Below are 109,942 nucleotides of genomic sequence, written 5' to 3' on the forward strand. Positions count from 1 at the left end.
GATATAGGCGACCTCGCCAGCACCGAGCGCGGCGAATTCCGCGGGGGTCAGCGGGTTGGTCTGGATAAGATTGCTGTCCTGTTTCATCGCGCCCTCCTTCAGAGCAGTGCGAATGCGGTTCTGATACTGCGCCTTCAATTATGAACAGATGCGAAAACCGCTGACGCATCCTTCAAAAGCTGGACGGGTCTCCGTCCTCTACTCCCGGCTCATGATATCGATACGCCGGATGAGCCGTTCCGGTTCCGGCCTGACGAGATCAATCGCCAACAGGCCATTCGACAGATCGGCGCCGAGAACCTGCATGCCGTCGGCCAGCAGGAAGCTGCGCTGGAACTGACGGGCGGCGATGCCGCGGTGCAGAAACTGGCGATTCTTGTCGTCGCCCTGGCGGCCACGGATCGTGAGCTGGTTCTCCTCCAGCGTGATCTCGAGCTGCTCCCGGGCGAAGCCCGCGACGGCCAGCGTGATGCGCAGGCGATCGGGCTCGTCCTCCGTCCGGGTCAGCCGCTCGATATTGTAGGGCGGGTAACCCTCGCTCGCGCCCTTGGCGACGCGATCGAGCGCACGCTCGATATCGTCGAAGCCGAGCAGGAACGGGTGAGACAGGCTAGGCGTACGCGTCATCGCTCCAGGCCCTCGAAAGGCGCCTCACAGACATCGGGACCCGCCGCCGGCAGCACCCCGCGGGCGAAAGGCGAACCCTTCCGCTTGACCAAGATATGGCGAAGAGCAGAGGCCGCTTCAAGAGGAGCGGCCGGTAGCCGGCAGCCCGCCAGGCGATGCGGAATTCCGACGATGTCCGGAAGGAGAATGGTACAGCCACCCCGGCTTGAACGGGGGACCTCTAGATCCACAATCTAGCGCTCTAACCAACTGAGCTATGGCTGCCCGTACCGAGGGCTTCGCGACCGGCCGCCGCGGCGGGGTCGTCAGCGGCGCGGACCCTAGTGCCGAGTCTCGGCTTTTGCAACCGCGTAATTCAACTCCGGCTCCGGAAATTCGGCGCAGCGATGGCGCGCGCCGAATCCGGCCGCCGGATCAATCCTTGCGCAGGGCCGCGTTGGCGGTCCGGGCGAGCTCCTTCAGGTGCTCGGCATAGGATTCGTAGCTGCGGCGCACCGCCTTGGCCTGCAACGCGATCGCCTCCGAGGCGCTGTTGCTGCGCGCCAGCGTCTGCGCGTCGCCCAGCGTCGCCTCCAGCTCGGCGCAGGCATGGTCGAGCATGCGGGCCTGCAGGGCTCCGAAGGCGCGTGCCATGGTGAGCGCCTGGCTCATCGCGGTCGCGGTGACGACGGCAGCCGCTTCGGGCGGGCGCGGCAAGGGCAGCGAATCGAGCGAAGCGGGTTGCGGCGGCGCCTTGGCAGCCGGCGCGGGAGCGGGCTCCGCCGGCTTTGCGGCAGGGGCGACCGGGGCGGCCGCGACAGGCGCCGACTTGGCGACGACGGGCTTTGCGACGACGGGCTTGGCGGGTGCCGTCTCAGCGACTGCTGGCTTGACGAGCGCCGGCTTCACTTCGGCAGCTACAGCCTTGGACACCGCTGCGGCAGGCTTGATAGCTTTCGCGGCAACCTTCCGCCCCGCGACCTTCGCGACAGGCTTCTCGACGCGGATCTTGACCGGCGCCGCCTTCTTCGGGGTGCTCGCGACGGCGGGCTTTGCCAGAGGAGCCGGCTTGGCCAGAGGAGCCAGCTTGGCCACGGGAGCATGCTTGGCCGCTGCGACCGGCGACGGCGCGGGAGCGGTGACCTTGACGGGCTCGGGCTTGGCCGGAGCAGCGGTGACGGCAGGTTGCGCGGGAGCGGCAACCTTCGGCCTCTCGGCCTGCGCGGCAGCGGGCGGCGTCACGGCGGGTGCAGGCGTCAGCGCCTTCACCGGGGACAGGCTGACCGGAACCTTGGACTTGGTCCGGGTCGGAGCAGGCTTGACCATGGCGGCTCTCCTTCAGCGGCAAACGGCGAAGGCCGGACCCACGCGGTCCGGCCGAAAAGCGGTATCGGCGCCATCAGGCGCCGAATCAGCAGGCCTCAGCGGCCCTTGGTCGCCTTGCTGACGGTCTCGGCGGCCTTGGTCGCGGCATCCTGCGCGGCGGTGCCGAGATCCTTGATCTGGCTCTGGAAGGCGGCGACCTGCGACTTCAGGAAGTCCGACTGGTGCTGCATCACCTCGGTGAGATCCTTCGACTTCACCAGCTTCTGGGCGAAATCGAACGCGGCCGCGACATTGTTCTCGGCATAGGCGATAGCCTTGCGGGTCGCGTCCTGCGTGTTGGCGCGGGCGTTCTCGGCTGAGCCATGGGCATTGTCCACAGCCTTGTGGGCAGCGCCCATGAAGCCGTCGAACGCCTTGCGGGCCTGTTCGACGCTGCGCTCGGCGAACTCGCGCATTTCTGTGGGCACTTCATAAGGCAGCTTGCCGTTCATCGAATCCTCCTGTCGTGTGGTGATCCATCCCTAGATCATTGTGCACTGCAATATCATTGTTGCGCTGCAATGACAACAGCGTGACAATTGGCGACAGCCGCCATGTTAACGCTGTTTCCATGAGAAGCGGGAGAGCGATCTTCGGTTCCATGGATTTGCCGCCGTTTGGGGTCTATTAAGGCTTTGTTAGGCATAACGGGCGCGGATCGAACGAGCAGGCAGGCATGAGCGAGGCCGGAGAGGACTGGGCGAGGTGGAGCATGGCAGCGGCTGAAGACGCAGCCCTTGCAGCCTTTGCTGCCGGCGGCGCCCTGCTGCTGTGGGACCCGGCTGCCGAGAAGCCGCATTTTGCCAACGCCGCGGCACAAGCGCTGCTCGGCGGGCAGACGAGCCTGCCGGCACCGACCCGGCAGCGCCTGAACCTGCTGGCCGGCGGCATGGCCTCCGCCAATGGCATCCGGCTGGAGCGCCTGCGTCTGACCGCAAGCTTCGCCGCAGTTCCCGTCACCTGCGGCAGCAAGCTGGTTTCGCTACCCGACGGGCGCTCCGTTCTGGCCATCGCCGTGCAAGCCTCCGAGCTGCGCCGCCTCGGCGTCGCCGTTCCGCAGGCCGCCCCCGCCGAAGCTGCGCCGGTCGCCGCCCCCGCCCCGGCTGCACCCCAGGGCGAGGCCCCTGCGCCCGCCAGGCCGGCCATGGTCCGCTTCCTCTGGCAGAGTGATCGTGAGGGCAGGCTGACCAAGCTCTCCGACAATATCGCCACTCTGACCGGGCAGGCGGCTGCGGCCAGGCTGATCGGCCAGCGCTGGCATGACCTGCTCGGCTCCGTCTTCGCCGACAGCGATGGCGGCCTGATCGAACGTTTCGCCAATCCCGCGACCTGGAGCGGCCATGGCCTGCTGTGGCGCACCGATTCGCCTGGCGAGGCCGCGCCGGTCGAGCTCTCGGGCGTGCCGGTGCTCGATGCCGGGCGCCAGCTCGCGGGCTTCCGCGGCTTCGGCATCGCCCGGCTCAACGAGCGCTGCCCGTTCCCGATCCCCGAGGCGAATACCGCGGCAGCGGACGCGCAGGTCGAGGTGGAACAGGATGGCGCGACCGCCGAAGCCATTCAGGACGACGATGCGCAACCTGCGGCCGATCTTGCCGCAATGGAGGATGCTCCAGCCGCATTGCCTGTCACCGACGACTTGATCGCGGCCACTTCGGCCGGCGAGGAAGTCCCGGCGGTCAGCATGTCCGAGGCGGACGATCTTTCGAATCTGCCAGAGGACGACCGCGAGGAGGAGGCAGACGAAGCCGCCGCCTCGATCGATTTGGACCAGCCGCAGGACGATGCTGCGGCAGAGCCTGCTTCCGAAGCGCCCGCTGCACCAGAGCCCGAGCGTCTGCCCGGCAAGATCGTGCCGCTGCGCAACGGGCATCTGACCGCGATCAGACCGGTGCTCGAACCGTCGAAGGCGCATTTGAGCTCGGCCGAGCGCAACGCCTTCCGCGAGATCGCCAAGGCACTGGGCGCGCGACTGGCCGGCGATGACGAGCCGAGCACGCCGCGCCTGCCCCCGGTCGCGCCATTGCAGGTCAAGGACAAGGAAGAGACCCCGGCGGCGAAGCTGGCCGGGGAGGCCGAAGCGGCTTCCGCCCCGGCGCGCCACCGCAATTCCCACGCCGACGTGCTCGACCGGCTGCCGATCGCCGTTCTCGTCAATCGCGGCGACGAGGCGCTCTATGCCAACCGCACGCTGCTCGAGCTGCTGGATTATGCCGATCTCGCCGACCTGAAGGCCGGCGGCAAGGTCAGCCGCCTGATCAAGGAAGCCGCCCGCGCCGATGGCGGCACGATGACGCTGCTCGACCGGCTCGGCCATCTCGTCAGCGTCGATGCCGTGCTGTCGAGCGTGAGCTGGCAGGACGAGCCCGCCACGCTGATGGCCTTCCGCCATCCCAACGGCGATGGCAGCGACGTGCCGGTCCTGACGCCGGAAGAAGCGGAGGAAGCCGAGCTTGCGGCCGAATTCGCGGCGGAGGAAGCCGAATCGGCGGCCCGGGTCGAGGCGCTCCGGCTCGATGCCGATGCGCGCGATGCCCGCATCGGCGAGCTCACCGCCATGCTCGACACCGCGACGGATGGCGTCGTCACCGTCGACGATCGCGGCCGCATCCTGTCGCTGAACAAGGCCGCCGAGGCGCTGTTCGGTTACGACCAGCGCGAGGTCACCGGCGAATTGTTCACCCTGCTCTTCGCCAGCGAGAGCCACGCGCCGGCGCTCGACTATCTCGAAGGACTGAAGGGCGGCGGTGTCGCCTCGGTCATGAATGACGGGCGCGAGGTGCAGGGCCGCGTACGGCAGGGCGGCAAGATCGCGCTGTTCATGACGATGGGCCAGATCGCCCATGGCAACGAGCCGCGCTTCTGCGCCGTGCTGCGCGACATCACCGCCTGGAAGAAGACCGAGGGCGAGCTGGTCGATGCCCGCAAGGCGGCGGAGATGGCGAGCGCGCAGAAATCCGACGTGCTCGCCAAGATCAGCCACGAGATCCGCACGCCGCTCAATGCCATTATCGGCTTCGCCGAGGTGATGGCGGAAGAGCGCTTCGGGCCGATCGCCAACGAACGCTACAAGGAGTACCTGCGCGACATCCACCAGTCTGGCGGCTACGTCATCAGCCTCGTCAACGACCTGCTCGACCTCGCCAAGATCGAAGCCGGCAAGCTCGATCTCGACTTCGTCAGCGTCAACCTGAACGAGATCGCCCTGTCGACGGTGTCGCTGCTTCAGCCGGAGGCGCAACGCGGCCGCGTCGTGCTGCGCTCGGGGCTGTCACCGAAGCTGCCGCCGGTCGTCGCCGACGAGCGCTCGATCCGGCAGATCGCGATCAACCTGCTCTCGAACGCGGTGAAGTTCACCGATGCCGGCGGGCAGGTCATCATCTCAACCGCGCTCGGCGACCAGGGCGAGGCGATCCTGCGAGTGCGCGATACCGGCATCGGCATGGACGACGACGAACTCCGCCTCGCGCTCGAACCCTTCCGCCAGGTCCCGACGACGCGGCGTGCCGGCGGCACGGGCCTTGGCCTGCCGCTGACCAAGGCGCTGGTCGAAGCCAACCGAGCGGCGATGGCGATCACCAGCGTCAAGAAAGAGGGCACGCTGGTCGAGATCACCTTCCCGCCGCAGCGCGTGCTGGCGAGCTGATCGAACGGCGAGATAGACACTAAAAAAGCCCGGGACCGATGTCCCGGGCTTTTTCATTTGGTCAAAGCAGCGTCCCGGTCAGGATGAGCGCCGCCACGCCGAAATAGATTACCAGGCCGGTGACATCGACCAGCGTCGCGACGAAGGGCGCCGAAGCGCTGGCGGGATCGAAGCCGAGCCGCTTCAGCGCGAAAGGCAGCATCGAGCCGGCGAGCGAGCCGAAGGTAACGATGCCGACGAGCGCGCCACCGACCGTTGCGGCGATCAGCATCCAGTGCGGCCCGTAATCGTAGAAGCCGAGCCATTGCCACGCGACGATCCGGGCGACGCCGATCACGCCGAGGATGCTGCCGAGCGTGAGACCGGTCGGCAATTCGCGCAGCGCGATCCGCCACCAGTCCTTCAGCGTGACCTCGCGCAGCGCCAGCGCTCGGATGATCAGCGAAGTCGCCTGCGAGCCGGAATTGCCACCCGAGCTCATGATCAGCGGGATGAACAGCGTCAGCACGATCGCCTTCTCGAGCTCGCCCTCGAAGAACTGCATGACGGATGCTGTCAGCATCTCGCCGACCAGCAGGATCGAGAGCCAGCCGGCGCGCTTGCGGATCATCGCGACGAAGCCGATCTCGTTGTAGGGCTGGTCCAGCGCCTCCATGCCGCCGAGCTTCTGCACGTCTTCGGTCGTCTCGGCGATCATCGCGTCGATGACGTCGTCGAAGGTGACGATGCCGATGAGCTGTTCCTCCGCGTCGACGACAGGCACCGACAGCAGGTCGTATTTGGTGATGAGGCGCGCCACCTCCTCGCGATCGATTTCCGGGGTCACACAGATCGGCTTGTGCGCCGGCACGACCGACTCGACCGGCGCCTCCGGATCACCGCTGATCAGGCGCCTGAGCGAGACCGCGCGCACCAGCTTGCGCGTCACGGAATCGAGCACGTAGATCGCGTAGACTGTCTCGCGCGAGCGCTCGACGCGGCGGATATGGTCGAGCGTCTGCTGCACCGTCCAGTTCGAGGGCACGCTGACGAACTCGGTCGTCATGATCGAGCCGGCGCTGTGCTCGGGATAGGCCAGCAGCTTCTTGAGATCGGAGCGGGTCTGGCGATCGAGACGCCCGCTGACGCGCGCGCGCGTCTCCTCGTCGAACTCCTGGAAGACGTCGGCCGCCCGGTCCGCCGACATGGCGGAGAGCAGCGCACCGGCGCGCTGGTCGGGCAGCAGCGCCACCGCCTCGGCGGCGGCGGTGAGCTCGGGTTGGTCGAGCACCTCGACGGCACGTTCGAACGGCAGTTCGGCCAGGACATGCGCGATGGTCGCGTCGTCCTGGTCGTTCAACGTCTCGACGATGTCGGCGACGTGTTCCTGCGCCAGCGTCTGGGCCAGCGTCACGGCAAGGAGGTCCGTCGTGGCGGCGGTATCGTTCATGGCTCTATTCCTTGCGATCGGGCCGTCGTGGCCGGATCGCAGGCGAGCCGGGGGACCCGGTCAGGCGCGCGAGGCGGCGGCGGACGGCTTCGACTGTCGGCTGGGACTGTCGCTTGGCATCGGGTCGGGGTTTCCTGTGAGCAGCCGGCCGCAGGGGCCGGAGGCACGAGGCCAATGCACCCGCAAAGCGCCCGCGTCAAACGGTTTTTACCTCGCTCGCGGGCCGATCATTGGCATTGGCCGATGCGGCCTGCCCGGCCTATTGTCACAGGTGACGAACCGGCGCTTTCAGTCGGCCTCGTCGTCGTCCGCCCTCTCTCGCTGGATTCCGCCGATGTCCCTGACCATCTATGGCTGTTACCGCTCGCGCGCGACGCGCGTCATCTGGCTCGCCAACGAGCTCGGCCTGCCCTTCAATCATGTGCCGGTGATCCAGGCCTATCGCCTGCCCGATCCGAAGGCGCCGGGCGTGCCGCTGCACACCCGCAGCGCCGATTTCCTGAAGATCAACCCGAACGGCCATATCCCCAGCATCGACGACAACGGCTTCAAGCTGCACGAATCGCTGGCGATCAACCTCTATCTCGCCCGCAAGCATGGCGGCCCGCTCGCTCCGAAGGACGCGCAGGAGGAAGGGCTGGCCGTGATGTGGTCGCTCTGGGCCGCAACCGAATGCGAGAGCCATGCGCTCAACCTGCAGTTCCATCTCGCCGCCTATCCGCCGGAGAAGCGCAAGCCTGAGCTGGTCGAGGCCGCACTTGCCGCCCTGCCCGGTCCCTTCGGCGTGCTCGACAAGACGCTGGCCGAGAATGGCGGTTACGTGATGGGCAACCGTTTCACCGTCGCCGACATCAACGTTGCGGAGGTGATCCGCTACGCCAAGCCGGCGACGCAGCTCTTCGATGCCAATCCACGCGTGAAGGCCTGGCTCGAAGCCTGCCAGGCGCGGCCGGCCTTCCAGGCGATGTGGCAGGCGCGCGACGCCGAAGCTGCCTGAGCGCGCAGAATCCGGGTGGCCGGGCCTTGCCCGGCCGCCTACTGACGCGGGATGACCCGGCCAGCGAGCAGAGCTTCCGCCATGACACCGCCGACCTCCGCTCCCGCGCTGCGCATGGGCCCGTTCGAATGGTTCCTGCTGATCGTCCTGTCGATCCTGTGGGGCGGCTCGTTCTTCTTCAACAAGCTGACCGTGGCGGAATGGCCGCCCTTCGCCGTGGTGCAGGTGCGCGTCGGCCTCGCGGCACTGGCGCTGCTTCTGGTCGTGCGAATCGCAGGCCAGTCGATGGCGGTCGGGCGCGAACTCTGGCTCGCCTTCTTCGGGATGGGCATCCTCAACAACCTGATCCCGTTCAGCCTGTTCCTCTGGGGCCAGCAGCAGATCGCGAGTGGTCTGGCCTCGATCCTGAACGCGACCACGCCGATCTTCGCAGTGCTGGTGATGCATTGCTTCGGCAACGAGAAGGCGACAGGACTGAAGCTCGGCGGCGTGCTGGCCGGCCTCATCGGCGTCGCCATCCTGATGGGGCCTGATGCGCTCAGCGGCCTCGGCTCCAATCTGGCGGCGCAGCTCGCCTGCATCCTCGCCGCGGTCTCCTATGCCTTTTCCGGCCTGCTCGGCCGGCGTTTCAGGGGCGTGTCGCCGCTGGTCGCCGCCACCGGTCAGCTTTCGGCCTCGACATTGATGATGATCCCGATCGTCTTCGTCATGCATCCGCCCTGGACGCTGCCGATGCCGTCCCAGCAGGCTCTTCTCGCCCTTGTCGGACTGGCGCTGATCTCGACGGCGCTCGCCTATCTCCTGTTCTTCCGGATCATGCGCACGGCCGGGCCGAGCAACGTCATGCTCGTCACCTTCCTGATCCCTGTCAGCGCCATCCTGCTCGGCTCCGGCCTCCTGGGAGAGGAGTTGCTGCCGCGCCATTTCGCCGGCATGGCTGCGATCTTCGTCGGGCTCGCCCTGATCGATGGCCGCATCGCGCGCATCGCCCAGGCCAGACCCGCCCCAACCGCCTGATCCCGCATATCTTTTCCGGGCCTCTCATCAGCCGGGCGCCCTGACGGCACTCAGCCGAAAGGCTTTGTTGTCAAAAGATTATGAATTTCTGTAGGATCGACACCTTGGTCGGAACCGCTATTGGCGACGGCCACCGATAGAGATATCGCGGCAAGCGATACACGGGACAGGGGACGGCTCATGGATGTGCGGCAACTGCGATGTTTCATCGCGGTGGCGGAAGAGCTGCACTTCGGCCGGGCAGCCGAGCGGCTCGGCGTCGCGCCGCCCGCGCTATCGCGGCAGATCAGCGCCCTCGAAGACGAACTCGGCGTCGCCCTGCTGACGCGTACGACCCGGCAGGTCGCGATGACCCGCGCCGGGCTGATCATGCTCGAGGAAGCCAAGGGGATCCTGGTCAAGATGGAGCATGCCTCGCGTGCCGTGCGCGAGGCCTCGCTCGCTTCGGGCAAGGTGCTGCGCGTCGGCGCGATCGACGCGGCCTCGTCGAGCTTCGTGCCGGAGGCGCTGATGGCCTTCCGCGCCCGCTTCCCCGGCATCGAGATCAAGTTCGTCGAGGCGATGACGGCCGCGCTCGTCCAGATGCTGGAAGCGGGCAAGCTCGATCTCGCGCTCACTCGCCCGCCCCGCAAACCGACCGACTGCGCCTTCGAGATCCTGCGGGTCGAGCGCCCGATCGTGGTGCTGAACGAGAACCATCCGCTTGCCGCGCGCGAGCACCTGACCATGCTCGATCTCGTCGGCGAGCCCTTCGTGGTGCCGTCCAAACGCATCCGGCCCTATGCCTACGATCTGGTGATGGCCTATTTCGAGAGCGTCGGCGCGGTCCCCAACGTCACCATCGAGGCGACCGAGAAGCCGGCGATGATGTCGGCGGTCGCGGCCGGGCTCGGCATGGCGCTGGCGCCTGACTGGGTCTCGCGCCTGTCCTTCCCCGGCGTGACGATGCGGCGCCTGCGCGGCGCGCTGCTCGATCCGCCGCCGCCGGGCGCGCTTGTCGGCGTCTCCTGGCGCCCGCAGCAGAAGCTGCCCTCCCGCGACGACTTCCTCGCGATCCTCAGGGAAAGCGTGACGCTGCTCGACGAACGCCACGTCCTGCCCTTCGTGGCACCGAAACCGCAGAAACGAACCGCCCGCACCGGGTCGCCAATCGGAGGAGCCTCATGAGTTTGAACCAGATAGAGCGGGCGCAGGGTCTGCGCGTGAGATCGACGCAGGACCTGTGGGCAGGGGTGTTCATGATCGTGTTCGCCGGCGTGGCCGTGATCATGGCCTGGGACCTGCCCATGGGCAGCCTGCGGCAGATCGGGGCGGGCATGCTGCCGAAATCCATCGCCACGATCTGCGGCGCGCTGGGCGTGGTTCTGGCGCTGAGTTCGCTGCGCTTTCACGGCGAGGCCCTGACGCCCTGGTCGTGGCGCGCCGTCGTTCACGTCCTCGGCGGGACCGTCCTTTTCGCGCTGGCGATCCGCGGTTTCGATCTCGGGCCGATCCATGTGCCTTCGCTCGGCCTCGTCATCGCCGGGCCGCTGGTCGTGCTGTTCTCGGGCATGGCGGCGAGCGACCGCAGCCTGAAGGAGCTGGTGATCTTCGCGGCCGTGATGACGTTCGGCTGCGCGCTGCTGTTCAAATACGGGCTGGGACTGCCAATTCCCCTCGCCCCCTGGCTGCTTGGAATCTGACGCCATGGCTGAAATGATGTCTCATCTGGCGGTCGGTTTCGGCGTCGCCTTCACGTTCCAGAATATCCTGCTCTGCTTCACCGGCTGCCTTGTCGGGACGTTGATCGGGGTGCTGCCCGGCGTCGGCCCGACCGCGACCATCGCCATGCTGCTGCCGATCACCTTCGGCCTCGACCCGACCGGCGCGCTGATCATGCTCGCGGGCATCTATTACGGCGCGCAATATGGCGGATCGACCACGGCGATCCTCGTGAACATTCCCGGCGAAGCGACCGCCGTGGTCACCACGCTCGACGGCCACCAGATGGCCAAGCAGGGCCGGGCCGGCATCGCGCTCGGCACGGCCGCCCTCGGCTCCTTCTTCGCCGGCACCGTCGCCACCATGGTCATTGCAGCGCTCGGCGCGCCGCTGACGCGGCTGGCGCTGCTGTTCGGGCCTGCCGAATATTTCTCGCTGATGGTGATGGGCCTGTGCTTTGCCGTGGTTCTGGCACGCGGTTCGATCCTGAAGGCGTTCTGCATGATTGCGCTCGGCCTGCTCCTGTCGACGGTCGGCACCGACCTCGAGACCGGGCAGGAGCGCCTGACCTTCGGCATCGCCTCGCTCTCGGACGGAATCGACGTCGCCGTGCTCGGCATGGGCGTCTTCGGTTTCGCGGAAGTGCTGCGCAACCTCGAAACCCCCGAGGCGCGCGACGTCGTCCGCGCCAAGATCGGCCGACTGCTGCCGAACTGGAGCGACATCAAGCAATCGATCAATCCGGTGCTGCGCGGCACCGGCATCGGCGCCATCCTCGGCATCCTGCCGGGCAATGGCGCGGTGCTCGGCCCCTTCGCCAGCTACACGGTCGAAAAGAAGATCGCCGACGACCCGTCCCGCTTCGGCAAGGGCGCGATCGAGGGCGTGGCGGGGCCGGAATCGGCCAACAACGCCGGCGCGCAGACCGCCTTCATCCCGTTGCTCACGCTCGGCATCCCGCCGAATGCGGTGATGGCGCTGATGGTCGGCGCGATGACGATTCACGGCATCATTCCCGGCCCGCAGGTCATGACCAAGAACCCGGAGTTGTTCTGGGGCATGATCGCCTCGATGTGGATCGGCAACCTGATGCTGCTCGTCATCAACCTGCCGCTGGTCGGCCTCTGGGTGAAGCTGCTGCAGGTGCCCTATCGGCTGATGTTCCCGGCGATCCTGATCTTCTGCTGCATCGGCATCTACTCGGTGAACAACCAGCCGGCCGACGTCGCCTTCACGGCGTTGTTCGGTCTGTTCGGCTACGCGCTGATCAAGCTCGGCTTCGAGCCGGCACCGATGCTGCTCGGCTTCGTGCTGGGCAAGCTGATGGAGGAGAAGCTCCGGCAGGCGCTGATCATCTCGCGCGGCTCGTTCTACACCTTCATCGACTATCAGAACCGGCCGATCTCGCTGGGGCTGCTCATCGTCGCCGCGATCGTGCTCGCCATCGCGCTCCTGCCCGCGATCTCGAAGAAGCGCGACGAGGTCTTCACCGAATGACGGGGTTGCCGCCCCGGCGGCCCGCCTCCAGTTTCATTTCACGCAATCTCCAGGGAGGAATACGCATGAAGAAGCTCGCTCTCGGCCTTGCCGCCGCCGCCACGCTGGCTTTCGCCGGTACCGCGCAGGCGCAGGGCTACCCGACGAAGCCGATCACCATGATCGTGCCCTTCGCGGCCGGCGGCCCGACCGACATCATCGCCCGCGTCGTCGCCGACCACATGTCGAAGACGCTCGGCCAGCAGATCGTGATCGAGAACGTCGCCGGCGCCGGCGGCACGACCGGCATCACCCGCGCCGTCACCGCAGCACCGGACGGCTACACCATCGCGATGGGGCATCTGGGCACCTTCTCGGCGGCCCCCGCCACCTATCCCGGCCTGAAATACGACCCGATCAACGGCATGCAGACGATCGGGCTCGCCGGCGGCACGCCGATCCTGATCGTGGCGCGCAAGAATCTCGAAGCGCCCGACCTCAAGGCCTTCGTCGCCGCCGTCAAGGCCAACCCGGACAAGTTCAACGAAGCCCATGCCGGCCTCGGCTCGGTCTCCTGGACGACCTGCACCCTGCTCAAGGGCATTCTCGGCACGCCGAAGATCAACGCCGTCGCCTATCGCGGCACCGGCCCGGCGCTGAACGACCTCGTCTCCGGCCAGATCGACTTCATGTGCGACCAGATCGTCTCGGTCTCCGAGCAGGTCAAGGCCGGCACCATCAAGGCCTATGCCATCGCCTCGGCCCAGCGCTCGCCGGCGCTGCCCGACGTGCCCACCACCAAGGAAGCCGGCCTGCCCGACTACCAGATCGAGGCCTGGAACGGCATCGCCGGCCCGAAGGGCATGCCGAAGGAGGCCGTGGACAAGCTGGTCGATGCGCTCGACAAGGCCCTCAACGACGAAGGCACCAAGAAGCGCCTGCTCGACCTCGGCGCCGTGCTGCCGACCGCCGAGGAGCGGACGCCGGCCGGTTTCGCCGCCCTGATCAAGCGCGACGCCGACAAGCTGACGCCGGCCCTCTCGGCCGCATCGAAGCAGTAAACCGACGCGAGACGCCAATGATCATGCGGCGGGCCTTCGGGCCCGCCGTTTGCGTTTCAGGCCCGGCAGCGTCCCTCGGGCGCCGGAGCACGCCTTTGTCATGACCAGGCAAGCCTCTGTTCCTGAAGCTCTTTCTGCTTCCGGTTGCCGAACGTTAACATCTCGTGACCCGCTTTCCGGGAACTGATCGAGCACGTTGCGGTTGTCCTCGCCGAAGGTTCGCTTCGAAAGGAGACATACCATGTTCAAGAAACTTGCTCTTGTTGCCGCCCTGACCATCACCCCGGCGGTTGCCTTTGCCCAGAGCCAGCCCTCGGGCGGCGCGGTCGGCGGTGCGACCAGCGGGGCCGCGACCGGCGCAGTCGGCGGCGCCGTTGTCGGTGGCCCGGTCGGTGCGGTGGTCGGCGGTGTCGGCGGCGCCGTGGTCGGCGCGATCATCGGTGATGCGGCCGAGCCGAAGTTCCGCACCTATGTGGTGGAGCAGCGCGTCCCCTCCTACACCTATGCCGAGCCGGTCGCGGTCGGCACGGTGCTGCCGCAGCAGGGCGTCGTCTACCACCAGCTGCCGGCCGACTATGCGCCGAACGCCTCGAACTATCGCTACACGGTCGTGAACGACCGCACGGTGATCGTCGAGCCGCAGACGCGCCGCATCGTGCAGATCATCGAATAACACCGCTCACGACCCGAAAGGCGGGCGGTTTCAACCCCAGGCCGTCTGTCCTTCAGGCCAGGCCCGCTCCGGAAACGGGGCGGGCCGCTTCGTGTCGGACAGGCTCAGCGCGTGCCGAACATGCGGTCGCCGGCATCTCCCAGACCGGGGACGATATAGCCGTGGTCGTTGAGCCGCTCGTCGATGGCCGCCGTCCAGATCCGGACATCGGGATGGGCGCCGCGCAGGCGCGCGATGCCCTCCGGCGCAGCCAGCAAACACATGAAGCGCAGATCCCGGGCGCCGCGCTCCTTCAGGCGTTCGACCGCCGCTACGGCGGAATTCGCCGTCGCCAGCATCGGGTCCATCACCACGATCATGCGATCGGCGATATCGGAGGGCGCCTTGAAGTAATATTCGACGGCCTGGAGCGTGTCGGGGTCGCGGTAGAGCCCGATATGGGCGACGCGGGCAGCCGGGACGAGCTCCAGCATGCCGTCGAGGAAGCCGACGCCGGCGCGCAGGATCGGGGCGAAGACCAGCTTCTTGCCGGCAATGACCGGCTGCATCGACTTCTGCAGCGGCGTCTCGATCTCGATCAGTTCGGTCGGCAGGTCGCGCGTCACCTCGTAGCAGAGCAGCATGCCGATCTCGTTGAGGAGCTGGCGGAAGCTCTTGGTCGAGCGGTCCTTCTCGCGCATCAGCGTGAGCTTGTGCTGGACCAGCGGGTGGTCGACGACGGTGACGCCGTCCTGGCTCGAAGTCATACGCCGGTTACCCCTCTATCTCTCGGACCTTGGCTTACCCTCAAAATACCGTGCCATCGCTGACGATGGTCAAGGGCGGCCCGCCATCCACACGCTTTTCGCGCGCGATCCGGCGCCCGGCGGCCCAGGTCCCGCCTTCGAGCACCTTGGCGAGCGGAAGTTCTTCGCGCGAGCGCCCGAGACGCTGGCGGATCAGCCCCGCGACCTCGTCGAGCAGGGCGACGGTCAGCGCCCGCCATTCCACCACGAGCGGCGACGAGACCTCATGCGCCTTCGTCCGGTCCGCCTCATGCTTCAGCGCGATGACGCCGCTGTCGAGAAAGAGCCCGCCATTGCGGTACTCCGGCAGGCCGGTCATCTCGTCGATGTCGACCACGGCGATGCCGGCCCATTGCAACGGCTCGATCAGCGAATAGGTCAGCCATTGCGAGAGCTTGTGGAAAGGCACGAGCCCCGCCGTCGGCTTTCCCGGCCCGATCAGGGGATGGCGCCAGGTGTCGCCGAGCGCGACGCCAGCGACCGTCAGCCGCGACGGCCAGATGCCGCCGAAAGTGCCGAGCACCTCGCCCAGCATATGCGGGGCTCGCAGCGTCCCGGTATCGGCAGCCTTGGCGAAGCGATCGAACAGCGCGCCCGGCCGCGACAGACCCTGCCGTTCCAACTCCTCGCCGAGGCGGTTGAGCAGCGCCGCGCGGCCTTCGAGCGCCAGCAGCGGATTGCCTGGCCCAGCCTGGAAGCCGTGCGCCAGCGCGGCCGCATCGAGGCGCTTCAGCCCGGCCGCATCGGCCCGCAAGGGATCGGCTGGATCGCTGGAGAACAGCCCTGCGGCGAACATGTCGAGCGAGGCGAGCGCCAGCCCCTCGGAGCGGCCGATCTCGCGGCCCGTCGCGGCATCGCGATAGCGCCAGTCCGGGCCGGCGCCGGCATCGAGCAGGACACTGACGACGGCGAGATCATAGGCGGCGCGGCCGCGCGCGGCATGGTTTGCGAAGTTCGCCTCTCGGTCGAGCTTCTGCCAGCGATCCTCACCATCGACAGTGAAATGGCGCCAGCGCGCATGGAAGGGGATGTCGAGCGTCGGGTAATTCGCGCGGATCGTCTCCAGCACATAATCCGCGCAGGTTTCGAGCCGATCCGGATGGACGCTGAAATGAAGAAGCTGGCCGGCGAGGCCGAGCTCCAGCATCTCCTGCGCGCGCTCGCGCACGGCAGCGGGTTTCAACAGGGCGCGGAACGCCTCGGGATCGCGATCGGGCATCGTCAACTCGGTTGGCGTGGCGGAATCAGAACTTGTCGAGGTCGCGGCCGACTGTCGACTTGAGGGTGTTGTCGCCGGGCGCGCCTTCAGGCGAGTAGTATCCCGCCGCCTTCTTGGCCTCGATCTCGACGGAGGCGTCGGGCGGGACCAGCTCGGGCGGGATCGCGACGCGCTCGCCGATGGTGATGCCGCTCTCGACCATGGCGTCGTATTTCATGTTCGACATCGACATCAGCCGGTCGATATGGGTGACGCCGAGCCAGTGCAGCACATCCGGCATGAGTTGCTGGAAGCGGGCATCCTGCACGCCTGCGACGCATTCGGTACGCTCGAAATAGGTCGCGGCGGAATCGCCGCCCTCCTGGCGCTTGCGGGCGTTGTAGACGAGGAATTTCGTGACCTCGCCGAGCGCCCGCCCCTCCTTGCGGTTGTAGACGATCAGGCCGACGCCGCCGCTCTGGGCCTCCTTCACGCATTCCTCGATGCCATGCGTGAGATAGGGCCGGCAGGTGCAGATGTCCGAGCCGAACACGTCCGAGCCGTTGCACTCGTCATGGACGCGGCAGGCGATGCGCGCCTTCGGATCGGCGAGCCGCGAGGCCTCGCCCATGACGTAAGCCGTGATCGAGCCGATCGGCGGCAGGAAGACCTTGAGGTCCGGCCGCGTGACGAGCTCGGGATACATGCCGCCGGTCTGCTCGAAGAGTGTGCGGCGCAATTCGCTCTCGGTGGTGCCGAACCGTTCGGCGATGCCCGGCAGGTACCAGACCGGATCGACCGCGATCTTGGTGACGCTGATATCGCCGGAGGCGTGCAGGATATGCCCGTCCGCAGCGAGGCGATGGGCGCCCATCGCGGCGAGGATCTCGGGCAGGTTGAGCCTGGCCTTGGTGATCGCGATCGACGGGCGGATATCGATGCCCTCGCCGATCAGCTTGCCGAAATCCTGCGCGACCGTGTGGCCGAAGGGATCGAGCGAGACGATCCTCTTCGGGTCGGCCCATTGCGGCTGGGGCAGGATTTCCGCCGTCGGATAGGTGTTGGTCAGGTCCGGGCGCTGCTGCGGGTTCATGGCGCGGGCCGAGATCGCGAGCGCCCGATAGACCGAATAGGAGCCGCCATGGGCGCCGATGACGTTGCGGTCGGCCGGATTGGTGGTCGAGGCGATGATGGGCCCACGCTCGGTGGCGGTCGGTGCTCCCCACTTGATCGGGAAGCGCGTGGCAGCCCCGCCCGGCTCGGGATGGGAAGTCAGCCTGATATGGCCGTTGCGGTTCGGCGCATTCATCGCGGTCACGCCCTGAAAACGGAAGAAGGCCCCGGGACGGGATCGTCCGGGGCCTTCTGGACCTCATGAAGTCTGAACCAGCGCGGTGGCGCCGTCAATCGCCTTAGAAAACAGCGAGATAGCGCAGCAGCGAGATGATGCCGATCACGATGACGATGATCTGCACGACGTTCTTGATCTGCCCGTCGAGCGGCAGCATCCGCACGAGATAGAGCACGAGGCCGATGACGAGAACGGTGATCAGCAGCGAAATCAGAATGGACATGCTTGCAGCCCTTTATCTCGGCCGGTAGCCGGCCCCCCGGAGCCCAGCCGCGACGCATTCGCGGCTTGTCAGCCCCGGCGAGAGAACGTCGCAGGGCGGGGATTGGTTCCAGAGGCGGGTTTGCCGGCGAAAGGGGCTTTCGAAGGAACGCGAGAGCCGCAAACAGCAAACCCCTCTCCCGGGTGGGAGAGGGGTTTTCCGCAGTTCCTGCGCCCGGCTCAGCCGGCGATGCGATCGAAATCCGCGACCGCGCGGGTAGCCTGGCGGAGCTGGTTGAGCAGCTTCAGGCGGTTGGCGCGCAGGGCCGGATCGGGATCGTTGACCGTGACCTTGTCGAAGAAGGCATCGACCGCCGGGCGGATTTCGGCGAGCGCGGCCATGGCGCCCTCGTAATCCTCGGCTGCGACGGCGGCCTCGGCCTTCGGCGTCGCCTGCGCGAGGGCTACGGCCAACGCCTTCTCCTCGATCAGGCCAGCCTCTGCAATTAATTGCAATTCAGGCGCCGCAGCGAAGGCGCCCTCCCCGTCCTTCTTCTCCTCGGCCTTGAGGATATTGGCGGCGCGCTTGTAGCCCGCGAGCAGGTTCTTGCCGTCCTCGGTGTCGAGGAAACGGCCGAGCGCGGCGACACGGCGGGTGATGAGGAGAAGGTCGTCGTTCCCCGAAGCGCCTTCGCCCAGCACGGCGTCGACGAGATCATGCCGCGCGCCCTGGTCGCGGAGCATGACCTTCAGGCGGTCGTGGAAGAAGGAGAGGAGGTCGGCTGAAACCTCTTCCGAGATGAACGCAACAGCTCGGTGAACAAAATGCCGATCCCACCCAACAGCCAGATCTTTGTAAAATTCTTCCTCATCGTCCTCTCCGCCTTTGAAGAGCTTATCATAGAGGATTTCTTGCAATTCCAGCGTGTAATCGCGCCCCTGAAGGCCATTAAGGTCAAGATATAGCCCGATTGGACGATAAGCGAACATAAGACGCTCAATTAATCCAAGCTTGACCCGGTTCTCGACCACCAACCGGATCACACCCAACGCCGCTCTCCGCAGCGCATAGGGGTCCTTACTGCCGGTCGGCTTCTCGTCGATGGCCCAGAAGCCGACGAGCGTGTCGAGCTTGTCGGCCAGTGCCACGGCGACCGAGACCGGATCAGACGGCACGCGATCCGACGGCCCGAGCGGCTTATAATGCTCCTCGACGGCCGCAGCGACGGAAACATCCTCGCCCTGCAATTCCGCGTATTTCCGGCCCATCAGGCCCTGCAGTTCCGGGAACTCGCCGACCATCTCGGTCGGCAGGTCGGCCTTGGCGAGCTTGGCGGCCCGCTCGGCCTTGTCGGGATCTGCCCCGACGATCGGGGCCAATTCCCGCGCCAGCGCCGCGATGCGCTGGACGCGCTCGCCCTGCGTGCCGAGCTTGGCGTGGAAGACGACGCCGAGCTTGTCGAGCTTGGCCATGCGCTGGTCGAGCGGCTTGGCGAGATCGAGCCCGAGCTTTTCAGCGCTGTCCTTGAAGGTGTCGAGGTCCGGGAGCGAGCCGCGATCGGTCTGCCAGAAATAGGCAGCGTCCGAGAGGCGCGCACGAACCACGCGGCCATTGCCGGCGGTGATCGCCACGCCACCATCGCTGGCGACGAGGTTCGAGACCAGGATGAAGCGATTGGCAAGCGCGCCCGTCGCGGGATCGCGCAGCACGAAGCATTTCTGGTTGGCGCGGATCGTGGCGCGGATCGCCTCGCCGGGAATGTCGAGGAAGCGTTCCTCGAAGGAGCCCATCAGCACGACCGGCCATTCGACGAGGCCGGCGACCTCCTCCAGCAAGCCCTCGTCCTCGACGAGGTCGAGACCCTGCGCGAAGGCGAGGTTGCGGGCGTCTGTGAGGATGATCTCCTTGCGGCGGTCGGCATCGAGCACGACTTTCGCCTTCTCCAGCGAGGCGACATAGTCCTCCAGGCGCTTCACCGTGATGGGTGCAGGCGCGTGGAAACGATGACCATAGGTCACGTTGCCGGAGACGATGCCGTCGACTTCGAAGGGCACGATCTCGGTGTCTTCGGTCTCGGCGCCGAACGTGCAGAGGATCGAATGCAGCGGGCGCACCCAGCGCAGGCTCGCGCCAGCGGCCGAGGCCTTGCCCCAGCGCATCGATTTCGGCCAGGGGAAGGACCGGATCATCGCAGGGACGATCTCGGCGATGGCCGCGACGGTTTCCTGGCCGGGCTTCTCGATGATGGCGACATAGGAGTCGCCCTTCTTCGGATCGCTGACGATCGTCGCCTGGTCGAGCGAATTCAGGCCCGCTGCCTTGAGGAAGCCCTGCACGGCGGCATCGGGCGCGCCGACGCGCGGACCCTTGCGCTCCTCGCGGACATCGCGGCCACGAACGGGGAGGCCGGCAATGTGCAGCGCGAGCCGGCGCGGCGTCGCGAAGGCCTTCGCGCCCTCATAGACGAGGCCGCGCTCGACCAGCGCATCGGTGACGAGTTTCTTCAGATCATCGGCAGCCTTGCGCTGCATGCGCGCGGGAATCTCTTCCGAAAACAGTTCAAGCAGAAGATCGGGCATCAGATGGCTCCCCCGCCGGCGGTCTTCAGCCAGGCCGCACCGCAGGCCTTGGAGAGCTCGCGCACGCGCAGGATGTAGCTCTGCCGCTCGGTGACCGAGATCACGCCGCGCGCATCGAGCAGGTTGAAGATGTGGCTGGCCTTGATGCACTGGTCATAGGCCGGCAGGGCGAGTTCGTGGCGGGGCTGGTTGGCGCCAGCGGCCGGTTCGCCGGCGGCGAGCAGGGCCTTGCACTCGGTCTCGGCATCGGTGAAGTGCCGGAACAGCATCTCGGTATTGGCATGCTCGAAATTATGCCGGGAGTATTCCTGCTCGGCCTGCAGGAAGACGTCGCCATAGGAGATGCGGTCCTCGCCATCGAGACCGTTGAAGTTGAGATCGTAGACGTTCTCGACGCCCTGGACATACATCGCCAGGCGTTCGAGCCCATAGGTCAGTTCGCCCGCGACGGGCGCGCATTCCACGCCCGCGACCTGCTGAAAGTAAGTGAACTGGCTGACTTCCATGCCGTCGCACCAGCATTCCCAGCCGAGGCCCCAGGCGCCCAAGGTCGGGCTCTCCCAGTCGTCCTCGACGAAGCGGACGTCATGCAGGCCGAGATCGACGCCGATCGCCTTGAGCGAGTCGAGGTAGAGCTGCTGGAGATCCGGCGGCGACGGCTTCAGGATGACCTGGAACTGATAGTAATGCTGGAGGCGGTTGGGGTTCTCGCCGTAGCGGCCGTCCTTGGGGCGGCGCGAAGGCTGGACATAGGCCGCCCGCCACGGCTTCGGCCCGAGCGCGCGCAAGGTCGTCGCCGGGTGGAAGGTGCCGGCACCGACCTCCATGTCGTAGGGCTGCAGCACCACGCAACCTCGCTCGGCCCAGAAGCGCTGCAACGTCAGCAGCAGCCCCTGGAAGGAGCGGGTCGGATCCATCGCCGGGGAAGAAGCCGGGATGGTGGAGTGCGAGAGTGGCGCGGGGGCGGACAAGTGCCAGCAACCTTCCGATAACAAGGGAATGGTGCGGTGATTAGGGTTCGGGCCAGTCATGGTCAAGCATGAGCCGGAACCGAAAGCGGACAGGTTTCGTTCATATCGGGTCTGATATCGACAATCCCAACCGCACGGCTCGCGATGTTCGGGGCGAGCATTTGATGACGGGCCGGCGGCTGCATAACCAAGGAGTAAGCCCATGTTGACAACCCGCATCATTGCCGCCGCTTTCGGCGCTGCGACCTTGCTCGGTGCCGCCATGAGCACCGCCCCGGCCTCGGCGGCGCCGATTTCCGCCGGCACGGCGCTGGCTTCCGGCGCCGAAACCGGTCTCGTCCAGCAGGCCTGGCATCGCGGCCGCCCGCATTACGGCCCGCGCCGCCATTACCGTCCGCGCTGCTGGACCGAGTCCCGCCGTATCTGGAACGGCCATCGCTGGATCAGGCGGGCCGTACGCGTCTGCCGCCGCTGAGGCGGACGCACATATCTGAAGACGGGCGGACGGCGCGGTTTCGCGCCGTCCGTGCAACACAGCCCGCCATCCGCCTCGGGGATGACGGGTTGGCCCCGCCTGGGCCGGCGGCGCGATGGAGGCCAGGGATGTTCCGGACAACGCTTCTTGCTGCCGCGCTGGCGGGTTTTATGGGCGGAGTTGCTCTCACCGCCTCCCCGGTTGCGGCCGCGCCTGTCGCTGCCGCGGCCGGTCAATCGGCGCAAGCCGGGCAAAGCCTCGTCGAGCAGGCCCAGTATTACGGCCTGCGCCGATACCGGCGCCCACGCTGCTTCTGGTCCGACCGCCGCGTCTGGAACGGCTGGCGCTGGGTGGTTCGCCCGGTGCGCATCTGCCGCTGAGCGGCTCCCAAGAATGGCCGCAATGTGGCTGTTGGCTGAAGGCAAGCTGAACGACGCGATTCCGTGCCGTTCAGGTTCGAGGCCCTAATATTCAACGCAAGGACGGCGTTTTCATCCGACGGCAGGGACTGCCGGCGCCATCTCATGGAGGTTTTCATGTTTCGGACACTGATCGTCACCATGGCGACCGCTGGCGCGCTGGGCGTAGCCGGCATCGCCGCTACCCCTGCTTCTGCCGCCCCGATTGCGGCAGCCCCGATTGCGGCCGCGCCCTCGGTCTCGAGCGAAGGCATGGTGCAGCAGGCGCAGTATTATTACGGTCCGCGCCGCTATTACGGCCGGCCGCGCTATTACGGCCCCCGCTATTACGGGCCGCGGCGCTATTACGGCCCGCCGCGTTTCTATGGCCCGCCGGCCTATTATGCTCCGCGGCGGTTCTACGGGCCGCGCTATTACTGGTAATCGGGCGTAAGGCGCCCACGGCCGCGATGGACCGCATCGCTCAAGGGTGTCAGCCTGCCATCAGCGCCATTGATCACGAAAGCCGGCAGCAACGCTGCCGGCTTTCTGCTGTTCAGCACGGCCGTGACGATGATGCGGATCGCGGGCTTGTCGGCAAAGGCATGGACCGGGCGGACCGCGACCGCGCCGAAGCCGGTTTCGAGGCCGGCCAGAACTTCGGGCAGCGCCTCGACCCGATGAATAAGCGCGAGATATCCACTCGGCCGGAGCAGGCGCCGGGCCGTCCGCAGCCAGGGCGCGAGCGCTCCTTCGGCGACATGGGCGGCCTTGCGGTTCGGGACAGGCGAGGCCCGGCTGCCGCCCGGGGGATAGAAGGGCGGGTTCATCGCGACCGCGTCGAAGGAGGCGGGTGCCAGACCTAGCTCGGAGAGGATCCCGGCCCGTGCCGTGACATCTCCGGCGATCGCCGTCACGCGACCCGCCATGTCGTTGAGTCCGGCATTGCGCGCGGCCAGCGCGGCAAGCTCCGGATCGCGCTCCAGCAGCGTGACCTGCAACTCCGGCTGGGCCAGCGCCGCGGCGAGGCCAACCGTGCCGACGCCGGCCCCGATATCCAGCAACGCGCCGCCGCCCAGGTCCGGCAGCGCCGCTGCGAGCAGGACCGCATCGCTGCCGGCGCGGTGGCCCTTGCGCGGCTGGAGTAGTCTCAGCCGGCCATCGAGCAAACGATCCTCGACGATCTCGCCCAGTGCCGCGCCTGGTTCGATCTCACTCATCACGCAATTCTGATCCGTAGCCGGCCTCGACCAGCAAAGCCCGCGCACGCCAGCGATCGGCATCGCGCACCAGCAGGCGACGGGGGAAGGCCCCGATCATGCCCTCGAGCGAACTGATATGCTGATCTGCGATCAGGCAGTCGAGATTGGCCGAAGCCAGCAGGGCCTCGACGGCGCCGAGCAGGATAAGGTCGTTGGTGCGCAGGAGTTCGTGCATGGCTCCATGGAGCCCAAGCGCCCGGGTTTGTGCAAGAGCCGTCGGCTTTCAGGCCCCGTTCACGCAAAGGTGCGGCGTCACGCCGGTTTGCAGGGGCTGGCGTCCCATGCGACGGTTGTGGCATGGCACAAGCGCGCCGCCCGGCGCGGGTATCTGACTCCGGAGTGTCTCCAGTGGGTGTCGTCGTCTCCCTCGAGGAACGGGAATCGAATCAGGCCAGCATCGAGCCGCTGGTCGCGCTGACGCGCGAGGACATGGCCCGCGTCAACGCGATGATCCTGTCGCGCACCGGCTCCGACGTGACGATGATCCCGGAGGTCGCCAACCACCTGATCTCGTCGGGTGGCAAACGGCTGCGGCCGATGCTGACACTCGCGATGGCCGACCTCTGCGGCTATGCCGGCGATGGCCACGTCAAGCTCGCGGCCTCCGTCGAGTTCATGCACACGGCCACGCTGCTCCACGACGACGTCGTCGACGAGAGCGACATGCGCCGCGGCAAGCTCGCCGCTCGCATGCTCTGGGGCAACGAGGCGAGCGTGCTGGTTGGCGATTTCCTGCTCGGCCAGGCCTTCAAGATGATGGTCGAGGTCGGCTCGCTCAGGGCGCTCGACATTCTCTCCACCGCCGCCTCCGTGATCGCGGAGGGCGAGGTTCTCCAGCTCTCCGTCGCCAAGAACACGGAAACGACCGAGGACGAGTATCTCGCGGTGATCCGCGGCAAGACGGCCGAGCTCTTCGCGGCCGCCTGCGAGGTCGGGCCGGTGATCGCCGGCTCCCCCAAGGCCGATGCCGCCGCCTGCCGCAGCTACGGCCTCAATCTCGGCATCGCCTTCCAGCTGATCGACGACGCGCTCGACTATGGCGGCGTCGCCGCCAAGCTCGGCAAGAACACCGGCGACGATTTCCGCGAGGGCAAGATCACCCTGCCCGTCGTGCTCTCCTTCCGCCGCGGCGACGAGGCCGAGCGCGCCTTCTGGAAGCGCACGCTGCAGGACGGCGAGATCCGCGACGACGATCTGGAGGAAGCGCAGGCGATCATGCGCCGGCACAAGGCGCTCGACGACACGATCGCCCGCGCCGAGCATTATGCGCGCATGGCAAAGGACGCGCTCGGACTGTTCCCGGCCTCGCCGATGAAGCAGGCGCTCAACGCCGCCGTCGATTTCTGCGTGGCGCGGGCGCATTGAGCTGACGCACCGCCGTCACTGCGAGGAGCGCAATGACGGTGGAACGGTCCCACCGCTTTAGCTCAGCAGCGTCGGCTTGACCCACCAGCCCGGCCGCTCGCGCTGCAACGCCTTGGCAGCGGCAGCGCTCGATGCGCAATCGTCGAACAGCGCGAAGCAGGTCGCGCCCGAGCCGGACATGCGCGCCAGCCGGCAACCGGGCAACGCCGCGAGCCGATCCAAGGCCTCGCCGATCACCGGCGCCCCCCGCTGCGCCGGTGCTGCGAGATCATTGCTCGTGGTCGCCAGGTAGCCCAGCAGATCCGCAGCCGATGCCGGACCCGCAAGATTCTGCGCGCGCGCTTCCGACACCGCCTCACCCGCCTTGAGACCAAGCGCCCGGAATACGCCCACCGTCTCGACCCCAACGCCGGGATTGACCAGCACGGCGAAGAGCGGCGGCAGCCTGAGCACCGGACCAAGCTTTTCGCCGATGCCGGCCATCAGCCGCGCGCGCGAATCGAGACAGACCGATACGTCGGCTCCGACCTGCGTGGCGACTTCGCGCAAGATCGGATCGCCCGGAGTGATGCCGTTCAGGCGCGCGAGCAGGCGCAGCGCCGCAGCCGCATCGGCCGAGCCGCCCCCGATTCCCGAGGCAACCGGCAGGCGCTTGACGAGATGGAAGCGTCCCAGGCGCAGGCCGGGGCGTGCCGCTGCAAGCGAGCGGGCAGCGCGCAGGACGAGATTGCCGTCATCGGCCGCGAGTCCTTCAGACCGAGGACCTGCGAGCGTCAGAGAGAGGTCAGCGCCGGGTTCGAGCGACAGCGTGTCGCCGACGCCGGCGAAAGCGACGAGGCTTTCAAGCTCGTGATAGCCGTCGGCGCGCCGGCCGAGCACGAGCAGGTCGAGATTGACCTTGGCGCGGGCGCGCGTCGTCAGCGGTGGGGCCACAGCGTCAGGCCGGCGACGCGGAAGCGTCAGCCGCCGTCCTTCTTGGTCTCCTCGACGGCATTGGCCGAAGGATCCTCCATCCCGCGCTCGATCTTGCGCAGGATCTTCTCCAGGTCTTCAGGCTCGGGCTTGAGGTCGCGGGCGTGGTTCCACTGGAACTTCGCCTCGAGCTGGCGGCCAGTGCGCCAGTAGACGTCGCCGAGATGATCGTTGATGACCGGATCGGACGGGCGCAGTTCCGCGGCGCGCTCGATCTCGCGCGAGGCATCGTCATAGCGGCCGAGGCGATAATAGGCCCACCCGAGCGAATCGATGATGTAGCCGTCGCGCGGGCGGAGCTCGACGGCGCGGCGCAGCATGTCGAGCGCCTCGTCGAGCTTGAGATGCTTGTCGACCAGAGAATAGCCGAGATAGTTCAGCACCAGCGCCCGCTCGCGGCCGAGCGGATCGGGCAGGAGTTCGAGCGCCTTGCGCAGATCGGCCTCGGCCTCGGGCCAGCGGTTGATGCGCTCGCGGGCGATGCCGCGGAAATAGAACAGATCCCAGTTGGCGCGGCCGGGCGAGGCGAGCTTGTCGATGGCCTTGTCATAGGCCGCCGCGGCTTCCGCGAATTTCTTGCGCGAGCGATAGATGTTGCCGAGCGCCGAGAGCGCGTCGACATCGTCCGGCCGCTCGGCAATGACCTTGTCGAGATGCTTCACCGCCTCTTCGGGCTTGCCAAGATTTTCCAGGGCCAGGCCGGCCTGGATCTCGGCATTCGGGCGCAGCGGCGAAGAGGCCGGCATCTTGTCGTAGACGGCGACGGCATCCTCCGGCTGGCGGGCGCGCTCGAGAATGTCGCCGAGCGTCAGGATCGCGAGGTCGTGGCCGGGGTCGAGATAGATCGCCATGCGCAGGTAGAGCAGCGCGGCGGCTTCGTCGCCCTGGCGGTTGCCGGCGCTGGCGAGGCCATAGAGCACCTCGGCCGCGCCCTGCTGCGGCGTCGTGATCTGACGCGGCGGCGCATCCTTCTTGCCGACGAGCGCCATACCCTCGCGGATGATCGGATGATTCGGCAGCAGGCGGTCGAAGGCGGCATAGGTTTCGGCCGCACCGTTGAAATCGCCGTTGCGGGCCTGGAAGCGCGCCCAGAGATCGACCAGCCGGAGCGTGGTCTTCTCGGCGTCATAGGCGGATTTCAGCCGCTTTTCAGCCTCGCCCTTGCGGCCGGCGGCGTCGAGAATGAGCCCGGCATGATAGTCGCGGAAAAGATTGTAGGACGCCTCGCCCTTCAGGCGCTCCAGCGTCTCGATCGCCCGGCGGGAATTGCCGGAGCCGAGATAGGACCAGGCTGTGAGCAGCGTCGCGGTGATGTCGGCCGCGCGCCCCCTGCCCCCGCGCTGGAGATGATTGCGCGCCGTCCGGTAGCTCTTCTGCTTGATCGAGCGGATGCCGATGACGAGCTGGGCGAGGCCATTGCTCGGGTCCTGCTGGATCAATTTGTCGGCCGCCCGGAAGGCATCCGGCATGGCACCGTCGGCCAGGAAGGCGACGAAGGCGCGCTCGGTCAGGTCGTTGTTCTGCGGGTCTTCCTTGATCGCCTCGCGCAGATAGACGGAGGCCGCACCGAGATCGCGGGATGCGCCGGCGACGATCGCGGCGAGGTAGTTGCCTTCCAGACTGTCGCCCGGCTCGAGCGCGTCAGCCGTACGCGGCTGCGTTGCGCCCTGGGCAGCGGCCACGGCTGGCAGGAACATCAAAAGCGACAACGCAGCAGCCGTGCCGGAGGCACGCACCTTCTTCAATAATGTCACGACTGCCATTCTCCCTCGGTCCGCAGCCTCACCATCTCGGGGCGCACTCTTCCAGCGGACCGTGATCGCTTCGCGTAGGCTGCCAAGATGGCGGTTTCCGGGCGGACGGGCAAGCCGGCCCCCTCCCGAATGCGGCTCTTTCGTAGCAGCCGCGCAACACTCCCGGAAATCTGCCTGACCAAGCGGCCGAAAGCCGAAAACGGCGATCATCACGCAGGGATATCGGGCCTATAGCTTGTCCGTCTGCAGCTTTCGCAGCGATTCCACTGGGACTGTTCCAATGAAGAAGATCATTCTGAGCATTGCCGCCGTCGCACTCCTCGGCGGCTTCGTCGCTGGCTGCGCCAAGGACGAGACCAAGCCGGTCGCCAAGATCGTCCGCAAGGGCTGACCGGCCTCCTGGCCTTACGACAAAGGGCGCGCCGGCCGGCGCGCCCTTTTTGATTCATCGGACAGCGAATCGCCCCGCGATCACATATTCGCGTAGCCCGGCCCGCCGCCGCCTTCCGGGACCGTCCAGGTGATGTTCTGGGCGGGGTCCTTGATGTCGCAGGTCTTGCAGTGGACGCAGTTCTGCGCGTTGATCACGAAGCGCGGATTGGCCTTGGTCTCGGCGTTCTCGTAGACGACCTCATAGACGCCCGCCGGGCAATAGAGCCTGGCCGGCTCGCCATAGAGCGGCAGGTTCTGCGTGATCGGAACCGATGGATCCGCCAGCTTGAGATGCGCCGGCTGGTCTTCCTCGTGATTGGTCGAGGAGAGGAAGACCGAGGAGAGCTTGTCGAAGGAGATCTTGCCGTCCGGCTTCGGATAAGTGATCGGCGTGACCTCGGCCAGCGGCTTCAACGTCGCGAAATCCGGCTTGCCGTGCTTCATCGTGCCGAAGGGCGACCAGCCGAAAAGCTGGTTCAGCCACATGTCGATGCCGCCGAGCCCGATGCCGAGCAAGGTGCCGAACTTGGACCAGAGCGGCTTGACGTTGCGGACGCGCTTCAGGTCCTTGCCGATGGCGCTGTCGCGCCAGCTCGTCTCGATCTCGGCGACCTCGTCATGCTGGCGGCCGGCCTGGAGCGCCGGCACCAGCTTCTCCGCCGCCAGCATGCCCGACAGGATGGCGTTGTGGCTGCCCTTGATGCGGGGCACGTTGACGAAGCCCGCGGAGCAGCCGATCAGCGCGCCGCCCGGGAAGGTCAGCTTCGGCACCGACTGCCAGCCGCCCTCGGTGATGGCACGCGAGCCATAGGCGATGCGCTTGGCGCCCTCGAAGGTGTCGCGGATCAGCGGATGGGTCTTGAAGCGCTGGAACTCGTCGAAGGGCGAGAGCGTCGGGTTCTGGTAGTTGAGATGGACGACGAAGCCGACAGAAACCAGATTGTCGTCGAAATGGTAGAGGAAGGAGCCGCCGCCGGTGCTGTTGTCGAGCGGCCAGCCGAAGGAGTGCTGGACGCGGCCCTTGTGGAACTTCTCCGGCTTGACCTGCCAGAGTTCCTTCAGGCCGATGCCGTATTTCTGGGGCTCGCGGCCTTCATCCAATGCAAATCGCTTGATCGCGATCTTGGAGAGCGAGCCGCGCGCGCCCTCGCCCAGCAGCGTGTAGCGGCCGCGCAGCTCCATGCCTCGGGTGAAGCGGTCAGAAACCGTTCCGTCCTTGGCGATGCCCATATCGCCGGTGGCGATGCCGGCGACCGAGCCATCCTCGTTGAAGAGCAGCTCGGCGGCGGCGAAGCCCGGATAGATCTCGACGCCGAGTGCCTCGGCCCGCGCGCCCAGGAACTTCGCGACGAGCCCGAGCGAGCCGACGAAATTGCCGTGGTTGTTCATCAGCGAGGGCATGCCGAAATTCGGCAGACGGATACCGTTCGGCTCGGTCAGGAAATAGAAGATGTCTTCCTTGACCTCGGTGGTCAGCGGGCGATCGGGATCGTCGCGCCAGTCCGGCACGAGCCGGTCGAGGCCGATGGGATCGATGACGGCACCGGAGAGGATATGGGCGCCGACCTCGGCGCCCTTCTCGACCACCACGACCGAGATGGACTCATCGAGCTGCTTCAGCCGGATCGCAGCCGCCAGACCCGCAGGGCCGGCACCGACGATGACCACGTCATAGTCCATGCTCTCGCGCGGTTCGCTCTGCGCTTCCTTGAGATCCATCCTGCCCTCCGCCTCAGCAGCCGCGCCGCATGATAGTTTATATATGAACTATTTCACCGGGTCGTTCAATGCCGGCTTTCGTCCAGTCTGGAACCCCTCTATCCAAGCGTGCGTTCCATTTTGCAACTGCGTCGGCTCGCAGAGAGGGTTTGCAAGGTATAGGATGCAGCGATGAGCCTGTCCGATGCAGTCAGCCCCGACGCGCCCGATCCTTACGAGCTTTTGAGCTGGTACGCCGAGATGGGCGTGACCGAGGCGCTCGACGAAGCGCCGCGCAACCATTTTGCCGACCCGGCTCCTGCCGGCGAGCGCGGCGACGGGCAGCCGCGCCTGCGCCCGCTACCCGGCCGCCCTGCCGCGCCGGCACGGCCGATGGCGGCTGCGGCAACGGCACCGGACGACGCCACGGTCAGCGCCAAGGCGCTCGCTCGCGAAGCGCGCACGCTCGATGAGCTGAAGGCCGCACTGGCCGGTTTCGAAGGCTGCGTGCTGAAGGCCACCGCCAAGAACCTGGTCTTCGCCGACGGCAATCCGCAGGGCCGGGTGATGATGGTCGGCGAAGCACCCGGTGCCGACGAGGACCGCATCGGCCTGCCCTTCGTCGGGCGCTCCGGGCAGTTGCTCGACCGCATGCTGGCCGCGATCGGTCTGAGCCGGAAGGACGACGTCTATATCGCCAACATGCTGCCCTGGCGACCGCCGGGGAACCGCACGCCGACGCCGCAGGAAGTGGCAATCTGCCTGCCTTTCATCCAGCGCCAGATTGAGCTCGCCGATCCCGACATCCTGGTCTGCGTCGGTGGCCCCTCCGCGCAAGGGCTGCTCGGGTTCACCGGGATCCTGCGCTCGCGCGGCAAATGGGTGGAATACGACACCGGGGCGCGGCGCATCCCGGCAATCGCGACGCTGCACCCGGCCTATCTGTTGCGGCAGCCGCTGCAGAAGCGGCTCGCCTGGCGGGATTTGCGCGCATTGAAGGCAGCGCTCGACGGGAAGAATTGACGCAGCGACGTTGCGCGCAGGCGCGGCACGAGGCAGGCTTGCATTAGATCACATCCAGACACGCCCGAACGGGCGAGGCCCGGCACCGGCGTGACCTGGCCAGACGGAGTTCTGCGATGGTCATCGATGCTTTTCTACTTTCGCGCATCCAGTTCGCCTTCACCATCTCGTTCCACATCGTCTTCCCGGCCTTCACGATCGGGCTTTCCGCCTATATCGCGACGCTGCTCGGGCTGTGGTTGAAGACGGGCGACCCGAAATTCCATCTGCTCGCCCGGTTCTGGACCAAGATCTTCGCCGTCTCCTTCGCGATGGGCGTCGTCTCCGGCATCGTGCTGTCCTATCAAATCGGCACGAACTGGAGCCGCTTCTCGGTCGCGGTCGGCAATATCGTCGGTCCGCTGCTGGGCTATGAGGTGCTCACCGCGTTCTTCCTCGAGGCTTCCTTCCTCGGCGTGATGCTGTTCGGATGGAAACGGGTGCCGCCCTGGCTGCATTTCCTCTCAGCGGCGATCGTCGCCGGCGGCACGGCGATGTCCGGCTTCTGGATCCTCTCGGCCAATAGCTGGATGCAGTATCCCGTCGGGCACGAGGTTCGCGACGGCATCGCCTACCCCGTCGACTGGATGAAGATCGTCTTCAATCCGACCTTCCCCTTGCGCTTCGCGCATATGATGACGGCGGCCTATCTCACCACCGCCTTTGTCGTGCTGGCGACCGGGGCGCGCCATCTCCTCGCCGGGCACCGCACCGAATCGGCCAAGACGATGGTGCGCATGGCGATCCTGATGATCGCACTGACCGCGCCGCTGCAGGCGCTGATCGGCGATTTCCACGGCAAGCAGACCGCGATCTACCAGCCGGCCAAGCTCGCCGCTATCGAGGCGCATTGGGATTCGGCGAAGCCCGGCGCGCTCGTCCTCTTCGCCTGGCCCGACGAGAAAGCCGAGCTCAACCGGTTCGAAATCTCGATCCCCGGCGTCGCCAGCCTGCTGACGCATGGCAGCATGGATGCGCTGTTCCCAAGCCTCAGGGATTTCAAGGTCGAGGATCGGCCGCCGGTGCTCATCCCCTTCTTCGCCTTCCGCATCATGGTCGGCATCGGCACCCTGATGATCCTGTTCGGCTGGGCCGGCGCCTGGCTCTGGAAGCGCGGCACCATCTTCGAATCGCGCAGATGGCTCTGGCTCGCCCAGTACAGCTGGCCGGCCGGGTTCGTCGCCATCCTCTCCGGCTGGTTCGTCACCGAGGTCGGTCGCCAGCCTTGGCTCGCCACCGGCGTCCTGCGCTCGAAGGACGCGGTCTCGCCGATCACGACTCTCGAGGTCGCGATCTCGCTGGGGCTGTTCGTCTTCGTCTACTGCGTGGTGTTCACGGCCGGCATCCTCCTGATCAATCGCCTGATCGACAAAGGACCGGACGAGATCAGCCATGAGGACCCGCCCGAGCAGCCATCGAAGCGGACGCTGAAGGCGGCACAGGCGCCCGCCGCGGCGATCTTCGGCGACGGCCATCCCGGCGACGACAAGATCCAGCCGGCGAACTGAGGAGAGCTATTATGGAATGGTATCTCCCCGTGATCTGGGCCGGCGTGATCGGCTCCGCCGTAATGCTCTACGTCATCCTCGATGGCTTCGACCTCGGCATTGCCATCCTGTTCCCGACGACGAAGGACGAGGGCGAGCGCGACCAGATGATGAATTCGGTCGCGCCGTTCTGGGACGGCAACGAGACCTGGCTGGTGCTCGGCGGCGCGGGGCTCTGGGTCGCCTTCCCCTATGCCTATGCCATCATCATGCCGGCCTTCTACATCCCGGTGATCCTGATGCTGCTGGCGCTGATCTTCCGCGGCGTCGCTTTCGAGTTCCGCTGGGTGGCCAAGCCCCATCACAAGATCTGGGACCTCGCCTTCTGGGCAGGCTCGACGCTCGCTGCCTTCGCGCAGGGGCTGATCCTCGGCGGATTGCTCCAGGGCGTGAAGGTCGTCGACAAGCAGTTCGCCGGCGGCCCCTTCGACTGGCTGACGCCGTTCACGGTGATGTGCGGCATCGGCGTCGTCATCGGCTATGCCACGCTCGGCGCGACCTGGCTGGTCTACAAAACGGAGGGACCGGTGGCGGACCGGGCGCGCCGGCAGGCGAAGGCACTGCTGCTGGGCCTGCTCGCCTTCGCCGTGCTGGTTTCGCTCTGGACGCCCTATGCGCATCCGCGCATCGCCGCGCGCTGGTTCACGCCGTCCAACCTGATGCTGCTCTGGCCGCTTCCGGTGCTGACCGCGATCTGCGGCTACTTCGCCTGGAAGCGGCTGCACGGCGCGCATGAGTTCACGCCTTTCGCCCTCACGATCGCGATCTTCGTCCTGTGCTTTCTGGGGCTCGCGGTCTCGAACTATCCCCACCTGGTGCCGCCCGATCTGACGATCTGGGACACGGCAGCGGCGCCGAGCTCGCATATCTTCGTGCTGATCGGCGTCAGCTTCCTCCTGCCGACGATCCTGTTCTACACCGCCTTCGTATACTGGACCTTCCGTGGCAAGGTCAGGATCGACAGCGGCTACCACTGAGTGGAACCCCCGCGGTCAGGCTGCGTTCAGGAGCGGTTTGCAAAGACGACTTGAGTTCCCCGCATCTCCCGGCGAGATTGCGGGGGAACTTCGCCGGGGATGCCTTCATGCAATGGGAAGATTACCGCCAGTCCGATAATCTCGAGGACAGGCGCGGCAGTGGTGGCGGCGGCTTCGCCGGCATGCCCGGCGGGCGCGGCGGCGTCGGCATCGGCACGATGGTGGTGCTCGGCCTGCTCGGCTGGGCGCTCGGCATTGATCCGCGCCTGCTCATCGGCGGCGCCGAACTGATCGGCGGCATCGGCGGGCGCGAGCAGACACAGGAAACGCGCCGTTCCTCCGGCCCGCCGGAGGACCAGATGGGTCGCTTCGTCTCGGCCGTTCTGGCGCAGAACGAGGACATCTGGTCGAAGCTTTTGCCGCAGCAGGCCAATACCCGCTACCAGCCGCCACGGCTCGTCCTGTTCTCCGGCGTCGACCGCTCGGGCTGCGGCACCGCGCAATCGGCGATGGGGCCGTTCTATTGCCCGGTCGACAAGAAGGTCTATCTCGACACCTCCTTCTTCCAGGAAATGCAGCGCAAGCTCGGCGGCGGCGGCGATTTCGCCTATGCCTACGTGATCGGCCACGAGGTCGGCCATCACATCCAGAACCTGCTCGGCATCCTGCCCAAGGCCAACCAGATCCGCGAGCGCTCCTCCGAGCGCGACGCGAACGCGATCTCGGTGCGAATCGAATTGCAGGCGGACTGCTTCGCCGGCGTCTGGGCGCATAACGTCCAGGCGATGGGCCGGATCGACCAGGGCGATATCGACCAGGCGATGCGCACCGCCTCCGCCATCGGCGACGACAAGCTGCAGAAGGCGGCGCAAGGGACGGTCGTGCCCGACTCCTTCACGCACGGCTCCTCGGCGCAGCGCATGAAGTGGTTCACCACCGGCTTCCAGTCAGGCTCGATGCAGAGCTGCGACACGTTCCGGAATCAGGTGTAGCGCCGCTCAACGGTGGCGGGAGGTGCCGGGGTCGCGGGCGGTCACCACCGCCTCGTCCCGCTGGCTGGTCGCTCCGACCGGGCGTCCAAAACAAATCGGGCCCGAACGGGCCCGCGACTTCCTGAGAATGCCGTGCGGAGGGCTGCATCCAGCCCTCCGCTTGGTTTTCGTGGAGAGGCTAGCTCCAGAATCCTTCCTGATGTTCGCGAGGCGAGAACGTATCTTCGTCCTCCCGTTGTTCCTCGCGCTTGTCCTCGTCGCGCTCCGCTTCGAGCGCAGAACAGGAATCGTGCCGTTCCAGCATGGATCTCTCCTTTCGATGTCTGAGGGAGGTGCTTCAGGCAACCGTCTACATATGAACTTATGCTGCAGCGCACAAGTTCCCGCACGAAATTCCTTCCGCCATGCGCTTCAGGCATATCGCCTTCGGCGGCGTAACATCCCTCCAGGCAGCTAGCCTGCCCGCTCCCGCAGGACCGGCAGCCGCACCGGCGCCCGGTCGAGACGACCGGTCAGCGCGACCCCCTTGGGCATGACAAGCCCCGCCGTGAGCCCGCGACCGGGCAGCGAGAACATGAGCCGTTCGCGCAAGGAGGCAAACGCCCCTTCCAGGGGAATCAGGGCCGGCTTTGCCGCCGCGACCAGCAGATGGCGCTCCACCGCCTGGACCCAATGAGCCTGCGGCACATCGCCGGATTCGAACAGGACGAGGCGGTCTCCCCGTGCATGGGCTGCGCCTTCCCGCCAGGCTTGCTCATGGCTCGCGCGGAGATAGCGGGCGCCGGTGGCGTCCGCAGCGCGCTCGGTCTCGGGCGCACCGACCGTGTCGACGAGCACTGCATGGCCGAGAAACCCCTCCGCGACCGCTGGAATCAGAACAGCCAGGGTCGCTGCAAGCGCCTGCTGGGAACCATCGCTGCGGATCACGGCTGTGAGCATAGGCGAAAGCCTATGCCGCAACGCAGCATGCCACAATCCCGCCGCTTGCCTTTTGTTCTCTATATGTTCACTCTACATGAGACCAGAAGGCGCCGATTCCCGGCGCGCGACACGGTTCGACAGCCATGCCCCAGGCCAGACCCACCTCACGGCCCTTCCCGGCAGCCCAGCCCCTGCGGCGGCTCGACCGGGAGCCGAGCGTCTCGGCGCCGGTCGTCGCACCCGCCGATCCGATGGCCTATATCGGCCATCAGATCGACCCCGACAGGCGGCGCGGGCGTGGTGCCACGATCAATCCCGGCGGCCGCTACGAGGCCGAGCAGCGCGTCGCCGAGGACGACGGCTGGGGGTCGCTGGAGGAACTCCCGCCGTTCTCGACCGAGATCGCCTATGAGAAGGCGCGCACCATCATCACGCGCAACGACTCGCCCGATATCTCCTTCGACCGTTCGATCAATCCCTATCGCGGCTGCGAGCATGGCTGCGTCTACTGCTTCGCCCGGCCGACCCATGCCTATCTCGGCCTGTCGCCGGGGCTCGATTTCGAGAGCAAGCTGACGGCGAAGCCCGATGCGGCGGCGCTGCTGGAAAAGGAGCTCTCCTCCCCCTCCTATCAGCCGCGAACGATCGCGATCGGCACCAATACCGACGCCTACCAGCCGATCGAAAGGAAGCTCCGGATCATGCGTCAGATCCTGGAGGTGCTGGCGAAATTCAATCATCCCGTCGGCATCGTCACCAAATCGGCGCTGGTCCAGCGCGACATCGATATCCTTGCTCCAATGGCGGAGAAGGGACTGGTCAAGGTCGCGCTCTCGGTAACGACGCTCGATCCGAAGACCGCACGCGGCATGGAGCCGCGCGCCGCCTCGCCAGCCAAGCGGCTGGAGACGATCCGCAAGCTCTCCGAGGCCGGCATCCCGGTCACGGTGCTGGTTGCGCCGATCGTCCCGGCGATCAACGAACACGAGATCGAGCGCATCCTCGATGCGGCGAAGGCGGCAGGCGCCGAGGCAGCCGGCTATGTCCTGCTCCGGCTGCCGCTCGAAGTGCGCGACATCGTGCAGGAATGGCTGCTGACACATCATCCCGACAAGCTCCGGCATGTGATGTCGCTGATCCGCTCGACGCGCGGCGGCAAGGACTACGATTCGCAATGGGGCCAGCGCATGGTCGGCTCCGGCCCCTATGCCTGGATGATCGGACGGCGCTTCGAGATGGCGGCCGAACGCATCGGCTTCAACACGACTCGGCGCCGGCTGCGGACCGATCTCTTCGTGAAGCCGGAGAAGGAGAAGGCGCAGTTGAGTTTGTTCTGAGGCGTTGGGCGGCTGCTCTCGCCGTCATGCTCGCCCTTGTGGCGAGCATCCACGCCTTGGACACCGCATTGTAGGAAGGAAGACGTGGATGGTCGGGACAAGCCCGACCATGACGATCAAACGCGATTGCGTGGGGCGAGGAAAAGACGGCTCTGGCCCCGCGCTGCGCTCTGCTGCATAACCCCGCCATGCCCGCCGATTTCAACCGCGAGACATCCGCCATTGCCAACGGCCGCTGGCCGCTGGCCGGCATCGACGAGGTCGGACGTGGGCCGCTGGCCGGCCCGGTCGTCGCGGCCGCCGTGATCCTTGATCCCGAGCGCGTGCCTGATGGACTCGACGATTCGAAGAAGCTCTCGGCTGCGATCCGCGAAGAACTCTTCGGCGAGATCATGGAGCGGGCGCTGGCCGTCTCCGTCGCCAGCGTGACGGCCGTCGAAATCGACGCCATCAACATCCGCCAGGCGACGCTGCTGGCGATGCGCCGGGCCGTCGCCGGCCTGCCGCTGGCACCGCTGCATATCCTGGTCGACGGCAACGACCCGCCGCAATTCACCTGTTCCTGCGAGGCGATCATCCAGGGCGACGGACAGATCGCCTCGATCGCGGCAGCATCGATCATCGCCAAGGTGACGCGCGACCGGATGATGGCGCGGCTGTGCAAGCGCTATCCGGCTTATGGCTTCTCCAGCCATGTCGGCTATGCGACGCCGCAGCATCGCAAGGCAATCACCGCGCACGGCCCCTGCCCGGAACACCGCTATTCCTTCGCGCCGGTGAAGGGCGTGTGGTTCCGGTAGGCCGCGGCCTCGCGCGTCGTTCCTCGGTGGGGAGGAAGCCTCTGTCCGACCTCCGTGAACTCGGCCGTATTTCACTCCGTCATGCTCGCCCTAGTGGCGAGCGTCCACGTCTTGAACACCGCCCTTGCTGAAGGAAGACGTGGATGGCCGGGACAAGCCCGACCATGACGGGAAACACGGCTCCCGGACCTCACCGAACGCCCTCGCAAGCTGCCCTTACGGCAGCCTGAGACATTAACCGCCGTTTACGAATTACCCTTCATTGCCAACGGCCTAGGCAAAAATTGCAGCCCCAGAATGGGACGCATTTTTTTCAAAGCGGAAACCCGACCTTTACCCTGTCCGACCAAGATCGCCCTCGTTGAAGTTGCGTAACGGTCTTGGTGTCATGGGTGTTTTGCGTACCGGGACCGCCAGTGCTCCCGTCCGGATTCAGGTTTCGCGTACCGGACGGCCTGCACTGGGGGCTCGGATGAAGGCCAAGGGCCTTCCCGAACATATCGGCGCTCCGCGGGAGCTGCCGCTCGATCAGATTCTCGTAGGCGACTGCGTCGCGGCGATGAACGCGCTGCCACCGGCAAGCGTCGACCTCATCTTTGCCGACCCCCCCTATAACCTCCAGCTCGGCGGCGATCTGCGCCGGCCCGACGACAGCCTCGTCGATGCCGTCGACGACGACTGGGACAAGTTCGCCTCCTTCTCCGATTACGACCGCTTCACCCGCGACTGGCTTGCGGCCGCGCGGCGCGTGCTGAAGCCGGACGGGGCGCTGTGGGTGATCGGCAGCTACCACAACATCTTCCGCGTCGGCGCGACGCTGCAGGATCTCGGCTTCTGGATGCTGAACGACATCGTCTGGCGCAAGGCCAATCCGATGCCGAATTTCCGCGGCCGGCGCTTCACCAACGCGCATGAGACGCTGATCTGGGCGGCGCGCGGCGAAGCGTCCAAATACACCTTCCATTACGAGGCGCTGAAGGGCGGCAATGACGACCTTCAGATGCGCTCGGACTGGTACCTGCCGCTCTGCACCGGCGACGAGCGCCTGAAGGACGACAGCGGCGCCAAGGTGCATCCGACGCAGAAACCGGAGGCGCTGCTGGCCCGCGTGCTGCTCTCGGCCTCCAATCCCGGCGACGTCATCCTCGATCCGTTCTTCGGCACGGGCACGACCGGCGCCGTCGCCAAGGCTCTGGGCCGCCATTTCATCGGCCTCGAGCGCGACCCGGTCTACGCCAAGGCAGCGCGCGAGCGCATCGCGGCGGTGACGCCGCTGGCGCCGGAAGCATTTTCGACCGCGCCCTCCAAGCGTAGCGAGCCGCGCGTGCCGTTCCTCAGCCTGGTCGAGGCCGGGCTGGTGAAGGCCGGCGAGACCGTCCATGACGAGAAGCGCCGCCACAAGGCCGTGATCCGCGCCGACGGCACGCTGATCCTCGGCCCGGCCGTGGGCTCGATCCACAAGGTCGGTGCGCTGGCGCAAGGACTGCCGGCCTGCAACGGCTGGACTTTCTGGCATGTCGAGCGCCAGGGCGGACTGACCGTGCTCGACGTGCTGCGCGGCGAGATCAGGGCGCAGATGGCGGCGGCCTGAACCGCCGGCCTCGCGCCCCCTGCCCTATCGTCATATGTTCGAAGGATGCGCGTTCGCCACCGGCGCGCGCATCCTGAACATAGGACAGCGAGGGCGGCAGCATGGCGACGATCCTCAAGAACGGGTCCCGCGGACCCGAGGTCAAGACGCTTCAGGAAGCGCTGAACGCGAAACTGAAGCCGATCCCGAAGCTCGTGCCCGATGGCCAGTTCGGCACCATGACCCACAACGCGGTCCTTGCCTTCCAGCGCAAGAACTGGCTGGTCGAGGATGGTCAGGCCGGGCCGGCGACCCAGGCCTGCCTCTACGATACCGAGGCCTTCGCGCCGATCCTGCACAATGTTCCCTTCATCGCGCAGCCGACCAACACGACCTGCTGGGCGACCTCGACCGCGATGATGAAGAAATCGACGGTGCCGATCATCATCGCCAGGACGCCGCCGGACATGATCGCCTCCGATGGCGGGCTGCTGAACTCCTCCGAAAGCGACCAGGCGATCGTGACCGGCCAGCGCTATGGCCGCATCCATGGGTTGCGCTGCAACGCGCCGCAATCCTGGTCGGTCGAGCAGCTCAGGCAGGCGGTCGCCCGTGGGCCGCTGATGTTCGACATGCTCTGGCGTGTCGACGAGTACACGGCCGGCCGCGGCAGCCCCGGCCACATGATCGTCATCGTCGGCATGCGCGGTGACGGCAATCCTGACGGCACCGGCACGACGCTGCGCATCCACGATCCCTGGCCGCCGAACCGCGGCAAGATCTACTCGAAGGGCTATTTCAAATGGTCCGTCGAACTGCCGACGATGACGTATCGCGTCTTCGAGCTATAGAGCCCTGCGCGCTCGACGACCTTCAGCATGAGGCTCGGCAGCGGCTCGCCGGCGAGATCGGCCAGCTTGGTGAAACGCATCCCGGCCGGGGCCTGCGTGCGCTCGGGAACGCTGCCGGTGAAGACCGTCAGCTCCAGCGGGAAATGCGTGAAAACATGGCGGACCGGTTCCACGACCTGGGTCCAGCTCATCGGCAATGGCGCGTCCTGCGCGGCGCCGTCGAGTTCGTAATCGGCCCGCCATTCGCTGGTCGGCACCTCGGCCATGCCGCCGAGCAGGCCCTTGGCCGGTCTCGTACGCAGCAAGACCGCGCCATCCGCACGCGCCAGCACGAAGGCCGCGCCGTAACGCGTCACCCCGGCCTTCTTCGGCGCCTTGCGCGGAAAACTCTCCTGCATGCCGGCAATCCTGGCTTGGCACGGCGCGCGCCAGGGGCAGAGGCCACAGGCCGGACTGCGCGGCGTGCAGATCGTGGCGCCGAGATCCATGAGCGCCTGGGCGAAATCGCCGGGCCGATCGTGCGGCAGCAGCGCCAGAACCTTCTCGCGAATCAAGGGCCGGGCGCCGGGCAATTCGTCCGCGATCGCGAAGAGACGGGTCATCACGCGCTCGACATTGCCGTCGACTGCGGCAGCCGGCCGGTCGAAGGCGATCGCCGCGACGGCGCCGGCCGTGTAGGCGCCGATGCCCGGCAGGGCGCGCAAGCCCTCCTCCGTATCCGGGAAACGGCCGCGATGGCTCTCCATCACCGCCTGGGCGCAGGCATGGAGATTGCGGGCGCGCGAATAATAGCCGAGCCCGGCCCAGGCCTGCATGACCTCTTCCGAAGGCGCCTCGGCGAGAGCCTGCACTGTCGGAAAGCGGGCCATGAAGCGCTCGTAATAGGGCTTCACCGCCGTGACCGTGGTCTGCTGCAGCATGATCTCGGAGGCCCAGACGCGATAGGGATCGGGCCGTTCGCCCGCGACCGCACGCCAGGGCAGCGCGCGGCGATGGCGGTCGTACCAGGTGAGAAGATCGGCGGCGCGGGCCTCGGGGGTCATGATCCGGATGTAGCGCAGCCATGGGTGACCGCAAGCGGCTTCATGCACCGCTTGCAGGCGACCGTCCCCGCGCCCACAATAAAGCCATGTCCGCCAAACCCCTCGCAGAGCTGATCGACGACTGCATCGCGCCCGCGCTCGCCGCGCAGGGCTTCGCGGGACGCGCCATCGTCTCGCTCTGGCCGGAGATCGCAGGCGAGCGGCTGGCGGCGCGCTCACGCCCGCTCAAGATCGACTGGCCACGGCGCCGCCCGGCACCGGGCGAGGCTTCCGAGCCGGCGACCATGGTGGTGCGGGTCGAAAGCGCCTTCGCGCTGGAGATGCAGCAGCTCGGGCCGTTGCTTGTCGAGCGCGTCAACACCCATCTCGGCTGGCGCGCCGTCGGCAAGCTCGTGCTCAAGCAGGGGCCGGTCGCGGCGCCCGTCAAGTCGAAGCCGGTGCCCAAGCTGGACGGAGCGACTGCTGCTCGCGTCGAGGCTCAGGTTGCCGGCGTCGCCGACGAGGGCCTGCGCGAGGCGCTGGCCCGGCTCGGCCGGGCGGTGGCGCTCAACGCGAAAACGCGAGGCGATGACACGGCTTCGTGAGCAGCGCGGTGCGCGGCAGGATGCGCTCTTGCCACAATCGCACTGACCACTATAGCTCCAAGCGACTTTGACCTTCCGAGGATCTTTCACGATGACGAACAGGCGACAGCTCCTGACCGGCGCAGCCGGCATCGCCGCTGCCGCGCTCGCCGGTGGTAACGCCGCGCGGGCCCAGACCAAGCTGCCCGATGCCGGCCCCCTCGGGGACGTCTGGCTCGGCCCGGCCGATGCCAAGGTCACCATCGTCGAATATGCCTCGATGACCTGCTCGCATTGCGCGCATTTCCACGAGACGACCTGGCCGGAGCTGAAGAAGAAATACATCGACACCGGCAAGGTGCGCTTCACGCTGCGCGAATTCCCGCTCGATCCGCTGGCGACGGCCGGTTTCATGCTCGCCCGCTGCAACGGCAACGACAAGTATGTTCCGATGACGGACCTGCTGTTCGCGCAGCAGCGCAACTGGGCTTTCACCGACAAGCCGGTCGATGCCCTCTCATCGCTGGTCAAGCAGGCCGGTTTCACACAGGAATCCTTCGAAGCCTGCTTGAAACGCCAGGACATCTATGACGCCGTCACGGTGGTGAAGGATGGTGGGGCCAAGGCTGGCGTGGATTCGACGCCGACCTTTTTCATCAATGGGCAGAAGCGATCCGGTGCGCTCACGATCGCCGAATTCGACAAGATCCTGGAGCCGCTCCTCGGCAATTGAGCGGAGCGTTTTCGCACGCGATCCCTTCTCCCCTCGGGGGAGAAGGTGGCAGCGCGAAGCGCTGACGGATGAGGGAAGCACGGGCCGGGCAGCGCGAACCGCCCCTCATCCGTCTGCTACGCAGACACCTTCTCCCCCGAGGGGAGAAGGAAGAATAGCGGCGCGCCCATGCATCTGACGCGCCTCAAGCTCGCCGGTTTCAAGACCTTCGTCGAGCCGACCGAGTTCCTGATCGAGCCCGGGCTGACCGGCGTCGTCGGCCCTAACGGCTGCGGCAAGTCCAATCTCGTCGAAGCCCTGCGCTGGGTGATGGGCGAAAGCTCGTTCAAGAACATGCGCGGCTCGGGGATGGACGACGTCATCTTCGGCGGCTCGGGCGAGCGCCCGGCCCGCAACATGGCCGAGGTCTCGCTGACCCTCGACAACAGCGACCGCAAGGCGCCGGCCGCCTTCAACGAGGCCGATGTGCTGGAGGTCACGCGCCGGATCGAGCGCGAGGAAGGCTCGACCTATCGCATCAACGGCAAGGAGGTGCGGGCCAAGGACGTCCAGCTCCTCTTCGCCGATGCCGCGACCGGCGCGCGCTCGCCGGCCCTCGTCCGGCAGGGACAGATCAGCGAGATCATCTCGGCCAAACCGCAATCGCGCCGGCGCATCCTTGAGGACGCCGCCGGCATCGCCGGCCTGCACAGCCGTCGTCACGAGGCGGAGCTCCGCTTGCGCGGCGCGGAAGACAATCTGACCCGGCTGGAAGACGTGCTCGGCGAGATCGACGGGCAGATCGACGCCCTGCAGCGTCAGGCACGGCAGGCCGGGCGCTATCGCAGCCTCGCTTCCGATATCCGCCGGGCCGAGGCGACGCTCGCCGTCATCGCCCTGCACGACGCCCGCGCCCAGGAGGCGCAGGCCACGCATGTGCTGGAAGAAGCGGTGCGCGGCGTTGCCGACCAGACCGGGCTCCAGGCCGAGGCCGCCAAGCGACAGGCCATCGCCGCGCACGAATTGCCGACCTTGCGCGAGGGCGAGGCGACGGCCGCCGCTGCTCTGGTCCGGTTGAAGCGCGGGCTGGACGAGCTCGAAGCCGAGAACAGGCGTGCCCGCCAGCGCACTGAGGAACTCGGCAAGCGCCTCGCCGAATTGCAGGCCGACCTGTCGCGGCAGGAGAGCATCGGACGGGATGCCTCCGACAGTCTCGCCCGGCTGGCGGAAGAGGATGCCGCGCTCGGCCTGGAAGGCGATGACGCCGGATCGGGCGCCGAAGCTGCAGCGGCGGCGCAACGCGCGGCAGAGGCCGCGCTCGCTGCAGCCGAAGCCGAGCAGGTTACTGCGCAGAGCGCATTGGCCGATCTCGCCGCACGACGCGGCGCCCTGGAACGATCGCTGCGCGAGGCTCGTGAACGGCAAGATCGGGCCGGGGCCGAACGCGACAAGCTGCGCCGCGAGCTGGAAACCCTCGATGCCTCCGATGCGAAGACGCTGCTCGACAAGCTGCGCGAGGCGCTGATCGCGGCCGAAAAGGCGCTGAAATCCGCCGATGCGGATGTCATTGCGGCGCGCGGCGCCGTCACCTCGACACGCGAGCGTGAAGCTGCACAGCGAGGCCCCCTCGCCGAGGCCGAGCGCCGAGCGCAGCGCCTCGATACAGAGATCGGCACGCTGCGCAAGCTGCTGGCGCCTGCGGCCGGCGATCGTTGGCCAGCGGTCCTCGAAGCGGTCAGCGTCGCCAAGGGCTATGAGGTCGCGCTCGGCGCCGCGCTTGGCGACGATCTCGACGCCTCGACCGAGGCGACCGCCCCCGCGCATTGGGACGATACCGGTGAAGGCCAGGACGACCCCGCCCTGCCTGCGGGTGCCGAGCCGCTGCTGGCCCATGTCAAGGCGCCCGCGGCGCTGTGGCGGCGGCTGGCGCAGATCGGCGTCGTCACGCCCGATCAGGGCGAGGCTCTGCGGCGGGCGTTGAGGCAGGGGCAGATACTCGTATCAAAGGCAGGCGATCTCTGGCGCTGGGACGGCTTCACCAGCGCGGCCGACGCCCCCTCGCCCGCGGCACGACGGCTCTCCGAGAAGAACCGCCTCGCCGATCTGGAACGCGAGGCCAAGGCTGCGCGGGAAGCGGCCGAGGCCGCACGCCAGGCGCTGGAAGCCGTGAGTGCAGAGGCGCGACAGGCCGCGCAGGGCGAAACCGCAGCGATCGAAGCGGCACGGCAAGCACGGCGAGGCGTCGACCAGGCCCGCGAGCAATTGACCGCTGCCGAGCGCAAGGCGGCAGAAACGCTGGTCAAGCGCTCGACGCTGACTGAGGCGATCAAACGCCTCGGCCAGGCGGTGTCCGAAGCCGAGCAGCAGGTCACCGCTCAGGAGACCGGGCTTTCCGCCCTGCCCGCCTCCGCCGAACTGGAAAATACCCTGCTCAAGGCTCGCGTGCTGCTTGGCGAAGCCCGCGCCACCGCCTCCGATGCTCGCGCCCGCGTCCAGACGCTGGCCCGCGAAGCGGACTTGCGGACCCGACGCCGCGAGGCCATCGCGGCCGACGTTCGCGCCTGGAAACAGCGCACCGCCGCCAGCCTGCAAAGCGCCGAGGAGACGCGGCGGCGAATCGACGCCGCGAGCGCCGAGCAGAAGACACTTCTCGAAGCGCCCGACACCTTCCTGACCGAACGGAGACGCCTCGTCGCCGAGATCGAGCAGGCCGAGGCAGCGCGCCGGGAGGCGGCCGACAGGCTCGCCGCCGGCGAGACGACCCTGGCAGAGGCTGATCGGCAGGCCCGCATCGCGCTCGAAGGTCTGTCCAGCGCCCGCGAACGCCGGGCCTCGGCCGAAGCGCGGCTCGAGGCCGCCCGCCAGCGCGTCGCCGACATCATCAGGCAGATCGAGGATGGTCTCGATACCGGTCTCGACGGGTTGCAATCGATCGCCGGCATCAAGCCGGGCGATCCGCTGCCGGAGCCGGAAGCGGTCGAGCGGCGGCTCGCCAATCTCAAGGGCGAGCGCGAACGGCTCGGCGCGGTCAACCTGCGCGCCGAGGACGAACTGACCGAGGTGAAGGCCAAGCGCGAAGGGCTTGCCGGTGAGCGCGACGACCTGACCGAGGCGATCCGTCGCCTGCGGCAGGCGATCGGGGCGCTGAACCGGGAAGGCCGCGAGCGGTTGATCGCTGCCTTCGATATCGTCAACGGCCATTTCCAGCGGCTGTTCGGCGTGCTGTTCGGTGGCGGCGAGGCCGAGCTCAGGCTGGTGGATTCGGAAGATCCGCTCGATGCCGGGCTGGAGATCTTCGCGCGGCCACCCGGCAAGAAGCCGCAGGTGATGACGCTGCTCTCCGGCGGCGAGCAGGCGCTGACCGCGACCGCGCTGATCTTCGCGGTGTTCCTGACCAATCCCTCGCCGATCTGCGTGCTCGACGAGGTCGACGCACCGCTCGACGACGCCAATGTCGAGCGCTACTGCGACCTGCTCGTCGATATGGCCCGCAATACGGAAACCCGCTTCATCCTGATCACGCACAATCCGATCACCATGGCGCGGATGGAGCGCCTCTTCGGGGTGACCATGGCGGAACGCGGGGTGAGCCAGATGGTATCGGTCGACCTCGCGACGGCAGAGCGCATCCGCGAGGCCGGGTAAAAGCGAGATGCGCCGTCATGCTCGGGCTTGACCCGAGCATCTCAGGCCGAAGGAGGCTCCTATGGTCTCTCGTCCCGAGATTCTCGGGCCTGCGCTCCGCTCCGCCCGAGAATGACGGCCTGGCTGTTGCGCTGCTTTGATCACGAACGCCTTGGGAAAACCCGCCGGCGCCGCTGAAAAAATGCCACATTCGCTCCCGCAATGCGGCGAGATTGTCGCACTTTGCCAGAATTTATATATATTCCAATGCGTTAGACATTATCCCCCTGTCTTGACAGCGCCGGGGGCTGCCAATAAAGGAGGCCGTGCTGACGACGGCTCGATGCGCGGGTTTGGTCGTGGTTATAGTGGTTTTTCGCGGGATCGCGACGTAAACGCGATCAAGACGGAGGCCAAGACCATGTCCGAACCCGACCCAAACGCCTCAGACTCGGAGTTGCGCGCAAGACTGGGTTCCCTGAAGACCGCAATCAAGCGGGCGGAAGAGAACGAAAAGCCGGGCGCGAGCCCGGTTGGAGAGGACAAGGCGCTTGCGGGCGCGATGTCTTCAGGCTTTCGCGCCGCGACGGATCTCGCAGGTGGCATCATCGCAGGCGCCCTGATCGGGTACCTCGGCGACCGGTGGCTGGGAACCTCTCCGTTCCTGCTGATCGCCTTCATGGTGATCGGAACCATCGCGGGCTTCAGATCCGTCTATCGGCTCGGTTCGCGTCCGACCTCCGGGTCGAAGGGCGGTCCGAAGGACAATTGATCGAAAGGCGGCCATCCAGGCCGCGCGACGAGGAACGAGACCATGGCGGCCGGCGGCGGAATCGATCCGATCCACCAATTCCACATCGCTCCGATCGTGGAGCTGAAGCCGTTCGGCATCGACCTCTCCTTCACCAACACCTCGCTGTGGATGGTGATCGTGCTCGCCGTCGTTTCCGCCATCATGATCTATGGCTCGAGCCAGCGTGCGGTCGTCCCCGGCCGCCTGCAGTCGCTCGCCGAGATGGCTTATGAATTCGTCGCATCGACGATGACGGGCGTGATGGGCAAGGACGGCCTGAAATTCTTCCCGTTCGTGTTCTCGCTGTTCATGTTCGTGCTGGCGAGCAATCTGCTCGGCCTGCTGCCCGGCTCCTTCACCGTCACCAGCCAGATCATCGTCACCGCCGCCCTGGCGCTGCTCGTCATGACGATTGTGGTGGTCTACGGCGTCGTGAAGCATGGCAGCCATTTCTTCGGCCTTTTCGTGCCGTCGGGCGTGCCCGGCTGGCTCCTGCCCTTCATGGTGCTGATCGAGGCAGTCTCCTTCCTGTCGCGCCCGGTTTCGCTCTCGCTTCGTCTGTTCGGCAACATGCTCGCCGGCCATATCGCGCTCAAGGTCTTCGGCGGCTTCGTCGTCGTGCTGCTGGGCTCGGGTGCTGCGCTGAACTACGCCATCGCGCCGCTGCCGCTGCTGCTGGCGGTTGCGCTGACGGCGCTCGAGGTCATCGTCGGCATCCTGCAGGCCTATGTCTTCGCGATCCTGACCTGCGTCTATCTCAACGACGCGCTGCACCCCGGCCACTGAGGCCAGGGGCAGCGCTCGCGAGAGTTCATCCCACCCGTCAAAACCTTCCACACTGGAGAAACACCATGGATCCTGTTGCAGCCAAGTTCATCGGCGCCGGCCTCGCCTCGCTCGGCATGGGCCTCGCCGCCATCGGCGTCGGCACCATCTTCGGCAACTTCCTCTCGGGCGCTCTGCGCAACCCGTCGGCCGCCGACGGCCAGTTCCCGCGCGCGTTCATCGGCGCGGCGCTCGCCGAAGGTCTGGGCATCTTCGCGTTCGTCGTCGCGCTCGTGCTGCTCTTCGTGGTCTGACGCTTTCGTCGACCGCTTTCTCGTCGCGCGTTCGGGCCATTCCGGCCGACGCGCGACGGTTCCGTATCTTAAGCGCTGAAAGGCACGCTATGCCGGTTCGATCTTCAGGGTTCGCGCGACAAGGATGGCTTCTGGCTGTCGGCTCGTTCGCCACTCTGGCGGCGGGTGCGGCGCAGGCTGCCACTCCGGGCCTGAGCGGCGAGAAGGCTTCCTTCCCGCCCTTCGACCCCGCGCACTTCGCCAGCAACCTGTTCTGGCTCGCCGTCACCTTCGCCGCTCTCTACTGGCTGATGTCCAAGGTCGCGCTGCCGCGCCTCGGCTCCATCCTGGAAGAGCGCGCCGAGACGATCGGCCGGGATCTCGACCAGGCCACGCAGATGCAGGCCAAGGCCGAGGACATGGCGCAGGCCTATGAGAAGGCCCTCGCCGAAGCGCGCAAGAACGCCCAGGGCATCGCCCAGACGGCGCGCGAGGCCGGCGCCAAGGCGAGCGACGCCCAGCGTCACGCCACCGAGGCCGAGCTTGCCGCCAAGATGGCGCAGGCCGAGGCGACCATCGCCAAGACCAAGACCAAGGCGATGGGCAACGTGCGCGATCTCGGCAGCGACATCGCCGTCGCCATCGTCGCCAAGCTGACCGGTCAGGCCCCCAGCGCCAGCGAGGCGTCGGCGGCTGTCGACCAGGCCCTGACGCACGGCTGAGGAGAGTTCAAATGGATACTTTCTGGGTCGGCGTCGCGCTCGTCATCTTCCTTGCCATCCTGGTCAAGTTCGGCGTGCCGGGCGCGATCGTGAAGGCGCTCGACTCGCGTGGCGAGAAGGTCGCGCAGGAGCTGGCGGAAGCCCGCCGCCTGCGTCAGGAAGCCGAGAAGCTGCTCGCCGAATACGATGCCAAGCGCAAGGCCGCCGAGGCCGAAGCTGCCGAGATCGTCTCTTCCGCCAATAGCGAGGCCAAGCGTCTCGCGGCGGAAGCCGAAACCAAGCTTGCCGACTTCGTCGCGCGCCGCACCAAGGCGGCCGAGGAGAAGATCGCCCAGGCCGAGAGCCAGGCCGAGGCCGAGGTTCGCGCCGCGGCTGCGGAGGCCGCCACCAAGGCCGCCGAGACCATCCTGCGCGGCCAGATGGCCGGCAAGGCTGGTGAAGCCGCCTTCGCGGCAGGGCTGAACGAGGTCAAGGCCAAGCTCAACTGAGCCTTAAGCCGATGCTCAATCGATCGACGCCGCGCCCGCAAGGACGCGGCGTTTTTCTTTGCCCCTCTCCTGCCGGAATCCCGATGCGGGATGCGGGCCGTCACCGCCATCTGCCGTGCATCAGCGCCCCCAGGAGTTTCGAGATGATCGGCCGCCTTGCCCGTGTGCTCATCGCGATCGTCTCCGCCGCTGCGGCAGCAGGCCCTGCGAGCGCCTTCGAGAAAGTGGCGTTCCCTTCGCGCGCTTCGGTTGGTCTCGTGGGCTGGCTGGCGCGGCCTGCTGGAGCAGGTCCCTTCCCGGTCGTCATCGGCCTGCATGGCTGCGCCGGGCTCTACAGGCGCTCGGGCGAGGTCAATCTCCGCGAGAGCGACTGGTCGGAGCGCCTCAACCGCGCCGGCTATGCCGTGCTTCTCGTCGACAGCTTCGGGCCGCGCGGCATCAAGGCCTTATGCAATGACCGCGAGCGCGCGCTGACGCCGGCAGGCCGTGCGCGCGATGCCTTCGCCGCCATCGACTGGCTGGAGAAACAGGATTTCGCCGCCAAGCAGCCCATCGCCCTGATCGGCTGGTCGAATGGCGGCTCGACGGCTTTGCGCGTCGCGGGCGTGCCTGAGGCCAAGCGCCTGCGCCATGTCATCGCCTTCTATCCCGGCTGCCGCGTCATCCTGAAGCGCGGCTGGCAGGCGCAGACCGATACTGCGATCTTCCAGGGTCTTGCCGACGACTGGACGCCGGCCGCCCCGTGCGAGGAGCTCGCCCACAGCGGCGGGGCGCGCTTCGTCGGCTTTCCCGGCGCCTATCACGATTTCGACCATCCGAGCCTGAAACTGCGCGAGCGCAAGGCGGCCTATTCGCAGCGGCCAGACGGCATGGTCACGATCGGCAGCGACCCGAAGGCGCGTGCGGCGGCGATCGACGCGGTGATGGCGATCCTGAAGCGCCCCTGAGCGGCGTCAGTTGCTGGCGGTCATCGGTGCAGCCGGCGGATTGCCCGAGGCTGCTATCGGCGCCGCCGCAGGCCTTGCCGGCGGGATCACCGCCGCCTTCGGCTTCGGCTTGCGGGCCTGGATCGTCGAGGTGACGATGCCTTGCGGCGTATCCAATCCATAGATGTCGTCGCGGAACTGGACCTGGCCGTCGGCGCCCTGCCAGCCAGTGAGATAGACCCATGCGACCGGGACCGACTTCTTCAGCGTAATGTTCTTGCGCTCGCCCTTGGCGATCTCGTCCTCGATCGACTGGCGGGTCCATTCCGAGCCTTCCAGCAGCCAGGCGGCGAGGTCGCGGACGCCCTCGATGCGGGCGCAGCCGGAGGAGTTGAAGCGCACGTCGTTGCGGAACAGCGTCTTCTTCGGCGTGTCGTGCATGTAGACAGCTTCGCTGTTGGGCATGTCGATCTTGAGCTGGCCGAGAGAGTTGGTCGGCCCCGGCTCCTGTCGGACGTAGAAATAGGGGCTCTTCAGCGTCGCCCAGTTGACGCTCGCCGGGTCGATTTCCTTGTTCTCGGCGCCGAGCAGCTTCATGTTCGACTTGGCGATGAAGCCCGGATCCTTGCGCATATGCGGGATGATGTCGGCCTTCACGATCGACATCGGCGCCGTCCAGTAGGGATTGAGGTTCACCGAGGTGATGTTGGCCTGGATCACCGGCGAGGGCCGGTCCGGGCGACCGACGATGGCGAGATGGCGCTGGGCGACCGTGCCGTTCTCGACCGCCTCGACGCTGGCGCCGGGGATGTTCACCACGACATAGCGGCTGGCGAAATTGAAGCCGTTGCCCTTGAGCCGCTCCAGCGTCGCGGTGAGCTGGTTCAGGCGCGATTCGACCGGCGTGTTCATCGCCTTGAGCGTCAGACGCCCGACGGTGCCGAGATCCGACAGGCCGTGCCGACGCTGGAAGCGCTTCACCGCCTCGGTCACGTTGGCGTCATAGATATCGCCGGCAATGGCCTCGGATGCGAGATCGCCGCTGGCGAGCAGACGCTGCTTCAGAACAGTGACATCCGGCCCTTGCGAATCCGGCTTCAGCGCGGTGACGCTCGCCGGCACCTTGGGCCAGCCGCCGCGATTGGCGACGTCCTCATGGGCGATCAGCGCCTCGAGCGTGCGGTCATAGGTGTTGGGGCCGTAGCTCGGCTCGTTGGCACGCACGAGCGCCGTCGAGGCCAGCAAAGCCGCAGCCGCAAGAGCGAGGATGGAGGGACGCGCAGACATGAAAACCCCCGGGCCGCAGAAAGCGGCACCGGGGGATCATTCCGCGACATGGTCAAGGAATGCTTAAGAAGCGATCAGCATCCTTCACCATGCTGACGAATGCCGTCAGCATGGCGGGAGGCGCCTTACTCCGCCGCCTGGGCCGGAGCCGGCTTTTCCCATTTCAGCACCGGCGAGCGGGCGGCGCGGGTCTCGTCGAGGCGGCGGATCGGGGCGTGATGCGGGGCGCTGGTGAAGCGCTCCTTGTCGTTGCCCTTGGCCGCGATGGCGAGGTCGCGGAGCGTCGCGATGAAGAGGTCGAGCGCCGCTTTGGATTCCGACTCGGTCGGCTCGATCAGCATGGCGCCGTGGACGACGAGCGGGAAATACACCGTCATCGGGTGGTAGCCCTCGTCGATCATCGCCTTGGCGAAATCGAGCGTCGAGACACCGGAGCCCTTCAGCCATTCGTCGTCGAACAGCACCTCGTGCATCGACGGGTGGTCCGGGAAGGGCAGCGACATCAGGTCGGCAAGGCCGGCGCGGATATAGTTCGCGTTCAGCACCGCATCCTCGGAGGCCTGGCGCATGCCGTCCGAGCCGTGGCTCAGCATGTAGGCGAGCGCGCGGACATACATGCCCATCTGGCCGTGGAAGGCGGTCATCCGGCCGAAGGGCTTGTTGCCCGCCGGCGCTTCGCCGCGCGACTCGATCAGGTGCGGCTTGTCATTCTCGACATGGATGAAGGGCACTGGCGCGAAGGGCGCCAGACGCTCAGAGAGCACGACCGGGCCGGCACCGGGACCGCCGCCGCCATGGGGCGTCGAGAAGGTCTTGTGCAGGTTGATATGCATCGCATCGACGCCGAGGTCACCGGGCCGAGCCTTGCCGACGATGGCGTTGAAGTTGGCGCCGTCGCAGTAGAAATAGGCACCGGCCTCATGCATCGCCGCGGCGATCTCGACGATCTGCGGCTCGAAAATGCCGCAGGTGTTCGGATTGGTCAGCATGATCGCAGCGATGTCCGGCCCGAGCAGGGCCTTGACGTCCTCGACCGCGACAGTGCCGTCCGGACGGGCCGGAACCGCCTTCACCGAGAAGCCGATCAGGGCCGCCGTCGCCGGATTGGTGCCGTGAGCCGATTCGGGGACGAGCACGACGTTGCGGGTCGCGCCCTCGCCCTTCGCCGCGATGGCAGCCTTGATCGCCATCATGCCGCAGGCCTCGCCATGGGCGCCGGCCTTCGGTGACAGCGCCACGGCCGGCATGCCGGTGAGCGTCATCAGGTAGCGGGCGAGCTCCAGCATCAGTTCGAGCGCGCCAGGCACGCTCGAGGTCGGCTGGAGCGGGTGCACGTCGGAGAAGCCCGGAAGCCGCGCCACCTTCTCGTTGAGGCGGGCATTGTGCTTCATCGTGCAGGAGCCGAGCGGGAAGAGCCCGGTATCGATGCCGTAGTTCTTCTGGCTGAGGCGCACATAGTGGCGCATCGTCTCGGGCTCGGAGAGGCCGGGCAGGCCGATCTCGCCCTGGCGGGCATGCTTGCCGAGACGTGATTTGAACGGCGCCGGCTTGTCGATATCGACGCCGGTCGACTCGTGATGGCCGATCTCGAAGATCAGCGGCTCGACCTGCTGCAGAGCCTTGTTGCCGGTGAAGGTGAGGTGCTCTTCATGCGAGGCCTCGCCGGCCTGGGTGGGACGTCCCTGACGATTCAACATCACAGCACCTCCACGAGCGCTGCCACGAGGGCGGCCCGGTCTTCATCGGTATTCACCTCGGTCGAGGCGATGATCAGCAGGTCGTCCAGCCCGGCCTTGGGCAGGAGCCGCGAGACGGGAACGCCGGCCAGGATGCCCTTGGCGGCGAGAACCTCGACGACCTCGGCGGCCGGCTTCTTCAGCTTCACGGTGAACTCGTTGAAGAAGCTGTCGTTGAGCACGGTGACGCCTTCGACGCCCGCGAGCGCGTCGGCGAGCTTCACGGCATTGGCGTGATTCACCTCGGCAAGACGGGCGAGACCGGTCTGGCCGAGCAGCGTCATGTGGATGGTGAAGGCCAGCACGCAGAGGCCGGAATTGGTGCAGATGTTCGAGGTCGCCTTGTCGCGGCGGATATGCTGCTCGCGGGTCGAGAGCGTCAGCACGAAGCCGCGCTGGCCGGTCGAATCGACCGTCTCGCCGCAGAGCCGGCCCGGCATCTGGCGGATATATTTCGACTTGGCGGCGAAGAGGCCGACATAGGGGCCGCCGAAGTTCAGGGCGTTGCCGATCGACTGGCCCTCGCCGACGACGATATCGGCATCCTGCGCACCCGGCGGCACGACGGCGCCGAGCGAGACGACCTCGGTGAAGACCGCGATCAGCAGGGCGCCATGAGCGTGGGCCTTCTCGGCGATCGGCTTGAGATCCCGCAGGTTGCCGAAGACGTCCGGCGACTGGACGACGACGCAGGAGGTGCTGTCGTCGATCTGGGAGAGGATGTCCTCATTGGCTGCGACATCGGGCTTCAGCGCCACGACATCGTCATTGGCCATCTCGGACAGGGTCTCGACGACCGCGGTGTAATGCGGGTGCAGGCCGCCGGAGAGCACAGCCTTGCGGCGCTTGGTGACGCGATGCGCCATCAGCACGGCCTCGCCGGTGCCGGTCGAGCCGTCATACATCGAGGCGTTGGCGACCTCCATGCCGGTCAGCGCGGCGACCTGGGTCTGGAACTCGAAGAGATATTGCAGCGTGCCCTGCGCGATCTCGGGCTGGTAGGGCGTGTAGCTGGTCAGGAATTCCGAGCGCTGGATCAGGTGATCCACCGTCGCCGGGACATGGTGCTTGTAGGCGCCGGCGCCGACGAAGAAGGGCACGGCCGAGGCGGCAGTGTTCTTGCCGGCCATCCTGCCGAGGATGCGCTCGACCTCGAGCTCCCCCTTGGCGCGGGGCAGATCGACCGGGGCCTTCAGCAGCTTGCCGGCCGGCACGTCGCTGAACAGCGCGTCGACATCGGAGACGCCGATCCGCGCGAGCATGTCCTCGCGGTCGGTATCGGTGAGCGGGAGATAGCGCATGGAAATGTCCGTTTGCGGGTGTTGGCGCCGAACCATCTGAAAACCGCGTCGTCATCCCGGGCTTGACCCGGGATCCATCGAAGGGCGGCGCGCTCTACGATGGATCCCGGATCGGCGCCGCTTCGCGGCTTGTCCGGGATGACGTCGAGGAGAACCGAAAGGCCGTCAGAGCGTCTTGACGTAGTTCTGGTACTCGGCCTCGTTCATCAGGGCGTCGAGCTCGCCGGCGTCCTTGATCCTGATCTTGAGGAACCAGCCCTTGCCGGCCGGATCCTCGTTGACGGTGCCGGGCGCGGCCTCGAGCTCGCCATTGACCTCGACGACCTCGCCGGAGACCGGGGCGTAGACCTCGGAAGCGGCCTTGACGCTCTCGACCACGGCGGCTTCGCCACCCTTGGCCAGCGCCTTGCCCACGGTCGGGAGCTCGACGAAGACGACGTCGCCGAGCTGGCCTTGCGCGTAGTCGGAGATGCCGACGGTGCCGACGTCACCCTCGATGCGGATATATTCGTGGTCCTTGCTGTAACGGGTCTCGGCCATGGTTTCCTCCTGGCGTCAGTTGTCTGGGAAAAGGTTCAGCGCTTGTAGCCGTTCGGCACGAAGGGCATCGTCGCCACGACAGCCGGCAGCGGCTTGCCGCGCACGATCAGGTTGAGCTGCGTACCTGGCGCCGAATGGGTCTTGGCGACATAGCCCATGGCGCAGGGGCCGTTGAGCGTCGGGCCGAAGCCGCCCGAGGTCACGACGCCGATCACCTCGCCCTCGGGCGTCGCGATCTCGGTGCCCTCGCGAGCCGGAGCGCGGCCTTCAGGCTTCAAGCCGACGCGGATGCGCGAGACGCCTTCCGCCAGCTCGCGCTGGACGCGCGCCGCGCCGGGGAAACCGCCCTCCTCGCGGCGGCGCTTCTGGATCGACCAGTTGAGCGCGGCCTCGATCGGCGAGGTCGTAGTGTCGATGTCATGGCCGTAGAGGCACAGGCCCGCTTCGAGGCGCAGCGAATCGCGGGCGCCCAAACCGATCGGCTTGACGTTGCCGTCGAGCAACAGCGTGTCCCAGATCTCGCCGATCCTGTCGGCGGCGGCGGAAATCTCGTAGCCGTCCTCGCCGGTATAGCCGGAGCGGCTGACATTAGCCTTGATGCCGGCGACCTTCATGGTGCGCGAGGTCATGAAGCCCATCTCGGCGGCTTCAGGCGCGATCGCGGCAAGTGCGGCCGCCGCGCCCGGCCCCTGCAGCGCGATCAGGCCGCGATGCTCGGCACGGACCAGCTTCACATTGGACGGCAGGCGGGCCTCGATATGGGGATAGTCGGTATCCTTGCAGGCGGCGTTGACGACGACATAGAGCGCGCCGTCCTCATCGGGATCGATCGAGCGCGTCACCATCAGGTCGTCGAGGATGCCGCCCTCCTCGTTGAGGAGCTGCGAATAGCGCTGCTTGCCAGGGGCAAGATTGACGATATCGGCGGGAATCAGCGCTTCCAGCGCCTTCGCCGTCGTCTCGTGATCGGGGCCGATCAGGAAGCACTGGCCCATATGCGAGACGTCGAAGAGCCCGGCCTTCTCGCGCGTCCAGTTATGCTCGGTCAGGATGCCGCTCGGATACTGCACCGGCATGTCGTAACCGGCGAAGGGCACCATGCGGGCACCCAGTGCGACATGGCGCGAATGGAGCGGGGTCTTCAGCGGCGCAGCCGCGCCGGCGGTATCGGTAGTGACCTCGGCAGCCATGGCATGCCCCTTCCAGAATCGAGCGCAAGCCCCGGACGATAGTGTCCGGGACGCGCCCCCTCTGTCTTGGGACCTGAGAGATTTCCCCGCCGGCCGCAAAGCCGGACGAGTTACACCCTTCGGTGGGCGGACATTGCTGTCCGCCGCTTTCCAGAGCGCCAAATCCCCAGCGGCCCTTTTGCCTGAGCGTTTCCGGGGCGGTTGCGCCTTCGGCGCCGGGCCCTGACGGGTCCGGTCTCTCCCGCGGGGATATGCGGCTTCGGCACAGATACAAGACGCGCCGTCTTAGTCAATCGGCGCGCCGTCGTCTTTCACGGCAAAACCGGCTTTACCGGCGGCGCTTGCGCGACGGCGCAGCAGGCCCGCCACCGCCAAGGCTGACGAAGATATCGACGTCGCCCTGGCCGGCCGGCACCATGATGCCTTCCTCGACATGGGTGAAATCGACGCCGCCCTGGCCGGACGGGACCGTGCCGCCGACACGCGCGCTGCGCTTGCCGAGGACGGTGGTCCCGCGCATCACGGTGGTGGTCAGCGTGGCCCCGTAGCTGCCCGGGCTGCCGGCAGGACCAAGCAGCACGCGTCCCTCGACGCCGACCTTGAGCCGGAAGGTGCCGTTGCCGGTCGCATTGCATTCGCGCGCGACGTTGGTGATCGAGATCTGGTAGCGCAGGCCGCTCGAATCCTGTCCGGACTGGGCGCGGATCGCGGCCCCACCTTCGGAGACGATGACCTCCGGGCAGACCAGTTGCTGGTCCTGATTGTCGTCCGTCGGCAGCGGGTCCGGGGCCGGCCGCGTCGCGGACTGGAACATGACGATATTGCCGAACGTCTGCATCGCGCCCGGCTGCCCCGACGACGACGACGAACCGCAGCCGGCCAGGCCGAGGCAGAGCAGCGGCAGGGCGAGCCAGCGGCCCTGGCGAAGAGTTTGATCGATCACGGCAGCGCCTCCACACCCGGGCCGAAGCCATTGAGGGAAATGGGCACGCCCACCCCCTCCTCCGGCGTCTGGAATACGATGAAAGTCGCGCTCTTGCCGCCCTTGAGCTGGCCGAGCAGGGTATCGTCCATGACGACCTCCGCCACGCAACCGGTGGTCAGGCAGCGCACGAAACCGGCGCGGCCGATATCCTTGTCGTCGATCTTGAGGCCGAGCCCCGAGGGCAGGAGCACGCCGAGCGGCGCGACGACGCGCAGGAGCCGGCTCTTCTGATCCGCCGTCTTCAGCACGATGACGAGGAGCGTGAGATTCGGCCGGTCCTCGGCCGCGACGTTCTGGACGAGCGCGCATTGCTCGGCCTTGGCGCCCGGCGGCACCTCGCAGCGCATCTGCCAGTCGCCATGTGTCGAACGCACTGCGCCCTGCGCGAAAGCGGAGCCGGCGGCGAGGCTCGTCCCCATGAGCGCCAGCGCCAGCGCGCCTGCCGCCCCGATGATCCTCATCATCCCTGCCATCCCTTCCAAACCGGACTCAGAAACCGCAGCTGAAGCGCAGAATTCAGGCAAAACGCCGACCGCGCCAAAGAATCCTGCCGTCTCTCACCATAAACCGCGTTGGGACCATGGAGGTCCAGTCCTGTCAAGGCGCGATGGCGGTTCGCAGCCAAGGTCAAGGCCTCGTGCGATTATGCCGCACGGCCGTTGGGGGCAGTCTTCATTGTCCCTCTGGCGCAAGCGTGATCTTTGATTTATCGCAATCTCGAAGAATGAGGCGACTTCGCGGTCGCCCCTTCATGCATGGAGCCGCAACAGGGACCGAAGCCGGTCGGCTCCCATGCAGGTCGATTGAGGAGCATGTGGGATCGATGCGTTTTCTGAGCAGGACCTTTGCAACAGCGGCCGTCACGGCCCTTGCCGCCGCCGCGCTGGCGAGCGTCCCGGCGCTTGCCGGCACCGGCATGCCCACCGACTGGCAGATGAACCTGCAGGGCGCGGTCACGCCCGTCGCCGAATTCATCCACTGGTTCCATGACTGGCTGAACATCATCATCACCATTGTCACGCTCTTCGTGCTGGCGCTGATGATCTATGTCGTCTTCCGGTTCAACGAGAAGGCGAACCCGGTCCCGTCCAAGACGACGCACAACGCCCTGCTCGAAGTCTGCTGGACCGTGATTCCGGTCCTCATCCTCGTCGTCATCGCGATTCCCTCCTTCCGCCTCCTCAAGCTCCAGCTCGAAATCCCGAAGGCCGACATGACCCTGAAGGTCACCGGCAAGCAGTGGTACTGGTCCTATGAATACGTGCAGGACGGCGGCAATTTCGGCTTCGATTCGCTGATGCTCGACGAGAAGCAGCGCGCCGAGGCGATCGCCAGCAACAAGATCGCCGCCGCCGAGGCCCCGCGCCTGCTCGCCGTCGACAACGAGGCGATCGTGCCGGTCGGCAAGACCGTCCGCGTCCAGGTGACCGGCGCCGACGTCATCCACAAGTTCACGGTTCCGTCCTTCGGCATCAAGATCGACGCCATTCCCGGCCGCCTGAACGAAACCTGGTTCACGGCCGAGCGCGAAGGCATCTATTACGGCCAGTGCTCGTTCATCTGCGGCCAGAACCACGCCTATATGCCGATCGCGTTCCGCGTCGTCAGCCAGGAGCGCTATGCCGCCTGGCTCGCGGAAGCGAAGCAGAAATTCGCAAATGCCGAAGACGCGGGCAGCAAGTTCGCTGCCGCGTCCAAGTAAGTCGCCGAGGAGAAGAACGATGGCAACAGCGGCTCACGCTCACGGCCATGACGAGGCCCATCACGACCATCCGACCGGATGGCGCCGGTGGCTCCTGTCGACCAACCACAAGGACATCGGCACGCTCTACCTGATCTTCTCGATCATGGCGGGGCTCGTCGGCGGCTTCCTCTCGATCATGATGCGCATCGAGCTGCAGCAGCCCGGCCTGCAGATCTTCGCCAACGGCCAGAGCTACAACGTCTTCGTCACCGGCCACGGCCTGATCATGATCTTCTTCATGGTCATGCCCGCCGTCATCGGCGGCTTCGGCAACTGGTTCGTGCCGCTGATGATCGGCGCACCGGACATGGCCTTCCCGCGGATGAACAACGTTTCGTTCTGGCTGCTGGTTGCCGCCTTCATCCTGATGATCATCTCGATGTTCATGGAGGGCGCGCCGGGCGCGCATGGCGTCGGCACGGGCTGGACGGTCTATCCGCCGTTCTCCACGACCGGCCACCCCGGCCCGTCGGTCGATTTCGGCATTCTCTCGCTCCACCTGGCCGGCGCCTCGTCGATCCTCGGTGCAATCAACTTCATCACCACGATCCTGAACATGCGCGCGCCCGGCATGACCATGCACCGCATGCCGCTGTTCGCCTGGGGCGTGCTGGTCACGGCCTTCCTGCTGCTGCTGTCGCTGCCGGTCCTGGCGGGCGCCATCACCATGCTGCTGACGGACCGCAATTTCGGCACGACCTTCTTCGACCCGTCCGGCGGCGGCGACCCGATCCTGTACCAGCATCTGTTCTGGTTCTTCGGTCACCCCGAAGTGTACATCATGATCCTGCCGGCCTTCGGCATCGTCAGCCACATCGTCTCGACCTTCTCGAAGAAGCCGATCTTCGGCTATCTCGGCATGGCCTACGCCATGGTCGCGATCGGCGTCGTCGGCTTCATCGTGTGGGCTCACCACATGTACACGGCCGGTCTGTCGCTCAACACGCAGCGCTATTTCGTGTTCGCGACGATGGTGATCGCGGTGCCGACGGGCATCAAGATCTTCTCCTGGATCGCGACGATGTGGGGCGGCTCGATCCGCTTCACCGCGCCGATGCTCTGGGCGATGGGCTTCATCTTCCTGTTCACCGTCGGTGGCGTCACCGGCGTCGTGCTGGCCAATGCCGGCGTCGACCGCTCGCTGCATGCGACCTACTACGTCGTCGCGCATTTCCACTACGTGCTGTCGCTCGGCGCCGTGTTCGGCATCTTCGCCGGCTTCTACTACTGGTTCCCGAAGATGAGCGGCTATGTGATCCCCGACTGGATCGGCCGCCTGCACTTCTGGATCGCCTTCGTCGGCGCCAACGTGCTGTTCTTCCCGCAGCACTTCCTCGGGCTCGCCGGCATGCCGCGTCATTATGTGGACTATCCGGACGCCTTCGCGCACTGGCATTTTGTGTCGTCGATCGGCTCCTACATCTTCGCGTTCGGCCTGCTGGTGTTCTTCTACGGCATCATCGTCGCCTTCGCGAAGAAGCAGCTTGCCGGTGACAATCCCTGGGGCGAAGGCGCGACGACGCTGGAATGGACGCTGCCCTCGCCGCCGCCGTTCCACCAGTTCGAGACGCTGCCGCGTATCACCGGCTCGGACCACTGATATCCAAGGCGGCGGGCCTTTCCGGCCCGCCGCCGCCCTTCCCCCGAGCGCCCCGCGGCGTTCCGGAGACGGGCGGCAACCACCGCCGCGTAGACCCAGCGCCCACGGGCGCCGTTCACAAGAGTACGAAGACGATTCGACTGATGTCTGCTGCGTTCGAAACCCGCACCGAGAGCCTGACAGCCTCCACCGGCGAAGCGCGTGACTTTTTCGCGCTGCTGAAGCCGCGCGTGATGTCACTGGTCATCGTGACCGCGCTGACCGGCATGGCCACCGCGCCGGGCTCTGTGCATCCCGTGCTCGGCCTCGCTGCCTTGCTGGCGATCGCGGTCGGCGCCGGCGCGTCGGGCTGCCTCAACATGTGGTACGACGCCGATATCGACGCGCTGATGAGCCGCACCGCCAAGCGGCCGATCCCCTCGGGCCGCGTTCTGCCCTCCGAGGCGCTGGCCTTCGGGCTGACGCTGTCGGTCGGCTCGGTTCTTGTGCTCGGCCTCGTCACCAATGCGCTCGCCGCAGCGATGCTCGCCTTCACCATCTTCTTCTACGCCGTCGTCTACTCGATGTGGCTGAAGCGCTGGACGCCGCAGAACATCGTGATCGGCGGTGCTGCCGGCGCCTTCCCGCCGATGATCGGCGAGGCCGTGGTGACCGGCAATTTCGGCTGGCACTCGCTCGTCCTGTTCGCGATCATCTTCCTGTGGACGCCGCCGCATTTCTGGGCGCTGGCGCTGGTGAAGTCCGGCGACTATGCGCGCGCCGGCATTCCGATGATGCCGAACGTCGCCGGTCCGGCCGCGACGCGCCGGCAGATCGTGCTCTATTCGCTGATCATGGCTCCGGTTGCCGTCCTGCCCGCGCTGATGGGCTTCGGCGGACTGCTTTATCTCGCCGTCTCGGTTTCGACCGGGCTCGTTATGATCGCATTGTCGATCCAGGTCTGGCTGCGGAGCGAAGGCCCGGCCGCGACCAAGGCCTGCTGGTCGCTGTTCGGCTTCTCGATCCTCTATCTGTTCCTGCTGTTCGCCGTGCTGATCGTCGAAAACGGCTTCGGCCTGATGTGGGCCCTGCCGAAGGTGCTGGGATGAGCGACCAGCGTCCTCAGCACTCCGCTCCTGCTGCGTTCTCGCCCGAGGACATGGCGCGCCGCCGCCGCCGCTCCATCGCGCTGGCGTTGGTGCTCGGCGGACTCGTGATCTTCTTCTTCGCGGTGACGCTGGTGAAAATCGGCCCCGCCGTCCTGAACCGGCCGCTGTGATGACCGATCCCGTTCTCCAGCCGCGCAAGGGCAATCCGGCGCGCACCGCACTGATCTGCACCGGCATCGCCTTCGGCATGCTCGGCGCGTCCTTCGCCGCGGTGCCGCTCTACGATCTGTTCTGCAAGGTCACCGGCTTCGGCGGCACGCCGATGACCGGAACGGCCGGCGCCGGCAGGATCCTCGACCGGACCATGTCCGTGCGCTTCGACGCCAATGTCGCGCCGGGGCTGGGCTGGAAATTCGAGGCCGAGAGCCCGGAGATCAAGGTCCAGGTCGGCGCGACCCAGACCGTCTTCTACAAGATGACGAATCGCTCGGACCGCACGGTCACCGGCATCGCGACCTACAATATCGCTCCCGAAAAGGGCGCGGCCTATTTCGTCAAGATCCAGTGCTTCTGCTTCACCGAGCATACGCTGAAGCCCGGCGAGAGCTTCGAGGCGCCGGTGGTGTTCTATATCGACCCCGAAATCGCCGATAATCGCGAGCTCGACGGGGTCCACGCCATCACGCTGTCCTATACCTATTTTGCCTCCAAGTCGGGCCAGCCCGTCGCGGAGGACAAGGCCGGCTCCGTCAAGGGTGACGCGGGCAATCCGAAACTGTAGAACGCGCTAGAGCAGAAGCGCGGACAAAAAGCCGTACGCGGAGACTGAATACGATGGCCGGGGCCCATACGAAGCACCACGACTACCACCTCGTCGATCCGAGCCCGTGGCCGCTCGTCGGCGCCGCCAGCGCGACGATCATGGCGATCGGCGCGGTGATGTGGATGAAGGCGCTGCCGGTCGGCGGCATGCATATCGGCCCGCTCGTCTTCGGCGCCGGTCTGCTCGGCGTGCTCTACACCATGCTCGCGTGGTGGATGGACGTGGTGCGCGAGGCCGAAAAGGAAGGCCACCACACCCGCGTCGTCCAGATCCATCACCGCTACGGCATGATCATGTTCATCGCCTCCGAGGTGATGTTCTTCGTCGCCTGGTTCTGGGCCTATTTCGACGCGAGCCTCTTCGTCGGCGAGGAGATCAACTATCTCCGCTACGACTTCACCGGCGGGCACTGGCCGCCCAAGGGCATCGAGACGTTCGACCCCTGGCACCTGCCGCTGCTCAACACGCTGATCCTGCTGACCTCGGGCACGACGGTCACCTGGGCGCATTACGCGCTGATCAACAATGACCGCTCAGGCCTGAAGCAGGGGCTGTGGCTCACCGTGATCCTGGGCATCCTGTTCACGATCTGCCAGCTCTACGAGTATTCGCACGCCACCTTCGCCTTCAGCGGCAATATCTACGGCGCCACCTTCTTCATGGCGACCGGCTTCCACGGCTTCCACGTCTTCATCGGCACGATCTTCCTGGCGATCTGCCTGTACCGGGCCTATCTCGGCCACTTCAAGCCGGAGCAGCATCTCGGCTTCGAGTTCGCCGCCTGGTACTGGCACTTCGTCGACGTGGTCTGGCTGTTCCTCTTCGCCGCGATCTACGTCTGGGGCGCCGGCGCGCACGCTGCCGCCGCGCACTGACCTTGCGCTCCACCGCGCTCTCGCGGTCAACGTCTGACGAGAGGCGGCCGCGAGGCCGCCTTTCCTGTTTCTGTCCTGTGATTGTGCATCGGCTTTCCCGAAAACCGCGTTCCACTTTTCGGGCCGATGCTCTGGGAGGCTGCGATGGCCAATTCTGAACCCACCCTCCCCTCTCCCTATGCGACGGGCCTGGCGGGGCGCTGCCCGCGCTGCGGCGAAGGCGCGCTGTTCGACGGCTTCCTCAAGCTCAAGCCAAGCTGCAATGCCTGTGGGCTCGACTACAAGTTCGCCGATTCGGCCGATGGCCCGGCCGTGTTCATCATGCTGATCGCCGGCTTCGTCGTGCTCGGCGCGGCGCTCTATGTCGAGATCGCCTATGAGCCGCCGATCTGGCTGCACCTGATGATGTGGCTGCCGCTGGCCATCATCCTGTGCCTCGGCCTGCTCCGGCCCATGAAGGGGCTCGCCGTCGCCCTGCAATATGCCCACAAGGCCGAGGAAGGCAGGCGAGAGCCGTGACCGCCACGTCGACACCCGCCCCGCGCAAGCCCCGGCTGTTCCTGCTGACGCTGCTGACCATCGTCGGCACCGTCGTCCTGTGCGCGCTCGGCGCCTGGCAGCTCGAGCGGATGGATGAGAAGCACGCCTATATCGACCGCCTCCAGCAGCAGGCAGCCGGAGCCCCCGCCCCGATGCCACCGAGCGCCGACTGGGCGAAGCTCGATCCTGCTGCGCTCGACCTGACCCATGTCGTCGCCAGGGGCAGCTATATCGACGGGATCGCCGGCGTCCGCACCACCATCGCCGCCGGCCCGCCCGGCAGCCGGCAGCTCTCCGGCTTCGGGCGCTGGATCTTCCAGGCGTTCAAGCTGGAGGATGGCGGCGTCATCCTGGTCAATCGCGGCTTCGTGCCGGAGGGCCGGCTCGGCCAGATCGGCCCGGCCAGCGGGCCCGATACGATCAATGGTTTCCTGCGGGCTCCGGAGGCGCGCAACAGCTTCACCCCGCAGGACCTGCCGGCGATCCGCGAATTCTACACGCGCGACCCCGCCGCGATCGCAGCCTCCCTCGGCCAGCCGCCGGCGCCGTTCTACCTGGAAGCGGCGCGCGAGGGCGACGGCATGACGCCGCCGGCCGGCGTCGATGTAGGCGAGCTGATCGGCCGCATTCCGGACAACCACCTGCAATATGCGCTGACCTGGTTCGGGCTGGCGCTGACGCTGCTCGGGGTGTTCGCCGCCTTCGTCTGGCAGGCCCGCAAGGGCGCGGCGGCAAGCTGAGCGCGCAACCCTTTTGCCGAATGCGCCGGACCGGCCTATAGCATCAGGCTGAGATCATCGAGGCCAAGACCGTGCTGCATGTTTCCACCCGGGGCGAAGCCCCGGCGCTCAGCTTTTCCGACGCATTGCTGACCGGGCTCGCCCGTGACGGCGGGCTTTATCTGCCGCAGAGCTGGCCGACGCTCTCCGCCGCGGAGATCGCCGGCTTCGCCGGCAAGCCCTATACGAGCGTCGCCGAGCGCGTGCTCGGCGCGCTGAGCGATGGCGACATCGAGAGCGGGGCGCTTTCGGGCATGATCCGCGAGGCCTATGCCGGCTTCCGCCATCCGGCCGTCTGCCCGCTGACCCAGATCGGCGACAATCTCTTCGTGCTGGAGCTGTTCCACGGCCCGACGCTCGCCTTCAAGGACGTGGCGATGCAGTTGCTCGGGCGCCTGATGGACCATGTGCTCGGCCAGCGCGGCCAGCGCGCCACCATCGTCGGCGCGACCTCGGGCGATACGGGCGGCGCGGCCATCGATGCTTTCAAGGGCTTGAAGAGCGTCGACGTCTTCATCCTCTATCCGCAGGGTCGCGTCTCGGATGTACAGCGCCGTCAGATGACGACGGTCGATGCCGAGAATGTCCATGCCATTGCGGTCGAGGGCACGTTCGACGACTGCCAGAATCTCGTGAAGGCGATGTTCAACCATCACGCCTTCCGCGACGAGATCGGCCTGTCCGGCGTCAATTCGATCAACTGGGCGCGCATCGCAGCGCAGGTGGTCTATTACTTCACGGCGGCCGTCTCGCTCGGCGGGCCGGGCCGGAAGGTCTCCTTCACCGTCCCGACCGGCAATTTCGGCGATATCCTCGCCGGCTGGGTCGCCAAGCAGATGGGCCTGCCGATCGAGCGGCTGGGCATCGCGACCAACAGCAACGACATCCTGGTGCGCACGCTCGAAACCGGCGCCTACGAGATGCGCGGCGTCGCGGCGACCACCTCGCCCTCGATGGACATCCAGATCTCCTCGAATTTCGAGCGGCTGCTGTTCGAGGCGCATGGCCGCGACGGCGCTGCCGTGCGCCGGCTGATGCAATCGCTGCAGCAATCCGGCCGCTTCGAGATCGCAGGCGAGGCGCTCCAGCGCATCCGCAGCGAGTTCGACGCGGCCTCGCAGAGCGAGGACGAGATCGCGGGCGAGATCAAGAAAAGCTGGAGCGAGGCCGGTTACCTGCTCGATCCGCATACCGCGATCGGTGTCGCCGCCGCGCGGCAGGCGCTGAAACGCGATTCGGCGACACCGATGATCGTGCTCGGCACCGCCCATCCCGCCAAGTTCCCGGCGGCGGTGAAGGCGGCAAGCGGTATCGAGCCGGCGCTTCCGGCCCATCTTGCCGACCTGATGGAGCGCAAGGAACGGATGACCATGCTGCCCAACGATCTCGGCACGATCGAGGCCTTCGTGCGCGAGCATGCGCGGGCCGTGCGCGGGGCGGCAGCGTGAGCGCGGCTGTTCCTGACGAGACCACCGAACTCGCCGCCCCCGCGCGACCGGAAGGGCCTCACGATCCCGATGTCGCGCTGACTGCCCTGCCCTCCGGCCTGCGCGTCGTTTCGCAGCGCATGGACCATGCCGCGACCGTCTCGCTCGGCATCTGGATCGGGGCCGGCTCGCGCGACGAGCTGCCGAACGAGCATGGGCTTGCCCATCTGCTCGAGCATATGGCGTTCAAGGGCACGGCGCGCCGCAGCGCGCTCGCGATCGCCGAGGAGATCGAGAGCGTCGGCGGCGATCTCAATGCCGCGACCTCGGTCGAATATACCTGCTACACCGCCCGCGTGCTCGGCTCCGACCTGGGCCTGGCCGTCGACATTCTCGCCGACATCATCACCTCGCCGTCGCTGACCGAGGAGGAATTGAAGCGCGAGAAGGGCGTGATCCTGCAGGAGATCTCGGCCGTCCAGGATACGCCCGACGATCTCGTCTACGATCGCTTCCTGCAGGCCGCCTTCCCGGACCAGCCGATCGGCCGGCCGATCCTCGGCACCGCCAAGACGGTCAAGAGCTTCACGCCCGGCGCGATCCGCGCCTATCTCGCGCGCAACTATCATGCCGGCAACATGGTGCTCGCCGCGTCGGGCGCCGTCGATCATGACGAGCTCGTCGCTCTCGCCAGCCAGCATCTGTCGAATCTTCCGGCACCGCCGGCCGCGCCTCTCGCGCGCGAAGCCGGCGAGTACCGCGGCGGCGAAGCGCGCATCGGCAGCGACGAGGAACAGGTCCATCTCGTGCTCGGCCTGCCCGGCCTGCCCTTCACCGGCGGCACGCATTACCCGCTCCAGATCTTCGCCTCGGTGCTCGGCGGCGGCTTGTCGTCGCGCCTGTTCCAGGAGGTGCGCGAGCAGCGCGGCCTCGCCTATGCGATCGATGCCTTCCACTGGCCCTTCTCCGATTGCGGCGTCTTCGGCATCGGCGCCGGGACCGCTCCGGAGGATGCGGGCGAACTGATCGAGGTCGCGCTCGGCTGCCTGCGCCAGGCGGCGGAAGACGTCAGCGAGGCCGAAGTCGCGCGTGCTCGCGCTCAGATGAAGGTCGGGCTGCTGGCTTCGCTGGAGAGCCCCGGCGGCAAGCTCGAGCAGATGGCGCGGCAGGTTCTGCTCTTCGGCCGGGCGATCCCGCGCGAGGAGCTCGCGGCCCGGCTCGATGCCGTGACGCTCGAGGATGTGCGCGCCGCCGGCCGCTCGCTGTTGGGCCACCAGCCGACGATCGCGGCTGTCGGCCCGACTCAGGGACTGCCGCCGGCCAAGCGCCTGCGCCACGCGGCCCGGGCTGCGGACTGAACCGCAATGGCGCTCTTCCGTTTCCCGAGCGAGCCGCCAAGCCGCCCGCTGATCCGGACGCCGAATCTCTATCTGCGCGCACCGCAAGCCGGCGACCATGCGGCCTGGAGCGCGCTGCGCATGGAAAGCCGGGAATTCCTGGCGCCGTGGGAACCGACCTGGAACGAGGACGACCTCACCCGCACCTCCTTCCGGCTACGCGCCAAGCGGGCAGCCCGCGAAATCTCGACCGACGAGGCCTATTCGCTCTTCATCTTCGAGACGCATACGGAGACCCTGCTCGGCGGGCTGACCCTCGGGTTGGTCCGCCGGGGCGTCGCGCAGGCCTGCACGCTCGGCTACTGGATGGGGCGGCGCCATGCCGGCAAGGGCCATATGACGGAGGCCGTGCGCGGCGCCGTGCGCTTCGCCTTCTCCGATCTCGCCCTGCACCGGGTCGAGGCGGCCTGCCTGCCGAACAACGAGCCCTCGCGGCGCCTGCTCGAACGGGTCGGTTTCCGGCATGAAGGACTGGCGCGCGCCTATCTCAAGATCAACGGAAACTGGGCCGATCACCTGCTTTACGGCGTGCTGGCCAGCGACGTGCCGCCCGGAAACAGGCCGTGATCGCCGCGGTTGATCACAGGCCAGCTCCGCCTTGCCCTTGCCATCAGCGGCCGATAGGGCTTTTCGTTAAATTTCGAATGATCGCTTCCCGCCTGAGAGCCGAGCACAGCTTGTCCATTTCCGAGCGCATCTTCCGGGCCGGCCTCGTTCTGGCCGGCCTTGTCCTGTGGTTCTGCGCGACTGCCCTGCCGGCCCAGGCCGTCGAGGCGGTCCGCGTTCCCGTCGATGCCCCCGTGATCGACCTCACCCATGTCGTCGAGCGCAACAAGTCCGACGGCGACGTCATCCAGATCTCCACCGCGCCGGGGCCGGACGGCATCGTCCGGCGCATCGCCGTCAAAGCCCGCGAGGCCGGCGCCCGCCCGGACTGGATCGTCTTCGCGCTGACGAATGATTCCGACGAGCAGATCGACCGCCTGCTGGTCGCGCCGTTCCATCGGCTGATCGGCTCCGGCGTGGTCTGGCCCGATCTCGGCGACAAGCGCATCGAGGCGGTGACCGCGAGCCAGGGCCTCTCACCCGACCGCGAGCCCAGCCCCGATGCCGATGTCTTCCTGATCACGCTCGACCCCGGCACGACCGTGACCTTCGTCGCCGAGCTGAAATCGCCGAACCTGCCGCAGCTCTATCTCTACGAGGCCGAGGCCTATCGGCAGAAGACCAACGGGCTGACGCTCTACAAGGGCATCATCATCGGCATCGCCGGCCTGCTCGCGCTGTTCCTCACCATCATCTTCGTGGTCAAGGGCGCGGTGATCTTTCCGGCCGCAGCAGCGCTGGCCTGGGCGGTCCTGGCCTATGCCGGCCTCGATTTCGGCTTCTTCCAGCGCCTGTTTCCGCTGACGCCGGCGATCGAACGAATCTACCGCGCCGGCGCGGAGGTGGTGCTGGCGGCGACGCTGCTCGTCTTCCTCTTCGCCTATCTCAACCTGTCCCGCTGGCATGTGCGCTACGGCCATGTCACGGCGATCTGGATTCTCGGCCTTGCCGGGCTGATCGGCCTGGCCGTCTTCGACGCGCCGATGGCGTCCGGCATCGCGCGCATCTCGATCGCGGCCGTGGCGGCGATCGGCTTCATCCTCGTCGTGCATCTGGCGACGCATGGCTACGAGCGGGCGGTGATGCTGATCCCGACCTGGTTCCTGCTCGCAGTCTGGGTCACCGCCGCGAGCTTCACCGTGACCGGGCAGTTCCAGCGTGATCTCGTCGCCCCCGCCTTGTTGGGCGGCCTCGTCCTGATCGTGCTGCTGATCGGTTTCACCGTGATCCAGCATGCCTTTGCCGGCGGCGCGATCTCGCAGGGTCTGGTCTCGGATACGGAGCGCCGGGCGCTTGCCCTCTCCGGCTCCGGCGACCTTGTCTTCGACTGGGATGTCAGCTCCGACAAGGTCTTCGTCTCCCCGCAGATTGAGGCGCTGCTCGGCCTGCCCAAGGGCTCGCTCGAAGGCTCGGCCGCGCGCTGGCTGGAGCACATGCACGTCGCCGATCGCGACCGCTATCGCGTCACGCTCGATGCCGTTCTGGAGCAGCGCCGCGGCAAGCTCAATCTCGACCTGCGCCTGCGCGCCGCCAGCGGCGCCTATCACTGGGTCAACGTCAAGGCGCGCCCGGTGATCGGCTCTGACGGCGAGGTCATCCGCGTCATCGGGACGCTCACCGACGTCACCGAGCAGCGCACCGCGCAGGAGCGGCTGCTGCACGACGCCGTCCATGACAATCTGACCGGCCTACCCAACCGCAAGCTGTTCCAGGACCGGCTGGGGGCGATCTTCGGCTTCACCCGTGCCGACGACAATATCCGCCCGACCGTGCTGGTCATCGATGTCGACCGCTTCAAGCAGGTGAACGAGTCGGTCGGGTTCTCCGCCGGCGATTCGATCCTGCTGACGCTGGCGCGCCGTCTCGGCCGCCTGCTGCGCGCACAGGACACGCTCGCCCGCATCGGCGGCGACACCTTCGCCATGATCCTCGTCTCGGAGCGCGATCCCGAGCGCATCCTGGCCTTGGCCGAGCTGGTGCGCCGCGCCGTCTCGACGCCGATCACCTATGCCGAGCGCGAGATCGTGCTGACGCCCTCGATCGGGCTTGCGCTGTTCGATCCGGCGCCGGCCTCGCGCAAGGAAGACGCGCTGAAGAACGCCGAGCTCGCCATGGCCCATGCCAAGCGTCAGGGCGGCAACAAGATCGAGGTCTTCGTGCCGGCGATGCGGACCGACCGCAACGACCGGCTCGCGCTGGAAAGCGACCTGCGCCGGGCGATCGAGCGCGGCGAGATCCAGGTCGTGTACCAGCCGATCGTCCGGCTGGAGGACCGCACCATCGCCGGGTTCGAGGCGCTGGTGCGCTGGGACCATCCGCGCGAAGGCCGATTGATGCCGCAGGACTTCCTCGCCATCGCCGAGGAAACCGGGCTGATCGTCGATCTCGGCGTCTATGTCATGGACAAGACCGCGCGCGAGCTGGAGGCCTGGCAGGCGGCGCTCGAGGTCGACCCGCCGATCTTCGCCAGCGTCAACGTCTCCAGCCGGCAATTGCTGCGCCATGACCTGCTGCATGACGTGAAGACCGTGCTCGGCCGGCGGCGCGTGCTGCCGGGTACGCTGAAGCTGGAGATCACCGAGAGCCTCGTCATGGAGAATCCGGAATATGCCGCGCAGATGCTGCAGCGCATCCGCGATCTCGGCGCCGGCCTCTCGCTCGACGATTTCGGCACGGGCTATTCCTCGCTGTCCTATCTGCAGCGCTTCCCCTTCGACACCATCAAGATCGACCAGAGCTTCGTGCGCCAGATGGGCAATGGCCGCCCGCCGGTGATCTTGCGCTCGATCGTGCAGCTCGCCGCCGATCTCCACATGGATGTCGTCGCCGAGGGCGCGGAGAGCGAGTCGGATGCGATCGAGCTCTACCAGCTCGGCTGCCAGTATGCGCAGGGCTACATCTTCGGCCAGCCGATGACGGCGGCGGAAGCACGCCGGCTGATGGGTGCCGCGGCTGCGGCGGCGACCGAAGCGGCTTGATCAAGGCGTCATGCTCGGGCTTGACCCGAGCATCTCGGGGCGGAAAAGCGCCTATCCTGCCTGAGATTCTCGGGTCTTTGCTTCGCTTCGCCCGAGAATGACGGCCGCCGGAACTCAGGCGTGCCCGGCCTCGCGCGACAGGAACGCCGGGTCGATGCCGATCTTGTTCAGTGCCCGGCTGTACTTGGTCTCGACGCCCTCGTCGAAGAGCAGTTCGGGATCGGCAGCGCAATGCAGCCAGCCATTGGACTGAATCTCGGCTTCGAGCTGGCCGGCGGCCCAGCCGGCATAGCCCAGCGCCAGCACCGCATTCTCCGGCCCGTCGCCATTGGCGATGGCGCGCAGGATGTCCAGCGTCGCCGTCAGGCAGATGCCTTCGTCGATCGGCAGGGTCGCCGATTCCAGAAAGAAATCGGCGCTGTGCAGGACGAAGCCGCGCTTGGTCTCGACCGGGCCGCCACGCAGCACCTGCATCCGCTCGGCCCGGCTCGGCAGCCGGATCAGCTCCTCGGAGGGAATCACGTCGAGCTGGACGAGCAGCTCGGTGAACTTCGTGTCGCCCGCCGGTTTGTTGACGATGATGCCCATCGCCCCGTCCTCGGAATGGGCGCAGACATAGACGACGCTGCGGCTGAAGCGCGTATCGGCCATGCCCGGCATCGCGATCAGGCATTGCCCGTCGAGATAGCTGCGGCCAGCGGTGCGCGATTGTGAGCCGATCTTCATGGGGAGCATGCTAGAGGCTGTCGGGGAGGGTCGGCAAGGCTTGGCTTGCAGCCGCGCCCTGTCGAAGGGCGCACAGGCCGTAGCGTTGCCGCCCGGATCACGTTCGCGTGCGCGTGTGCCATCGCGACGGTCCGCGGTCGCACTATCGCGATTGTGCCCCAATCCTGCGCAAGGTTCGGGACGTGTCACATGGGCACGGACCGGCGGAGGATGACAGGTTTTGTTCGCTTTTCAGGGTCGCAATCGGTAAAGGCTGGACCCGTGAACCGCATTCTTCCCCTGCTCGCCCTGCTGCCCCTGGCGCTCGGCTCCGCTGCTCGCGCCCAGGAGGCGATGACCGAGGCCGCCACCTCGCCCTGGTCGGCGAGCGAGCACGCGAAGCTGCGCCTGATCGCCGGCCCGACCACCGCGACCGGCAAGCAGCGTGTCGGCGTCGAGATCGCGATGTCGCCGGGCTACAAGACCTATTGGCGCAGCCCCGGGCAGTTCGGCGTGCCGCCGGCTTTCGACTGGTCGGGCTCGACCAATATCGGCGGGCTCGACGTGCGCTGGCCGGTGCCGGAGCGTTTCCAGGATTCGGCAGGCTACTCCATCGGCTATGCCGGCGAGGTCGTGATCCCGATCTCGGTCCAGCCCGTCGATCCGTCGCGGCCGGTGCTGGTCGTGCTCAAGCTCGACTATGCCGTCTGCGAGAAAATCTGCATTCCCGCCAAGGGCGAGGCGAGCCTGTGGCTTGAGCCCGGCGTGACGATGGTGACCTCGCCCCGCCTCGAAAGCTACGAGGCGCGCGTGCCGGTGCCGGCCAAGCCCGGAACCCACAAGGAGAAGATCGCGATCATCGAGGCCGGGCCCGATGACAGCGTGGTCGATCCGGGCCTGCGGCTCGTGCTGCAGCCGCCGCCGGAAGGCCGCATCGAGGACGTTTTCGTCGAGGGATCGGGCATGTGGTCTTTCGGCAAATCCCGCCTGACGGCGCAGGCGGACGGGACGGTCGTCGCCCAGATCCGGATCGACGAGCGGCCGAAGGGCGCGGCTGGCCCGACCCCGCTGATCTTCACCGTGCGCGGCACGCCGCGGCCGATCGAGACGCGGCTGGAACTCGACATCCCCGCCGGCAAGCCCTAATCCGTCAAGCCGGGCGGCCCGGTTGGCCGCAGGCTTCACGGAGAGACAGGCTCATGACCATCAAGGTGGGTGACAAGCTTCCACAGGCGACGTTCCGCGTCATGACCGCCGACGGCCCTGCCGCGCGCACGACCGACGACCTGTTCAGCGGCAAGAAGGTGGTGCTCTTCGCCGTTCCCGGCGCCTTCACCCCGACCTGCCACCGCAACCATCTGCCGGGCTATCTGGAGAAGGCGGCCGAGATCAAGGCGAAGGGCGTCGACGCCATCATGGTGACCAGCACCAACGACGTCTTCGTCATGGACGCCTGGTCGAAGGCGACCGGCGGTACCGGCGTGATCGAGTTCCTCTCGGACGGCAATGCCGATTTCGCCAAGGAAATCGGCCTCTCGATGGACGGCTCGGGCTTCGGCCTCGGTACCCGCTCGCAGCGCTACTCGATGCTGGTCGAGGACGGCGTGGTGAAGGAGCTCAATGTCGAGGAAGCCGCCGGCAAGGCGGAAGCCTCCGGCGCCGCAGCGATGATCGACAAGCTCTGAGCGCGGCAACGCACTGAGACAGATTGGAGCCCGCGCAGCCGCTGCGCGGGCTTTTTTGTTGGCTGGCCGGATAGGGTAAATGTCTGCAAGGGGTCGTCAGCGGACGTTGCAAGTCTGCTGGTCGCCGCTGTAAAATCAGACCAGATCACCGTCCTGATTGGCTCGCCATGTATTTCAAGAGCACGGCTTGGTTCGCCTTGACCTGCGGGTTGTTCTTCTGCGCGGCGTTTTCGACGACCTTCGGCGCTCTCATGTGGTTGTTGGATCAGCGTCTGACGTGGCCTATGCCAGGAGCGCATAAGCTTATGGCTATCGGATGCTTGATCGCTGCGGCACAGGCAACAGACCGGTTCTGGCGAGTTTTCCTGCTTCGGGAGTGAGTGCGTCCGCAATGGTTCGGAAGCGGACAAAGAAGGAGTCTTCAGCCGAGCCCCCGCGTCCGCCTCATACGAACTCGTCGCTTCAATTCGTCCATGATGTCCTTGATCTCACAATCCAGAACATAAAGGTCGCCTAGGGAGCGTCGGTTCAGAGGAGCGTCGTACCAGAAGCCCATGAGGCGATAAAAAATTCGAGCGTGCAGTAAGCCCCTGCCGAACGGCATCCCGGCGCCGCCGCTGTATATCCACCGGTTGGCACGATCTCCTGCACGCGGGGCAAGCTCCTCGCGATGTGCGATACTTTTATCCAGGTGAGCGGCTAGCTGCTCGTCGGTCAACTTGGCGAGGTCGCCGCGAAGGTTGATGCCAAGCCTCAAAGGCGCCCCCGAATTCGATGGCTCACGATGGCCCGAATTCTACGCCGCGACAATTCCATCTATGCGTCGGAAGGAGGCGTTGATCGCGTTGCAAAAATCTCCGGCTTCATTGCTCGACCCTCGATGGGTTGTCAGCGTTTCGGAGTGATAGTCATCGTCTTTAATAGGGAAACCGTCTCTATATCACCACAAGGCGAGACGCCGACCTCATGATCTTTGTTGTGCAATCGATAGATGAAATAGCTTCGACCATTATTGCGAATTGAATTTAGTTTATTTGACAATGAAAAATTATCGGTTACATCGTCACCCTTGACATAATCGCCCCAATGCGCCCTTTGAAGCAATCGAAATAAATGCGGATTACTGGTAAGCGTAACGGCTTGATCAGCTTTTATCGTTTCAAGCACGCCAGAGTTGCAATCTTTTCGGCCATCACGGGCAAATATACCCCGATGAGGCACGCCAAGATCGTCAACAAATAAGTGAGCTTCTTCATCCACCCACCACGCCTCAGCTGAGCCTGAAATTGCCACGCGGCCTACCCTGCCACGGAAGGAGCCAGACGTCAGCAACGGGTCGGAAGCGGACCTAGCTTTTGACATTGCGAGGCGTGCGCGGCCTCTTAAATTGCTCCATTTCTCTGGTACATGGGGGAGCACATGCCGTTTCAAGGCTTCGTTGTCGAACCTGCGGAGCTGGCAAAATTGGCTGGCGCTTTCGACGCAGCTTGGATGGCGGTAAACAGCGTCAACACCGTCGGCGGCCAGCAGCAGAGGCGGGCGAGAGCCCGCCTGGCGGCCATCATTCTCGATCTTTGGAGGGAAGATCCCGCTCAGGCTTTGAGCGCCAGCGCTGTCGAGCGCTTCCTGGCATCAGACCAGCCCAACTGATCGATCCGATCTGCGCTTGTCATGAGACAAGCCGCGAAGCCCCGGCTAGCTTCCGGATCGGAGGAGAACACCGATGGCCGAGATCACCATTCGCCCGCTTGCCGCGACCGACCGGGAGGCATGGACGCCGCTCTGGCATGGCTACCTGACCTTCTACAAGGCGACGCTGCCGCCGGAGATCGACGCGATCACCTTCGGGCGCCTGACCGGCGGCCAGGAGCCGATGGGCGGCTTCCTTGCCTTCGAGGGCGACAAGGCGCTCGGCATGGTCAACTGGGTCATCCACCGCACGACCTGGAGCGAGAAGCCGATCTGCTATCTGCAGGACCTGTTCACCGTGCCGGAATCACGCGGCGCCGGCGTCGGCCGCAAGCTGATCGAGGCCGTGAACCAGATGGCGCGGGCGAAGAACTGCTACCGCGTCTACTGGCAGACGCATGAATCCAACCTGCAGGGACAGGCGCTCTACGACAAGGTCGCCGACAAATCTGGCTTCATCGTCTACCGCCAGCCGCTGGGCTGAGCCTCAACGGCCGCCGCTCTTGAACGGCGCCATGCCGGCTCGCGCCAGGGCGTCGGCGCGCTCGTTCATCGCGTCGCCGGCATGGCCCTTGACCCATTTCCACTCGATCTTGTGGCGGCCGAGCGCCGCTTCGAGGCGCTGCCAGAGCTCGGCGTTCTTGACCGGCTTGCGGTCGGCCGTCTTCCAGCCGTTCTTCTTCCAGCCATGAATCCAGCCGGTGATGCCCTGCCGCAGATACTGGCTGTCTGTGTGCAGCGCGACCGTGACCGGCCGCTTCAATGCCTCCAGCGCCGCGATCGCCGCCATCAGCTCCATCCGGTTATTGGTGGTCTGCGCCTCGCCGCCCGAAAGCTCCTTCTCGACGCCGTTGAAGGTCAGGATGGCACCCCAGCCGCCGGGGCCGGGATTGCCCGAACAGGCGCCATCCGTCCAGACTTCGACCGTATCAGCACTCACCGCTTCAGCCCGTATTCGCGGGCATCGGCGACGCGCTGGTGGAAGGCAAGCTTGCGGTCGTATTCGAGCGGATCATGCGGCTTGACCAGCGCGCCGGCCGGCACGTTCAGCCAATCGACCAATCGCGTCAGCAGGAAGCGTAAGGCGCTGCCCCGGCAGAGCTGCGGCAGTGCCTCGACCTCCGCCTCGTTCAGCACCCGCACGCTCTCGTAGCCGGCCAGCATGGCCTGGCCCTTGGTCAGGTTGAACGAGCCGTCGGCCTCGAAGCACCAGGAATTCAGGCAGATCGCGAGGTCATAGGCATAGGCGTCGGTGCAGGCGAAATAGAAGTCGATCAGGCCCGAGAGCCTGTCGCCGAGGAAGAAGACGTTGTTGGGAAAGAGATCGGCATGGATCACGCCACGCGGCAGGTCTTGCGGCCAGCCCGCCTCATGCACGGCGATCTCGGCGGCGACGCGGCGCGTAAGCCCCGGCGAGACCTTGTCGGCATCCGCGCCTGCCTGCTCGGCCAGCGGGCGCCAACCCGGCACGGAAAGCGCATTGACCCGCTCCATCGCGAAATCGGCCCCGGCCTGATGCAGCAAAGCGAGGCCGCGGCCGAGTTCCTGGCAATGCGCGGCGGTCGGGCGACGTACAGAGAGGCCGTCGAGGAAGGTGACGATCGCGGCCGGGCGACCCGCGAGGCGGCCGAGCATCTCGCCGCGGCTGTCGCTGACCGGCTGCGGGCAGATCACCCCGCGCGAGGCGAGATGCTGGATCAGACCGAGGAAGAACGGCAGGTCGTCCGGGTTCACCCGCTTCTCGTAGAGGGTGAGGATGAAGGACCCTTGCGTCGTGCGGATGAGGTAGTTCGAGTTCTCGACGCCCTCGGCGATGCCCTTGGCGGAGAGGAGTTCGCCGATGCCGTAGCGCGCCACGAAGGCGGCCATCTCGTCATCGGGCACTTCGGTATAGACGGCCACGATCGTACTCTTTTTGCTGAGATTATTCCGCCGCGTCCGGCGTCGCCTCGCCGCGCAATTCGCGCGGCAGCGGGAAGAAGACGTTCTCGTCGGCGGTCGAGACGGTCTCGACACGAACCTCGTAGCGCGCGGCGAAGGCGTCGATGATCTCCTCGACCAGCACCTCGGGCGCGCTCGCGCCGGCGGTGATGCCGAGGCTGCGGATTTGGCCGAACACCGACCAGTCGATCTCGTCGGTGCGCAGGACGAGCCGCGCCACCGGACAGCCGGCACGCTCGGCGACCTCGCGCAGACGCTGCGAATTCGAGGAATTGGGCGAACCGACGACGATCAGCCCGTCGACCTGCGGCGCGACGCGCTTCACCGCCTCCTGGCGGTTGGTCGTGGCGTAGCAGATGTCTTCCTTGTGCGGGGCGATCAGCTCCGGAAAGCGGGCCTGCAAGGCCTCGACGATGCCGCGGGTGTCGTCGACCGAAAGCGTGGTCTGGGTGACATAGGCAAGCGGCTGGCCTTCCGGCGCCTGAAGCGTCGCGACGTCCTCCAGCGTTTCGATCAGGGTGATCGCGCCCTCGGGGAGCTGGCCCATCGTGCCGATCACTTCCGGGTGGCCGGCATGGCCGACGAGCAGGATATGGCGGCCGCGCTTGTGATGGACCTCGGCCTCGCGATGGACCTTGGTGACGAGCGGACAGGTCGCGTCGATGGCGAAGAGGTTGCGCGCCTTCGCCGCCGCCGGCACCGCCTTGGCGACGCCATGGGCCGAGAAGATCACCGGGCGCGTCTCGTCGGGCACCTCGTCGAGCTCGGCGACGAAGACGGCGCCTTTCCGCTTCAGGGATTCGACGACGTATTTGTTATGGACGATCTCGTGGCGGACATAGACCGGCGCGCCATGCAGCGCGAGCGCCTTCTCGACGGCGTCGATGGCGCGCACGACCCCGGCGCAGAAGCCGCGCGGGGCGCAGAGCAGGATGTCGAGCGGTGGCTTGGTCACGCGCAGAGGAAACTCCGATCAGTCCGCGTCTTCTTTCGGCGCGATCGGCGCGATGTCAAGGAAGCGAAGCGGCGCAGGTCGGGCGGCGATGTGCCGATTGCCTCTCGCAGGATCGCCCGCAAACCCCTAGATACGGTGGCGGCCCGCCACGCCGAGCGCCGCGCCGGACCGCCAAGCCCGTTCCCAAAGCCCCGAGTCCCGCATGGCCGACGTCGCCTCGCATGCCAGCTATCTCCCGCCGATCCTGACGTTCTGCGCGGGGGCGGTGATCGCCGTCCCGCTCTTCCGCAAGCTCGGCCAGTCGGCGGTGCTCGGCTATCTCGCGGCCGGCATCGTCATCGGCCCCTCGATCCTCGGCGTGATCAAGGATCCCGACGCGATCCGCGGCACCGCCGAGATCGGCGTCGTGCTGCTGCTCTTCCTCGTCGGCCTCGAATTGCAACCTTCGCGACTCTACTCGATGCGCAAGGACATTCTCGGTTCCGGCCTGGCGCAGATGGCGCTCAGCGCCGGCGGCATCGGCCTCGCCGGTTGGTATTTTGGCCTGTCCGCTGCGGGAGCGGTCGCCGTCGGCGTGGCGCTCGCGCTCTCCGCGACCTCGATCGCGCTGCAATTGCTGGAGGAGCGCGGCGACGGCAACGAAACCTATGGCCGGCGCACCTTCTCGATCCTGCTGTTCCAGGACATGGCGATCGCGCCGGTGCTGGCGCTGCTGCCGCTGCTCGCCACCACGAGCGGTCACGAGACTGGCAGCCCGATGATGGCGCTGGCGAGCCTCGGCGTCGCGCTCGTCGCCCTCGTCCTGATCGTGCTGGCCGGGCGCTACGTGATGAACCCGTTCTTCCGCATCCTCGCCCATACCGGCGCGAAGGACGTGATGACGGCTGCCGCGCTGCTGATCGTCCTCGGATCGGCGCTGCTGATGGAGCATGTCGGGCTCTCGATGGCGATGGGCGCCTTCCTTGCGGGCGTGATGCTGGCCGACTCGCATTTCCGGCATGAGCTGGAAGCCGATATCGAGCCCTTCCGCGGTGTCCTGCTCGGCCTGTTCTTCATGGCGGTCGGCATGTCGCTCGACCTCAAGCTCGTCGCCGACAACTGGATGCTGCTCGCGCTCGCGGCCCCGCTGCTGGTGCTGTTCAAGATCGCGGTCGTGACCTCGATCCTGCGGCTGTCCTGCTCGTCCTGGCTCGAGGCGATCCGGGCCGGCGCCCTGCTCTCGCCGGCCGGTGAATTCGCCTTCGTGCTCCTGCCGCTCGGCCTGGCGAACGGGCTGCTGACCGCTCAGCAATCGGCGATGATCACGGCGCTTGCCGCGATCAGCATGCTGCTCGGCCCCGTCGTCGCCAAGCTGATCGATGCTGTGCTGCTGGCCCGCGTCGCGCCCGCGACGATGGACGAAGACTATGACGGCGTCGGCGACAGCCCGGTGATGGTGATCGGCTTCGGCCGCTTCGGCCAGATCGTGACGCAGGCGCTACTGCTGCAGCATATCGACGTCACGGTGATCGATTCCGACGTGGAGCGCATCCGTTCGGCGGCGCAGTTCGGTTTCAAGATCTATTACGGCGACGGCACCCGCCTCGACGTGCTGCGCGCGGCGGGCGCCGGCAAGGCTCGCGTCATCTGCATCTGCGTCGACGACAAGCAGGCGGCACTGCGGATCGTCGAGATGGTCAAGGCCGAGTTCCCGAGCGTGCGCCTGCATGTGAGAGCCTATGACCGCATCCACGCGATTGAGCTGATGAAGGCGAATGTCGATTTCCAGATGCGCGAGACCTTCGAATCGGCGCTGGGCTTCGGCCGCGTCACGCTGGAAACCATGGGCCTGACCCGCGACGAGGCCGATCTGGTGATCGACCATGTCCGCGACCGCGACGCGCAGCGCATGGAGATTCAGTTCCACGAGGGACTCGCCGCCGCGATCAACCGCGTGCCGCGCGTCTCGCCCGAGCCGCTCGTCCCGCCCAAGGCCAAGTCGAAGCCGCTTACGCCTGAAACGCGGCAGGTCATCGAGGATGGTGGTGCCGAGGTCGCCGTCGGCGGCGTTGGGGATCCGGAACGATGAGCCAGGCTTCGGCCCGGCCACAGGCCGTCTTCCTCGAAGGTCCGTTGATGCGCCATGTCGCGGTGATGACCGCGACGAGCTCGGTCGGCCTGATGGCAGTCTTCGTCGTCGACCTGCTCTCGCTGCTCTACGTCTCCTGGCTTGGACGGCCGGAAGCGACGGCGGGCGTCGGCTTCGCCACCATCGTGCTCTATCTGATGGTTTCGGTGAATGTCGGCCTGATGATCGCCGTCACGGCACTGACCTCGCGCAGCATCGGCGCGGGCGATCGACCGGCTGCACGGCGCATCGCGGGCTCGACCATCGCCCTCTCGGCGCTGGTGGCGCTCGTCATCTCGCTTGCGGCGCTGCCGCTGCTGCCCTGGCTGCTCAGCTTGCTGGGCGCGCGCGACCAGTCGCATGCGGTCGCCCTCTCCTTCCTCCATATCGTGCTGCCATCGAACGTCCTGATGGCGATCGGCATGGGCCTTTCCGGCATCCTGCGGGCGATCGGCGACGCCAGGCGGGCGATGTTCGTGACGCTCGGCGGCGGCATCGTCACGGCGGGGCTCGACCCGCTATTGATCTTCGGCTTCGGACTCGGGCCGGACGGCGCCGCGATCGCGATCGTGCTGGCGCGGATCATCATCTGCGCCATCGGGTTCCACGGCTGCGTTGTCGTGCACGGCATGATCGAGCGGCCGCGCCTCTCGTTCATCCGACAGGACAGCGCCCGGACCTTCGCCATCGCTGGGCCGGCGATCCTGACCAATCTCTCGAACCCGATCGCCAACGCGGTCTTCGCCAGCGTCGTCGCCCGATTCGGCGATGCGGCTGTCGCAGCGCTCGCGATCATGGACCGGCTCGTCCCGGTCGCCTTCGGCGTGCTGTTCGCGCTGTCGGGCGCCGTCGGGCCGATCCTCGGCCAGAACTGGGGCGCCGGGCGCTTCGACCGAATGCGCCGGGGCCTGAGCGATGCGGCGATCTTCGCCGGAGCCTCCGTGCTCGTCTCCTGGGCGCTGCTTTTCGCCTTCCGCGGCGCCATCGTCTCCGCCTTCCATGCGACGGGACTGACGGCGGAGCTCGTGCTGTTCTTCTGCCTGATCGCCGGGCCGATGTGGATTTTCGTCGGCATGCTCTTCGTCGCCAACGCCGCCTTCAACAATCTCGGCATGCCGTTCCTGTCGACGCTGTTCAGCTGGGGCCGTGCCACCCTGGGCACGATGCCGCTCGCGTTCCTCGGCGCGCATCTCGCCGGGCCGAAGGGCGCGCTCGCGGGCTCCGCACTGGGGGCCGTCGCCTTCGGCGTCCTGGCGCTGGTCTTCGCCTTTCGCGGGATCACAAGGCTGGAGCGCAAGGCCGCGGAGCGCCGTGCCGCAATCGATTTGCCAGGCAAGGACACCCTGCTATCGTCGCCCTAGGCTGGAGATCAAAAGGCCGGCCGGGGAGAAGCGTCGATGATGAACCTGTTCGATATCATGCAATCGGCCCAGAGCGGCCAGGCGCTGCCGAACCTCGCCCAGCAATATGGCTTGAGCCTGCAGCAGACGCAGGCCGCGCTCGACGCCCTGCTGCCAGCCTTCTCAATGGGGCTGCAGCGACAGACGCGAGATCCTTATGCCTTCGGGTCGCTCGCCCAGATGATGACGGCCTCGCCCTATGCCCGCTTCTTCGAGGCCGGCGGCTACGGCATCCCGGCCGGCGCCCAGAATGCCGGCAACGACGTGCTGAGCCAGCTCTTCGGCTCGCGCGAGGTCAGCCAGGCAATCGCGGCGCAGGCGGCCGCAACCAGCGGCGTCTCGCAGGCGATCCTCAAGCAGATGCTGCCGGTTGTCGCCGCGATGCTGATGGGCGGCCTGTCCAAGACGTCGAGCAACGAGGGCCTGGGCGGCATTCTCGGCCAGTTCGCCGAGATGATGCGCGGCCAGATGCCGGGCATGCAGCCGGCGCCGCAGCAGCCGCAGATGCCCGGAAACCCGTTCGAGGCGATCCTCAAGGGCATGTTCGGCCAGGCCGGCGGGCAGCGGCCGCAGCCCAGTCCGCAAGCCGCCCCATCCGACCCGTTCGGCGGCGCGCTCGGCCAGATCCTTGGCGGCATGTTCGGCGGCATGGCACCGCAGCCGGATTCCGAACCGGCGCCCGCTCCGCGCGGCGCGCCACGACGTGCGCCCGCGCCGGAACCCGAGCCCGAGGAGGCGCCGCCTTCGTCCTCAGCCTCCGGCCCCGGCTCGATCGGTCTCGATGCGCTCAACCAGATGTTCGAGCATGGCCGCCAGATCCAGGACGACCATCAGAACGCGCTGAAATCGATCCTCGACGCCATGCTCGGCGGCGGACAGGGCCGTCGCTGAGGCGGCTTCAGCTCTTCACCTGCTGAAGACATAAAAAAGGGCGGAAGCGCGAAGCTCCCGCCCGCAGGAACGCTGACGCCAAGGGGTCAGGCGCAGCGTGCAACCGCAATATCGGCCTTCTTCGCCAGCATCGGCGTCGAGCCGGCATGGCGCAGGGCATGCTCGCGCCGTGCGGCAGCGAGATCCGACGACGTGCGCGAGCGCTCCGCCAGCACGGCGGACGGATCGTCCAGCCAGGATGCCGCCAGCGCGCCATCGATATCCGAGCGGACGAGGCCGATATCCTTGAGTCCTCGCTCGTCGAGCTCTGCGGAAAGACGCATCACCTCACGGCGATGGGCGAGCGCACGCACGAGTTGAACAGCCCCGGCAAACCCGATGGTGGCAACACGCGTGACGCCGGCCGAAACGGTCGAGAGCGACTTCGCGGTGATGGTCATGAGCAGCATGACAGCCTCCTTGGCGGTGCGGAACGTTGATCTGAGTTTCTCCCCCTGCCCGGACGCGCCATTGACAGGGAACTTCGGAGAGCACCCAGACCCTAGCGAAGCTCTGGTCATCAGCCAAACGAATGGTTATGATGTCTCGCAACACTGATATTGATGGACAGTGGACAGGGATCGCCAATGGCCCATGTGCTCGACGCCGATCAGCTCAAGACCTTCGTCGCCATCGCCGATACCGGCTCCTTCACCCGCGCCGCCGAGATCGTCTTCAAGACGCAATCGGCCGTTTCTATGCAGATGAAGCGGCTGGAGGAGCGGGTCGGGCGTCCCCTGTTCGGGCGCGACGGCCGCCATGCCAAGCTGACCGAGGATGGCGAGCGACTGCTCGACTATGCCCGCCGGATCGTGCGCCTCAATCTCGAATGCGTCGCCTCCTTCGCCGATGCCGACCTGAAGGGCCGCATCCGCCTCGGGGTGCCCGACGACTATGCCGACCGTTACCTGCCGGAGATCCTGGCGCGCTTCGCCCATTCCAATCCGCGGGCCGAGGTCACGGTGGTCTGCGAACCGACGCCGATGCTGGCGGAGCGGATCGCGACTGGCGATATCGACCTCGCGATCATCACCCATGTCGAAAGTCGCAGCCAGGGCGAGATCATCCGCATCGAGCCGCTGCTCTGGGTCACCTCGGCACGCCACAGCGTGCATGAGGAGGATCCGCTGCCGCTGGCGCTGGGCCGACCGACCTGCAACTGGCGCCAGGCTGCAGTCGATGCGCTGGAATCGAAGGGGCGCCGCTTCCGCGTGCTCTATGCGAGCTGGAATTCCACCGCGGTCGGCGCCGCCGTCCTGGCCGGGCTTGCGATCTCGGTCCTGCCGGAGAGTGCGGTGAGGCCGGGCATGCGCATCCTCGGACCGTCAGAAGGTTTCGCGACCTTGCCCTCATGCAAGATCGGGCTGCTGCGGACCCGCTTCGATCCGTCGGTGCTGTCGAACGCGCTGGCCGAGCACATCATCCAGAGCCTCGACAACCTGGCGAGCTTCAAGACGGCGGCCGAGTAGAGCCTCAGGGCACCTTGATCGCGTCGGCCGCTGCCAGCAGGAACGAACTGATCTGGTTCCCGTAGAAGGTGGCCGACGTGATGATCGTGATCGAGACGAGACCCGCGATAAGGCCATACTCGATCACGGTCGCGCCGCGCGCGTCGCGAGCAAACTCGAGAAAGCTGGCCTTGATCCGCCCCATGCCGCTAGGTTAGCGGCGACCTTCATCCAACTCGTTAATTTCCGAGGCAAAATCCGCTCGAAACGGCAGTTTTCGAGCGGAAAATCTGGTCAGGCGTCAGAGGGCCATCTCGGTCAGCACGGGCTCGACCTTACCGTGCCAGGCATTGCGGTAACGCTCTTCCAGAGCCTGCGCCAGGTTTCGGCGGCGCTCCAGAATCCCGTGCAGCGGCGCCAGGAAGCGCGTCTCGTCCTGACCGGCTGCATTCTTGAGCGCCCGGCGGGCCAGGCCGGCGCGCGACAGCTCCACGACCTCGGCAGCGATCTCGATGAGCTTGCGCCCGCCGATGCTCGCAGCCAGCCCTTCGCGCGGGACGGCATCGCGCAAAGCCTGCCGTTCCTCCGCGCTCCACCCCTTGACGAGGTCCCAGGCCGCATCGAGCGAGGTCGCGTCATAGAGCAGGCCGACCCAGAAGGCCGGCATCGCGGTCAACATGTCTGCCGGGCCGGCATCGGCGCCGCGCATCTCCAGAAAGCGCTTCAGCCGGACCTCGGGAAACAGCGTCGAGAGGTGGTTGGCCCAGTCGGACATGGTCGCCTTCTCGCCCGGCAGCTGCGGCAGCCGGCCGGCCAGCAGGTCACGGAAGGAGGCGCCGGCGACGTCGTGATAGGTATCGTCGCGCTTGACGAAATACAGGGGCACGTCGAGAGCCCAGTCGACATAGCCCTCATAGGACATGCCCTCGTCGAAGGCGAAGGCGAGCATGCCCGAGCGGGCATTGTCGGTATCGCGCCAGATCTCGGAACGCATCGACTGGAAGCCGTTGAGCTTGCCGTCGAGGAAGGGCGACGATGCGAAGAGAGCGGTGGAAAGCGGCTGGAGGGCCAGCGAGACCCGGAGCTTGCGGACCATGTCCGCCTCGCTGCCGAAGTCGAGATTGACCTGCACCGTGCAGGTCCGGAACATCATGTCGAGGCCCATCGTGCCGACCTTCGGCATGTAGTTCGCCATGATCTTGTAGCGCCCCTTCGGCATTACCGGGGTCTGCGCACGGGTCCAGAGCGGGGACGCGCCAAGGGCGGCGAAGCCGATATCGTGCGGAGCGGCCACGGCCTTGACGTCGGCGAGATGGGCCTGAAGTTCGGCCTCCGTCTCATGCAGCGTCGCCAGCGGCGCGCCCGACAATTCGAACTGCCCGCCCGGCTCCAGCGAGATCGCCCCGCCGCCATCCGGCCCGGCCAGCCCGATGATATGGCCGGCATCGACGATCGGCTCCCAACCGAGCCGCTGCTGCATGCCTTCCAGAAGAGCCCGGATGCCGCCGGCGCCGGCGCGGCCTTCATAGGGGACGGGCGCGAGATCGCTCCGATAGAACGGGAATTTCTCGTGCTCGGTGCCGATCCGGAAGGAGGAGGCCGGTTTCTCGCCGGCGGCGATCCAAGCAATCAGTTCGGCCTTGGAACCGATCGGGGTCGAATCGGACACGTCGCGAGCCATGGGCGCTCCGGCAGATGGGCAAACAACCAGCCCCGCGCCGAAGGCGCGGTCAAAGCCGGCAGAGGATGGACAGACATAGGCGAGCGCCGGGCGCTCGACAACGACCGGAACCGTGCATTCGCGCAAAGGCGCCCGGCGCTGGCGGCAGGTCTTGGCACCCTCCCGATCAGGCCCTCGGCCAATCGCCGAGCACCGCCTGCACCAGCGCAAGCGCAGCCACCGCGGCCGTGTCCGCCCTCAGGATGCGCGGGCCGAGCGAGATCGGCAGCGTGTTGGGCCGCGCCTGGATCAATTGCCGCTCGGCTTCGTCGAAGCCGCCTTCGGGACCGATCAGGACGGCGAGCGGCGCGGGTCCATGCGCCGCCAGCGCCGCAACCGGGCTCGCCTGAGCCATGCCCTCGTCGCAGAAGATCAGCAATCGCTCCGGCGCCAGACTTGAGAGCGCCGCTTCGAGCGGACGCTCCGGCTCGATCCCGGGCAGGCTCAGGATACCGCATTGCTCGGCCGCCTCGACGGCGTTGGCGCGCAGGCGATCGAGATTGAGCCGCGAAACCTGCGTGCGGCGGGTCAGGACGGGCTGGAGCAGGCCCGCCCCCATCTCGACCGCCTTCTGCGCCATGTAGTCCAGCCGCGCATGCTTCAGCGGCGCGAACAGGTAATGCAGGTCGGCGGCGGTCGGCTGCGGCCTCGTCTGTCTGACCAGTTCGAGGCTCGCCTGCTTGCGCCCTTCAGGCACGAGGCGCGCCAGCCATTCGCCGTCGCGCCCGTTGAAGACGAGCACCGTACCATCGACCCGCAATCGCAGGACGTTGAGGAGATAATTCGCCTGCTCGCGATCGAGCGGCAGAATCGCCGCCGGTGCGAAGGAATTGTCGATGAAAAGCCGGTGCCGGGCGAAATCGGGAACGGGCATGGGCGCGAGCGGCTCCGGGAATCGGTGGTAATGTCGAGAGCGACGTGAAAAACGCCACAATCAGCTTGTAGCAGGCAGCGCTTCCCACAAGGCCACCATAGACTCGCAAGAGTCGTTGGCGTTAACAGCGCCTGCTGTTAAGGACGTATTTAACGATCGGCCGGGCGGGCCGGCAATCCGGAGTAAGGACACCATGCGGCGTTGGATGGCTTCAGGCGTTATCGCGGTGCTCGGCCTTGCCGTGGCTCCGCTCCTGTCGGCTGCACCCGCAAGCGCGCAGGTCTCCGGCTGCGAGCAGATCCAGAAGCTGCTCGGCGAGCGCCAGTCGATCGTCGCCAAGCTCACGGCCTCCCAGAAGGCCAAGAAGAAGATGACGCCGCAGGAAGCCTGCAGCGCCTTCGGCCGCCTCGCCAATAATGGCGACGCCGCGATCAAGTTCGCCACGGCCAACCAGGACTGGTGCCAGATTCCGGCATCCTTCATCGAAGGCATGCAGACCGACAACAAGAAGGTTTCCGGCTTCCGCGCTCAGGCCTGCAACGCCGTGAAGCAGCAGGCCGCCATGCAGCGCCGCGCCCGGCAGCAGGCGCAGAGCGCCAGCCCCTTCGGCGGCGCCGATTCCATCACCAGCGGCGCCGGCGGCGGGATGCGCGTCCCGCAGGGCGCGCTCTGACCGGCGCCCCCCCGGCGCCATGCCCGACCCGGCTCCCCTCGGAACCATGCCCGGGCGTGACTCGCCCCTGCCCGACGCGCTGACCGGGCATTGGGTCGACACCCGAGCGCCCCTTGCCATCAGGCCGTTCCTCAAGCTCGCCCGCATCGAGCGGCCGATCGGATGGTGGCTGCTGCTCATGCCCTGCTGGTGGGCGGCCGGGCTTGCCGCCATCGCCGCCGGCCAGCCCTATCCCAATCCCTGGCACTGCCTGCTCTTCTTCGTCGGCGCGGTCCTGATGCGCGGCGCGGGCTGCACCTTCAACGACATCATCGACCGCAAGCTCGACGCCGAGGTGGCGCGCACCCGCGGGCGGCCGCTTCCGTCCGGCCAGGTCACCGCAAAGGCGGCCGCGCTGTTCATGATCGCGCAGGCGCTCGCGGGCCTCGTCGTGCTCATGCAGTTCAACCGCTTCACGATCATCCTCGGCATCGCCTCGCTGGCGATCGTCGCGATCTATCCGTTCATGAAGCGGATCACCAACATGCCGCAGTTCGTGCTCGGCCTCGCCTTCTCATGGGGCGGGCTGATGGGCTGGAGCGCGGTCTTCGGCCGGCTCGATCCGCCGGCCTACCTGATCTATGCGGCCGCGATCGCCTGGACCGTCGGCTACGACACGATCTACGCCATGCAGGATCTCGAGGATGACGTCATCGCCGGCATCCGGTCGAGCGCCCGCTATTTCGGCGATCACACGCGCGAGGCGGTGGCGTTGTGCTTCGCGCTGGCAGTGCTGCTGACGGGCACCGCGATCTGGCTGGTTGGCGGCGGCCCCGCCGCCTGGCTCGGCTTCGCCGCCTTCGCCCTTCATCTCGGCCGGCAGGTGACGCGCATCAACGGTGCGAGCGCGCCCGAAGCCCTCAGGATATTCCGGTCGAACCGGGATGCCGGCCTGCTTCTGGCGGCCGGGCTCGCTCTCGATGCCGCGAGCCGCGGCTGGTTCTGACGGTCAGTCGGTCATCCGGTCGCCATTGACGATCACCGGCAGTTCGGCGAGGCGGCCCGTCTTGCGACGCGTGAGGAAACGCGGACGGCGACCGTTGAGCAGGCCGTGGCGGCGGCGGATACGAATCGCGCCCAGCGCAAGCCGGCCAAGCTGCGGATAAGGCTCGGTCACCGTGCCATCGGCGGCTTCGAGCAGCAGCGGCAAGCCGCTGGTCCGGCCGAAATCACGCCAGAGCGCGACCGCGTCCTCCTGGTCAGCGCAGGCGACCACGATGGAGCGGCCGTCGCCGGCGGTCAGGGCCAGTTCGAAACGTTCGTCGTCACCGGCCGGATTGGCCAGACGCAACGCGACGCCGCGCCAGTTGGCGCCGCCGCGCAGGATTCGCACGGGGCCGACGCGCTCGATCGCCGGGGCGACCGGCCGGGCCGGCATCGGGTTGCGGGAAACGATCGCTGTGGTGGTCGGACCACCGGAGAGAGCAGGCACAAAACCGCTCTCTCCGGCGGCCGGCGTGACGCTGGCCATCGGTTATAACGCCTCTCTCTAATCCCTGCTGCAACGGAGCCCTCTGTCGATGCCGGGGCTCTCGTGCTTGCCCTGTGAGGATGGCCGCCAGCCGTGTCCGAGCGCTTAAGGGGTTGGGTTAAAGGAAGGTGTTTTCGCCCTGATCCGGCCCTAAACCGAGGGTTTCCTGCCGGATGCTTGACGGAATCTTTCGATCCGTGGCCGCATTTTCGGCTTGAAACAGCGACTATCGCGGCCGATAGGAAAGCCATGAACGCCACCACGCTCCCGATCGCGGCCGAACTGCTGAAAGCCGTCGGCGAAAGCTGCCTGGAAGCCGGCACGATCGCCCTCGATCTGTTCCGGCCCGGCGCGGCGACCGCGGCGCGGACCTGGGCGAAAAGCGGCGGCTCGCCCGTCACCGAAGCCGATATCGGCGTCGACACCTTCCTGCGCATCCGGCTTTCGGAATTGCTGCCGGAAGCGGCATGGCTGTCCGAGGAGACGGTCGACGACGCCCAACGGCTCTCTCATCGCTATGTCTGGGTCGTCGATCCGATCGACGGCACGCGCGCCTTCATGCAGGGCTCGCCGGACTGGGCTGTCTGCGTCGCGCTGCTCGACCAGGGCGCGCCGATCCTCGGCATCGTCCATGCGCCGGCCTGCCAGGCGACCTATCGTGCGCTCGCCAGTGGCGGCGCGACGCTCAACGGCGAAACCATCCACGCCTCATCCGCGCAAAGCCTGACCGGCGCGCGCATCGCCGGCCCCAAGCCGATGCTCGATGCGCTTGCCCAGTTCGAAAGCTTCGAGGCCGTTGCCCGGATTCCATCGCTGGCGCTGCGCCTGACACGCATTGCCGATGGCACGATCGATGCCGGGCTGATCTCGCCCGATGCCCGCGATTGGGATCTGGCGGCGGCCGATCTCGTGCTGAGCGAGGCCGGCGGCCGGCTGACCGATGGCGAGGCCGGGCCCGTCATCTACAATCGCGAAGTCCCTGTCCATGGCATGCTCGTTGCGAGCAACGGCAAGCTCGCCTCGCCCCTGCAGACCGCGATCGAGCGCCTGCGCGACGGACGGACGCAGCCGGCCTGACGATTTTTTTCAACGCTTCCGGCGCGGTCCGCTCGCTTGGACGACCGGGATGGCTTATGGGGGCGCCACGGCCCTTGCAGGAGAGTTCGATGAGCGCGGAACCGGAACAGAAGCAACTCCTTCACCTCGTCCTCGGCGGCGAGCTCGCCTCGCTCGAAGGCATCACCTTCAAGGACCTGGCCAAGCTCGACATCGTCGGCGTCTTCCCGAATTATGCCAGCGCCCACACGGCCTGGAAGGCCAAGGCGCAACAGACCGTCGACCAGGCGCAGACGCGCTATTTCATCGTCCATCTCCACCGGCTGCTCGACCCCGAGACCGCCAAGAGCTGAGCCGGGACGGGCTCTGAGCGACAGGACCTGACGACAGAATCTATGGGTTTTTCGATCCTCAAGACGCGCGTGGCGCAGGAAACGCTCGGCCGGCTGCTGGCCGGCTACCTGCGCCTCGTCCAGCGCACGAACCGGATCGTCTTCGAACCCGCCGACATCTACGACCATGTCCGGCCGGATTTGCCACTCATCTTTGCAATGTGGCACGGCCAGCACCTCATGATCCCCTTCGCCCGGCCGGACTGGATGCCGGCCTGCTCGCTGGTTTCGCGCCATGGCGACGGCGGCTTCAATGCGGTGGCGCTGCGCGAGCTTGGCATCGGCGCGATCCGCGGTTCCGGCGCACTCGGCAAGAAGATCCGCGAGAAGGGCGGCGCCGCCGCCTTCCTCGCCATGGTCAGGCGCCTTGCAGCGGGCGACACCATGGTGCTGACGGCCGATGTGCCCAAGCGCGCCCGCATCGTCGGCCCCGGAATCATCGCATTGGCACGCGCCTCCGGCCGGCCGATCCGGGCCGTCGCCGTGGTGACCAGCCGGCGCATCGACTTCAACAGCTGGGACCGCGCCTCGATCGGCCTGCCCTTCGGGCGCTGCGCCATCGTCGTCGGCGAGCCGATCCTGGTCGCGCGCGATGCCGACGAGGCCACGCAGGAAGCCGCACGCCTCGCCGTCCAGGCGAGCCTCGACGATGTCCATGCCCGCGGCTATGCGATCGTCGGCAGCCGTGATCCGGGCGCCGGCCTGCGCGAGAAGCAACTTGCTGCCGGGGCGCCGGCATGAGCGGCAAGGGCGCGATCCTCAGGACCTATCGCTACGCGACGGCGCTGCTGGAGCCGGCGGCGGCGGGGCTCCTGCTCTGGCGCCGGCGCCGCGGCAAGGAAGACCTCGCGCGGCATGCGGAACGGCGCGGCCACGCGAGCGTCAAGCGGCCGAACAAGCCTTTGGTCTGGCTGCATGGCGCCAGCGTCGGCGAGACCGTGACCCTGCTGCCCTTGATCGCCAAATTGCAGAAGCGCGGCTTCGCCGTGCTGGTGACCTCGGGCACCGTGACCTCCGCCAGGTTGATGGCGGCGCGGCTGCCGGGCGGCGTGATCCATCAATACATCCCGCTCGACGTGCCCCGCTACATGCGCCGCTTCATGGATCATTGGCGCCCGGATCTCTGCCTGATCTGCGAATCCGAGATCTGGCCGAACCTGCTGATCGAGGCGCAGCGCCGCGCCATCCCGGTGGTGATGGTCAACGGCCGGATGTCGGAGCGCTCCTTCGCCCGCTGGTACAAGATGCCGAGGACCTCGCGCTTCCTGCTCTCCTGCTTCGAGGCCTGCCTGGCGCAGTCGCAGGGCGATGCCGAGCGGCTGGCCCAGCTCGGCGCACCGCGCGTCAGCGTCGCCGGCAACCTGAAATTCGACGTGCCCGCCCCGCCCGCCGATTCCGATACGCTCGCCATTCTCGACGGCCAGACGACAGGCCGCCCGGTCTGGATCGCCGCGAGCACGCATCCCGGCGAGGACGAACTGGTGCTGGCCGCCCATCTCGCGATCAAGCCTTACCTGCCGAAGCTGCTCACCATCATCGCGCCGCGCCACCCCCAGCGCGGCCCGGAGATCGAGGCGCTGGCAGAGGCGAATGACGTCGCCGTCTCGCGCCGGGCGACCGGGGGAAGCCCGGAACGGACCATCGATCTCTATGTCGCCGACACCGTCAACGAGCTCGGACTGTTCTACCGGCTCTCGCAGGTCGCCTTCCTCGGCGGCTCGCTGGTCGAGGGCATCGGCGGGCATAACCCGATCGAGCCGGCCAAGCTCGGCTGTGCCCTGCTGCACGGGCCCTATGTCCACAACAATGCCGAGATCTTCGCGGCCTTCGACCGCGACGGCGGCTCGCGCGAGGCCGCCGATGCACAGGCGCTGGCAGGCGCAGTGCATCGCTGGCTGAACAACCCGGCCGAGGCCCGGCAGGCGGCGCGTGCCGCCGCGCAGACCGCGACCGAACTCGGCGGCGCGCTGAACCGCACGCTGCATGCGATCGAGCCCTTGCTGATGCGGGTGGCGATTGGCCAGCGCGAGAGCGCGCCCTGATGCTGCGGCGCGCCCCGCGCTTCTGGTGGCGGGAGAAACCCACGCTACTCGCCCGGCTGCTCCAGCCGCTCGGCTTCCTCTACGGCCGGATCACCTTGCAGCGGATGCGCCAACCCGGAGCCGATGCCGGCCTGCCGGTGATCTGCGTCGGCAATTTCATCGCCGGCGGCGCCGGCAAGACGCCGACCGCGATCGCCATCGCCCGCCTGCTGGACGAGCGGGGCGAAAAGCCCTTCGTGCTGATGCGCGGCTATGGCGGGCGGCTTGCGGGGCCGGTCGAGGTCGATCCCGACCGGCATCGCGCGGCCGATGTCGGCGACGAGCCGCAGCTGATGGCGCGCCATGCCCGCACCGTCATCGCACGCGACCGGGTGGCCGGCGCGCGGCTCGCGCGTGGACTCGGCGCCACCATCGTCGTGATGGATGACGGCCTGCAGAATCCGTCGCTGGTCAAGCATCTCAAGCTGGCGGTGGTCGACGGATCGAGCGGTATGGGCAACGGGCTTTGCCTCCCGGCCGGGCCTCTGCGCGCACCGCTTGCCGAGCAGTTGAGCGAGACGGACGCCGTCATCTTGATCGGCCGGGGCGATGCCGGGGAGCGGGTCGCGACGATCGCCCGGGCCCAGCAGAAGCCAGTTCTCCACGCCGCGCTCAAGCCAGCGGGCGCCGCCGTCGAGCAGTTGCGCGGACAGAAGGTCGTCGCCCTGTCAGGGATCGGCCGGCCGGAGAAATTCGCGGCGACGCTGCGGGAGGCTGGAGCGACCATCGTTGCCGAGCAGGTTCATGGCGACCACCACGCCTATGAGCAGACCGATGTTGCGGCCGCTATTGCAGCGGCGCAGGAGCACTCAGCCCTGATCGCGACGACGGAAAAGGACTGGACCAAGCTCGCGCCGCTCTGGCCCGAAGATGCCCGCGAGTCGCTGGTCGTGGTGCCGGTCTCGCTGGTCTTCGCGGAGCCGGTTGCGATCACCGGTCTGCTTGCAGCCCTCGCAAAGGCAGGCTGAGAGCCTCGCCGCTCGTCAGGCGCGGCCGGCGCGACGCAGCCTCAGCAGCGCGGCTTCCGACGAGGCATAGGCTTCCTGCCATTCGATCGACCAGTAGCGGAGATCGTCGAGGCGGATCGGCGCGCCCGTCACGGCGCAGCGCACGAAGGCGCCGGGCTTGACGACGCGGAACTCGCCCGGACCGTAGTCGACCACGGCTTCGGGGCCATGAGGCGGAAGGCGCTCGCTGATATTCATCAAAATTGCATCAAATCATTGATCGGGAAGCGGAAAGCCGGGATACTCTGGGGCTTGTGATAACCTTCTGGTCGGCGATGTCCAGTCTCCAGCGCCTCGCGGCGTGCCTGATGACCCTTGTGCTGCTCGCAGCTCCGGCCGCCCGTGCCAGTGGCTATGAGCGCGTCGCGATTCCGGCCGACCAGGGAACACTGACGGGCATCCTCTATCTGCCGGCCGGCCAGGGGCCTTTCCCGGCAGTGATCGCCCTGCATGGTTGCGGCGGCTTGTGGCGCGCGCAAGGCCAGCTCTCGATGCGACATGCCGATTGGGGCGAGCGGCTGGCCGGCATCGGCTTCGCCGTGCTGATGCCGGACAGCTTCGGCTCGCGCGGGCTCGGCTCGCAATGCGGGGTGAAGGACCTGACGGTCAGGGCCGGGCGCGAGCGCGTCGCCGATGCGATGGCCGCCCGGATCTGGCTGCAGCAGCGCGACAACATCAAACCCGACGCGATTGCCCTGCTCGGCTGGTCGAGTGGCGGCCTGACCGTGCTGACGGCGATCCGCAAGGAGCGGGCTCCCGCCGACGGCAAGCCGGATTTCAAGCGCGCCGCCGCCTTCTACCCTGCCTGCCGGAGCCAGTCGGAATCGCCGAGCTTCTCCGCCCGCATCCCGCTGCTGATCCTGATGGGCGATGCCGACGACTGGACGCCGGCCGCACCCTGCGGACATCTGGCCAAGGCCGCACAAGCGCGCGGCGAGCAGGTCGGCCTCGTGCTTTATCCCGGCGCCCTGCATGATTTCGACCATCCGCGCCTCGAGGTGAAAGAGCGCGAGAACATCGCCTATTCCGCCAGCAGCACCGGCAAGGTCACTGTGGGCACCAATATGGCGGCGCGCGAGGACGCGCTGAAGCGGGTCAAAGCCTTCCTGAGCGCGCCTTGAAGTAGAACGGGCGCTTTTCACGAAAACGCGTGTCATCCCGGACGCAGCGAAGCGGAGATCCGGGATCCATGCCTGAACCTCGATCGGAAGCGCTCCGGAATGGATCCCGGGTCAAGCCCGGGATGACGGCGTGTTTCCGCGGACAATCAACAGGTTCTAGAACAGATCGCCCTGCGTTCCCGATGCCGGTCCCTTGCGAACCGGGCGCGGCGCCGGCGGTTTCGCTCCTCCGGCCTCGCCGCCCGCAACGGTGACGCCGAAGCTGCCATCGGCCAGTTGGACCGAAAGCGCCCTGCCCAGCTGGGCTGCCTCGACGCTGCGGACCAGCGCCCCGGCCTCGTCGCGGATCAGGGCATAGCCACGGGACAGCACCGCTTCCGGCCCGAGCGAGCGGATCAGCGCCCAGAGCGAGGCCAGGCGGTCGGCACGCCGGTGCAGCGCCTGGCCGAAAGCGCGCTCAGCACGCTCAGCCACAGCGGTTCCGCGTTCGCGGCGCTGGATCAGGCTCTGGCCGAAAGCGTTGCGGGCCCGCGTTTCCAGCGTGGTGAGGCGATCGCGGGCATTGGCGATCCGGGTGCGCTCGCCGGCGATGGCGTTGCCCCGGGCTGCGACGAGCACGCGCCCGAAACCGGCGAGCTCGGCGCGCAGGCGGGCAAGGGCGACGCGGGGCGAGCGCGCCTCCAGCCGGCGCGCGAGAGCCTGCAGTTGCTGCTCATGCGTGCGCGCGTTCCTGGCAAGCGCCGGCGCCAGCCGCGTCGCGGCGAGGTCGAGCCGCTGGCGCGGCGCGGAGAGGACGGCCTCCGGCCCCGGCAAGGCGCGGGCGAGCGCCCTGAGATCGCTGCGGCGACGATCGGACAGGCGGAGCATCGCGCCGGAATGGCGGCGCGCGAGATCGGCGACGAAACCCATCAACTCCGCCCGCACCGGCACGACCTTCTCGGCCGCGCCGGTCGGCGTCGGCGCGCGTAGGTCGGCGGCGTGGTCGATCAAGGTCCAGTCGGTCTCATGGCCGACGGCGGAGACCAGCGGAATCCCGGAGGAAGCGGCAGCGCGGACCACGATCTCCTCGTTGAAGCTCATCAGGTCTTCGAGCGAGCCGCCACCGCGCGCGACGATGATGACGTCCGGCCGGGGGATGCGCCCGCCTGCCGGCAGCGCATTGAAGCCGGCGATGGCGTTGGCGACCTCGGCGGCGCTGGTCTCACCCTGCACGCGCACCGGCCAGACCAGAACATGGCGCGGGAAGCGGTCCTCCAGGCGATGCAGGATGTCGCGGATGACCGCGCCGGTCGGCGAGGTCACGACGCCGATGACGGATGGCAGATAGGGGATGAGTTGCTTGCGCTCCTCGGCGAAGAGCCCTTCGGCGGCGAGCCGCTTGCGACGCTCCTCCAGCAGCGCCATCAGCGCGCCGGCACCGGCCAGCTCCAGCGAATCGATGACGATCTGGTAGCTCGACTTGCCGGCGAAGGTGGTGATCTTGCCGGTGGCGATGACCTCCAGCCCTTCCTGCGGGCGCGTCTTCAGGCGACCAAAGACGCCCTTCCAGATCACCGCGTCGATCTTGGCGTTGGTGTCCTTCAGCGAGAAATAGACATGGCCGGAAGCGACCGGGCCGCGATAGCCGGAAATCTCGCCGCGCACGCGCACGAAGCCGAAATTATCCTCGATGGTGCGCTTCAGAGCTCCCGAGAGGTCGGAGACGCTCCACTCAGGCGCATTGCCGGTCGTCTGCTGCGATTCGCTGGTCATGGCCGGACCATAACCGGGCGGAAGGGACAGCAGAAGCGTTGCCCGCAGCGCCCGGTGCCGCTATTGCGCCCGTGACGGAGCGGAGAGCGCGATGAAAATTCTTCTGATCGGTTCGGGCGGCCGCGAGCACGCGCTCGCCTGGGCGATTTCGGCCTCGCCGCTCTGCGACACGCTGTTCATCGCGCCCGGCAATCCCGGCACGGCCCATTGCGGCGAGAATGTCGTGATCGATATCGCCGATCACGCCGCCGTCGTGGCGTTCTGCCGGTTGCAGGGCATCGGCCTCGTCGTCGTCGGCCCCGAAGGCCCTCTGGTCGCCGGCATCGCCGACGATCTCCGAGCCGCCGGGATCAAGGTCTTCGGTCCGTCGAAGGCCGCAGCCCAGCTCGAAGGCTCGAAGGGCTTCACCAAGGAGCTCTGCGCCGAATTCGACATTCCGACCGCCGGCTTCGGCCGCTTCGGCGATGCCGCTTCCGCCAAGGCCTATGTCGCGGCCCAGGGCGCACCGATCGTGATCAAGGCCGACGGACTCGCCGCCGGTAAGGGCGTGATCATGGCTGAGACCCTGGACGAGGCGAACGAGGCCATCGACATGATGTTCTCGGGCAGCTTCGGCGCGGCCGGGGCCGAGGTCGTGGTCGAGGAATGGATGATCGGCGAGGAAGCGAGCTTCTTCGCGCTCTGCGACGGCAAGCATGCGCTGGCTCTCGCCTCGGCGCAGGATCACAAGCGCGTCGGCGACGGCGATACCGGGCCGAATACCGGCGGCATGGGCGCCTATTCGCCGGCCCCGGTGATGACGCCCGCGCTGACCGAGCGCGTCATGACCGAGATCATCCGGCCGACGCTCGCCGGCATGGCCAAGCGCGGCACGCCGTTCCAGGGCGTGCTCTTCGCCGGGCTGATGATCACGGCGCAAGGGCCGAAGCTGATCGAATACAACACCCGCTTCGGCGATCCCGAATGCGAGGTGCTGATGCCGCGCCTCAAGAGCGACATCGTGCCGGCGCTGCTCGCCGCCTGCGACGGCGTGCTCGACCAGGTCGACCTGCGCTGGCGCGACGAGGCGGCGCTGACCGTCGTGCTCGCGGCCAAGGGCTATCCGGCCAAGCCGGAGACCGGCAGCATCATCCGCGATGTCGAGAAGGCCGAGGCGCTGGACGAGGTGCTCGTCTTCCATGCCGGCACGAAGCTCTCGAACGGCGATCTCGTCGCCAATGGCGGGCGCGTGCTGAACGTGGTCGCGCTCGGCAAGAGCGTCGGCGAGGCGCAGAAGCGGGCCTATGAGGCCGTCGACAAGATCGACTGGCCCGGCGGCTTCTACCGCCGCGATATCGGCTGGCAGGCGGTGAAGCGCGAGCAAGGCTGACAGGACGCCGCGGCCGGGGCTATGCTCTCAGGCATGGCGAACATCGACAGTCTCTTCCCCGGCTTCAAGGCGCACTGGATCGACGGGCCGGTCGGCAAGATCTTCGCGCGCGTCGGCGGCGAAGGCCCGCCGCTGGTGCTGATCCACGGCTTTCCGCAGACCCATGCCGAATGGCACCGGCTGGCACCGGAACTGGCAAAGACCCACACCGTCGTTTGCCCCGATCTGCGCGGCTATGGCTGGTCGGCCGCGCCGCATGGCGATGGCGGCAGGGAGACCTATACCAAGCGCGGCATGGGCGAGGACATCGTCGCGGTGATGCAGGCGCTCGGCCATATCCGCTTCGGCGTGATCGGCCATGACCGCGGGGCGCGCGTCGCTTATCGCCTCGCGCTCGACCATCCCGGCCGCGTCGAGCGGCTCGTCCTGCTCGACATCCTGCCGACCGTCTCGATGTGGGAAGGCATGAACGCGGCGCGCGCCATGCAGGTCTATCACTGGACCTTCCTGGCCCAGCCCGAGCCGACCCCTGAGAACCTGCTGAAAGCCGATCCGGTCGGCTGGCTCGACCGCACGATCGCGAGCTGGAGCCGGGCGAAGAATCTCGACCTGTTCGACCCGCTGGCGATGCAGTCCTATGCGGAATCCTTCGGTGATCCCTCGCGGACCCACGCGGCCTGCGAGGATTATCGCGCCGGCGCCACCACCGATATCGAACACGACAAGGCCGATCTCGCGGCGGGCAAGCACATCCTCTGTCCGACGCTCGTGCTCTGGGGCGAGGCCGGTATCCCGGCCAAGGGCGCAAGCCCGCTGGACGTCTGGCACCAGACTTTCGCGCCACAGGCCGAAGGGCAGGCGATCGACAGCGGCCATTTCCTGCCGGAGGAGAACCCGCAGGCGACGCTCGCGGCGCTGAAGCCGTTCCTGACGCAGGCTTCAGCCTGAGCCGATCCACGGGAACAATCGGCATGCCACGTTCCCGCCCCTCCGAAGCGCCGCCAAGCGGAAGCGCGCCCGAGATCGCGCTCGTGCTCGGGGCCGGTGGAGCGCGGGGCCTGAGCCATATCGCCGTCCTCGAGGCCTTCGACGAACTCGGCCTCAGGCCCGCGCGAATATCCGGCTGCTCGATCGGCGCCATCATCGGCGCAGCCTTCGCCGCCGGGCTTTCCGGCCGGGAGTTGCGCGAGCATGTGCTGTCGACCTTCCGCGACCGGGCGCGGGTGATCGCGCGCCTGCTCGATTGCCGCGTCGGCAAGCTCGCCGATCTCGTGCGCGGCCTCGGCAATCCCGTATTGATCGATGGCGAAAGGCTGCTCGACCTGTTCTGGCCAGAGGCGGTGCCGGATCGGTTCGAGGAATTGTCGATCCCATTCACGGCAATCGCGGCGGACTATCACCGCCACACCGTGGTCGCGCTGCATGATGGACCGCTGACGCCGGCGGTCGCCGCTTCGCTCGCCATCCCCGGGCTGGTACGGCCGGTCGCACTCGGCGGGCGCGTGCTGATCGACGGCGGGGCCATCGATCCCCTGCCCTATCGGGAGTTGCTGGCGCCCGGCCGCATCGTGGTCGCGGTCGATGTCAGCGCTCCCATGGCCGAGCCCGGCGAAGTCCGCATTCCCGGCGCGATGGAGGCGCTTGTCGGCGCCTCCCAGATCCTGACCCGCACGCTGGTCCAGCGCCTGATCGAGCAGGAGCCGCCGGACATCCTGATCCGTGCGGGAGCCGACCGCATCGGCGGACTCGATTTCTTCAAGGCGAAGGCGATCCTTGCGGCGGCAGAGCCGATCAAGGACGAGGTCAAGCGAGCGCTGGCTCGCGCTCTCGAAGCGCAGGGCTGATCGGCTCCGGCGCATCGCAACGGAAGCCCGGCAGCGCGGCCTCCAACACCCCTCGCCCCTCATCCGTCAGGATGACGGCGCGGCTGTCCTTGCGGCGGCGGACCCAATCCATCTCGAAGCAGCGGCAGGCCAGAGCGGCGGCGAGATGGCCGGCCAGGTGCGGCCGGCGTTCGCTCCAGTCGAGGCAGGGGCGCAAGGCGGCGCGGCGGCTCCTGGCGGTGGCGTCAGGATCAAGACCTAGCGCCCTGAAGATCGCCTTGCCTGAGGCGGTCAGCGCGTAGCCACCCTCGCTGGCGGTGAGATGGCCGCCGGTCATCAGCGCATCGTGGATGCCGATGCCGAGCCGGCCGGCGAAATGGTCGTAGCAGGTGCGGGCCTGGCTCAGTTCGGCGCCGACACGAGACGGCAGGCGCCGGCTCGTGCCGTCAAGATTGGCCAGCACCATCAGCCCTTCGAGCGCCGTCGCCACTTCAGGCCCGGCGAGCCGATAATAGCGATGGCGCCCCTGCGCTGCGACATCGATCAAGCCACCTTGCATCAGCTTGGCGAGGTGGCCGCTCGCGGTCTGCGGCGCAATACCGGCGATCCAGGCGAGCTCCTTGGCCGTCAGCGCGCGCCCATCCATCAGCGCGTGCAGCATGTTGGCGCGGGCCGGATCACCCATCAGATGGGCGATCTCCGCGAGATAGGGACCTTGGGTGCTCATCACCGCATGATGCGCCATCCCGCCATCGCCGCAAGCGGGAACGCTACGGCGCCGGCCGTAGCATCGGGCCGCGACAGCCGCCGTCAGCGATGCCACAAGCAGGACATGGACAACACGACTCTCCTCCTCTTCGTCACCGCGACCTTCGTGTTCGCCGGCTTCGTCAAGGGCGTTATCGGGCTGGGATTGCCGACCATCGCGGTCGGCATTCTCAGCGTGGTAATGGCGCCGGCGCAGGCCGCGGCATTGCTGGTCGTGCCCAATCTGGTCACTAATGGCTGGCAGATCGCGACCGGGCCGAAATTGCTTTCGACCCTGCGCCGGCTCTGGCCGATGCTCGCCACCATCTGCCTGGGCACCTGGGCTGGCGCCGGCCTGCTGCAGCAGCAGAAGGACGGCTCGGCCACGCTCTGGCTGGGCGCGGCACTCATCCTCTACGCGCTGGTCGGCCTCAAGGCGGCGAAGCTGCGCGTGCCGCCTCGCTGGGAGGGCTGGCTCGGCCCGGTCATCGGTTTCACCACCGGCGTCGTCACGGCCGCGACCGGCGTCTTCGTGCTGCCGGCCGTGCCTTATCTACAGGCGCTCGGCTTCGACAAGGACGAGCTGGTCCAGGCGCTCGGCATCTCCTTCATCGTCTCGACGCTGGCGCTGTCCTTCGGGCTGATCGGGGCGGGCGCGCTCAACGGCACCGTTGCCTGGCAGTCGCTGCTGGCGCTCGTCCCGGCCCTGATCGGCATGGGCGGCGGGCAGTTCATTCGCAGCCGCATCTCGCCGGCGACCTTCAAGATCTGCTTCTTCGCCGGCCTCCTGGCGCTCGGAACCTATCTCTGCTGGCGCAGCCTCGGCTGACGGCCTTAACCGGGCGCTAACCATACGGGCGCAGCCTCGACCGCCAGCAACGGGAGCGCCTCACATGGATGCCTTCACCATGGTCATCATGGCCTGCGTCGCCGGCGAGGCGCATTGCGCCACCAGCCGCGTCAGCGAAATGGGCTTCACCACGGCGCAAGCCTGCGAGGCGCGGATCGACGACATCGCTCGCACGATGACCAAGGAATTCGGCAAACGCCCGGAATTCAAGGGCCGGCAGGTGACCTATGACGTCTCCTGCATGGACCGCGCGCAGCTCTCGGCGAAATTCGGCATCGCCTCGTCGGATACGTAAGCGTCAGCGCCGCTCGCGAAAGAAGTCCTTGAGTAGCGCCGCAGCTTCCGTCTCGCGCAAGCCGCCATAGACCTCGGGCACATGGTGGCAGGTCGGGCTCTCGTAGAGCCTGACGCCGTTCTCGACCGCACCGCCCTTCGGATCGCCCGCCCCGAAATAGAGCCGCCTGATCCGGGAGAACGAGATCGCAGCCGCACACATCGGGCAGGGCTCGAGCGTGACATAGAGATCGCAGCCGATCAGGCGCTCGCTGCCGATCGCCTCGCAAGCCAGCCTGAGGGCCAGCATCTCGGCATGGGCGGTCGGGTCCTTCAGCTCCAGCGTGCGGTTGCCGGCTTGGCCGAGCACCACACCGTCGCGCAGCACCACCGCGCCGACCGGCACCTCGCCGCGCAAGGCGGCGGCCTTCGCCTCGTCGAAGGCGAGCGCCATCGCGTCGATCGTGGATGAGTGTTGCGGCAGCGACATCGAAAACCCCAGCTTTGGCGCTCGCAGCAAGGGAAAGCCTCTGCTACAAGCGCCGGTTATAGCGAATAAGCGAGCCAGGCCTTTCCCGCAAAGCGGTTGTGCTCGGCCGGCTCAGGAGCAGCCATGAAAGACGACGACAACAATAGAGGCCGCGGCCCGCGCAAGGGTGGCGGCGCCGGCGGCCGTGGACCCGGCTCCGGTGGCAAAAGCTTCGGCGGCAAGCCCTTCGGCAGCCGTGCAGGCGGGGAAGGTCGCGGACCCGCGCGCGATGGCGAGCGCAAGCCCTTCCGCAGCCGCCCGGCCGGCGATGATCGCCCCGCCCGTGACGGTGAGCGCAAGCCCTTCCGCGGCCATTCGGCTGGCGACGAACGCCCGGCCCGCCGCTTCGAGCGCCCTGCCGGCAGCGAGGGCGAAGCCGCCCGTCCGCGCCGTTTCGATGGCGACAGGCCGGCCCGCTCCAGGACCGAAGGCGAAGGCCGAGGCTTCCGCGAGCGGACCAGTGACGAGCGCCCGCAGCGTCCGGCACGATCCGGTGAGCGCCCCTTCGCCGGCCGTGACCGGCCGCAGGGTGACCGGCCGCCACGTGGCGAGGGCCGCGATGGCGAAAAGCGCTTTTCGCGCCCGCGCGCGCCGCGCTTCGAGGGGCAGGATGATCGTCCGCGCCGCCCGCGCGAGGATGCGCCCGAGCGCAAGCTGATCACGGCGGAGGAGCCGGAGCGGATCGCCAAGGTGATGGCGCGGGCCGGCGTCGCCTCGCGTCGCGACAGCGAGGCGATGATCGCGGAAGGCCGCGTCAGCGTGAACGGCACGGTGCTGGACAGCCCGGCCCTCGACGTCAAGCCGACCGATATCGTGCTGATCGACGGCGAGCCCTTGCCGGCCCGCGAGCGCACGCGGCTGTGGCTCTATCACAAGCCCCGCGGCGTCGTGACGACCAATTTCGACCCGGAAGGCCGGCCGACCGTCTTCGACGTGCTGCCGGAAGACCTGCCGCGCGTGCTGACCATCGGCCGGCTCGACATCAACACCGAAGGCCTGCTGCTGCTGACCAATGATGGCGGGCTGGCGCGGGTTCTGGAGCTGCCGGAGACCGGCTGGCTCCGGCGCTACCGCGTGCGCGCCTTCGGCGAGGTGACGCAGGACGTGCTCGACACGGTCAAGGACGGTGTCACCATCGACGGCATCCAGTACGGGCCGGTGATCGCCCGCTTCGAACGCCAGCAGGGCTTCAACACCTGGCTGACGGTCGACCTGCGCGAGGGCAAGAACCGCGAGGTCAAGACCGTGCTCGAGCATCTCGGGCTGACGGTGAACCGGCTGATCCGCATCTCCTTCGGGCCGTTCCAGCTCGGCGAGCTCGAAGAGGGCGAGGCCGACGAAATCCGCTCGCGCGTGCTGCAGGACCAGCTCGGCAGCGAGCTTACGGCCAAGGCCGGCGCCGATTTCGAATCGCCGCGCCGCGATGCCCTGCCCACCGCACCGCGCCCGGCTCCGGCCGGCGACGATCGCCCGCGACGCCGCCGCGACGAAGCCGGCCGGGACGACGAGCCCGCCCGCGCGCCGCTGCGCGGCGACAAGCCCTGGACCCGCACCGTCTGGCGCGATGCCGAAACCGAGCCGCAGCGCGAGCGCAAGGCTCCGCCGCGCCGTGGCGCCGATCCGAAGCTGGAGCGGCAGGAGCGCGAGGCCACCGGCGACGTCAAACGCCGCCGCGACACGCCGATCGCCGACCCGAAGGGCCGGCGCGTGCTGGTCGAGCGCGTCCGCGCCCCCGTTTCGGAAGAGCGCGCCGCTCCTGAACGCGAGAGCAAGCGCCGCCCCGACCGCAAGCCGCGCCAGGAACGCGGTGCCCAGGAGCGCGGTGGCGACGAGGCGCGCGCACCGCGTTCCTTCGAGCGCTCTGGTGGCGACGACAGGCCGGCACGGCGCCCGCGCCGCGAGGACGACGGTCGCGACCGCGGCGGCGATCGCCCTTGGGAGGACCGTGCGCCGCGTGGCGAGCGCCCCGAGCGTGCTTCACGCGACGGCACTGAGCGCCCTGCCCGTGCCTTCCGCGAGCGTTCAGCCGAAGACCGGCCGCGTGGCCGCAGCTTCGGTGACAAACCGGGTGGCAAGAGCTTCGGGGGCCGTTCCTCGGAGCGGCCGGCAGGCGGTGGACGCCCGTTCGGCGGCAAGCCGGGCGGCGGTCGGCCGGGTGGTGGCAAAGGCCCACGCCCCGGCGGCGGCGGCAGAGGCCCCCGTCCCGGTGGCGGCAACCGCAGCTAAGCGATGCGGATCGTCGGCGGACGCCTGCGCGGCCGGCCATTGGCCGGCCCGAAACCGGGGATCGGCAGCATCCGGCCGACCTCGGACCGTCTGCGCGAATCCCTGTTCAACGTGCTCGCCCATGCCTATGGCGAGACGGTCGACGGCGCGCGCGTGCTCGATCTCTTCGCCGGAACGGGCGCGCTCGGCTTCGAGGCCTTGTCGCGCGGCGCGGGTTTCGCGCTGCTCGTGGATGACGGCACCGAGGCACGCGGCATTATCCGCGAGAACCAGATGGCGTTGGGGCTTGCCGGCTTCAGCCGCATCTTCCGCCGCGACGCGACCAAGCTCGGCACGATCACCGGCATGGCCCCCTTCGGCCTCGTCTTCTGCGATCCGCCCTATCGCAAGGGGCTGGGCGAGAAGGCGCTGATCTCGGCCCGCGAGGGCGGCTGGCTGGCGCCGGATGCATTGATCGTTCTGGAAGAGGCCGCAGATGCCGAGATCAGCCTGCCCGAAGGCTTCGAGGAGCTGGAACGGCGAGGTTATGGCGAGACGCAGGTCGTGATGCTGCAGGTCAAGGAATAGGCCTCCATACGGCGCCGCAGGCCGGCAGAGAGTTCTGCGTCTGACCGCAGGCAGAGCTTCCGAAGCTCGCCACGCTTCAAGCGGCGCGGCAAGCTTGTTTTCGGAAAGCGCCACCGTAGGGGCTGGCCGGAAGTGCGCTTCGCGCCCAGCCGCCAAGGGCGTATTCTAGCTTCAATTGCGGCACTGCCGGATCTGCGAGCCCATGTCGGGCGTTGTGGCGATACGGAGCCTCGCAGCTGGAGCCGGGGCCAGCTCTCAGGAGCGAAAACGATGTCCGGACATGCTCTTCTGAACGCGCAGACCGTCGAGGACTGCATCATCGACCAGGGCTGGGAGCGCTACACCGCCGAGGACCACGCCATCTGGCGTGTATTGTTCGAGCGCCAGCAGCGGACCCTGAAGGGCCATGTCTGCCAGGAATATCTCGACGGCCTTGCAGCGCTCGGCATCGGCCCCGAAGGCGTGCCGGATTTCGCGCGTATGAACGAGCGGCTGCGGCGGCTCACCGGCTGGGAGGTCGTGGCGGTTCCGGGGCTCATCCCGTCGCGCCCCTTCTTCCAGATGCTGGCCAACCGCCAGTTTCCCGCTGGCACCTTCATCCGCAGCCGGGAGCAACTCGACTATCTGGAGGAGCCCGACGTCTTCCATGATGTCTTCGGCCACGTGCCGCTGCTGACCAACCCCGCCTATGCCGACTACATGAACGAGTACGGCCGCATCGGGCTTGTCGCGGTCGAGACCAAGGGGGTGAAGTTCCTCGCCCGCCTCAACTGGTACACCATCGAATTCGGGCTTATCCGCAAGCCCGAGGGCATCCGCATCTATGGCGCGGGCATCGTCTCGTCCTTCGGCGAGGCGAAATATGTGGTGGACGATCCTTCCGCCCACCACCTTGCCTTCAATCTCGAGCGCGTGCTGCGCACCGGCTATTACATCGACGATTTCCAGGCGAGCTATTTCGTCATCGACCGCTTCGAGCAGCTGTTCGACTTGCTCAGGCGCAGCGATTTCGCCACCCGCTTCGACGAACTGCGTACCCAGCCGACCCAGACGCCCTTCGAGATCCTGCCGCAGGACGTGGTCGTCCGGAAAGGCAGCGGCCATTTCTGGCGCGATTTCCCGACAACGAAGACGAAGCTGAAGTGAGGTTGAAGCCGAGGCGTAGCTTGGGTCGGCAACAGACGCCGACGCCTCACCGCCGTCCGAACAGCTTCTCGATATCCGACAGCTTCAGTTCGACATAGGTCGGCCGGCCGTGGTTGCACTGGCCGGAATTGGGCGTGATCTCCATTTCGCGCAGCAATGCGTCCATCTCCTCGGGGCGCATGCGGCGGCCGGCACGGACCGAGTTGTGGCAAGCCATCGTCGCCAGAACATGGTCGAGCCGGCGTTCCAGCGAGCCTGCCGTACCGTGCTCGGCGAGCGCATCGGCGACGTCACGGACGAGGCGCTGGAGATTGCCGCCGGCGAGCTGGCTCGGTGCCTCGCGCACCAGCACCGCGCCGGGGCCGAAGGATTCCAGCACGAGGCCGAGGCTTTCGAGCTCGCCGCCCGCCGCGATCAGGCGGTCGGCATCGACGGGGTCGAGCTCGACCACCTCGGGCAGGAGCAGCGGCTGGCGGGCGATGCCGTTGCGGGCGCGCTCGGCCTTCAGGCGCTCATAGACGAGGCGCTCATGGGCGGCGTGCTGGTCGACGATGACGACGCCCTCGCGGGTCTGGGCGACGATATAGGTCTCGTGGACCTGCGCGCGGGCAGCGCCGAGCGGCCGGTCGAGCGCGTCCGCCGAGGGCTCGGCCAGATGGGCGCGGGCATCAGCCGAGGGCGCGGCAAAATCGGCGAAGCCGGATTGCGGGGCGCTCATCGAGGCGGGAGCCGGTGAGTTCCAGCCCGGCGCCTGCGGGAAGGAAGGACGCGGGATCGCGTTGCCGTTGCCGCCCATCGAGAGCACGGCGCGGAAGGCATCGAGCGTGCGGGCGCCGCCCGTCGTGGTGGCGCGGTGACCGGCGGCGGCGAGCGCCGCCTTCAGGCCGGAGACGACGAGGCCGCGCACCAGAGCGGGATCGCGGAAGCGCACCTCGCTCTTGGCCGGGTGGACGTTGACGTCGACCGAGCGCGGATCGCAGCCGACATCGAGAAAGAGCACCGGATGCCGGTCCGAGGGCACGACATCGGCATAGGCGCCGCGTACCGCCGAGAGCAGCAGCTTGTCGCGCACCGGGCGACCGTTGACGGCCAGATGCACGCCGGCCGAGGTACCACGATGGAAGGTCGGCAGACCGGCAAAGCCGGAGATGCGGAAGCCCTCGCGCTCGGCCTCGATCTTCAGCGCGTTCTCGGGGAAGTCGCGGCCGAGCGCGCGGCCGAGACGGCGCAGCAACCCCTCCTCGCCGATCGGCTCGGCCGGCCAGTCGAAGGCGCTGACATGCTCGCCTTCCAGCGAGAAACGCACCTCGGGATGGGCGATGGCGAGGCGGCGCAGCATCTCGGAGACGGCCTGCGCCTCGGCGCGGTCGCTCTTCAGGAATTTGAGGCGGGCTGGGGTGAAGATGAAAAGATCCGAAACCTCGATGCGCGTGCCGGGTGCGGCGGCGACCGGTCGGACGACGCCCTTCTCGCCGGCCTCGACGACAAGGCCCGAGCCCTGCACGGCATCGCGCCGGCGCGTCGCGATCGAGAGCCTTGCGACCGAGCCGATCGAAGGCAAGGCCTCGCCGCGGAAACCCAGCGTGTCGATGGCGAAGAGATCGCCGTCGGGGAGCTTCGACGTGGCATGACGGTCGACGGCGAGTTCGAGGTCTTCCGGCGTCATGCCGGCACCATCGTCGACGACGCGGATCAACTCGCGGCCACCCCCCTGGATGGTGACTGCGATGGCGCGCGCGCCAGCGTCGATCGCGTTCTCGACGAGTTCCTTCACGGCGGCGGCCGGCCGCTCGATCACCTCGCCGGCGGCGATGCGGTCGACCAGGACGGGATCGAGGCGGCGAACGGTCATGGTGCTCTGGCGGTCATCGGAAAACAGGGCTCGTCATTCTCGGGCGGAGCGCAGCGCAGACCCGAGAATCTCTCTCCGAAAGAGGCTCCAGAGCCTTCATGTCATGAGATGCTCGGGTCAAGCCCGAGCATGACGCGCCTCTATCGAAAGCGCTTTCAGGCCCGCCCTTCGGCAAGATAGCGCTTGGCGAGAAGCTTCGCTTCCTCCACCGCCGGCTGATCGAAGGGATCCACACCCATGGCGTAGCCGGTCAGGATCGTCTCCAGCATGAAATGCATCAGCATCTCGCCATGGCTGGTCTCGTCGATACGCTCGACATGGAAGCGACGCACTGCGCAACCGTTCCTGGCGAAGGTGTCGATCATCGCGATGCCCTGCGCCGCGACGAGGTCGCCGATGGTCTTGCCGGCGAAATCGGCCTGCCCGATCTTTTCCGCCAGGGCGGCGTCGATCTGCGGGCCCTTGCCCTTCACGCTCGTGGTGATGACCGTGAAGAACTTGTCCTTGGGGCCGGCGAGATAGAGCTGCTGCTGCGAATGCTGGTCGACCGGGCCGAGCGCGCCGACGGGCTGCGTGCCCTGCCCGTCCTTGCCGAGGCTCTCGGCCCAGAGCTGCATCCACCAGCGCGTGAGCAAAGCCAGCTTGTCGGCATAGGGCATCAGCACGGCGATGTTCTTGCCCGAACGCATGGCGGCGAGATGCAGCGCGGCGCCGACCGCAGCCGGCATCTCGCGGACATCCTTGCCGGCGAAGAGCGGCGCGACCGCGCGGCTGGCGCCGAGCCGGAGCGCCTCGATATCGAGGCCGAGCACAGCGGCCGGCAGCAGGCCGCAATTGGTCAGCACGGAATAGCGCCCGCCGACATCGGTGTGATGCTCGAGGAAAGGCGTGCCGAAGGGTTCAAGCAAGGCACGCAGGGGATGCAGCTTGCCGGGCTTGGCCGGCTCGGAAAGCCCTTCGAAATGCGTGCCGATCTGCTGATCTGTCAGATGCGCGCCGCGCAAAGCCTCGATCGCCGCGATCGACTGCAGCAGGGTCTCGCCGGTGCCGCCCGATTTCGAGATGGCGACGAATTTGGTGGTCTTGAGCGGCAGCTTGGCCAGCAGGGCCGCATAGGTCGCCGGGTCGAGATTGTCGATGAAATGGACGCGTACGCCGGAGGTGAACTGCGAGAGGCCGGCGATGCCGTAGCCGGTGAGCTGCGCCAGCGTCTGGCCGCCCAAGCTGGAGCCGCCGGTGCCGAGCACCAGCACATCGGTGGTCCCGCCGGATTTCAATCGCTCGGCTGCGGCCTTCACCGGGCCGAGATCGGCGGTGTCGCTTGGCAGCTTGAGGAGCGGCAGGGAACCGTCCTTCGCCTGCGCCTGCAGCTTCGCCAGCGCCGGTTTGAGATCGGCCAGAGCCTTCTCGAAGGCGCCATCGGGGATGCCGCCCTTGCCGACCTTTGATTCGAGCGCGAGATCGAAGCTTTGCTGAGGCATGAACCCTATCCGTAACGACAGAAGAAGGAGGCTATTTCAGACCAGTGCGACGGGCTTGCCAACCGCCTGGACGAGCAGTTCGGGCTTGCCGAACAGGCGCTGCGCGACGCGCTTGACATCGGCCAGCGTCACGGCCGCGAAGAGGCCGTTGCGGCGAGCGAGGAAATCCGGCGTATCGCCACGCAGCGCCAGCGCCAGCAATTCCCCGGCAATCTTCGGCGAGGTGTCGAAGCGCAGCGGGTAGGAGCCGATGATGTAGCGCTTGGCCTCCTCGACCTCGTGCTCGGTCGGGCCGTTCTCGGCGAGCTTCAGCATTTCCTCGCGGATGACCTTCATCGATTCCGCCGCGCGGTCGTTTCGCGTGGCGGTGCCGCCGACCAGCATGGCGCTCTCGCGCATCGGCATCAGGCTGGAGGAGACGCCATAGGCAAGCCCGCGCTTCTCGCGCACCTCCATGAAGAGGCGCGAGGTGAAGGCCGAACCGCCGAGGATGTGATTCAGCACGCTCGCGGTCATGAAATCCGGATCGTCCCACATCAGCCCCGGCGCGACGAAGCGCAGCACCGTCTGCGGCACGTCGAGATCGATGACATGGGTCTGGCCGAGGCCCTGGATCGGCAGGGGTTGCGCCGGGCGAGTCCGTGCCTCGCCCTTGGGCAGATCACCGAACAGCGCATCGAGCCGCCCGGCGAGTTCGGCCGCGCTGATGTCCCCGACGACGACGACCTTAAGCCCGGCACGATCGAGCAGCGTCGGCCTCAACGCCTTCAGCGCGGGAGCTTCCAGCTTAGAGACGCTGTCGATATCGCCCTTCTCGGGCCGGCTGTAAGGGTGCCCCGGGAAGGCCGCGGCATAGAGCGCGTTGCGGCACATCACCTCGGGGTTCCTCGCCTGACGCTGCAACCCGGCGATGACCTGGGCGCGGACGCGGCCGACGGCGTCGGCATCGAAGCGCGGCTTGTTGAGTGCCAGGCCGAGCAGATCGAAGGCCGTGTCGCGATGCGTGGAGAGGGTCTGCAGATAGCCGTGGAAATCGTCGCGGCGCGCTTCGAAGCCGAGGCTGATGGCATGGTCGGCCATGCGGCCCTGGAACGCCTCGGCGTCGAGGTCGCCGGCGCCTTCGTCGAGCAGGCCGGAGATCAGATAGGCGCTGCCGGCGGCGTTCTCGGGATCGCGGCTGGCCCCGCCATCGAAGGCGAAATCGACCGCGATCAGCGGCAGGCTGTGCTCCTCGACCAGCCAGGCCTCGATGCCGCCGGGCGAGCGGACCGTCTGGACGGCGATGGCGGGGCCGGCCGTGTTGAGCTTGGGCGTCGGAATCGGGGCGTTCATGTCGCTTCCTGTCGGCGGAGCCTGATCTCCGCCCGTTCGATAAGACGGCGGCGTCAGGCCGGCAGCAGCAGGCCGGTGACGCTGCGATCAGGTTTGAGGTAGCGGCGCGCCGCCTCGACGATCGCCTCGCGGCCGACGGCCTCGATACGCTGAGGCCAGGCGAGCACATCCTCGACGGTCTCGCCCACCGCCAGCGCCGAGCCGAAGATGCGGGCGAGCGAGGACTGGTTATCGCGCGCGAAGACCGTCTCCGCCACCAGCCGCGTGCGGGCCCGCGCCAGTTCCAGCTCGGTCGGTCCGTCAGTCAGGAAGGCGGCGAGAGCCGCATCGAGCCCGGCCTCCATCGCCGCCATCTCGACGCCGGGGCGCGGGCTGGCAGAGATCTGGAAGGCCGCACGGTCGACCATCG

At 67.3% G+C, this 109,942-nt stretch carries 110 protein-coding genes, 1 tRNA gene and 1 riboswitch (2 of these 112 running past the window's edge); of the genes, 65 read left to right on the plus strand and 46 right to left on the minus strand.

Translation table 11 applies throughout. The features are described from left to right. The 6 genes from ASE61_RS03885 to ASE61_RS26760 all read right to left on the minus strand — a co-directional run. Nucleotides 1-87 carry the 5' end (the start) of a DUF1150 family protein gene (locus tag ASE61_RS03885; protein ID WP_061965588.1) on the minus strand. 180 nt of this gene lie to the left of the window's left edge, so only the first 87 of its 267 coding nucleotides appear in the window; it begins with the start codon at nt 85-87; its stop codon lies off the left edge, out of view. Nucleotides 88-198: 111 nt separating this feature from the next. Next, on the minus strand, nt 199-627 hold the full coding sequence (locus ASE61_RS03890; protein ID WP_061964777.1) for an Hsp20 family protein: 429 nt from the start codon (nt 625-627) through the stop codon (nt 199-201). Nucleotides 628-814: 187 nt separating this feature from the next. Beyond that, nucleotides 815-891: transfer RNA gene (locus ASE61_RS03895), tRNA-His, on the minus strand. 150 nt (nt 892-1,041) lie between these two features. After that, nucleotides 1,042-1,932, minus strand: a complete 891-nt coding sequence (locus tag ASE61_RS03900; protein ID WP_061964779.1) for a phasin family protein — start codon at nt 1,930-1,932, stop codon at nt 1,042-1,044. 95 nt (nt 1,933-2,027) lie between these two features. Next, entirely contained in the window at nt 2,028-2,423 is a 396-nt protein-coding gene (locus tag ASE61_RS03905) for a phasin (protein ID WP_061964781.1), read from the minus strand. Continuing rightward, nucleotides 2,401-2,574 (minus strand): hypothetical protein, encoded by a 174-nt coding sequence (locus ASE61_RS26760; protein ID WP_162260061.1) that lies wholly within the window; start codon nt 2,572-2,574, stop codon nt 2,401-2,403. The genes ASE61_RS03905 and ASE61_RS26760 overlap by 23 nt, the downstream gene beginning before the upstream one ends. A 73-nt stretch (nt 2,575-2,647) precedes the next feature. Here ASE61_RS26760 and ASE61_RS03910 point away from each other — a divergent pair, with 73 nt between their 5' ends. Next, nucleotides 2,648-5,614 carry a sensor histidine kinase gene (locus ASE61_RS03910; RefSeq protein ID WP_082617065.1) on the plus strand — a complete coding sequence of 989 codons (2,967 nt, stop codon included), beginning with the start codon at nt 2,648-2,650 and terminating at the stop codon, nt 5,612-5,614. Between the two features lie 61 nt (nt 5,615-5,675). Here the strand turns inward: ASE61_RS03910 and mgtE are convergent, their stop codons facing one another. After that, complete coding sequence (gene mgtE, locus ASE61_RS03915) at nt 5,676-7,043, minus strand: magnesium transporter (protein ID WP_061964785.1); 1,368 nt, start codon at nt 7,041-7,043, stop codon at nt 5,676-5,678. 334 nt (nt 7,044-7,377) lie between these two features. Here mgtE and ASE61_RS03920 point away from each other — a divergent pair, with 334 nt between their 5' ends. The 7 genes from ASE61_RS03920 (at nt 7,378) to ASE61_RS03950 (ending at nt 13,968) form a co-directional block, all read left to right on the plus strand. Next, on the plus strand, nt 7,378-8,040 hold the full coding sequence (locus ASE61_RS03920) for a glutathione S-transferase family protein (protein ID WP_061964787.1): 663 nt from the start codon (nt 7,378-7,380) through the stop codon (nt 8,038-8,040). A gap of 81 nt (nt 8,041-8,121) precedes the next feature. Continuing rightward, nucleotides 8,122-9,057: a DMT family transporter gene (locus ASE61_RS03925; RefSeq protein WP_244492698.1), complete on the plus strand. Its 936-nt coding sequence runs from the start codon at nt 8,122-8,124 to the stop codon at nt 9,055-9,057. Between the two features lie 180 nt (nt 9,058-9,237). Continuing rightward, a complete protein-coding gene (locus tag ASE61_RS03930) occupies nt 9,238-10,224 on the plus strand; it encodes a LysR family transcriptional regulator (RefSeq protein WP_061964789.1) in 987 nt (328 codons plus the stop codon). Then, a complete protein-coding gene (locus tag ASE61_RS03935) occupies nt 10,221-10,739 on the plus strand; it encodes a tripartite tricarboxylate transporter TctB family protein (protein ID WP_082617066.1) in 519 nt (172 codons plus the stop codon). The genes ASE61_RS03930 and ASE61_RS03935 overlap by 4 nt, the downstream gene beginning before the upstream one ends. 4 nt (nt 10,740-10,743) lie before the next feature. Further along, the gene (locus tag ASE61_RS03940) at nt 10,744-12,255 is read left to right on the plus strand and encodes a tripartite tricarboxylate transporter permease (protein ID WP_061964793.1); all 1,512 of its coding nucleotides are present in this window, start codon (nt 10,744-10,746) and stop codon (nt 12,253-12,255) included. A gap of 65 nt (nt 12,256-12,320) precedes the next feature. Beyond that, nucleotides 12,321-13,295 (plus strand): tripartite tricarboxylate transporter substrate-binding protein, encoded by a 975-nt coding sequence (locus ASE61_RS03945; RefSeq protein WP_061964795.1) that lies wholly within the window; start codon nt 12,321-12,323, stop codon nt 13,293-13,295. 241 nt (nt 13,296-13,536) lie between these two features. After that, nucleotides 13,537-13,968: a DUF1236 domain-containing protein gene (locus ASE61_RS03950; RefSeq protein WP_061964797.1), complete on the plus strand. Its 432-nt coding sequence runs from the start codon at nt 13,537-13,539 to the stop codon at nt 13,966-13,968. Nucleotides 13,969-14,072: 104 nt separating this feature from the next. Here ASE61_RS03950 and upp read toward each other — a convergent pair whose 3' ends face one another. From upp to ASE61_RS03975, 6 genes are all read right to left on the minus strand, one after another. Beyond that, nucleotides 14,073-14,714 (minus strand): uracil phosphoribosyltransferase, encoded by a 642-nt coding sequence (gene upp / locus ASE61_RS03955; RefSeq protein ID WP_061964799.1) that lies wholly within the window; start codon nt 14,712-14,714, stop codon nt 14,073-14,075. 40 nt (nt 14,715-14,754) lie between these two features. Further along, nucleotides 14,755-15,972, minus strand: a complete 1,218-nt coding sequence (locus ASE61_RS03960) for a URC4/urg3 family protein (protein WP_061964801.1) — start codon at nt 15,970-15,972, stop codon at nt 14,755-14,757. A 25-nt stretch (nt 15,973-15,997) separates the two neighbouring features. Beyond that, a complete protein-coding gene (locus ASE61_RS03965; RefSeq protein ID WP_061965592.1) occupies nt 15,998-17,260 on the minus strand; it encodes a GTP cyclohydrolase II in 1,263 nt (420 codons plus the stop codon). Nucleotides 17,261-17,363: 103 nt separating this feature from the next. After that, nucleotides 17,364-17,525 carry a Thivi_2564 family membrane protein gene (locus ASE61_RS26860; protein ID WP_091855869.1) on the minus strand — a complete coding sequence of 54 codons (162 nt, stop codon included), beginning with the start codon at nt 17,523-17,525 and terminating at the stop codon, nt 17,364-17,366. A 218-nt stretch (nt 17,526-17,743) separates the two neighbouring features. Further along, a complete protein-coding gene (gene glyS / locus ASE61_RS03970; protein WP_061964802.1) occupies nt 17,744-20,083 on the minus strand; it encodes a glycine--tRNA ligase subunit beta in 2,340 nt (779 codons plus the stop codon). After that, nucleotides 20,083-21,000 (minus strand): glycine--tRNA ligase subunit alpha, encoded by a 918-nt coding sequence (locus tag ASE61_RS03975; RefSeq protein WP_061964804.1) that lies wholly within the window; start codon nt 20,998-21,000, stop codon nt 20,083-20,085. Before ASE61_RS03975 ends, glyS begins: the two co-directional genes overlap by 1 nt. Before the next feature lie 256 nt (nt 21,001-21,256). Between ASE61_RS03975 and ASE61_RS03980 the strand changes: the two genes are divergently transcribed. The 3 genes from ASE61_RS03980 (at nt 21,257) to ASE61_RS03990 (ending at nt 22,371) form a co-directional block, all read left to right on the plus strand. Then, nucleotides 21,257-21,529 carry a hypothetical protein gene (locus ASE61_RS03980; protein WP_061964807.1) on the plus strand — a complete coding sequence of 91 codons (273 nt, stop codon included), beginning with the start codon at nt 21,257-21,259 and terminating at the stop codon, nt 21,527-21,529. A gap of 128 nt (nt 21,530-21,657) precedes the next feature. Further along, nucleotides 21,658-21,909, plus strand: a complete 252-nt coding sequence (locus ASE61_RS03985; protein ID WP_061964808.1) for a hypothetical protein — start codon at nt 21,658-21,660, stop codon at nt 21,907-21,909. A 156-nt stretch (nt 21,910-22,065) separates the two neighbouring features. After that, nucleotides 22,066-22,371 (plus strand): hypothetical protein, encoded by a 306-nt coding sequence (locus ASE61_RS03990; RefSeq protein ID WP_082617199.1) that lies wholly within the window; start codon nt 22,066-22,068, stop codon nt 22,369-22,371. On the opposite strand, the gene ASE61_RS03995 is transcribed toward ASE61_RS03990, so the two are convergent. Further along, nucleotides 22,362-23,147: a tRNA1(Val) (adenine(37)-N6)-methyltransferase gene (locus ASE61_RS03995; protein ID WP_061964810.1), complete on the minus strand. Its 786-nt coding sequence runs from the start codon at nt 23,145-23,147 to the stop codon at nt 22,362-22,364. The genes ASE61_RS03990 and ASE61_RS03995 overlap by 10 nt on opposite strands. Beyond that, a complete protein-coding gene (locus ASE61_RS04000) occupies nt 23,140-23,364 on the minus strand; it encodes a DUF2007 domain-containing protein (RefSeq protein WP_061964812.1) in 225 nt (74 codons plus the stop codon). Before ASE61_RS04000 ends, ASE61_RS03995 begins: the two co-directional genes overlap by 8 nt. A gap of 254 nt (nt 23,365-23,618) precedes the next feature. On the opposite strand from ASE61_RS04000, the gene ASE61_RS04005 reads away from it, so the two are divergent. Beyond that, the gene (locus ASE61_RS04005; protein ID WP_413813524.1) at nt 23,619-24,554 is read left to right on the plus strand and encodes a polyprenyl synthetase family protein; all 936 of its coding nucleotides are present in this window, start codon (nt 23,619-23,621) and stop codon (nt 24,552-24,554) included. A gap of 57 nt (nt 24,555-24,611) precedes the next feature. Here ASE61_RS04005 and ASE61_RS04010 read toward each other — a convergent pair whose 3' ends face one another. The 3 genes from ASE61_RS04010 to ASE61_RS04020 all read right to left on the minus strand — a co-directional run bounded on the left by ASE61_RS04010 (nt 24,612) and on the right by ASE61_RS04020 (nt 29,431). Then, complete coding sequence (locus ASE61_RS04010) at nt 24,612-25,487, minus strand: 4-(cytidine 5'-diphospho)-2-C-methyl-D-erythritol kinase (protein WP_156406967.1); 876 nt, start codon at nt 25,485-25,487, stop codon at nt 24,612-24,614. 26 nt (nt 25,488-25,513) lie between these two features. Further along, nucleotides 25,514-27,280 carry a tetratricopeptide repeat protein gene (locus tag ASE61_RS04015; RefSeq protein ID WP_061965598.1) on the minus strand — a complete coding sequence of 589 codons (1,767 nt, stop codon included), beginning with the start codon at nt 27,278-27,280 and terminating at the stop codon, nt 25,514-25,516. A gap of 471 nt (nt 27,281-27,751) precedes the next feature. After that, the gene (locus ASE61_RS04020; RefSeq protein WP_061964817.1) at nt 27,752-29,431 is read right to left on the minus strand and encodes an electron transfer flavoprotein-ubiquinone oxidoreductase; all 1,680 of its coding nucleotides are present in this window, start codon (nt 29,429-29,431) and stop codon (nt 27,752-27,754) included. A gap of 171 nt (nt 29,432-29,602) precedes the next feature. Here ASE61_RS04020 and ASE61_RS04025 point away from each other — a divergent pair, with 171 nt between their 5' ends. From ASE61_RS04025 to ASE61_RS04040, 4 genes are all read left to right on the plus strand, one after another. Further along, the gene (locus ASE61_RS04025) at nt 29,603-30,433 is read left to right on the plus strand and encodes a uracil-DNA glycosylase (protein ID WP_061964819.1); all 831 of its coding nucleotides are present in this window, start codon (nt 29,603-29,605) and stop codon (nt 30,431-30,433) included. Nucleotides 30,434-30,549: 116 nt separating this feature from the next. Beyond that, nucleotides 30,550-31,980 carry a cytochrome ubiquinol oxidase subunit I gene (locus tag ASE61_RS04030; protein WP_061964821.1) on the plus strand — a complete coding sequence of 477 codons (1,431 nt, stop codon included), beginning with the start codon at nt 30,550-30,552 and terminating at the stop codon, nt 31,978-31,980. Between the two features lie 11 nt (nt 31,981-31,991). Then, nucleotides 31,992-32,996, plus strand: a complete 1,005-nt coding sequence (gene cydB / locus ASE61_RS04035) for a cytochrome d ubiquinol oxidase subunit II (RefSeq protein ID WP_061964823.1) — start codon at nt 31,992-31,994, stop codon at nt 32,994-32,996. Between the two features lie 107 nt (nt 32,997-33,103). Next, complete coding sequence (locus ASE61_RS04040; RefSeq protein WP_061964825.1) at nt 33,104-33,988, plus strand: neutral zinc metallopeptidase; 885 nt, start codon at nt 33,104-33,106, stop codon at nt 33,986-33,988. A gap of 178 nt (nt 33,989-34,166) precedes the next feature. Here ASE61_RS04040 and ASE61_RS27370 read toward each other — a convergent pair whose 3' ends face one another. Next, complete coding sequence (locus ASE61_RS27370; protein WP_274532843.1) at nt 34,167-34,292, minus strand: hypothetical protein; 126 nt, start codon at nt 34,290-34,292, stop codon at nt 34,167-34,169. 149 nt (nt 34,293-34,441) lie between these two features. Then, nucleotides 34,442-34,927, minus strand: coding sequence for a hypothetical protein (locus ASE61_RS04045; protein ID WP_061964827.1), 486 nt, complete (start codon nt 34,925-34,927; stop codon nt 34,442-34,444). A gap of 233 nt (nt 34,928-35,160) precedes the next feature. Between ASE61_RS04045 and ASE61_RS04050 the strand changes: the two genes are divergently transcribed. The 4 genes from ASE61_RS04050 (at nt 35,161) to ASE61_RS04065 (ending at nt 39,467) form a co-directional block, all read left to right on the plus strand. Next, on the plus strand, nt 35,161-36,246 hold the full coding sequence (locus ASE61_RS04050) for a PA0069 family radical SAM protein (RefSeq protein WP_082617202.1): 1,086 nt from the start codon (nt 35,161-35,163) through the stop codon (nt 36,244-36,246). Nucleotides 36,247-36,434: 188 nt separating this feature from the next. Continuing rightward, the gene (gene rnhB / locus ASE61_RS04055) at nt 36,435-37,046 is read left to right on the plus strand and encodes a ribonuclease HII (protein ID WP_061964831.1); all 612 of its coding nucleotides are present in this window, start codon (nt 36,435-36,437) and stop codon (nt 37,044-37,046) included. A 388-nt stretch (nt 37,047-37,434) separates the two neighbouring features. After that, nucleotides 37,435-38,637 carry a site-specific DNA-methyltransferase gene (locus ASE61_RS04060; RefSeq protein ID WP_082617067.1) on the plus strand — a complete coding sequence of 401 codons (1,203 nt, stop codon included), beginning with the start codon at nt 37,435-37,437 and terminating at the stop codon, nt 38,635-38,637. Between the two features lie 101 nt (nt 38,638-38,738). Continuing rightward, nucleotides 38,739-39,467 (plus strand): peptidoglycan-binding protein, encoded by a 729-nt coding sequence (locus ASE61_RS04065; RefSeq protein ID WP_061964835.1) that lies wholly within the window; start codon nt 38,739-38,741, stop codon nt 39,465-39,467. On the opposite strand, the gene mutY is transcribed toward ASE61_RS04065, so the two are convergent. Next, on the minus strand, nt 39,410-40,510 hold the full coding sequence (gene mutY / locus ASE61_RS04070) for an A/G-specific adenine glycosylase (RefSeq protein WP_082617068.1): 1,101 nt from the start codon (nt 40,508-40,510) through the stop codon (nt 39,410-39,412). The two genes, ASE61_RS04065 and mutY, sit on opposite strands and share 58 nt — an antisense overlap. A gap of 86 nt (nt 40,511-40,596) precedes the next feature. Here mutY and ASE61_RS04075 point away from each other — a divergent pair, with 86 nt between their 5' ends. The 9 genes from ASE61_RS04075 to ASE61_RS04115 all read left to right on the plus strand — a co-directional run bounded on the left by ASE61_RS04075 (nt 40,597) and on the right by ASE61_RS04115 (nt 49,417). Continuing rightward, nucleotides 40,597-41,094: a DUF721 domain-containing protein gene (locus tag ASE61_RS04075; RefSeq protein ID WP_061965600.1), complete on the plus strand. Its 498-nt coding sequence runs from the start codon at nt 40,597-40,599 to the stop codon at nt 41,092-41,094. A 91-nt stretch (nt 41,095-41,185) separates the two neighbouring features. Next, nucleotides 41,186-41,806 carry a DsbA family protein gene (locus ASE61_RS04080; protein WP_061964837.1) on the plus strand — a complete coding sequence of 207 codons (621 nt, stop codon included), beginning with the start codon at nt 41,186-41,188 and terminating at the stop codon, nt 41,804-41,806. Nucleotides 41,807-41,974: 168 nt separating this feature from the next. Continuing rightward, complete coding sequence (locus ASE61_RS04085) at nt 41,975-45,430, plus strand: chromosome segregation SMC family protein (protein WP_061964839.1); 3,456 nt, start codon at nt 41,975-41,977, stop codon at nt 45,428-45,430. Nucleotides 45,431-45,830: 400 nt separating this feature from the next. After that, on the plus strand, nt 45,831-46,181 hold the full coding sequence (locus ASE61_RS25845) for an AtpZ/AtpI family protein (RefSeq protein WP_170843300.1): 351 nt from the start codon (nt 45,831-45,833) through the stop codon (nt 46,179-46,181). Nucleotides 46,182-46,223: 42 nt separating this feature from the next. After that, nucleotides 46,224-46,988 (plus strand): F0F1 ATP synthase subunit A, encoded by a 765-nt coding sequence (locus ASE61_RS04095; RefSeq protein ID WP_061964843.1) that lies wholly within the window; start codon nt 46,224-46,226, stop codon nt 46,986-46,988. Between the two features lie 65 nt (nt 46,989-47,053). Beyond that, nucleotides 47,054-47,281, plus strand: coding sequence for a F0F1 ATP synthase subunit C (locus tag ASE61_RS04100; RefSeq protein ID WP_038360954.1), 228 nt, complete (start codon nt 47,054-47,056; stop codon nt 47,279-47,281). An 89-nt stretch (nt 47,282-47,370) separates the two neighbouring features. Next, nucleotides 47,371-47,982, plus strand: a complete 612-nt coding sequence (locus ASE61_RS04105) for a hypothetical protein (RefSeq protein ID WP_082617070.1) — start codon at nt 47,371-47,373, stop codon at nt 47,980-47,982. Between the two features lie 11 nt (nt 47,983-47,993). Continuing rightward, a complete protein-coding gene (locus ASE61_RS04110) occupies nt 47,994-48,470 on the plus strand; it encodes an ATP F0F1 synthase subunit B (protein ID WP_061964846.1) in 477 nt (158 codons plus the stop codon). A gap of 143 nt (nt 48,471-48,613) precedes the next feature. Next, nucleotides 48,614-49,417, plus strand: a complete 804-nt coding sequence (locus tag ASE61_RS04115) for a dienelactone hydrolase family protein (protein ID WP_061964848.1) — start codon at nt 48,614-48,616, stop codon at nt 49,415-49,417. 6 nt (nt 49,418-49,423) lie between these two features. On the opposite strand, the gene ASE61_RS04120 is transcribed toward ASE61_RS04115, so the two are convergent. The 7 genes from ASE61_RS04120 to ASE61_RS04150 all read right to left on the minus strand — a co-directional run bounded on the left by ASE61_RS04120 (nt 49,424) and on the right by ASE61_RS04150 (nt 56,899). After that, nucleotides 49,424-50,683, minus strand: a complete 1,260-nt coding sequence (locus ASE61_RS04120; protein ID WP_061964850.1) for a L,D-transpeptidase family protein — start codon at nt 50,681-50,683, stop codon at nt 49,424-49,426. Nucleotides 50,684-50,808: 125 nt separating this feature from the next. Further along, nucleotides 50,809-52,380, minus strand: coding sequence for an aminomethyl-transferring glycine dehydrogenase subunit GcvPB (gene gcvPB / locus ASE61_RS04125; protein ID WP_061964852.1), 1,572 nt, complete (start codon nt 52,378-52,380; stop codon nt 50,809-50,811). After that, entirely contained in the window at nt 52,380-53,720 is a 1,341-nt protein-coding gene (gene gcvPA, locus ASE61_RS04130) for an aminomethyl-transferring glycine dehydrogenase subunit GcvPA (RefSeq protein ID WP_061964854.1), read from the minus strand. Before gcvPA ends, gcvPB begins: the two co-directional genes overlap by 1 nt. A gap of 165 nt (nt 53,721-53,885) precedes the next feature. Continuing rightward, the gene (gene gcvH / locus ASE61_RS04135; protein WP_061964856.1) at nt 53,886-54,260 is read right to left on the minus strand and encodes a glycine cleavage system protein GcvH; all 375 of its coding nucleotides are present in this window, start codon (nt 54,258-54,260) and stop codon (nt 53,886-53,888) included. A 35-nt stretch (nt 54,261-54,295) separates the two neighbouring features. After that, nucleotides 54,296-55,450 carry a glycine cleavage system aminomethyltransferase GcvT gene (gcvT, locus tag ASE61_RS04140; RefSeq protein WP_061964858.1) on the minus strand — a complete coding sequence of 385 codons (1,155 nt, stop codon included), beginning with the start codon at nt 55,448-55,450 and terminating at the stop codon, nt 54,296-54,298. Between the two features lie 160 nt (nt 55,451-55,610). Further along, a riboswitch (glycine riboswitch) is annotated at nt 55,611-55,704 on the minus strand. A 74-nt stretch (nt 55,705-55,778) separates the two neighbouring features. Then, nucleotides 55,779-56,393, minus strand: coding sequence for a hypothetical protein (locus ASE61_RS04145; protein WP_061964861.1), 615 nt, complete (start codon nt 56,391-56,393; stop codon nt 55,779-55,781). Then, complete coding sequence (locus ASE61_RS04150) at nt 56,390-56,899, minus strand: invasion associated locus B family protein (RefSeq protein WP_082617072.1); 510 nt, start codon at nt 56,897-56,899, stop codon at nt 56,390-56,392. Before ASE61_RS04150 ends, ASE61_RS04145 begins: the two co-directional genes overlap by 4 nt. 359 nt (nt 56,900-57,258) lie before the next feature. On the opposite strand from ASE61_RS04150, the gene coxB reads away from it, so the two are divergent. From coxB to ASE61_RS04205, 12 genes are all read left to right on the plus strand, one after another. Continuing rightward, entirely contained in the window at nt 57,259-58,137 is an 879-nt protein-coding gene (gene coxB, locus ASE61_RS04155; protein WP_061964863.1) for a cytochrome c oxidase subunit II, read from the plus strand. A gap of 19 nt (nt 58,138-58,156) precedes the next feature. Next, on the plus strand, nt 58,157-59,779 hold the full coding sequence (gene ctaD / locus ASE61_RS04160) for a cytochrome c oxidase subunit I (RefSeq protein WP_061964865.1): 1,623 nt from the start codon (nt 58,157-58,159) through the stop codon (nt 59,777-59,779). Nucleotides 59,780-59,922: 143 nt separating this feature from the next. Next, entirely contained in the window at nt 59,923-60,867 is a 945-nt protein-coding gene (locus ASE61_RS04165) for a heme o synthase (RefSeq protein ID WP_061964866.1), read from the plus strand. Next, nucleotides 60,864-61,037: a hypothetical protein gene (locus ASE61_RS26865; protein WP_170843302.1), complete on the plus strand. Its 174-nt coding sequence runs from the start codon at nt 60,864-60,866 to the stop codon at nt 61,035-61,037. The genes ASE61_RS04165 and ASE61_RS26865 overlap by 4 nt, the downstream gene beginning before the upstream one ends. Continuing rightward, complete coding sequence (locus tag ASE61_RS04170) at nt 61,037-61,648, plus strand: cytochrome c oxidase assembly protein (protein WP_061964868.1); 612 nt, start codon at nt 61,037-61,039, stop codon at nt 61,646-61,648. The genes ASE61_RS26865 and ASE61_RS04170 overlap by 1 nt, the downstream gene beginning before the upstream one ends. A 53-nt stretch (nt 61,649-61,701) precedes the next feature. After that, nucleotides 61,702-62,565, plus strand: coding sequence for a cytochrome c oxidase subunit 3 (locus ASE61_RS04175; protein WP_061964870.1), 864 nt, complete (start codon nt 61,702-61,704; stop codon nt 62,563-62,565). A gap of 144 nt (nt 62,566-62,709) precedes the next feature. After that, a complete protein-coding gene (locus ASE61_RS04180; protein ID WP_061965606.1) occupies nt 62,710-63,084 on the plus strand; it encodes a DUF983 domain-containing protein in 375 nt (124 codons plus the stop codon). Next, nucleotides 63,081-63,845 carry an SURF1 family protein gene (locus tag ASE61_RS04185; RefSeq protein ID WP_061964872.1) on the plus strand — a complete coding sequence of 255 codons (765 nt, stop codon included), beginning with the start codon at nt 63,081-63,083 and terminating at the stop codon, nt 63,843-63,845. The genes ASE61_RS04180 and ASE61_RS04185 overlap by 4 nt, the downstream gene beginning before the upstream one ends. A gap of 71 nt (nt 63,846-63,916) precedes the next feature. Continuing rightward, nucleotides 63,917-65,332: a threonine synthase gene (gene thrC, locus ASE61_RS04190; protein WP_061964874.1), complete on the plus strand. Its 1,416-nt coding sequence runs from the start codon at nt 63,917-63,919 to the stop codon at nt 65,330-65,332. A 77-nt stretch (nt 65,333-65,409) separates the two neighbouring features. Further along, the gene (locus tag ASE61_RS04195; RefSeq protein ID WP_061965608.1) at nt 65,410-66,669 is read left to right on the plus strand and encodes a M16 family metallopeptidase; all 1,260 of its coding nucleotides are present in this window, start codon (nt 65,410-65,412) and stop codon (nt 66,667-66,669) included. 6 nt (nt 66,670-66,675) lie between these two features. Next, nucleotides 66,676-67,275 carry a GNAT family N-acetyltransferase gene (locus ASE61_RS04200; RefSeq protein WP_061964876.1) on the plus strand — a complete coding sequence of 200 codons (600 nt, stop codon included), beginning with the start codon at nt 66,676-66,678 and terminating at the stop codon, nt 67,273-67,275. Between the two features lie 77 nt (nt 67,276-67,352). Next, on the plus strand, nt 67,353-70,292 hold the full coding sequence (locus ASE61_RS04205) for an EAL domain-containing protein (protein WP_061964879.1): 2,940 nt from the start codon (nt 67,353-67,355) through the stop codon (nt 70,290-70,292). Nucleotides 70,293-70,406: 114 nt separating this feature from the next. Here the strand turns inward: ASE61_RS04205 and ASE61_RS04210 are convergent, their stop codons facing one another. Next, nucleotides 70,407-71,027 (minus strand): YqgE/AlgH family protein, encoded by a 621-nt coding sequence (locus tag ASE61_RS04210; protein WP_061964880.1) that lies wholly within the window; start codon nt 71,025-71,027, stop codon nt 70,407-70,409. 252 nt (nt 71,028-71,279) lie between these two features. Here ASE61_RS04210 and ASE61_RS04215 point away from each other — a divergent pair, with 252 nt between their 5' ends. Both ASE61_RS04215 and ASE61_RS04220 read left to right on the plus strand, forming a co-directional pair. Then, a complete protein-coding gene (locus tag ASE61_RS04215) occupies nt 71,280-72,143 on the plus strand; it encodes a protein-disulfide reductase DsbD domain-containing protein (RefSeq protein ID WP_061964882.1) in 864 nt (287 codons plus the stop codon). Nucleotides 72,144-72,196: 53 nt separating this feature from the next. After that, on the plus strand, nt 72,197-72,682 hold the full coding sequence (locus tag ASE61_RS04220; protein ID WP_061964885.1) for a peroxiredoxin: 486 nt from the start codon (nt 72,197-72,199) through the stop codon (nt 72,680-72,682). An 888-nt stretch (nt 72,683-73,570) separates the two neighbouring features. On the opposite strand, the gene ASE61_RS26285 is transcribed toward ASE61_RS04220, so the two are convergent. Further along, nucleotides 73,571-73,975 carry a hypothetical protein gene (locus tag ASE61_RS26285; RefSeq protein WP_156406969.1) on the minus strand — a complete coding sequence of 135 codons (405 nt, stop codon included), beginning with the start codon at nt 73,973-73,975 and terminating at the stop codon, nt 73,571-73,573. Nucleotides 73,976-74,101: 126 nt separating this feature from the next. Between ASE61_RS26285 and ASE61_RS04235 the strand changes: the two genes are divergently transcribed. Together ASE61_RS04235 and ASE61_RS04240 are read left to right on the plus strand one after the other, a co-directional pair. After that, a complete protein-coding gene (locus ASE61_RS04235; protein WP_156406970.1) occupies nt 74,102-74,332 on the plus strand; it encodes a hypothetical protein in 231 nt (76 codons plus the stop codon). A 73-nt stretch (nt 74,333-74,405) separates the two neighbouring features. Continuing rightward, nucleotides 74,406-74,855, plus strand: coding sequence for a GNAT family N-acetyltransferase (locus ASE61_RS04240; RefSeq protein WP_061964893.1), 450 nt, complete (start codon nt 74,406-74,408; stop codon nt 74,853-74,855). 3 nt (nt 74,856-74,858) lie between these two features. On the opposite strand, the gene rnhA is transcribed toward ASE61_RS04240, so the two are convergent. From rnhA to ispH, 3 genes are read right to left on the minus strand one after another with little or no spacing between them, the layout of a single operon-like run. Beyond that, nucleotides 74,859-75,311, minus strand: a complete 453-nt coding sequence (gene rnhA, locus ASE61_RS04245; RefSeq protein ID WP_142114924.1) for a ribonuclease HI — start codon at nt 75,309-75,311, stop codon at nt 74,859-74,861. Further along, a complete protein-coding gene (locus ASE61_RS04250) occupies nt 75,308-76,273 on the minus strand; it encodes a homoserine kinase (RefSeq protein ID WP_061964897.1) in 966 nt (321 codons plus the stop codon). Before ASE61_RS04250 ends, rnhA begins: the two co-directional genes overlap by 4 nt. 22 nt (nt 76,274-76,295) lie before the next feature. Continuing rightward, nucleotides 76,296-77,267, minus strand: a complete 972-nt coding sequence (gene ispH / locus ASE61_RS04255; protein ID WP_142114923.1) for a 4-hydroxy-3-methylbut-2-enyl diphosphate reductase — start codon at nt 77,265-77,267, stop codon at nt 76,296-76,298. Between the two features lie 202 nt (nt 77,268-77,469). Here ispH and ASE61_RS04260 point away from each other — a divergent pair, with 202 nt between their 5' ends. The 3 genes from ASE61_RS04260 to ASE61_RS04270 are packed head-to-tail and all read left to right on the plus strand — an operon-like array spanning nt 77,470 to nt 81,665. Next, nucleotides 77,470-79,335 (plus strand): monovalent cation:proton antiporter-2 (CPA2) family protein, encoded by a 1,866-nt coding sequence (locus tag ASE61_RS04260; protein ID WP_061964901.1) that lies wholly within the window; start codon nt 77,470-77,472, stop codon nt 79,333-79,335. After that, the gene (locus tag ASE61_RS04265; RefSeq protein ID WP_061964904.1) at nt 79,332-80,735 is read left to right on the plus strand and encodes an MATE family efflux transporter; all 1,404 of its coding nucleotides are present in this window, start codon (nt 79,332-79,334) and stop codon (nt 80,733-80,735) included. Before ASE61_RS04260 ends, ASE61_RS04265 begins: the two co-directional genes overlap by 4 nt. A 39-nt stretch (nt 80,736-80,774) precedes the next feature. Next, entirely contained in the window at nt 80,775-81,665 is an 891-nt protein-coding gene (locus ASE61_RS04270) for a DUF937 domain-containing protein (protein WP_210171881.1), read from the plus strand. 86 nt (nt 81,666-81,751) lie between these two features. Here ASE61_RS04270 and ASE61_RS04275 read toward each other — a convergent pair whose 3' ends face one another. After that, nucleotides 81,752-82,114 carry a DUF1127 domain-containing protein gene (locus ASE61_RS04275; protein ID WP_061964908.1) on the minus strand — a complete coding sequence of 121 codons (363 nt, stop codon included), beginning with the start codon at nt 82,112-82,114 and terminating at the stop codon, nt 81,752-81,754. A 177-nt stretch (nt 82,115-82,291) separates the two neighbouring features. On the opposite strand from ASE61_RS04275, the gene ASE61_RS04280 reads away from it, so the two are divergent. Then, nucleotides 82,292-83,173 carry a LysR substrate-binding domain-containing protein gene (locus ASE61_RS04280; RefSeq protein WP_061964910.1) on the plus strand — a complete coding sequence of 294 codons (882 nt, stop codon included), beginning with the start codon at nt 82,292-82,294 and terminating at the stop codon, nt 83,171-83,173. Between the two features lie 4 nt (nt 83,174-83,177). Here ASE61_RS04280 and ASE61_RS04285 read toward each other — a convergent pair whose 3' ends face one another. The 3 genes from ASE61_RS04285 to ASE61_RS04295 form a co-directional block, all read right to left on the minus strand. Beyond that, entirely contained in the window at nt 83,178-83,357 is a 180-nt protein-coding gene (locus tag ASE61_RS04285) for a Flp family type IVb pilin (RefSeq protein ID WP_061964912.1), read from the minus strand. A gap of 96 nt (nt 83,358-83,453) precedes the next feature. Next, nucleotides 83,454-84,833, minus strand: a complete 1,380-nt coding sequence (locus tag ASE61_RS04290) for a glutamate--cysteine ligase (RefSeq protein ID WP_061964914.1) — start codon at nt 84,831-84,833, stop codon at nt 83,454-83,456. 166 nt (nt 84,834-84,999) lie between these two features. Further along, nucleotides 85,000-85,746 (minus strand): 16S rRNA (uracil(1498)-N(3))-methyltransferase, encoded by a 747-nt coding sequence (locus tag ASE61_RS04295; protein ID WP_061964916.1) that lies wholly within the window; start codon nt 85,744-85,746, stop codon nt 85,000-85,002. Nucleotides 85,747-85,951: 205 nt separating this feature from the next. Here ASE61_RS04295 and ASE61_RS04300 point away from each other — a divergent pair, with 205 nt between their 5' ends. Both ASE61_RS04300 and ubiA read left to right on the plus strand, forming a co-directional pair. After that, nucleotides 85,952-86,419 carry a hypothetical protein gene (locus tag ASE61_RS04300; protein ID WP_061964918.1) on the plus strand — a complete coding sequence of 156 codons (468 nt, stop codon included), beginning with the start codon at nt 85,952-85,954 and terminating at the stop codon, nt 86,417-86,419. Nucleotides 86,420-86,438: 19 nt separating this feature from the next. Continuing rightward, on the plus strand, nt 86,439-87,404 hold the full coding sequence (ubiA, locus tag ASE61_RS04305) for a 4-hydroxybenzoate octaprenyltransferase (protein WP_061964920.1): 966 nt from the start codon (nt 86,439-86,441) through the stop codon (nt 87,402-87,404). 3 nt (nt 87,405-87,407) lie between these two features. Here the strand turns inward: ubiA and ASE61_RS04310 are convergent, their stop codons facing one another. Further along, nucleotides 87,408-87,929 (minus strand): DUF6101 family protein, encoded by a 522-nt coding sequence (locus ASE61_RS04310; protein ID WP_061964922.1) that lies wholly within the window; start codon nt 87,927-87,929, stop codon nt 87,408-87,410. 249 nt (nt 87,930-88,178) lie between these two features. On the opposite strand from ASE61_RS04310, the gene ASE61_RS04315 reads away from it, so the two are divergent. From ASE61_RS04315 to lpxK, 5 genes are all read left to right on the plus strand, one after another. Next, on the plus strand, nt 88,179-89,006 hold the full coding sequence (locus ASE61_RS04315; protein WP_061964924.1) for a 3'(2'),5'-bisphosphate nucleotidase CysQ: 828 nt from the start codon (nt 88,179-88,181) through the stop codon (nt 89,004-89,006). 89 nt (nt 89,007-89,095) lie between these two features. Further along, on the plus strand, nt 89,096-89,338 hold the full coding sequence (locus ASE61_RS04320) for a DUF4170 domain-containing protein (protein WP_082617077.1): 243 nt from the start codon (nt 89,096-89,098) through the stop codon (nt 89,336-89,338). A gap of 42 nt (nt 89,339-89,380) precedes the next feature. Continuing rightward, nucleotides 89,381-90,118, plus strand: coding sequence for a lysophospholipid acyltransferase family protein (locus ASE61_RS04325; RefSeq protein WP_061964929.1), 738 nt, complete (start codon nt 89,381-89,383; stop codon nt 90,116-90,118). Further along, nucleotides 90,115-91,419, plus strand: coding sequence for a 3-deoxy-D-manno-octulosonic acid transferase (locus ASE61_RS04330; protein WP_061964931.1), 1,305 nt, complete (start codon nt 90,115-90,117; stop codon nt 91,417-91,419). The genes ASE61_RS04325 and ASE61_RS04330 overlap by 4 nt, the downstream gene beginning before the upstream one ends. Beyond that, complete coding sequence (gene lpxK / locus ASE61_RS04335; protein WP_061964933.1) at nt 91,419-92,426, plus strand: tetraacyldisaccharide 4'-kinase; 1,008 nt, start codon at nt 91,419-91,421, stop codon at nt 92,424-92,426. Before ASE61_RS04330 ends, lpxK begins: the two co-directional genes overlap by 1 nt. Nucleotides 92,427-92,441: 15 nt before the next feature. Here lpxK and ASE61_RS04340 read toward each other — a convergent pair whose 3' ends face one another. After that, nucleotides 92,442-92,663, minus strand: coding sequence for a DUF2093 domain-containing protein (locus ASE61_RS04340; RefSeq protein WP_061964934.1), 222 nt, complete (start codon nt 92,661-92,663; stop codon nt 92,442-92,444). 110 nt (nt 92,664-92,773) lie between these two features. Between ASE61_RS04340 and ASE61_RS04345 the strand changes: the two genes are divergently transcribed. Then, nucleotides 92,774-93,586 (plus strand): dienelactone hydrolase family protein, encoded by an 813-nt coding sequence (locus ASE61_RS04345; RefSeq protein WP_244492700.1) that lies wholly within the window; start codon nt 92,774-92,776, stop codon nt 93,584-93,586. 156 nt (nt 93,587-93,742) lie between these two features. On the opposite strand, the gene xseA is transcribed toward ASE61_RS04345, so the two are convergent. After that, nucleotides 93,743-95,338, minus strand: a complete 1,596-nt coding sequence (xseA, locus tag ASE61_RS04350; RefSeq protein ID WP_061964938.1) for an exodeoxyribonuclease VII large subunit — start codon at nt 95,336-95,338, stop codon at nt 93,743-93,745. A gap of 91 nt (nt 95,339-95,429) precedes the next feature. On the opposite strand from xseA, the gene purD reads away from it, so the two are divergent. Genes purD through ASE61_RS04365 form a run of 3 tightly spaced genes read left to right on the plus strand, consistent with a single transcriptional unit; the run spans nt 95,430 to nt 98,551 of the window. After that, the gene (gene purD / locus ASE61_RS04355) at nt 95,430-96,707 is read left to right on the plus strand and encodes a phosphoribosylamine--glycine ligase (protein WP_061964940.1); all 1,278 of its coding nucleotides are present in this window, start codon (nt 95,430-95,432) and stop codon (nt 96,705-96,707) included. A 33-nt stretch (nt 96,708-96,740) separates the two neighbouring features. Then, the gene (locus tag ASE61_RS04360; RefSeq protein WP_061965610.1) at nt 96,741-97,655 is read left to right on the plus strand and encodes an alpha/beta fold hydrolase; all 915 of its coding nucleotides are present in this window, start codon (nt 96,741-96,743) and stop codon (nt 97,653-97,655) included. Nucleotides 97,656-97,678: 23 nt separating this feature from the next. Then, nucleotides 97,679-98,551 carry a patatin-like phospholipase family protein gene (locus ASE61_RS04365; RefSeq protein ID WP_061964942.1) on the plus strand — a complete coding sequence of 291 codons (873 nt, stop codon included), beginning with the start codon at nt 97,679-97,681 and terminating at the stop codon, nt 98,549-98,551. Here the strand turns inward: ASE61_RS04365 and ASE61_RS04370 are convergent. Next, nucleotides 98,511-99,257, minus strand: coding sequence for an ArsR/SmtB family transcription factor (locus ASE61_RS04370; protein ID WP_082617215.1), 747 nt, complete (start codon nt 99,255-99,257; stop codon nt 98,511-98,513). The genes ASE61_RS04365 and ASE61_RS04370 overlap by 41 nt on opposite strands. A 105-nt stretch (nt 99,258-99,362) precedes the next feature. Here ASE61_RS04370 and ASE61_RS04375 point away from each other — a divergent pair, with 105 nt between their 5' ends. After that, a complete protein-coding gene (locus tag ASE61_RS04375) occupies nt 99,363-100,106 on the plus strand; it encodes a sulfite exporter TauE/SafE family protein (RefSeq protein WP_061964943.1) in 744 nt (247 codons plus the stop codon). Nucleotides 100,107-100,170: 64 nt separating this feature from the next. Further along, on the plus strand, nt 100,171-100,422 hold the full coding sequence (locus tag ASE61_RS04380) for a hypothetical protein (protein WP_061964945.1): 252 nt from the start codon (nt 100,171-100,173) through the stop codon (nt 100,420-100,422). 3 nt (nt 100,423-100,425) lie between these two features. Here the strand turns inward: ASE61_RS04380 and ASE61_RS04385 are convergent, their stop codons facing one another. Continuing rightward, nucleotides 100,426-100,890 carry a nucleoside deaminase gene (locus tag ASE61_RS04385; protein ID WP_244492701.1) on the minus strand — a complete coding sequence of 155 codons (465 nt, stop codon included), beginning with the start codon at nt 100,888-100,890 and terminating at the stop codon, nt 100,426-100,428. A gap of 693 nt (nt 100,891-101,583) precedes the next feature. On the opposite strand from ASE61_RS04385, the gene ASE61_RS04390 reads away from it, so the two are divergent. The 3 genes from ASE61_RS04390 (at nt 101,584) to phhA (ending at nt 104,868) form a co-directional block, all read left to right on the plus strand. Next, the gene (locus ASE61_RS04390; protein ID WP_061965612.1) at nt 101,584-103,155 is read left to right on the plus strand and encodes a pseudouridine synthase; all 1,572 of its coding nucleotides are present in this window, start codon (nt 101,584-101,586) and stop codon (nt 103,153-103,155) included. A gap of 3 nt (nt 103,156-103,158) precedes the next feature. After that, nucleotides 103,159-103,722, plus strand: a complete 564-nt coding sequence (gene rsmD, locus ASE61_RS04395; protein ID WP_061964949.1) for a 16S rRNA (guanine(966)-N(2))-methyltransferase RsmD — start codon at nt 103,159-103,161, stop codon at nt 103,720-103,722. 270 nt (nt 103,723-103,992) lie between these two features. Next, nucleotides 103,993-104,868, plus strand: coding sequence for a phenylalanine 4-monooxygenase (gene phhA, locus ASE61_RS04400; protein ID WP_061964951.1), 876 nt, complete (start codon nt 103,993-103,995; stop codon nt 104,866-104,868). 46 nt (nt 104,869-104,914) lie between these two features. On the opposite strand, the gene mutL is transcribed toward phhA, so the two are convergent. The 4 genes from mutL to ASE61_RS04420 form a co-directional block, all read right to left on the minus strand. Further along, complete coding sequence (mutL, locus tag ASE61_RS04405) at nt 104,915-106,720, minus strand: DNA mismatch repair endonuclease MutL (protein WP_061964953.1); 1,806 nt, start codon at nt 106,718-106,720, stop codon at nt 104,915-104,917. 155 nt (nt 106,721-106,875) lie between these two features. Further along, entirely contained in the window at nt 106,876-108,201 is a 1,326-nt protein-coding gene (locus tag ASE61_RS04410; protein ID WP_061964955.1) for a glucose-6-phosphate isomerase, read from the minus strand. 36 nt (nt 108,202-108,237) lie between these two features. Further along, nucleotides 108,238-109,533 (minus strand): M16 family metallopeptidase, encoded by a 1,296-nt coding sequence (locus tag ASE61_RS04415; protein WP_061964957.1) that lies wholly within the window; start codon nt 109,531-109,533, stop codon nt 108,238-108,240. Between the two features lie 53 nt (nt 109,534-109,586). Next, nucleotides 109,587-109,942: the 3' portion of a M16 family metallopeptidase gene (locus ASE61_RS04420; RefSeq protein WP_061964959.1), read on the minus strand. The gene runs 934 nt beyond the window's last position; only the last 356 of its 1,290 coding nucleotides appear in the window; the start codon falls outside the window, past its right edge — the gene reads right to left on this strand; the stop codon is at nt 109,587-109,589.

It is taken from the genome of Allobosea sp. Root670, from assembly GCF_001429415.1.
GTDB classification, from domain to species: Bacteria; Pseudomonadota; Alphaproteobacteria; order Rhizobiales; family Beijerinckiaceae; genus Allobosea; species Allobosea robiniae.

Bases quoted from the DNA above. Each gene is read 5' to 3' on its own strand.
- ASE61_RS03890 (WP_061964777.1), bottom strand. From the start codon at position 627: ATGACGCGTACGCCTAGCCTGTCTCACCCGTTCCTGCTCGGCTTCGAC.
- ASE61_RS03900 (WP_061964779.1), bottom strand. From the start codon at position 1,932: ATGGTCAAGCCTGCTCCGACCCGGACCAAGTCCAAGGTTCCGGTCAGC.
- ASE61_RS03905 (WP_061964781.1), bottom strand. From the start codon at position 2,423: ATGAACGGCAAGCTGCCTTATGAAGTGCCCACAGAAATGCGCGAGTTC.
- ASE61_RS26760 (WP_162260061.1), bottom strand. From the start codon at position 2,574: ATGGAACCGAAGATCGCTCTCCCGCTTCTCATGGAAACAGCGTTAACA.
- ASE61_RS03910 (WP_082617065.1), top strand. From the start codon at position 2,648: ATGAGCGAGGCCGGAGAGGACTGGGCGAGGTGGAGCATGGCAGCGGCT.
- mgtE (WP_061964785.1), bottom strand. From the start codon at position 7,043: ATGAACGATACCGCCGCCACGACGGACCTCCTTGCCGTGACGCTGGCC.
- ASE61_RS03920 (WP_061964787.1), top strand. From the start codon at position 7,378: ATGTCCCTGACCATCTATGGCTGTTACCGCTCGCGCGCGACGCGCGTC.
- ASE61_RS03925 (WP_244492698.1), top strand. From the start codon at position 8,122: ATGACACCGCCGACCTCCGCTCCCGCGCTGCGCATGGGCCCGTTCGAA.
- ASE61_RS03930 (WP_061964789.1), top strand. From the start codon at position 9,238: ATGGATGTGCGGCAACTGCGATGTTTCATCGCGGTGGCGGAAGAGCTG.
- ASE61_RS03935 (WP_082617066.1), top strand. From the start codon at position 10,221: ATGAGTTTGAACCAGATAGAGCGGGCGCAGGGTCTGCGCGTGAGATCG.
- ASE61_RS03940 (WP_061964793.1), top strand. From the start codon at position 10,744: ATGGCTGAAATGATGTCTCATCTGGCGGTCGGTTTCGGCGTCGCCTTC.
- ASE61_RS03945 (WP_061964795.1), top strand. From the start codon at position 12,321: ATGAAGAAGCTCGCTCTCGGCCTTGCCGCCGCCGCCACGCTGGCTTTC.
- ASE61_RS03950 (WP_061964797.1), top strand. From the start codon at position 13,537: ATGTTCAAGAAACTTGCTCTTGTTGCCGCCCTGACCATCACCCCGGCG.
- upp (WP_061964799.1), bottom strand. From the start codon at position 14,714: ATGACTTCGAGCCAGGACGGCGTCACCGTCGTCGACCACCCGCTGGTC.
- ASE61_RS03960 (WP_061964801.1), bottom strand. From the start codon at position 15,972: ATGCCCGATCGCGATCCCGAGGCGTTCCGCGCCCTGTTGAAACCCGCT.
- ASE61_RS03965 (WP_061965592.1), bottom strand. From the start codon at position 17,260: ATGAATGCGCCGAACCGCAACGGCCATATCAGGCTGACTTCCCATCCC.
- ASE61_RS26860 (WP_091855869.1), bottom strand. From the start codon at position 17,525: ATGTCCATTCTGATTTCGCTGCTGATCACCGTTCTCGTCATCGGCCTC.
- glyS (WP_061964802.1), bottom strand. From the start codon at position 20,083: ATGCCCGATCTTCTGCTTGAACTGTTTTCGGAAGAGATTCCCGCGCGC.
- ASE61_RS03975 (WP_061964804.1), bottom strand. From the start codon at position 21,000: ATGGATCCGACCCGCTCCTTCCAGGGGCTGCTGCTGACGTTGCAGCGC.
- ASE61_RS03980 (WP_061964807.1), top strand. From the start codon at position 21,257: ATGTTGACAACCCGCATCATTGCCGCCGCTTTCGGCGCTGCGACCTTG.
- ASE61_RS03985 (WP_061964808.1), top strand. From the start codon at position 21,658: ATGTTCCGGACAACGCTTCTTGCTGCCGCGCTGGCGGGTTTTATGGGC.
- ASE61_RS03990 (WP_082617199.1), top strand. From the start codon at position 22,066: ATGTTTCGGACACTGATCGTCACCATGGCGACCGCTGGCGCGCTGGGC.
- ASE61_RS03995 (WP_061964810.1), bottom strand. From the start codon at position 23,147: ATGAGTGAGATCGAACCAGGCGCGGCACTGGGCGAGATCGTCGAGGAT.
- ASE61_RS04000 (WP_061964812.1), bottom strand. From the start codon at position 23,364: ATGCACGAACTCCTGCGCACCAACGACCTTATCCTGCTCGGCGCCGTC.
- ASE61_RS04005 (WP_413813524.1), top strand. From the start codon at position 23,619: ATGGCCCGCGTCAACGCGATGATCCTGTCGCGCACCGGCTCCGACGTG.
- ASE61_RS04020 (WP_061964817.1), bottom strand. From the start codon at position 29,431: ATGGATCTCAAGGAAGCGCAGAGCGAACCGCGCGAGAGCATGGACTAT.
- ASE61_RS04025 (WP_061964819.1), top strand. From the start codon at position 29,603: ATGAGCCTGTCCGATGCAGTCAGCCCCGACGCGCCCGATCCTTACGAG.
- ASE61_RS04030 (WP_061964821.1), top strand. From the start codon at position 30,550: ATGGTCATCGATGCTTTTCTACTTTCGCGCATCCAGTTCGCCTTCACC.
- cydB (WP_061964823.1), top strand. From the start codon at position 31,992: ATGGAATGGTATCTCCCCGTGATCTGGGCCGGCGTGATCGGCTCCGCC.
- ASE61_RS04040 (WP_061964825.1), top strand. From the start codon at position 33,104: ATGCAATGGGAAGATTACCGCCAGTCCGATAATCTCGAGGACAGGCGC.
- ASE61_RS27370 (WP_274532843.1), bottom strand. From the start codon at position 34,292: ATGCTGGAACGGCACGATTCCTGTTCTGCGCTCGAAGCGGAGCGCGAC.
- ASE61_RS04045 (WP_061964827.1), bottom strand. From the start codon at position 34,927: ATGCTCACAGCCGTGATCCGCAGCGATGGTTCCCAGCAGGCGCTTGCA.
- ASE61_RS04050 (WP_082617202.1), top strand. From the start codon at position 35,161: ATGGCCTATATCGGCCATCAGATCGACCCCGACAGGCGGCGCGGGCGT.
- rnhB (WP_061964831.1), top strand. From the start codon at position 36,435: ATGCCCGCCGATTTCAACCGCGAGACATCCGCCATTGCCAACGGCCGC.
- ASE61_RS04060 (WP_082617067.1), top strand. From the start codon at position 37,435: ATGGGTGTTTTGCGTACCGGGACCGCCAGTGCTCCCGTCCGGATTCAG.
- ASE61_RS04065 (WP_061964835.1), top strand. From the start codon at position 38,739: ATGGCGACGATCCTCAAGAACGGGTCCCGCGGACCCGAGGTCAAGACG.
- mutY (WP_082617068.1), bottom strand. From the start codon at position 40,510: ATGACCCCCGAGGCCCGCGCCGCCGATCTTCTCACCTGGTACGACCGC.
- ASE61_RS04075 (WP_061965600.1), top strand. From the start codon at position 40,597: ATGTCCGCCAAACCCCTCGCAGAGCTGATCGACGACTGCATCGCGCCC.
- ASE61_RS04080 (WP_061964837.1), top strand. From the start codon at position 41,186: ATGACGAACAGGCGACAGCTCCTGACCGGCGCAGCCGGCATCGCCGCT.
- ASE61_RS04085 (WP_061964839.1), top strand. From the start codon at position 41,975: ATGCATCTGACGCGCCTCAAGCTCGCCGGTTTCAAGACCTTCGTCGAG.
- ASE61_RS25845 (WP_170843300.1), top strand. From the start codon at position 45,831: ATGTCCGAACCCGACCCAAACGCCTCAGACTCGGAGTTGCGCGCAAGA.
- ASE61_RS04095 (WP_061964843.1), top strand. From the start codon at position 46,224: ATGGCGGCCGGCGGCGGAATCGATCCGATCCACCAATTCCACATCGCT.
- ASE61_RS04100 (WP_038360954.1), top strand. From the start codon at position 47,054: ATGGATCCTGTTGCAGCCAAGTTCATCGGCGCCGGCCTCGCCTCGCTC.
- ASE61_RS04105 (WP_082617070.1), top strand. From the start codon at position 47,371: ATGCCGGTTCGATCTTCAGGGTTCGCGCGACAAGGATGGCTTCTGGCT.
- ASE61_RS04110 (WP_061964846.1), top strand. From the start codon at position 47,994: ATGGATACTTTCTGGGTCGGCGTCGCGCTCGTCATCTTCCTTGCCATC.
- ASE61_RS04115 (WP_061964848.1), top strand. From the start codon at position 48,614: ATGATCGGCCGCCTTGCCCGTGTGCTCATCGCGATCGTCTCCGCCGCT.
- ASE61_RS04120 (WP_061964850.1), bottom strand. From the start codon at position 50,683: ATGTCTGCGCGTCCCTCCATCCTCGCTCTTGCGGCTGCGGCTTTGCTG.
- gcvPB (WP_061964852.1), bottom strand. From the start codon at position 52,380: ATGTTGAATCGTCAGGGACGTCCCACCCAGGCCGGCGAGGCCTCGCAT.
- gcvPA (WP_061964854.1), bottom strand. From the start codon at position 53,720: ATGCGCTATCTCCCGCTCACCGATACCGACCGCGAGGACATGCTCGCG.
- gcvH (WP_061964856.1), bottom strand. From the start codon at position 54,260: ATGGCCGAGACCCGTTACAGCAAGGACCACGAATATATCCGCATCGAG.
- gcvT (WP_061964858.1), bottom strand. From the start codon at position 55,450: ATGGCTGCCGAGGTCACTACCGATACCGCCGGCGCGGCTGCGCCGCTG.
- ASE61_RS04150 (WP_082617072.1), bottom strand. From the start codon at position 56,899: ATGATGAGGATCATCGGGGCGGCAGGCGCGCTGGCGCTGGCGCTCATG.
- coxB (WP_061964863.1), top strand. From the start codon at position 57,259: ATGCGTTTTCTGAGCAGGACCTTTGCAACAGCGGCCGTCACGGCCCTT.
- ctaD (WP_061964865.1), top strand. From the start codon at position 58,157: ATGGCAACAGCGGCTCACGCTCACGGCCATGACGAGGCCCATCACGAC.
- ASE61_RS04165 (WP_061964866.1), top strand. From the start codon at position 59,923: ATGTCTGCTGCGTTCGAAACCCGCACCGAGAGCCTGACAGCCTCCACC.
- ASE61_RS26865 (WP_170843302.1), top strand. From the start codon at position 60,864: ATGAGCGACCAGCGTCCTCAGCACTCCGCTCCTGCTGCGTTCTCGCCC.
- ASE61_RS04170 (WP_061964868.1), top strand. From the start codon at position 61,037: ATGACCGATCCCGTTCTCCAGCCGCGCAAGGGCAATCCGGCGCGCACC.
- ASE61_RS04175 (WP_061964870.1), top strand. From the start codon at position 61,702: ATGGCCGGGGCCCATACGAAGCACCACGACTACCACCTCGTCGATCCG.
- ASE61_RS04180 (WP_061965606.1), top strand. From the start codon at position 62,710: ATGGCCAATTCTGAACCCACCCTCCCCTCTCCCTATGCGACGGGCCTG.
- ASE61_RS04200 (WP_061964876.1), top strand. From the start codon at position 66,676: ATGGCGCTCTTCCGTTTCCCGAGCGAGCCGCCAAGCCGCCCGCTGATC.
- ASE61_RS04205 (WP_061964879.1), top strand. From the start codon at position 67,353: ATGATCGCTTCCCGCCTGAGAGCCGAGCACAGCTTGTCCATTTCCGAG.
- ASE61_RS04210 (WP_061964880.1), bottom strand. From the start codon at position 71,027: ATGCTCCCCATGAAGATCGGCTCACAATCGCGCACCGCTGGCCGCAGC.
- ASE61_RS04220 (WP_061964885.1), top strand. From the start codon at position 72,197: ATGACCATCAAGGTGGGTGACAAGCTTCCACAGGCGACGTTCCGCGTC.
- ASE61_RS04235 (WP_156406970.1), top strand. From the start codon at position 74,102: ATGCCGTTTCAAGGCTTCGTTGTCGAACCTGCGGAGCTGGCAAAATTG.
- ASE61_RS04240 (WP_061964893.1), top strand. From the start codon at position 74,406: ATGGCCGAGATCACCATTCGCCCGCTTGCCGCGACCGACCGGGAGGCA.
- ASE61_RS04260 (WP_061964901.1), top strand. From the start codon at position 77,470: ATGGCCGACGTCGCCTCGCATGCCAGCTATCTCCCGCCGATCCTGACG.
- ASE61_RS04265 (WP_061964904.1), top strand. From the start codon at position 79,332: ATGAGCCAGGCTTCGGCCCGGCCACAGGCCGTCTTCCTCGAAGGTCCG.
- ASE61_RS04270 (WP_210171881.1), top strand. From the start codon at position 80,775: ATGAACCTGTTCGATATCATGCAATCGGCCCAGAGCGGCCAGGCGCTG.
- ASE61_RS04275 (WP_061964908.1), bottom strand. From the start codon at position 82,114: ATGCTGCTCATGACCATCACCGCGAAGTCGCTCTCGACCGTTTCGGCC.
- ASE61_RS04280 (WP_061964910.1), top strand. From the start codon at position 82,292: ATGGCCCATGTGCTCGACGCCGATCAGCTCAAGACCTTCGTCGCCATC.
- ASE61_RS04285 (WP_061964912.1), bottom strand. From the start codon at position 83,357: ATGGGGCGGATCAAGGCCAGCTTTCTCGAGTTTGCTCGCGACGCGCGC.
- ASE61_RS04290 (WP_061964914.1), bottom strand. From the start codon at position 84,833: ATGGCTCGCGACGTGTCCGATTCGACCCCGATCGGTTCCAAGGCCGAA.
- ASE61_RS04295 (WP_061964916.1), bottom strand. From the start codon at position 85,746: ATGCCCGTTCCCGATTTCGCCCGGCACCGGCTTTTCATCGACAATTCC.
- ASE61_RS04300 (WP_061964918.1), top strand. From the start codon at position 85,952: ATGGCTTCAGGCGTTATCGCGGTGCTCGGCCTTGCCGTGGCTCCGCTC.
- ubiA (WP_061964920.1), top strand. From the start codon at position 86,439: ATGCCCGACCCGGCTCCCCTCGGAACCATGCCCGGGCGTGACTCGCCC.
- ASE61_RS04310 (WP_061964922.1), bottom strand. From the start codon at position 87,929: ATGGCCAGCGTCACGCCGGCCGCCGGAGAGAGCGGTTTTGTGCCTGCT.
- ASE61_RS04315 (WP_061964924.1), top strand. From the start codon at position 88,179: ATGAACGCCACCACGCTCCCGATCGCGGCCGAACTGCTGAAAGCCGTC.
- ASE61_RS04320 (WP_082617077.1), top strand. From the start codon at position 89,096: ATGAGCGCGGAACCGGAACAGAAGCAACTCCTTCACCTCGTCCTCGGC.
- ASE61_RS04325 (WP_061964929.1), top strand. From the start codon at position 89,381: ATGGGTTTTTCGATCCTCAAGACGCGCGTGGCGCAGGAAACGCTCGGC.
- ASE61_RS04330 (WP_061964931.1), top strand. From the start codon at position 90,115: ATGAGCGGCAAGGGCGCGATCCTCAGGACCTATCGCTACGCGACGGCG.
- lpxK (WP_061964933.1), top strand. From the start codon at position 91,419: ATGCTGCGGCGCGCCCCGCGCTTCTGGTGGCGGGAGAAACCCACGCTA.
- ASE61_RS04340 (WP_061964934.1), bottom strand. From the start codon at position 92,663: ATGAATATCAGCGAGCGCCTTCCGCCTCATGGCCCCGAAGCCGTGGTC.
- ASE61_RS04345 (WP_244492700.1), top strand. From the start codon at position 92,774: ATGACCCTTGTGCTGCTCGCAGCTCCGGCCGCCCGTGCCAGTGGCTAT.
- xseA (WP_061964938.1), bottom strand. From the start codon at position 95,338: ATGACCAGCGAATCGCAGCAGACGACCGGCAATGCGCCTGAGTGGAGC.
- purD (WP_061964940.1), top strand. From the start codon at position 95,430: ATGAAAATTCTTCTGATCGGTTCGGGCGGCCGCGAGCACGCGCTCGCC.
- ASE61_RS04360 (WP_061965610.1), top strand. From the start codon at position 96,741: ATGGCGAACATCGACAGTCTCTTCCCCGGCTTCAAGGCGCACTGGATC.
- ASE61_RS04365 (WP_061964942.1), top strand. From the start codon at position 97,679: ATGCCACGTTCCCGCCCCTCCGAAGCGCCGCCAAGCGGAAGCGCGCCC.
- ASE61_RS04370 (WP_082617215.1), bottom strand. From the start codon at position 99,257: ATGAGCACCCAAGGTCCCTATCTCGCGGAGATCGCCCATCTGATGGGT.
- ASE61_RS04375 (WP_061964943.1), top strand. From the start codon at position 99,363: ATGGACAACACGACTCTCCTCCTCTTCGTCACCGCGACCTTCGTGTTC.
- ASE61_RS04380 (WP_061964945.1), top strand. From the start codon at position 100,171: ATGGATGCCTTCACCATGGTCATCATGGCCTGCGTCGCCGGCGAGGCG.
- ASE61_RS04385 (WP_244492701.1), bottom strand. From the start codon at position 100,890: ATGTCGCTGCCGCAACACTCATCCACGATCGACGCGATGGCGCTCGCC.
- rsmD (WP_061964949.1), top strand. From the start codon at position 103,159: ATGCGGATCGTCGGCGGACGCCTGCGCGGCCGGCCATTGGCCGGCCCG.
- phhA (WP_061964951.1), top strand. From the start codon at position 103,993: ATGTCCGGACATGCTCTTCTGAACGCGCAGACCGTCGAGGACTGCATC.
- mutL (WP_061964953.1), bottom strand. From the start codon at position 106,720: ATGACCGTTCGCCGCCTCGATCCCGTCCTGGTCGACCGCATCGCCGCC.
- ASE61_RS04410 (WP_061964955.1), bottom strand. From the start codon at position 108,201: ATGCCTCAGCAAAGCTTCGATCTCGCGCTCGAATCAAAGGTCGGCAAG.
- ASE61_RS04415 (WP_061964957.1), bottom strand. From the start codon at position 109,533: ATGAACGCCCCGATTCCGACGCCCAAGCTCAACACGGCCGGCCCCGCC.